Raw genomic sequence first — 115,343 nt, forward strand, 5'->3', positions numbered from 1 at the left:
ATCAGGGGAACCAAGGTCATGCCGCATTGATGCAGGCGATGCAGCAGTTTCTGACAATGGCGAATAAGGATCCCCGTTTATCAATGGTCAGACATAACGGTATGGATGATGAAGCCCAATATCAACTTTCTATTGATGAAGAAAAAGCGCAAGCCGACGGTCTTTCGGAAAGTGATATCAACAGTACGCTGTCAGCTGCTTGGGGTAGCAGCTATGTTAATCAGTTCTTATACAATGGTCGGGTAAAAAATGTCTATCTCCAAGGCCGAGCGACAGCCCGTATTACTCCAGAGGACCTCAATAAGTGGTATGTCCGTAATAGTAGCGATGAGATGGTGCCCTTTTCTGCATTTGGCGGCGGCTACTGGACGATGGGTTCACCACGTTATGAACGATTCAACGGCGTTTCGGCGGTCAATATTCAAGGCTCACCTGCAGATGGCTACAGCAGCAGTGATGCCGTAAAAGCGGTGGAGGAGATTGCGGCGAAGCTTCCTAAAGGTTATACCATCGCTTGGCACGGCCTCTCCTATGAGGAACAAGCCTCAGGCAGTCAGACACCACTACTCTACGGCTTATCAGTACTAATCGTCTTTCTCTGTTTAGCGGCACTCTATGAGAGTTGGTCCGTACCTTTTGCCGTACTACTTGTGGTCCCGCTCGGTATCATCGGTACCGTGACGGCTGTGATGCTCAGGGATATTGCGAATGATGTGTTCTTCCAAGTAGGACTATTAACTACAGTGGGGCTAGCAGCGAAGAACGCCATCTTGATTATCGAATTTGCAAAAGAGCTTAATGAACAAGGGCGGGGCGTAGTAGAGGCTGCCGTGGAGGCTGCTCGTTTACGTATTCGACCTATTATTATGACCTCAATGGCCTTTATTCTGGGCGTATTGCCCTTAACGATATCTAATGGAGCGGGTGCAGGAAGTCAACACTCTATCGGGACCGCGGTCATTGGTGGGATGCTATCGGCCACTTTCCTCGCCATTTTTATGGTACCGCTATTTTATGTGCTCGTTGTCTCCCTTACCCAAAAAATCACTCGTACCCTCAGTGCAACGAAGGAACACCCTCATGAATAATCGTAACTCGCTATACCGTTTAAGCATGGTGAGTCTGTTACTGGTCGGTGGGTGTAATTTAGCGCCCCACTATCAACGGCCTACAGCCCCCATTACGCCGCAGTGGCAAGAACCCTCGACCCAAGGAGCAAAAGCTTCATCGTTGGCATGGTCTCAATTCTTCACTGATCCTAAGCTACAACAGTTAATTCGCTTAGCTTTAGAGAATAACCGTGATTTACGAGTGGCTGCATTAAACGTTGAAGGGGCACGGGCGCAATTAGGCATTACACAAGCGGACCTGTTACCGTCGGTAACTGGCACGTTGACTAAGACAGCGGAACATTTACCGGCTAATCTTTATTCTACGCAAAGTAGTGGACCAGTTACTTACCAACAATATGAAGCGACAGCTTCGGCAAGCTGGGAGCTCGATTTTTTTGGTAAATTACGTAATCTGCGTGAACAGGCACTGGAAGAATATTTGAATTATCAAGCGACGCAACAAGCGACGCAACTCTCATTGGTGGCTCAAGTCGTTAGCGCTTATATTACCTTGGCAGCGGATAATGATTTACACCAAGTGGCGATCGATACGGTCACTAGCCAACAATACTCCTATAAGATAGTCCAAGAAAGGCTGGCTGCAGGGGTTGTCACCGAGCAAGATCTTTTACAATCTCGCACTGCACTAGAGAGTGCCCAAGCAGATATTGTGCAATACGATCGCGATCGCCGACAGGCGGCTTATGCATTACAACTGTTGTTAGGCACCACCTTACCTCATCAGATTGCCTCGCAAGCAAGCTTAGCATCGATGCAAGTTTTCCCTGCGCTCAGTAGTGAATTACCTTCCAGTGTGTTAACGCGCCGTCCCGATATTCTGGCTGCTGAACATACCTTGAAAGCGGCCAATGCAAATATCGGTGTGGCCCGTGCAGCGTTCTTTCCGTCGATCTCTCTCACGGCGTCCGGTGGTAGTTTATCGAGTAGCCTCTCATCCTTATTGGGTGCGGGGACCGGGGGCTGGACTTTTGTTCCAACGCTCTCGCTTCCTCTTTTTGAAGGTGGCAAGAATAAGGCTACACTCGATCTCGCGAAGGTGACGGCACGCAGTGATATTGCGGCTTACGAAAAAGCTATTCAGGTTGCTTTCCAAGAGGTCTCCGATGCATTGGTGGGCAAAGAGACCTATCAGCAAGAAGTGGGGATACGTGCAGCGGATGTCGCCACCAATCAACGCTATTACAGTCTTGCACAGCGACGTTATCAAGAAGGCCTTGACGGATATCTTGATGTACTGACGGCCCAGCGTTCTTTATACTCGGCGAAACAGTCCTATTTAACCGTGCTTTCAGCCTCCCTGACTCAGCAAGTGACTTTATATAAAGTGTTAGGAGGCGGATGGCGCTAGGTGGCTTAGCTACTAAGGAAATTCTTTACCATGACGGAAACTAGAGCGTTATCAGCTCGCCAACAACTGCGCAAGGATGCGTTAATTGATATTGCTCGCAAAAGCTTTCAACAAAATGGGTTACATGGCACAACCTTAGCGGTAATCGCAAAAGACTCGACACTTAGTGTTGGGCAAATTTACCGTATTTTTCTAAACAAAGAAGAAATTGTTGAGGCGGTGGTAAACCAGATTGTGAGTGAAAGGGTGGCGCAATTTTTAGAGCAGAATCACGATTTGGAACAAAAAGCAGTGCTGTTGGCCAATGCGTTACCGCCTACAGATAGTCGACGGTTAGATGACGCGCTGTTAATGGAAATTAATGCGGAGTCGCTGCGTAATCCGCGGTTGTTGGCTATTTTACAACGGGCCGATCAGAAAATGAAAACCGAAGCGATCCGGATGATCCGTCGACATTTGCCGCACGTCAGTGAAGAGGCGTTAGCCGATAGCTCTGAACTGATTGCAATCATTGTTGAGGGGGTCGCCTTTCGTCGTCTCTACGAACAAACCCCGGCGCAGCGTGAGCGCCTGTTGCAATGGTATAAGTCTTTATTTCTGGAGATTAATGCGGCTGCACTATCGAAGTGAGTTGCCATGCTTTGGTGCAGGGGAAGGCATAATGCCTAATCATCGTGCAACGCTTCCTAACTTGTAAGAGAAATTATCGTTGTCTTTGGTATTTTAGTTTCATAATTAATGCTTATATTTCAAATGATTATTTTTTAATAGCTTAGATGGCGAGGATTTGGCCTGGAAATTGCAAAAAAAATTTCATTGCAACTTTTGGAGCCAAGACCATGGAACAGCCTACTCGCCAACACCAACTTCTCTACGGCTTAAATGAGAAAATGCCCTTAACGGCGGGGCTGTTTACCGCAATTCAACATATTTTAGCCAGTATCGTGGGGGTGATCACACCGCCTTTAATTATCGGCTCAACCCTAGGGCTGAACAGCTATTTACCTTATCTTATTAGCATGTCGTTATTTGCTTCAGGCCTAGGCACCATGGTGCAAGCAGGACGCTTTATGAAAGTCGGTGCGGGCATGATTTGTTTACAGGGCACCAGCTTTGCTTTTTTAGGAGTGATCATCTCCGGAGGCTTGGCGATGAAACAGCAAGGGGCTTTACCTGAAGATATCTTGGCGATGATCTTCGGTTCCAGCCTTGTTGCAGCATTAATTCCGATTATTGTCAGCCGTTTTATCCACCTTTTTGCTAAAATCCTGACCCCACTGGTGACGGGTATCGTTATTGTCTTAATTGGTATTAGTCTAGTAAAAGTGAGCATTACCGACTGGGGCGGCGGGGCGACTGCAGCAGATTTCGGCGCACCTTCCCACTTAATCCTAGGGGGAATAACCTTAGCGGTTATCATTGCCCTCAATTGCTGCAAATCTCCTTGGTTACGTCTCTCCTCGATTGTTAGCGGTATCGTGCTCGGTACGGTGGTTGCGGCTTGGCAAGGAAGCTTTCATCCTCAACTGGCGTTAAATGGCCCGGCGATAACATTACCTATTCCTTTCCGTTTTGGGTTTGCTTTTAGCTGGAGCATGTTTGTACCCATTGCGCTGGTGGCCTTAATTGCCATTATTGAAGCTGTTGGCGATTTAACCGCTAACTGCATGATCTCCCAGCAACCCCTCGAGGGACCTGAGTTTACCCAGCGTATTAAGGGCGGAATTATTGGTGATGGGGTGAGTTGCTTAATTGCGGCGACCTTTAACTCTTTTCCCAATACGACCTTTGCGCAGAATAACGGGGTGATCCAAATGACCCAAGTGGCGAGTCGTTACGCTGGATATTGGATTGGCGGGCTATTATTACTACTGAGTTTCTTCCCAATGTTTAGCCATTTCTTACAGCAGCTCCCTAAACCAGTATTGGGAGGGGCTACCTTGGTGATGTTCGGGAACGTGATTGCTGCCGGTATTCGAATTATGACCCGTGAAGCCTTGGATAATCGCAGTATGTTGATCATTGCTATCGCATTCGGGGTAGGACTGGGTATTGAGGCGCAACCCGATATTATTCGTGGTTTGCCGACTTTTTTACAAAGTCTACTGCATGGTGCAGTAACGAGTGGTGGGCTTGTCGCGATAGTGCTGAATATCGTACTACCTAAAGCGGGCTTGGCACCTTTCAAGGCCAAAGCATTACCCGTTACCCACGTGGAATAAGTGAGCTAAGTTTAGCGGACTTATCGCTTCGCTGTTATGATAGAACTTTCAGGCGCTCCTTGCGCCTGTTGTTTTTGCGGAGAAGAGAAAATGAAACAAGGCCCACTGACCGAAAACGAATTGCAATGGCTTGATGACACGCTAGAGCAGTATGCAAGTGAGCATTCAGTGATTGATGTCTCCGAACTAGATGGCTACCTTACCGCGATTCTTTCTGCTCCTGTGGCAATTGAACCTGAATTTTGGATGGTTGCCTTATGGGGCGGTGAAAAGCATATTCCACAATGGAAAACGACTCGCGAACGTGATCGTTTCATGGATCTTACCTTCCAACACATGGCAGATATCGAAGAACGTCTGGTAGATTTTCCCGACCAATTCGAACCGCTTTTTAGTGAGCAAGAGCTAGAAGGCCAAAGCTTTACGGTGATTGGTGATTGGTGTTATGGCTATATGCGCGGTATCGGTCTAGCACAGCTGCAACCTGTATCTGATCAATTAGCACCGGCGTACCAATTAATTGCCTTACATGGTTCCGAAGCTCAAGCAGAAGAAGTCAACGCCCTGACGGCAGAACAGTTTGAAGAACATATTGAGGCGCTTCCTGCCGCGATACTGGATCTGTATCAGTACTGGTCGTTTCAGGCGCAGCAAAATGCCCCACAACCTAAAATCGTTGAGACTAAGGTTGGCCGTAACGAGCCATGTCCCTGCGGTAGTGGGAAAAAATTTAAGCAGTGCTGTCTTCATTAATAAGTAAGGTTATTCTCCATGCTGATTCGCAGATTAACTTACAGTGACGCTGAAAAAGGTTTTCGTCTCACGCAACAATGTGGGTGGCCTCATCGCTTAGTGGATTGGCAATTATTGCTAACCCTGGGCGAAGGCTATGCCATGGAGCACGAAGGTCAGGTTATCGGAACAGTGATGGCTTGGCACTGGGGAGAGCATCATGCCTCTGTAGGGGTAGTTGTGGTGGATAATGCTTGGCAGGGAAAGGGGATTGGTAAGCAGTTAATGCAGGCGCTTATGGCCGATTTTCCTGACCAACAACTCCGACTGCATGCGACGCTACAGGGAGCGAGACTTTATGAGAAATTGGGCTTTACGGCTCGTGGTACGCTGTCACAGTTTCAGACTCCCCAACTTGCATTGATCTCACCACCGAATACTCCCCAAGGTTTCGAGATAAGATTAGCGACGAGTGAAGATCGCTCGCAGGTCGAGCAGTTAGCCTACAGGGCAACAGGCATGAATCGGCCGCAGCTGTATGACTATTTATTCCATAAGCAGCGTATATTTGTCTTAAGTGACGCCCAGAATGACATTGTGGGTCTAATGGGATGTCATCGCTTTGGCCGAGGATTATCCCTTGGACCTTGTTACCTTCAAGATAGCAGTTTACTGACAGTGTTTTTACAAGCGGTCTTGAGCCAATTAACAGGTAAGTTTGTACGGTTGGATATCAGTGAGCAGCAGCTGGACGAAAATGTGTTAACCCAGTGGGGCCTGCAACGGGTAGATGTCACTCAAATCATGGTTAGGGCCGGGCAGGTTACTGCCTTTACGCCAACAGCCATCGAAGTCTCGGTGATGACGCCAGCCTTAGGCTAGGCAAAAAAAAGCCCTTCACGAGGAAGGGCTCATTAGGCTAGGTTGGCTTACTCATCAAGGAAGCTGCGCAATACTTCTGAGCGGCTCGGATGACGGAGTTTACGCAACGCTTTGGCCTCAATCTGACGAATACGTTCACGCGTAACATCAAACTGCTTACCGACTTCTTCAAGGGTATGGTCGGTATTCATGTCGATACCGAAGCGCATACGCAGAACTTTAGCTTCACGGGCGGTCAGACCAGCCAGAACATCGTGAGTTGCTGAGCGTAAGCTTTCTGACGTTGCCGAGTCGAGCGGTAACTCTAACGTAGTATCTTCAATGAAATCGCCTAAGTGCGAGTCTTCATCATCACCAATTGGCGTTTCCATAGAGATTGGCTCTTTTGCAATTTTTAATACCTTACGAATTTTATCTTCAGGCATTAGCATGCGCTCGGCTAACTCTTCAGGAGAAGGTTCGCGTCCCATCTCTTGCAACATCTGACGTGAAATACGGTTCAGCTTGTTGATGGTCTCAATCATGTGTACCGGGATACGGATGGTACGAGCTTGGTCAGCAATCGAACGTGTGATTGCTTGGCGAATCCACCATGTTGCATAGGTTGAGAACTTATAGCCGCGACGGTATTCAAACTTATCGACTGCCTTCATCAGACCGATATTACCTTCCTGAATCAGATCCAAGAATTGTAATCCACGGTTGGTGTACTTTTTCGCAATAGAGATAACAAGACGTAAGTTTGCTTCGACCATCTCTTTCTTCGCACGGCGCGCTTTCGCTTCACCGATCGACATACGACGGTTGATATCTTTAACTTGCTCGATAGTCAGGCCAGTCTCAGCTTCAATCTGTACCAGCTTCTGTACAAAACGTTGAATCTCTTCTTCGTTTTGTTTTAGCGTTTCGCCCCAAGGTTTTTTCATTGCCAGTGCGGCTTCAAACCATGTTGGGCTAGTTTCGTTACCCGTAAATAAGGTAATGAAATTCTTTTTCGGCATTTTGCTGAGTTCAACACAGATCTTCATGATGGTACGTTCTTGTAAACGAACGCGGTCCATCATTTGACGCATATTGTTGACAAGATAATCGAACTGTTTAGGCACTAAACGGAACTGTTTAAAGACTTCAGAAAGATTATTAATCTCCTGTACCGCGTCTTTATGGCTGCGGCCTTTCGCTTTAATCACATCGCGCGTCGTCTCGTATTGAGTACGCAGCTCCGTAAATTTCTCGCGTGCGAGTTCTGGGTCGATGGAGTTATCGTCTTCACTATTATCGTCATCGCCGTCCTCATCTTCGTCTTCGTCATCATCGCGGTCTTCTTCAGACAGTTCTGAACCGACGTGAGTCGCGGTAGGGGCGATGTCTTCTTCAGCGTTAGGATCAACAAATCCAGTAATAATATCGGAGAGTCTTGCTTCTTCAGCTTCCACTCGGTCGTATTGTTCCAGTAAGTAAGTAATTGCTTCTGGATATTCAGCAACCGAACATTGTACTTGGTTAATCCCATCTTCGATACGCTTCGCGATATCGATTTCACCTTCACGGGTTAACAGTTCAACGGTCCCCATTTCACGCATATACATACGCACGGGGTCAGTGGTACGGCCAATTTCCGATTCGACACTCGACAGTACCTGAGCAGCTGCTTCTGCAGCATCTTCGTCAGTATCTGTACTGTTCTCATTCAGCATCAAGTCATCGGCATCAGGTGCTTCTTCAACAACCTGAATACCCATGTCGTTGATCATCTGAATGATGTCTTCAATCTGATCGGAGTCGACAATATCTTCCGGCAGATGGTCATTGACCTCAGCATAGGTCAGATAGCCTTGCTCCTTACCACGGGTGACAAGTAGCTTAAGCTGTGACTGCGGGTTTTGCTCCATAAGACGGTATCCACACTTCTGTTAGTATAAAGAGGTAATTGGCAGAACCAATTAAACTGTAAAGGCGTTTAAGGGGCTGCAGCCTTTGCGCAGCAACGGGCATCAGCCCTCAATAATCGGCACTTAAGCCGCAGGATATAGGTACTTTCGCAATTCTGTAACTGTCATTATAGTGCCACTCAGGCAATTATGTCAGAGTGATGACGCAATCTTTGCCAAGATTCTGGCTATTTTTTCGCTAACGCGGTGACAAGTGCTTGTAACTCTTGTCGCTCTGCTTTGCTCAAGCCCGCGGTACGCTCGCGAGCAATCAGCGATTCTAAGCGCTGTTCGAGAGCAATATTATAAATACTAGCAAGAGAGTCGATAAACACGGCTTCAACCTCTTCATCCACTATCATATGGTGCCAAGTCGCCAAGGTTTCAAGGGTTTGACGCAATTCGTTATCGCGATAATGCTCTAACACTTGTCCGGTAGTCACCCCAGGGTGTGCAGTACAAAAGGTCACGAGTTCAACAAACAGCGGTAATCCAGGTAAATTAACCTCTTTTAACGCATCCAATACGGGAACCGCACTAACTAAGCTTGGACGCTGAAGAAGTAAGGCTATTAACACACGCATAGTGGTGCGTTTCAGTGCTGGAGCAGGTGTTGGACCTTGACTCACCCCCTGTTGCGGCAACAGTTTCTCTAACTGTTGGTCGTCTAAAATACCGAGTTTATGCCCTAATACTTGCCGGAGGTAAATGCGTAATGTCCCACCGGGCACTTGGTTTATTAACGGTATTGCAAGATGGCTTAAACGAGCTCTTCCTTCACGACTACTGAGATCAACCTGTGGTAACAAGGTGTCGAATAAGAAATCAGACAAGCTTGTTGCACGGCTCACCCGTTGTTCGAAAGCGGCTTTACCCTCTTTACGGATCAGCGTATCGGGGTCTTCACCATCGGGCAGAAACATAAATTTTAACTGGCGCCCATCACTAAGATAAGGCAGGGCCGTTTCGAGTGCTCGCCATGCTGCTTCTCGCCCAGCACGGTCGCCATCGTAGCAGCAGACAATATTTTCGGTATTGCGATAGAGCAATTGAATATGTTCACTGGTCGTTGAGGTCCCGAGCGACGCTACAGCGTAATCAACACCATATTGCGCTAAGGCAACAACATCCATATACCCTTCAACCACGAGGATATGAGCAGGAGCACTATGAGCCTGACTGACTTCATACAGGCCATAAAGCTGACGGCTTTTATGGAAAATAGAGGTCTCAGGCGAATTTAAATATTTGGGAACTTCATCATTCAGAACGCGCCCGCCAAAGCCAATAACTCGACCACGTTTATCCCGGATAGGAAACATAATGCGATCGCGAAAACGGTCGTAATGCTGGCCATTATCTTTAGTGACCAACATACCGGCTTCGACTAACGACTGGCGGTCGTCATTATTTTTTCCAAATCGCTTTAGCGCATTATCCCATCCAGCGGGAGCATAACCGATCGCAAATTGCGTGGTAACTGCCGCGCTGAGGCCCCGCTTTTCGAGGTAGGCTGTCGCCGAACTGGAGGTCGATTGTGCCAATGCCTGTTGATAAAATTGGCTTAATCCATCCAGTAATTGATAAAGGCTTTGTCGTTTATGACGCTCCATTGGCGTCGCGGATTGCCCGGTTTCGTGAGGAACCTCTAAGCCATGTAGCGTGGCTAATTCTTCGATCGTTTCAACAAAATCGAGGCGATCAAAGTTCATCAAGAAATCGATAGCGTTACCGTGTGCACCACAGCCGAAGCAATGGTAAAACTGCTTATCGCTGTTGACAGTAAAAGAAGGTGTTTTTTCGTTATGAAAGGGGCAGCAAGCGTGAAAATTTTTACCTTGTTTCTTGAGGCGTACTCGCGCATCGACGATGTCGACAATGTCGGTTCGCGCTAACAAGTCATTGATAAAACTACTTGGTATTCTACCAGCCATGACACCTGTTTTTTATGCTTACAAACGACAATAAGCCGCGCTTCCTTTCGGAAAGCACGGCCTGATACTAGACTCGATCTGCGTAAATTACGCAATGGAGAAGATAACTTCTCCGAAACTACTTAGTACAGACGAGTGCGGCGTGCGTTTTCGCGAGCCAATTTTTTGGCGTGACGCTTAACAGCAGACGCTTTAGCGCGCTTACGCTCAGTCGTAGGTTTTTCATAAAACTCACGACGACGTACTTCAGCCAGAACGCCTGCTTTTTCGCATGAACGCTTGAAGCGACGTAATGCTACGTCAAATGGCTCGTTTTCACGTACTTTAATTACCGGCATGTAACTCTCACCTCGATAAATTCGATTTCGACTGGCTGTCTCGCCAGCATATTTCAAAATGGTGCAGCATTTTACTTCAGCATGACCTGTAAAGTAAAGCACCATGAACAATTTCAAACCAACGGAACAATGCCTGTGCAGTGGATGCCGGTTTTAAGAAGGCGCAAATTATAGCCTAAACCCCTTGGTAAGGTCGATAATTATTTAATTGCATTGCTCAGCATTCTTCGCATAACGGCGTGCTGTGTTACACTGCGGGCAATGAGTGAGGGGAAAATCATGCGTGTATTAGGTATAGAAACATCTTGCGATGAGACTGGCGTTGCCATTTATGATGAAGCAGCGGGACTACTCGCGAATCAACTTTATAGCCAAGTAGATCTCCACGCCGATTATGGTGGTGTGGTTCCAGAATTGGCTTCCCGCGACCACGTTCGTAAATTATTACCACTGATCGATGCGGCATTGCAAGAAGCTAACTTGGAGAGTAAAGACATTGATGCGGTCGCCTATACTGCAGGGCCCGGATTAGTAGGGGCACTCATGGTAGGCGCCACCGTAGGGCGTTCGCTTGCTTTTGCGTGGAATGTTCCTGCCGTCGCGGTTCATCATATGGAAGGCCATTTACTCGCACCGATGCTTGAAGATGTTCCCCCTTCATTCCCTTTTGTCGCGCTGCTCGTCTCGGGGGGCCATACTCAGCTGATCAGTGTTACAGCGATAGGTGAATATCAATTATTAGGTGAATCTATCGATGATGCAGCAGGTGAAGCGTTCGATAAGACCGCTAAATTATTAGGTTTAGATTATCCGGGCGGACCACGACTTGCGAAAATGGCGGCGACGGGAACCGTGGGACGCTTTACTTTCCCCCGGCCGATGACGGATCGTCCAGGACTGGATTTTAGTTTCTCAGGGCTGAAAACCTTTGCAGCCAACACCATACGTTCTAATGACAGTGATGAGCAAACTCACGCTGATATCGCGCGAGCTTTCGAAGATGCCGTCGTCGATACGCTATTAATTAAATGTAAACGTGCACTGCAGCAGACCGGTTTTAAAAACTTAGTTATTGCTGGGGGCGTCAGCGCAAACCAAAACCTACGCGAAAAATTATCTACGATGATGAGTGGGCGTGGAGGCGAGGTATTTTATGCGCGGCCAGCGTTTTGTACCGATAACGGTGCAATGATTGCCTATGCCGGAATGGTGCGACTCAAGGCAGGCTGCACAACAGATACCCGAATCACTGTACGGCCACGATGGCCCTTATCAGAACTCACCCCAATTTAACGAAAATGACCCGGTTTACCGGGTTATTTTTTATTTGAACGGAACCAGCGACGTTTGAGTAATTTTTTTTCATCGCCACGCCAAAGCCGCTGAATATTTTCGTGGTGGCGTAACAAAATAAGACAGGAAAGCATCGCAACCGGGAAAGTGAATTGTGGCTTAAACCACCATACATAAAATGGAGCCACCAGCGCACTGAGGATTGCCGCAAGTGAAGCATAACCACTCAGCAATACGGTTAATAACCATGTGCCAATTAAGAGCAGGCTAAGGTCCAATCCAATTGGGGCAATAGCACCTAATGCCGTCGCAACACCTTTTCCACCTTGAAACTTAAAAAAAACTGGATAGATATGACCTAAGCATGCCGCAATTGCTACGAAGCCTAGGACCAGCGAAGAAAGCTGTAGATGGTAGGCTAACCAGACAGGCAGCATCCCTTTGATAATATCAAACAACAGTACGCTCAATGCGGCAGTACGGCCACCGATACGTAATACGTTGGTCGCCCCAGGGTTGCCTGAACCGTTAAAGCGAGGGTCAGGCAGACGAGCGATTTTACAGACGACGATAGCACTTGATATCGATCCACAAAGGTAGGCAAGTATAATCATTCCTACGGCGGTAGCTGTCATAATAATCCCACCTAAAAGGTGTACAGTCGTTAGCGATAGCTACGATAATACGCATAAATAGCGCCAAGTGGTATCACCGAGGCATCATTAAACAAAGAGAGTTGAGAAATGGATATTGTTTTTATTGAGCAGTTAACCGTATTCACCACTATTGGTGCATACGAGTGGGAACAGCAGATCACGCAAAAGCTGGTATTGGACATTGAGCTTGCTTGGGACAATCGTCTTGCAGCAAAAAGTGATGATGTGAAAGACTGCTTAAGTTATGCCGAGGTTGCGCAGAGCGTATTAGCTCACATTCAAAACCAACGTTTCGCCTTAGTGGAGCGGGTAGCGGAAGAGGTTGCTGAGCTATTAATGCGAGAGTTCGCTACACCGGGCGTACGTATTACTGTCAATAAACCAGGAGCGGTCGCTCAAGCTCGCAATGTTGGCGTAAAAATTACTCGTGGTACTTTCCCCAATAATTAAACACAAGCGAGAAAGAAACTTTCAATAACATGGAAGGTCATATTTTTTTAACATCGCTACAAGCCATTAAAACTATTTATAAAAATTTCACGTTATTTATTTTGGGTCATGACAAGAGGAAGAGGTAATGATAGATGTTCACCCACTGGGTGTAGCGACGCTGCTTGGCGTCGTCGAGGGATTAACTGAATTTCTACCGGTCTCGTCGACCGGCCACCTGATCATCGTCGGGCACTTATTAGGATTTCAGGGCGACAAAGCGGAAACCTTCGAGATTGTTATTCAATTAGGCTCTATTCTTGCGGTCGTTGTCATGTTTTGGCGCCGTCTGTTTGGACTCATCGGTATCCACTTTGGCAAAGTCCCTCATGAAGGGGTAGGGCAAGGTCGATTATCACTTATCCATATTCTCTGTGGTATGCTGCCTGCAGTGATCTTGGGACTGGTACTCCACGATAAAATTAAAGCGTTATTTACCCCCCAAAATGTCTTCTACTCCTTGATTGCTGGCGGTATTTTATTAATTGTCGCGGAGTGGCTAAAACCCGCTAAACCGAAAGCCGTGGGTATCGACGATATATCGTATCGACAAGCTTTTCTAATTGGTTGTTTCCAATGTTTGGCGCTGTGGCCGGGGTTTTCGCGATCAGGCTCAACGATTAGCGGTGGCTTATTGGTTGGCGTTAGCCGTTTCGCTGCCTCAGAATTCTCTTTCTTACTTGCCGTGCCGATGATGATTGGTGCTACAGGTCTTGATTTAGTAAAGAGTATCGGGTTTCTATCCGTTAGCGATTTACCGATGTTTGCCACCGGTTTTATCGCTGCTTTTATCGTTGCCTTAATCGCAATAAAAGCTTTCCTGACCGTTATTAAGCGTATCTCTTTTGTTGCCTTTGCGTTCTATCGATTTTTTGTGGCATTGCTGGTGTGGTATGTGTTTATGTAGTGGCCATAATAGACGCGTTTGAGTAATTGGTGGATGCCTTAAATGATCAGCGATAGTCGTTATTGAGTATCGCTGATCAGCTTATTTTGGGGCTAGGCTAAGGGGCATCGTTTTGTTCAACAGCTTTGCGATAGGACGTTCTACTAAGTGTTTTCTCTAGATAAGCGTTGACCGTCACAGGCAGCGTTAACCCGCACACTTTCGCCCACTGTAGGGTTTGAGCCATAAAGATATCGGCCAGAGTGAATTCATTACTCGCTAGCCATAGCGTATTTTCGTTCAGACTGATCTGCGAGATGGCGTTGTTGGCTTCATTGGTGAAGTAGCGTACTAGATCTGGGCTACGTTTTTCCTCAGGCACTAAGATTAACTGTTTCAGAAGCCCCCATATACCGGATTCAAGATCTGTGAGTGTGAAACTCAGCCAAGCGTTAACTTTCGCTCTAGCCTCTATGTCGGTGGGGTAGAGTGAGTGATGAGTCGATTTCTCACAGAGATAGAGGCATATCGCCAGTGTCTCGCTAATGGAGAGATCACCCTCTATTAAATAGGGGACTTTCCCAAAGGGATGTGGGGATTGTAAAGGCGAATCTTTTGCGAGCAGATCAACTTTAACAGACTCATAGTCTATCCCTAACTCTTCAAGCGTCCATAAAACTTTCAACGATCGACTTTTAGGAAAACGGTATATCTTCAAGTTAATACCTCATTAAAAAATTTTAGTGGGACGCAAAAAGGAATATTGCGGTGTCTATTTTTATCCCTATTAGCCGTTATTCATCATGAAACCTTTTACCGCCACGGTACGTTGTCGAGTTAGCTCTTCGCGTACGGCTTTCCCGGTAAAACCGGCGGCGACAATTGGCCCGACATTAACTGCTTGGGCTTCTGCAAAAATAGCTTGTAACTGCTGAGCTTGGGGATACGCTTTGTCTTGCCAGCCGAGGCGCCCTCGGACATCGGCTTCGCTGACCAATGCCAGTTGTGCGACCCTTTCAGGTTTACGCCAAGCATCGAGCTGATCAAAGAGGGTAACTAGACGCTCTGCTGGATACTTGTCGACACTGTGAACGACATCGTGGAACTCAGTAATTAAGCGGGCGATATCGCGATAGTGATTGGGAACTTTTAAACGCTGACATAGACTCTCAATTAGCGGTACTCCTGCCATGCCATGGCCGGGATGTGAAGGCCATAATTCAGCTGGGGTTAACCCTTTACCGACATCATGAAACAACGCGGAAAAGCGTAGGGCAGGGTCATCAGTCAACTGAGTCGCCATATCCAATGACATTAGGCTATGAACTCCAGTGTCAATTTCTGGATGCCATTTTGCTGGTGCGGGGACGCCGAATAGGGCGTCGAGCTCTGGAAAGAGCACCGCTAGCGCACCACATTGGCGTAAGACTGAGAAGTAAGTTGAAGGGGAATCACTTAATAGCGCTTTTTCCGTCTCTTTCCAGACCCGTTCGTGAGTCAAATGCTGTAACTCTCCGCTTTGAGTGATCTGCTGCATCAGCATTAAGGTTTCTTCAGCAATGGAGAAACCTTGTGGTGCAAATCGCGCAGCAAAGCGAGCGACTCTCAACACGCGTAGCGGATCTTCAACAAAAGCAACCGACACATGTCGCAGCAAGCGTTGCGCTAAATCTTGCTGGCCGAGCCAAGGATCGATAATCTCCCCTTCAGCGTCTTGTGCCATAGCGTTAATAGTCAAATCGCGACGTTGTAGATCTTCTTCAAGGGTGACTTCTGGGGTGAAACGGGTGTCAAAACCGGTATAACCGCTACCGGTTTTTCGTTCAGTACGCGCAAGGGCATATTCTTCGTGAGTGGTTGGATGAAGAAATACCGGAAAGTCTCGTCCCGCCTGCTGATAACCTAGAGCGAGCAGTTGCTCGGGGGTAGCGCCAACCACTACCCAATCACGGTCAGTAACAGGTAATCCTAATAATCGGTCTCTGACCGCACCACCCACAAGATATTTTTGCACTAATTACATCCAACGATTTTTATTTTTACGACGAGGGATCATGTGGGGTAAAAATAGACCGAAGAGTAAACCGATCCCCAGCACACCGCCACCATATAAGAACCATTGCATGATAATCGCGCGTTGCTTATCGTCGAGTTGCACGTTTGCGGCATCAACTTTTTTCTGCGCAACTATCAATGCATTTTTTAGACGCTGGTTTTCATCTTTTAATTGATTAATGGCGCCGTCACTACCGGCCACTTTTTGTTGCATTTCAGCAGTACGCTGATTCCAGCTATTATCGATATTCGCGAGCTTATCGCTGAGTGTTTTAACCTGTTGTTCCAGCTGGGGAACACGGACTTTAAAACTAGGGTTATCGCTTAGCTGTGATTCCGGGATCCAAGTGGTACGACCTTGTTGATCGCGGATCTGCGCGTAATGTGTCTCAGGGTTGGTGCTAAGCAGTGTGACGGCTTCCCCTGCATTGACTTGTCCAATTAAGCGGTATTGATTCCCTGGACCGCTGCGTACCCACGTAGAAAGGTCATCCGAGATATATCGGGTGGTTTCAGCGTGAGCGAGAGTGGCCGATTGGCCTAGTGTAAGCAGTAAGCAACCTGCAAAAATTATTTTTTTCATTGGATGACAGTTCTAATAGTAAGTGTCGCCACAGTCTGTAGGCGTCAAGTTGTGTTATAAATGAGAAATTTCCTGTTCTCCCCACGGTAGGATCCTAACAAATCAGAGACAGCTCGTCTTTAGTGGATTACCCTGCATGACAATAACAGTGAAAGATTTCGTACCAAAAGCGTAGCAACAGGATAATTATGACCATTGAAATCGAACTAAAGTTTCTTATCGACCCGAATCAAATTGATCTCATTAAGCAGCAGTTGGTGCGCTACCCGCATCGTTACACCTCGCCAGTGCTACTTGCCAACCATTATTATGAAACGGCAGACAACCAATTACGTGGTTGGGATATGGGATTACGTGTCAGAGGGAAAGATGGTCAATATGAAATGACACTGAAGACCGCCGGACAAGAGATTGGTGGGCTACATCAGCGGCCAGAATATAATATCGAGCTTGTCGACAGCCAACTAGATATTCGCTTATTGCCCAAGAATGTCTGGCCTGAAGGGACTGATATTGCTGAACTTCAGCAGCGTCTTACGCCACTTTTTAGTACTGATTTCACCCGTGAGAAGTGGGTAATAAATTTTGGTCAAAGTGAGATTGAAGTCGCTCTCGATCAAGGTGCGGTTAGCGCGGGTGAACAAACGACCCCTTTATTAGAACTGGAGCTTGAACTGCTTCAGGGACAGCGTAGCGATATCTTCGCATTAGCTAATGAATTGGTCGAAAACGGCGGAGTACGATTAGGGTGGCAAAGTAAAGCAGCGCGTGGCTATGGATTAGCGCAGGGAAGTGGTTTACCTATTGTGGCGCCGCTGACGCAGTGTAGTGTGAAACCGAAAGCGAGCTGTGAACAAGGGCTGACGTCCTTACTGAGTGAATTAATCGGCCGCTGGCAGTTACTGGAAACACACTGGATGGCAGGCGATAAACAGATGCCGCCGTTACTCCTCCAAACCTTACTTGCGATTCGTGAAACCTTTTCACTCTTTGGTGGACTTATTCCGCGCTCGGTAAGCAGTGAAATCCGTCAACAATTACTGGCGTTGGAGGCGGTATTACAGCAGAAAAAAATCGAAGCATCCGCGCTCTGCTTTTCTACAGAATGGGTGCTGACCCAGCTTAAATTGGTTGAGATGCTTGTTGAACAACAATGGCGTCAGTCTATTAATGCTCGCCAACTCAAGCGTTTAGAAAGTTCTTTCAAGCGGTTTTGTGATGTGATGTTAAGTCGTTGTGCAGCAGAATTACATGATCTGGCAGCAGAAACGCTTATTCCGAATCAACAGAGTACGACCTTATTGCGACTTGATAAATTAGTTATTGGCATAGGTTTATTAAGTAGCGCTTATCCATCAGAGCAGGTAAATGATTGGTTAGCGCCTTGGTTACTTGCCAGACAACATTTGATCTCTGGCGGCCAAGAGGTACTTCGTTTACCGCTTCCCTCGCGCCCTTTATCGCCATTTTGGCTAACGAGCAATACTGCGAAAGACTCACTTAACCACTAAGAGAGGAATTATGTTGCCACTCCCGTTAGCATTAACTCAGCAAGCGGAACATCGTGTTCAGGATCTGATCTCTCCAGAAGATCCCTTATTTGCTGTCGTCGCATTCAGCGATTTTGTCGCGGATAATCTGCAGCAACATCCCGAGTGGCAACAGCGTTTAGTTGACCAGCGACCACTTGCCGAAGAGTGGCAACAGTATCAACAATGGTTAGATCAGCAGTCAGTGCCGTCAGAAACCGAAGCTCAAGTTATGCGGCGCTTGAGGCTATTTCGTCGCGAGATGCTGGTACGTATTGCCTGGATGCAAACGCTCAATATCGCGACGACGGAGCAAACGCTACAGCAATTGAGCCATTTAGCCGAGGTACTGATTGGTAGCGCGCGGGATTGGTGCTGGCAGCAATGTTGTCAGGAGATGGGAACTCCGACTAACTCGCAGGGCGAGACGCAACCTTTTTTAATCTTAGGGATGGGTAAGTTGGGGGGCGGTGAGCTAAATTTCTCTTCCGATATCGACCTGATTTTCGCATGGCCTGAAAATGGTAGTACGGTAGGGGGGCGACGGGAGTTCGATAATGCGCAATTTTTTATGCGTATGGGACAACGACTCATTAAGCTTCTCGACCAGCAGACGATGGATGGGTTTGTTTATCGTGTCGATATGCGCTTACGACCTTTTGGCGATAGCGGGCCCTTAGTGTTGAGTTTTGCTGCGCTGGAAGATTATTACCAAGAACAGGGGCGGGAATGGGAACGTTACGCGATGGTGAAAGCCCGCTTGATGGGGGCAGAGCCGTCTCCCTATAGTGAAGAATTACAGCAGCTACTACGCCCCTTTATCTATCGCCGCTACATTGATTTTAGCGCTATTCAATCGCTAAGAACGATGAAAGGAAAAATTCATCGGGAAGTGCGGCGTCGTGGGTTAAAAAATAATATTAAGTTAGGGGCTGGAGGAATTCGAGAATGTGAATTCATCGTACAAGTCTTCCAGCTAATTCGCGGCGGAAGAGAGCGTGCATTACAAACGCGATCGTTTTTCGCGGCGTTACAATCAATCGAAACCTTGGGACTATTACCCCAAGAACAAGCTCAAGCACTGTATTCTGGATATATTTTCTTGCGCCGGCTGGAAAATTTGTTGCAAAGCATTGGTGATCAACAAACTCAAACATTGCCTGAAGACGAATTAACTCGCCAACGTTTAGCTTGGGCGATGGGAATGGAAAGTTGGTCGTTATTGGCCAGCGCCCTCGATCGAGTGATGCAAGAAATTCATACTATCTTTGTGGAGCTTATCGGCGAAGAAGAGGCCCGTACTGAAGAGGCCTCAGAACACTATACTCAACACTGGTGGATAGATGCCCCAGACATCGAAGAGCTGCAAGAAGCCACCCCTCAATTAACGGCTGAACAGCAGCAGCAATTATTGTCTTCACTCCAACACTTTCAACATGATATTGGCCGCAAGACGGTGGGGCCTCGAGGACGCCAAGCACTCGATCAGTTAATGCCGGTCATCTTAGCTGAGGTCGTTCCTCGTGCAGACGCTGCCGCGACGTTTTCACGCTTGGCTGAAGTACTGCTCAGCGTTGCGAGTCGCAGCACCTATCTTGAGCTATTTATTCAATATCCCGGTGCCTTGAAACACCTAGTCAGATTATGTGCAGCGTCACCAATGGTCGCGACTGAGCTTGCCCGCCACCCTTTACTGCTCGACGAGTTATTAGATCCGCAGACGCTTTATCAACCCGCACCGAATAACAGTTATCGGGAAGAATTGCGTGAATACCTATTACGGATCCCCCAGGAAGATGAAGAACAGCAAGTAGAGGCCTTACGGCAATTCAAACTGACTCAACAATTACGTATTGCTGCGGCAGATATTGCCGGAACTTTACCCGTAATGAAGGTGAGTGATCACCTCACTTGGTTGGCCGAAGCATTATTAGAAGTTGTCGTCTGGCAAGCATGGCAATTAATGGTTCAGCGCTATGGTCGGCCTAATCATCTTACCGCCGAGCAGGAACCGGGTTTTGCTGTTGTGGGTTACGGGAAGTTAGGGGGCTGGGAATTAGGGTATCGTTCCGATCTAGATTTAGTTTTTTTACATAATTGCCCAGCAGATACCGTCACCACCGGCGAACGCAGTATTGAAGGACGCCAGTTTTATTTGAAGATGGCACAGAGGATTATCCATCTTTTTAGTACTCGAACCGCCTCAGGAATCCTCTACGAGGTCGATGCAAGGTTACGACCTTCTGGCTCAGCGGGTATGCTGGTGACGACTTTCGAAGCATTCGAAGATTATCAACGCAAAGAAGCGTGGACTTGGGAACATCAAGCCTTAGTTCGAGCTCGCATGGTTTTTGGCGATGCAGGGTTACAACAGAAGTTCACGCAAATCAGACAAAGTATCCTCTGTCGTCCCAGAGAGGCCGGTCAGCTTACCGTTGAGGTAACAGAGATGCGTGAGAAAATGCTTAAGCACTTGGGTAATAAATATCTTCCTAAGTGGGATATCAAAGCTGATCAGGGTGGAATCATTGATATTGAATTTTTAGCTCAGTATTGGGTCCTAAGGTTTGCAGCACAGCATCCTGATCTCACGCGTTGGTCAGATAATGTGCGAATTTTTGATCTGTTAACCCATCATGGCATTTTAACGGAAAACAATGCACAGGCCCTGACTCAAGCCTATATCACCCTGCGTGATGCGTTACATCATTTAGCGTTGCAGGGAGAGAACGGTGTAGTGGATGAGCAACAATTTCTTGCTCAGCGTTCGGTTACACGAGCAACTTGGTTGCATTGGTTAGCACCAGAGAAATAGCGCTACGACCTGAGCCCCGCCATTCTGATTGGGCTGTGGTATGATAAGCGCAAAATGTTAAATAAATCTAGCTTGGAGTTGCTGGCATGAAGGTTTCACTGCCTGAATTTAATCGTGCAGGAGTATTGGTGATTGGCGATGTAATGCTTGATCGCTATTGGTACGGACCAACACAACGGATTTCTCCGGAAGCCCCAGTCCCTGTCGTCAAAGTCGATGAAGTGGAACAACGCCCAGGTGGTGCAGCGAACGTTGCAATGAATATTGCTTCCCTCGGTGCGCCATCACGTATCATCGGTTTGACGGGTGAAGATGAAGCGGCTGAACAGCTTAATGCAGCATTGACTGAAGTAGGGGTCGATTGTCAATTCGTGACTCTGGCAACTCATCCGACCATTACTAAGTTAAGGGTGCTTTCTCGTAATCAGCAACTCATTCGTTTGGATTTTGAAGAGCCCTTCGAACTCCAGCAAAGTGCGAAAATTACCGAACGTATGCCGAGTGCTTTGGATAATATCGGTGCGGTGGTGCTGTCAGATTACGCCAAAGGTGCATTATCAGATATTCAACCCTTGATCACTCAGGCGAGAGAAGCGGGTATCCCTGTCCTCATCGATCCTAAAGGTCATGATTTTACACGCTACCGTGGGGCGACATTGCTCACGCCAAATTTATCGGAATTCGAAGCGGTGGTGGGTAAATGCCATAATGATCAGCAGCTGGTCGAAAAAGGCATGGCATTGCTGGAAAGTTGCCAACTCAGTGCCTTACTCGTTACACGTTCCGAACAAGGTATGACCCTGTTGCAACCTGGAAAATCACCGTTTCACCTCCCGACACAAGCACAGGAAGTGTTCGATGTGACTGGGGCTGGCGATACCGTTATCGGGGTGTTGGCCGCCTCACTCGCCAATGGTTGTACCTTGGAAGAGGCAAGTTTCTTAGCGAATACCGCAGCAGGAATTGTGGTAGGGAAACTTGGTACGTCAACGGTCACGCCGATTGAACTGGAAAATGCATTGCATGCCCGGCCTGAAGATGGATTTGGCATCATGAACCCAGTCAGGTTACAAAAAGCCTTGGCTGCCGCGCGTCAGCGTGGTGAAAAGATTGTGATGACGAACGGATGTTTCGATATTTTGCATGCAGGCCATGTCTCTTATCTAAACCATGCCCGTAAATTGGGTGATAGACTGATTGTAGCGGTAAATAGCGACGCATCGACAGCACGGTTGAAAGGTCCTACCCGTCCCATCAATACCCTTGAGAATCGAATGGTTGTTCTTGGGGCATTGGGAGCAGTCGACTGGGTCATCCCTTTTGAAGAAGATACTCCTCAACGATTGATCGCTGAATTATTGCCTGATTTACTGGTTAAGGGGGGGGATTATCGTCCAGAAGAGGTAGCCGGTGGCGAAGAAGTCATCGCTAACGGTGGCGAAGTGCGGATACTAAACTTTGAAGAAGGTCTCTCGACGACTAATATTATCAACAAGATTACTAGCCACTAATCTACTCTTTGACGTCGCCGGATACTGGCGACGTCAAAGCCGTTAGTCGTGTTTGACATCCGGTACAATCGGCGTCTCGCTTGAGACTTCGGCAGGGCTAACTTCTTGCGGTTCGGTGCCAGCCGCTTGCTTACCTTCCAGTGCATCAAGGCGCTTCTCTAGTAATGCCAACTTTTCTCTTGTACGCACTAAGACTTGTGTTTGTACATCAAACTCATCACGGTTAACCAACTCCATACGGCTGAGCTGTGCTTGGAGGACTTGACGGATTTTCTTTTCTACGTCATCACCAAGATTACGAATTCCCTGAGGTAAGGAGTCTTGAACTTGGCGAGCGATTTGTTCAATTTTTTTTGCGTCAATCATAATTATTTCCCGAGGTTAACGCCGGAGTAACTCTGAGAATTCTGGCGTGCAGGCTGTTGGTTACTTAAGTGTAATCGCTAATTCATCATGGCGAAACCTAATTTTCAGCACACGAAAAGCTAATTTTGGTCTTAGCGCTTGATTGCGCATTAATAATTTTGCCGATATAGTGAAGATGCTTATTCTCAGGGCGGGGCGCAATTCCCCACCGGCGGTAAATCAGTCATTCTGAAAGCCCGCGAGCGCTTTGGCGATGTCGCTAAAGGTCAGCAGATCCGGTGTAAATCCGGGGCCGACGGTTATAGTCCGGACGGGAGAGGGTAAAAGATACTGTTTCGATCATTGCGATCTCTGCTGTATTACTACGTCTATCGACGTCACTCCTATGCCCTGATTCTGGTAATTTTATTAATATATATAGGATTTTTTACCATGAATCAGAACACACTTTTATCTGAATTCGGCACGCCAGAACAGCGTGTAGAGTCGGCTTTACAAGCACTTCGTGAAAACCGAGGCGTTATGGTTTTAGACCATGAAGATCGCGAAAATGAAGCCGATATGATTTTTGCTGCGCAAAGTATGACAGTGGAGCAGATGGCACTGACCATCCGCCACGGTAGTGGTATTGTCTGCTTATGCATCACAGAGCAACGCCGTGAGCAATTGGCGCTACCAATGATGGTTGAGAATAACTCGAGTGCCTACGGCACTGGGTTTACGGTAACTATCGAAGCTGCTCAGGGCGTGACTACTGGTGTTTCCGCAGCTGACCGCTTAACGACGGTGCGAGCAGCTATCGCTGAGAACGCAGTACCAGGCGACCTTAACCGCCCTGGTCATGTTTTCCCATTACGTGCCCGTGAAGGGGGAGTACTCACCCGTGGGGGACATACTGAAGCCACTATTGATTTAGTGAGACTCGCCGGTTACGCCCCTGCAGGTGTGTTGTGCGAACTGACCAATGACGATGGCACTATGGCCCGTGCGCCGGAAGCGATTGTGTTTGCTAAACAGCATAATATGCCAGTAGTCACTATTGATGATCTGGTGGCATGGCGCCAGCAGCACGATCAGCAGAAAGCGGTCTAATTTTACAACCTAATGGTTCGGCTTAGGGCAAGTATTAGCGTTAAGTCGGTACCATTAGGCCTTTTAAATAATTAATAGCCTTTAGTGTGAAAAGATAAGCCACATACTGACCCTTAAAGCAGTGAAATCCCCTGCATAATATTTTCGTGAGTAACGGGTTCGAGCAGGTAGTCGAGTCCACCATCTATTAAAAGTATTACAATAATAAAAATAATCGAACAATAGAGTAAGTATAATTTAAACAACATTTGTTTAATGATAATTTTCTGAGTAGTAATTGGTATTTTCTTTATAAAATTAAACTCTTCTTCAGATATTGTCTTCAACCAACGTTCTTTATTATTGTAGCTTTTTATTTGTAGTAATTTCCCATACACACCAGGCCGTATACGAGGCCAATATCTTTGAGGGAAACTTTCCAACCAATAAAAATTGGGATATTTTCTAAATCTTCTGTAATAATTTTTATCTAATTTTTCAAAAATAACTGCGTTCTTTTTATCATATAGATAAAATATAATCGCTACTGAGATCAATATTAAACCAATAATTATTTTGCTTGTCTTCATTTTTTCTCGGTAATGCTATATAAAATGTTACCTACCGATTCGCCATAAGAAGCTCCTGCTTCGGCTCCTATTATACTTAAGCTAACAGCGCAGCCTATAGTGTTCCAAGGCCCGGTAAGTGCCATCGCAAGGCATAATGATACCCCTAATGTTCCACCAGCCATGCTTCCCGTAAATTTCCCTATCTCTCTAAACGTAGTCTGCTTACACTCATTAGCTCTTCCCAACGAACAGGCATGATAGATTTCGTTTGCTGAATTCAACACGCTAAAACCGATACCTACGTAACCCGTCGTTTTCATTATCTTGACTAGCTTACTGGCATTTTTAAGATGTGTAGCATAGCCAGGGATTACGCGGGTACCGGATTTTTTCCAGTGATGCACGATTGATTTAGAAGAGAGCCGTAAAGCTGACTTGATTTTTTTATCCTGAGGCAGGTCCAGTACCTGACGTAAAAATGAATGCTTAAGCAATGTATCAAGCTGGGAGAAAAGAATTCCACGGCGTAAGTAGTAGGCCTCACCGCCTAGTACCGCATTGCCGATATAAGTCGATTTATATAATTGGTCGATTTGATTTAAAATTTTATTAATTTTGTTGAAGTAGACTTCACCGACCGTGCCGGCGATACCGATACCTGTTGAGGCAATAGAAGAAAAATTGGATAGTGTAGCGTAATTATCAAGGAAAAAATCGCGGTCAATTCCTTCGATTTCAACAGCTTCTAAGGCCTGTTGGGTTGTCTTTTGGGCGGCGATCAACTGAGCTAATTCTTCCTCACAAGGGTACTCAGGATCGGCAAGCAGTAAAATATTCCCTGCCTTAATGATACTATCGTCCTGGCCATTCAGTTTTCTAAATAATGCGATAGCTTTTGATGGAGATTCATCTGTAAAAATCTCATTTTCTAATTCCTTCAGTGTTGCATCTCTATTGACGATTATAAAACCAAGTGTTTCTCTCCTTTCTGCTAGTTCATTACCGTTAATTACCTTTATCAGTGCATTGACATTCCCGTCATCGTGAAAATGGATATCACAGGATAACTGATTAATATTAACATTTATTTTACTTTGTAAGCGAAAAGACACTTTTCCTGGACTTATGTTGAAATAGTCTAATGAAAAGATAGGTTTTCCATCGTAAATTGTTTGATCAGTGCCCCAATATCCTAAATCATCGTCGACATAGTCTACCTCTCCATCCATTCTGACCCACTCGCAGAATTTATTTACATCATAATAGGATTCACCATTTCTACCACTGATACTGATCCCGTAGAATTTGCACTCTCCGTAGAGAACATGACGAGTATAAATAGAAACCCAAATATCCTCGGAAAAATTTATTTTGATCGATGCCGAAAAGCTCTCGATATCAAACCATAGATAAGGAGGCGGATCGCTAAATTCTTCAGGAATGGGAGTCAAAAATGATATATCAGTAACTAAAGTTGTCGCATAGCTAAGGGAACGGCTATCGCTATACAAATAATCATAGGGATTGAAATCGCTATTGCTCTCGGCAGTGTCATCGTAACTATCGTAATAATCATCAATCTCTTTTGTAACTCTCTCTTCTTCAGCAATCAGTTCTTGTAGAGAATCCTTTAAAATTTGTACATCTTTTTGCTCTAAGTACTCAGACGGATTTCCTTGCTGCTCATCGATGATATATTCTAAGTCACCCCTTTTATCTCTTATTTTTTTCAGTTGATCGTAATATTTACTTTCATTAAAGAAGTAGCCAGAAAATGTAATTTCAAACCCTAATATTCCTTGGTTATCTTTATGAAAAAGAGGCTTTTTAAATATGCTCATAATCACTCCTTGATTCGTTCAGCCCTTTATACTCTTTTATAGAGGGAAAATTTGCTTAAAAAGTCTCAATTGATGAGGATAAAATTTGTTTAATATCAAACTTCATTCAATCAATCGAAAAATCACTCTAATAGCTGATATTCAATTTTTTTGAAAATGATCATCATCTGCTGCTAGGTGTGATTTTGGCTGAGGAGCGTATTCTAGACTCAAATTTTTAGTTAAGGAGTCTACTACCATGCAACGAATGCCCGCGCTTTTTCTTGGCCATGGTAATCCCATGCATGCCATTCAGGAAAATCGTTACACCGACGTATGGCGTCAACTTGGCGAACAACTTCCTCGGCCTACTGCTATCCTAGTTATCTCGGCGCATTGGGTGACACGAGGAACAGCCGTTACAGCGATGAGTCATCCGAAAACGATCCACGATTTTGGACAGTTCCCTCAGGCATTGTTCGATGTTCAGTATCCGGCTCCAGGTGATCCGCGATTAGCGGAAAAGATTAAGCAACAGCTTGCCCCGTTAAATGTGAGAGCAGACTATGATTGGGGGCTCGACCATGGAACTTGGGGAGTCTTAGTAAAAATGTACCCTAATGCTGATATACCTGTGGTGCAATTAAGCCTAGATGTCGCATTAACGCCTGCAGAACATTATCAACTGGGGCAACAGTTATCCTCGTTACGTGACGAAGGCGTTATGATATTGGCGAGTGGCAACACTGTGCACAATTTAGCAATGGCGCGTTGGGGTAAAGAGGGGAATATCTATCCTTGGGCGGAAGGTTTTGATCAGCGGGTCCAAGACGCCTTAGCGTCAACAACGGGTGATAGCCACCATCCGTTAATCGACTATATGCAGTTACCGGATGCAAGGTTAGCGAATCCTACCCCTGAACACTTTCTACCTTTATTGTATATTTTGGGTGCGGCACGGTCCGATGACACAATAACGGTACCGGTGACAGGAATGGATATGGGCAGTATTAGTATGACAAGTGTAGTAGTGCAGTGAGAGGGCCAAACTAACGTCGGCAAATCAAAAAGACTTTGCCAACGCTATCATCTAATTATCCGCGAAACGGATTACCTGCACGAGGTGTACTGGCCACTGGGGTAGATGAGTGAGTAACTGGAGCTGTTGAATTCAACGATGCTTGTTGCGTCCGTACCGGCGCTACACCATCGGCACGGTTATCTTGTACGGGATTATCCGGAGCAACGGCTTGAGGAGAGGTCGAGACATCCTTACCTAAGGTGCTATTTAACGCGATAATGTCTTGCTCATTAAGCGTACCTAAGGCGTATTTGATATTGATTTGGTTAATCAAATAGCCGTAGCGAGCATCGGAAAGCTGTTGCTTAGCGTTGTACAGCGTGGTTGTTGCATCCAACACATCGACAATTGTACGAGTACCAACTTGATAACCCGCTTCCATCGCATCCAATGAGCTTTGTGCGGACACCACAGCTTGACGGTAAGCATCAATACTACTGATGGACGCGTTGACATTATTAAATGACGAACGCACAGTTTGTACTGCTGAACGGTGTGCGCTCTCTAATTTCTCGCTGGAGCTAACAAAGCTATATTCAGCTTGTTTTACCTGCGAGGTGACAGAACCACCGGTGTATAGCGGGATAGATAGACTCACACCAACTTGGTTGTTCCCCGCGATTGAATCTTGAGTGGTGGTAGTAGTGTGAGCACGGTACCCTTGATACTTAGTGTTGGTCAGTCCTGTTGAGGCATTTAAGCTCAACGTTGGCATATGGCCAGTTTCATAATAACGAATTTGCTCACGGGCTAAGTCTTTTGATAGACGAGCAGAGAGTAAGGACAAGTTATGATTTTCAGCTTTCGTCAATAAAGCATCGATCGGCTGTGGTCTTTCCGTTTTAAAACGGCCGATATCCAGTGAAGACAGGGAGAAGTAACTATTTCCCGTTACCTGACGCAGAGCCTCCATCTTATTATCGATATCATTACGTGCGGTAACTTCACTCGCTAATACGCTATCGTATTGCGCGCGGGCATTTTGCACATCGGTAATCGCCACAAGTCCTACATTGAAACGTTGAGTGGTCTGATCGAGCTCGCGATAAATAGATTGTTTCTGTGCTTCAACATAAGAGAGCGTATCGATCGCATTAAGCACATTAAAGTAGGCGGTCGCAGTATTAAGAATCAGGTCTTGTTGAGCGACTTGATAAGTGACATCTTGAATCCCTGCCGTTTTCTCTTGCAGAGTCAGTGCACGCCATTTCGACATATCAAAAATAGTTTGGGTAAGCTGTAAGGAACCAGCCCAAGCATTAGAACGTACGCCGCTGTTGTCCCGATAACCGCTATTGAAGGTGTAGTCGCCACCTAGCCCCAGCTGAGGTAGTAATGGGCTGCGAGATTCATTAATTTTTTCAAACGCAGCATCACGATCGGCCGCTGCACTACGTAAATCAGGATTGGTATCACGTGCTTGTTGATAAACTTGTAATAAGTTTTCAGCGTGGCCTAAAGTACTGAAGCCAGCTAAGCTCAGACCAACGAGTACGGGGAGCAATTTTTTCATTTGCGTTCCTTTGTGTTGCAGCGAAATTGCAAAAATAAAGTTGTCAGGTCAAAAAAATTTTTCGAATTGTACCAGACAGACAGAATGAAATAAGTTGGCTGAACGTGCCTTACTTGGCGCGTTAGCGTAAAATATTAACTTAATAGCCCAGTTTTCTAGTAAAAAATCGTCCTAGGACATTGGAACCACTCTACATCCGAGGTCTATTATATGTGCAAAAAGCCAAAATCTCCCACCCAATTTACACGCGATGATGTTGAAATTTTGCACCAAGAACCCATGTATAAGGGATTCTTTTCAATCACTAAATATCAATTTCGTCACCGCCTCTACGCGGGAGGTATGAGCGAGCCTGTCGTCCGCGAAGTTTTTCAACGCGGAAAAGCGGTTGTTTTGCTTCCCTATGATCCGATTCGTGATGAAGTGATATTAATTGAACAAATTCGTATTCCGGCGCTAGAGACAGCGAAAACTCCTTGGCTGATTGAGTTAGTCGCGGGAATATGTGAGGCGGGAGAGTCGGATGAAGAGGTAGCGCGTCGCGAAGCGAAAGAAGAAGCCGGTATTGAGGTGGGCCGGACTAAGCCTTTGCTCAGTTATCTATCCAGTCCAGGTGGCAGTAGTGAGAGGCTGGCGATATTTATTGGAGAGGTCGACGCGACCAAAGCAGAAGGGAATCATGGGTTAGCGAGTGAAAACGAGGACATTCTTGTGAGAGTCGTGAGTCGTGAACTCGCTTATCAGTGGGTCGAGTCGGGAATTATCGATAATGCCGCTTCCATTATCGCCCTTCAGTGGCTTGCCCTGCATCATGAGCAAATACGTAATGAGTGGTTATCTTCATGAAACAGCAATACACCCCCAATTTCCCAGAAATGATGCGCTTAAATGAAACAAACTATGCGCAATTACGGAGATTGATCCCTAAAGACGAAGCCGAGGGTGCCAGCTTAACCTATCAAGTGAATGGCACCCATTATCAAGTGGTGATCGAAGAATCTACGCGTTACACCACGCGTGTTATGATTAAACAAGTGGCGCCAGTCGTCAGTTACTGGCAGTTACCCTCGATGTCTGTCAGGTTATATCATGATGCGATGGTTGCAGAAGTGTGTTCGACACAACAGATCTATCGCTTCAAAGCACGCTATGATTACCCTAATCGGAAACTGCACCAACGTGATGAAAAACATCAAATTAACCAGTTTCTGTCGGAATGGCTACGTTATTGTCTGGTGCAAGGTGTGATGGCGACGCCATTGCCTGAGATGTGAGGCAATAGTGATTTCAACGCGGATAAAAGGTGAGTTGTAGTGAATTCTTTAGTGCCAGAGGTCGCTGATACACGGAGCATTCGTCTCCTACAACTTACTGATATGCATCTCTTCAAGACTCCGCAAGAGAGTTTATTAGGGGTCAACACTTGGCAAAGCTATCAAGCGGTAATCGACGCGGTTATCGCGGAACAACGCCATATCGATTTGATTATTGCTACCGGTGACCTCGCTCAAGATCATAGTCCTGAGGCTTACCATGCTTTCGCAAAAGGCATTAGCCGACTACAGAAGCCGTGCGTATGGCTACCTGGAAACCACGATTTCCAGCCCGCCATGGTGAAAACCTTGGCAAACGAGGGGATCTGTGACCAAAAATCGGTACTATTAGGTGATCAGTGGCAGCTACTTTTACTCGATAGCCAGGTACATGGCGTTCCCCATGGGTTACTGAGCGACTATCAGTTGCAATGGCTAAGCGATGCGCTGGCGCAATATCCTCAGCGCCACAGCATCATTTTACTTCACCACCATCCTATTCCTTCGGGTTGCACGTGGTTAGATACGCATAGCTTGCGTAATTCGCATCAATTAGCCGAGGTATTACAGGGCTACCCGCTCGCTAAAACGGTCGTCTGTGGCCATATTCACCAAGAGATGGATGATCGTTGGCAGGGGCGACGTGTGCTGTCTACGCCTTCGACGTGCGTACAGTTTCAACCGCAATGTACCGGATTTACTATCGATAACCAGTCTCCAGGCTGGCGTTGGTTAGAGTTACGCCCAGACGGAGAGATAGCCACTGAAGTGCAACGTCTGGTCAATGGACAATTTCAGCCCGATTTTCATTCTGAAGGGTATTAAAAATGCCGACATTGCTCTATCTGCATGGTTTCAACAGTTCGCCACGCTCCGAAAAGGCTACACTTTTTGCTGAGTGGTTGGCGCAGAGTGCCCCAATGGTCACTTTACAGATCCCAGAATTACCCGCAACGCCGGAGAAAATATCGTCTTTTCTAGACTCGACATTTATGCAAAGTGGTGAACGCCCGGTAGGAATTATCGGGTCGTCGTTAGGGGGCTATTATGCGACATGGCTATCGCAACGTTACGCTGTTCCGGCGGTAGTGATTAACCCGGCGGTCAAGCCATTTGAGCTATTATTAAATTTCTTAGGCGATAATCAGAATCCCTACACAGGGCAGAAATATGTGTTAGAGTCTCGCCATATAAATGACCTAAAGACACTTGAAGTAACCCCATTAGTCGCGCCTGAATTGCTCTGGTTACTGCAACAGACTGGTGATGAGGTATTAGATTATACTCAAGCCGTTGCTTACTATTCAGCATGCCGTCAAACGGTAGAAGAGGGAGGGAATCATGCTTTTCTCTCTATCGAGCGCCACTTTCCATCGATAATCGAGTTTTTTGGTTTAACGCATTGTTAACCGCTCACTCTGTATAAACGAAAGAAGATAATGACTCAATCAAGTTATAACGCTGCCGATATCGAAGTTCTCACCGGACTTGAGCCCGTACGACGTCGTCCCGGTATGTATACCGATACTGTTCGTCCTAATCATTTAGCACAAGAAGTGATTGATAACAGTATTGATGAAGCGCTAGCCGGACATGCTAAGCGTGTTGAAGTCATTCTCCATGCGGATCAGTCACTGGAAGTGATCGACGATGGACGAGGAATGCCTGTTGATATCCACCCCGAAGAAGGCGTGCCCGCAGTAGAGCTGATTCTTTGTCGGCTACATGCCGGGGGGAAATTCTCCAATAAAAACTACCAGTTCTCCGGTGGTCTCCACGGCGTCGGAATCTCTGTGGTTAACGCCCTCTCTACACGCGTAGAAGTCACGGTAAAACGTGGCGGTGAAGTCTACGATATGGCTTTTGAAAATGGCGACAAAGTACAAGATTTGGTAGTTACAGGAACGGTTGGTCGTCGTAATACGGGAACGCGTGTCCATTTTTGGCCTGATAGCCACTTTTTTGATACACCAAAATTCTCTGTCAGTCGTCTCAGTCATCTTTTAAAAGCGAAAGCTGTCCTGTGCCCTGGCGTGGAAATTGTTTTTAAAGATAAAGTCAACGATAGCGAACAACGCTGGTGTTATGAGGATGGTCTAACGGATTATCTTCGTGAGGCGGTCAATGGACTCCCCGTTTTGCCTGAGGAACCCTTTGTCGGCTCGTTTTCCGGTGAAACCGAAGCGGCTGATTGGGCGTTACTGTGGTTGCCGGAAGGCGGAGAGTTGCTCACCGAAAGTTACGTTAACTTGATACCAACCATGCAAGGGGGAACCCATGTCAATGGACTGCGTCAAGGGTTGTTGGACGCAATGCGTAACTTCTGCGAATACCGAAATATCCTGCCGCGCGGGGTAAAACTCTCCGCAGAGGATATCTGGGATCGTTGCGCTTATGTATTATCGGTCAAGATGCAGGATCCACAATTTGCAGGACAGACTAAAGAACGCTTATCGTCGCGTCAAACTGCCGGATTTGTGGCTAGCGTCGTCAAAGACGCCTTCAGTTTATGGCTGAATCAAAATGTACACATTGCAGAACAATTGGCAGAACTCGCCATTGCCAGCGCACAACGGCGCTTACGGGCAGCCAAAAAGGTGGTGCGTAAGAAACTGACTAGTGGTCCGGCATTGCCAGGTAAATTAGCTGACTGTACCGCACAAGATTTGACTCGGACCGAACTCTTTCTGGTTGAAGGGGATTCTGCTGGGGGATCAGCAAAACAGGCTCGGGAGCGAGAGTTCCAAGCTATTATGCCGTTGAAAGGAAAAATCCTTAACACTTGGGAAGTTTCTTCCGACGAGGTGTTGGGTTCTCAAGAAGTCCATGATATCTCGGTAGCCATTGGTATTGACCCCGATAGTGAGGATCTCAGTCAGCTACGTTACGGTAAAATCTGTATTTTAGCCGATGCAGACTCCGATGGATTACACATCGCGACCTTATTATGTGCGTTATTCGTCAAACACTTCCGAAACTTGGTACGTAACGGGCATGTCTATGTTGCCATGCCTCCCTTGTACCGTATCGATTTAGGGAAAGAAGTACACTATGCGCTCGATGACGACGAGAAGGATGTCATCATCGATAAATTAAGCCGTAAACGCGGTAAAATCAGTGTACAGCGCTTCAAAGGATTAGGCGAAATGAACCCCTCACAACTGCGGGAAACAACGCTAGATCCGAATACTCGTCGTCTGGTGCAGCTGACTATTAGTGATGAGGATGAAGCGGAAACGCTACGGGTGATGGATATGCTGCTGGCGAAGAAACGTTCGGAAGATCGTCGGAACTGGCTACAAGAGCAAGGAGATCAGGTCGAGATCGAACTCTGATCCCCAAGGTTATTACCCCTGGCCAAAGATATCGGTCAGGTGTTTTTGATAGTCACGAAGATAGGTCGGGACGTCAGGACGCTTAATCACGTCGTTGCAGATAAAGGTTGGATGTGCAGTCATCCCCAAAAATTGGAAGGCTTTGTGCGTATGCAGATAAACGCCGTCTACGCCAACACCTTCGAAAAATTGCTCTTTATCGGTAAAGGCTTGCAGGGGGGCATTCCACGTTAATGACAGCATGTATTGCTTGCCCTGTAATAGGCCACCAGAACCATAATGTTTTTCGCTATCGGCCCGACTGCGTCCATCATTGGCATAAAGTCGTCCATGTCCGAAGGTAAAAACTTCATCGATGTATTTCTTAACTGTCCATGGCTCTCCCATCCACCAGCCTGGCATTTGCAAAATAAGGCTATCGGCCGCGACAAACTGTTCGATCTCTTGTTCGATATCGTAGTCATCGGTCACACAAACTTTAGTCACTTTGTGACCTAAGGCTTTGAGTGTCTCTTCCGCGGAATTGGCCAGAGTATGGTTGAGTTCGCCTTGCGAGTGGCCGAAGGTGGTACCACCATCAATAATGTGGATGTGGCTCATCTGTCTTCTCTCATATCAAATTAGGGGAGTTGTCCTTAAGGATTATCCATGATTTTTACTTAGATAATTAACGCTCTATGCGGTAGCAGTACAGAGCAAAATCAGAGTTATTGTGACTAACGATGTCGAATAAGGTACTATCGCGGACAAATAATCCCGCCAAAAATATGCATCTCGGGAGCGAAGTGAGGAAAAATTCATGAGTGTAATCACGCAGGACGGTGTCGAGCGCCGCGCACTACACGAATTTACTGAGAATTCTTATCTCAATTATTCGATGTATGTCATTATGGATCGCGCATTGCCTTATATTGGAGACGGCCTTAAACCGGTACAGCGTCGCATCATTTATGCGATGTCAGAATTGGGCCTCAATGCCAGTGCAAAATTTAAAAAGTCGGCGCGTACTGTCGGTGATGTGCTCGGTAAGTACCATCCTCACGGTGATAGCGCCTGTTATGAAGCCATGGTGCTCATGGCACAACCTTTCTCCTATCGTTACCCGCTAATCGATGGGCAAGGTAACTGGGGGGCGCCTGATGATCCCAAGTCTTTTGCTGCCATGCGTTATACAGAGTCAAGACTCTCTAAATATGCGCAAACCTTATTAGCAGAGTTGGGGCAGGGAACGGTCGATTTTATTCCTAATTTCGATGGCACGCTTGAGCAGCCGAAAATGTTGCCTGCGCGTTTACCCAACATCTTACTTAATGGCACGACCGGTATTGCGGTAGGCATGGCAACAGATATCCCGCCGCATAACTTGCGCGAAGTGGCCCAAGCGACCATATCGCTTATCGATAAACCTGAGACATCCTTAGAAGCACTTCTCGATATTGTGCAAGGTCCAGATTTCCCGACGGAAGCGGAAATCATTACACCACGTAAAGAGATCCGTAAAATTTACGAAACGGGGCGCGGGAGTATCCGCCAGCGCGCGGTTTGGCAAATGGAAGACGGTGAAATTGTCGTCACAGCTTTACCTCATCAAGCATCGGGTTCGAAGGTATTGGAACAGATCGCGACTCAGATGCGTAATAAAAAGCTACCTATGGTCGAAGATCTTCGCGATGAATCTGACCATCAAAGCCCGACTCGTATCGTAATAGTGCCGCGTTCAAATCGTGTTGATAGTGAAGCATTAATGAATCACCTTTTTGCTACCACCGATTTAGAAAAAAGCTATCGTGTTAACTTGAATATGATTGGCTTAGATAACCGACCAGCGGTTAAAAACTTACGAGAAATCCTCAGTGAGTGGCTAGTGTATCGACGTGACACAGTACGTCGTCGCTTATCGTATCGTTTAGAAAAAGTCTTAAATCGCTTACATATTTTAGAAGGCCTACTGGTCGCTTTCTTGAATATCGATGAAGTCATTGAAATCATTCGCAATGAGGATGAGCCTAAACCTGCATTAATCGCTCGCTTCGGGCTAAGTGAGACTCAAGCTGAAGCTATTCTCGAATTAAAACTTCGTCATCTCGCCCGTCTTGAGGAAATGAAGATTCGCGGTGAACAAGACGATCTCGAAAAAGAGCGCGATGAACTTCAAGCACTCTTAGCTTCAGACCGTAAAATGAACACGTTACTGAAGAGAGAGTTACAAGCCGATGCTAAGTTGTATGGCGACGACCGCCGTTCACCTCTGCAAGAGCGAAGCGAAGCTAAAGCAATTAGCGAAACAGATTTAGTTCCTTCTGAACCGGTGACTGTTGTGCTGTCACAAATGGGCTGGATTCGTGCTGCACGAGGCCATGATATCGACCCAACAGGATTAAGCTATAAAGCAGGAGATAGTTACTTAGCCTCAGCAAAGGGTAAGAGTAACCAACCCGTCAGCGTAATTGATTCTACTGGCCGTAGTTATACCTTAGATCCGAGTACTCTTCCTTCTGCTCGAGGGCAGGGAGAACCAATCACTGGTAAAATTACCCCGCCTCCAGGGGCGACCGTTCAACAGGTATTGATGGAAGCAGATGATACCCAATTACTGATGGCATCCGATGCGGGTTATGGTTTTATCTGTACCTTTGCAGACTTACAATCACGGACTAAATCAGGTAAGGCCTTACTGACATTACCTGATCAATCGAAAGTCATGACGCCACAAATTATTGATCCCAATAACGATCAGTTACTGGTGATTACTGAAGCGGGTCGAATGCTGATGTTCTCTGTCAAAGATCTTCCTCAATTATCGAAAGGAAAGGGAAATAAAATAATTTCCATTCCAAGCGCCGATTTCACGGCCGGGAAAGACAAACTGTTATGGCTACTTTTATTAAACGAACAAAATAGCGTTACGCTTTATGTCGGTAAACGTAAGCTGAAACTTCGTAGTGAAGAGTTACAGAAATTCAAAGCAGAGAGAGGCCGTAAAGGGACATTATTACCGCGGGGATTACAACGTATTGACCGGGTTGATATTGAATAATCTTTTTACTCTGCGAAATAGAGAAAGCTAAGGTAAGGAGTATCGTGTAGAGAGCTTTTAGCTTATGCGATACCTCTCTTGTTTGAAGAACATTGAAGAGAAGAACGTTTACAGTCTTCTTATTTGAGGGTCATATGCTGTTAATTTTACGAGCGATTATCGTCGTTGTGTATTCTATTTTAGTTTGTATAGTCGGTTGTATATGGTGTCTTTTTTCACCTCGCAATCCTCGGCATGTGGCGACCTTCGCGCATATGTTCGGTAAATTAAGCCACGTTTTCGGTATTACGCTGGATATTCGTAAGCCTAAAGGAATTGAGAACGTCGGTAACGCCATCTATATCGCCAATCACCAAAACAATTACGATATGGTAACCGCTGCGAATATGGTCCAAGCACCAACTGTAACCGTTGGGAAAAAAAGCTTAGCATGGATCCCTTTTTTCGGTCAGTTATATTGGTTAACGGGCAATTTACTGATTGATCGCGACAACAAGGCAAAAGCACACGGCAGTATCAACCAAGTTGTGGAACAGTTAAAAAATGGTCGTGTATCATTCTGGATGTTTCCAGAAGGAACACGCAGTCGCGGGCGTGGTTTGTTACCGTTTAAAACCGGAGCTTTTCACGCAGCATTAGCAGCGGGCGTACCGATTATTCCCATCGTCGTCTCGGACACTCATAATCAAATTAAGCTTAACCGACTAAAGAATGGTTTAGTGATTGTCGAAATGCTACCGCCAATTGATACTAGCGCTTTCAAAGATCAGTCTGCAAGAAAGTTGACTAATTATTGCCGCGAAGTGATGCAGCAGAAATTAGATGAATTAAACGCCGAAGTTGCACGTCGTGAAACAGACCGCGTTAATTAATTACGCCTTATATCAAGGCTCACACATTACCGTTTTGTTTAAGGTTCTTCGTTAATGGCTTTTTCCCGGCGTAAATTTATACAGTATTCAGCGGTGGCAGTGGTCGGTCCGACGTTGCTTCCTAAAACGGTTCTTGCTGCAGACAACGAGGGGAGTAATCCACTCTATATTCCGCCATTAATCGAGTCCCGCCGTGGACAGCCCATTTTCTTAATGATGCAGGAGGCTCACTGGGCCTTTAATGGGCGTAACCAGGCTGATTGTATCGGCTTTAATGGCATGTATTTAGGGCCAACCGTGAAGGTTTGGAACGGTGACGATGTTAAGCTGATTTACAGTAATCGCCTGGCCGAATCTGTCTCCATGATGGTCAGTGGGCTACATGTACCAGGTCCGTTATGTGGTGGTGCGCCGCGTTTGATTTCATCGGAAGTCGATTGGTCGCCAATTTTACCTATTCGTCAACCGGCGGCCACGCTCTGGTACCATTCTAATACCTATCAGCATGCGGGTTCACAAGTCTACCGTGGTCTCGCTGGGCTATGGTTAGTTGAAGATGAAGTAAGTAAGCAGTTACCACTCCCTAAGCATTATGGTGTTGATGACATTCCATTGATCATTCAAGACAAGCGCTTAGATAACTTTGGCACACCCGTTTATGAAGAGAGCTCAACGCCATTCCTCGGGGATACGCTACTGGTCAATGGTACGCAGAAACCCTATTTCAATGTTTCACGGGGATGGGTTCGCCTCCGCTTGCTGAATGCCTCAAATGCTCGGCGCTACCTATTACAACTTTCGGATAGCCGACCATTTACGGTGATTGCCGGCGATCAGGGATTCATGTCTGCACCCGTCACGACTACCCAGCTCTCTTTAGCTCCTGGTGAACGGCGTGAAGTCTTAATCGATCTTTCAGACGGCCATAACGTTTCTATTACGGCCGGAACGGAAGCCACGATCATGGAGAGAATTCGAGGTATCTTCGAACCCTCCACGGTGTTGACGTCAACCTTAGTATTAACGTTAAGGCCAACAGGGCTATTACCTCTCGTTACGGATAGTGTACCGAGCTCGTTAGTTACTGCGCTTGAGACCGGCCTAACCAGTCAAACGCGTCATATTCGTTTAAATGATTCACCGGCAGGAATAAACGATAGAAAATGGGACGTTAAGCGAGTGGACATGACCGTGCAGCAGGGGAGTTTTGAACGGTGGACGGTAGAAGCCGATCTGCCACAATCTTTCTCAGCCCAAGGGGCGATGTTCTTGGTCAAGAGCGTTAACGGTGCGCCGCCGATGGTTGAGGATCGTGGCTGGAAAGACACCGTTTGGGTGGATGGTAGTGTGGAACTGCTGGTCACCTTCCCTCAAACCTCTTCTGAACATTTCCCTTTTATTTACGGCAGTCAAACGTTGGAGCAATTCGATCAGGGGGCGGTGGGGCAACTGTTGGTTCAACCTTCTGCCACATCGAGTAACGGTTACTAGTCAAGCCTCCCAGTCGGGAGGCTTATAGTGTTAGATCTTCTCGAAGGTATCAGGTTCTGGACCGAGGCGTTTGCCACTATCTAGAGCGGCAATCGCTTTCAGCTCTTCTTTTTCAAGTTTAAAGTCAAAAACGGCGAAATTTTCATCAATGCGTTTAGGGGTGACAGATTTTGGAATCACGATCAACCCACTGTCTAAATGCCAACGGATAACGATTTGCGCAGGTGTTTTCTGATATTTTTTCGCTAACGTTTGAATGACCTCTTGATCAAAGACTCCCTCACCACCTTGTGCTAAAGGACTCCACGACTCGGTATGGATTTTATGCAATGCATTCCAAGTGTGTTGTTGGCGTTGCTGAAATAACGGATGTAATTCGATTTGGTTTACGACGGGCGTAACCCCCGTTTCACGAATAATACGCTCCAGATGTGCCTCTTGGAAATTACAGACGCCGATACTTTTAACAAGCCCTTGGCGTTGCAGATCGATCATGCCTTCCCAAGCTTTCACATAATTATCTTGCTGCGGGCAAGGCCAATGCATCAGGTAAAGATCAACATAATCCAGTTGTAACTTATTCAGACTGGTTTCTAACGCATTCTGCCAATCTGTTTGGTCAGAATTCCAGAGTTTTGTGGTAATGAACAAGTCGTCGCGAGCCAATGAAGACTCTTGCAATGCTTGGCCGACACCTTCTTCATTTTTATAAATTGCCGCGGTATCAATTGAACGATAACCGGTATTCAACGCGTGGGTAACCGCCTCTTTCGTTTGTTCAATCGAAGCTTGCCATACTCCCAAACCAAGTTGTGGCATGGTACGACCATCGTGTAGCGTAACAGTTAATTGCTGTGACATTTTAGGCTCCTTCACTCGATCAAAAGATCATGGACAGTGAGCCTAAGTGTAGTCAAATAAGTCAATTTGTGCAGGCGAACACGACTTTTCGGAGTCTTTACACACTCTCTTTTAGACGAGAGAAGCCTCTTTCTAAATCAGCAATTAAGTCTTGGGGATGTTCCAAACCTATGTGCAGTCTAACCAATGTCCCTGTAAAATCGACTTGACCAACGGGACGAATTGCAGCGACCTCTTCCGGTTGGTTAGCTAAGATTAATGATTCAAACCCCCCCCAAGAGTAAGCCATACTAAAGTGCTCGAAATGGTCAAGGAAATGGGCAAGCCTTTTAGCATCTAATTTCTCTTTCAGTATGAAAGAGAATAACCCGCTACTCCCTGAAAAATCTCGTTGCCAGAAGCTGTGTCCAGGGCACTCTGGCAAGGCCGGATGGTTCACCCGAAAAACGTCATCGCGTTGACTCAGCCATTGTGCGATCTCTATGCTTGACGATTCGTGTTGGCGTAAACGCACAGCCAGCGTACGTAAACCGCGCGCCGTGACGTAAGCGGTATCGGCATCGACCATTTGGCCCATTAAATAGGAATTTTCACGCAGTTGTTCTAGGCAGCGCTCGTTAGCTACGGCCGTCCCAATCATGGCATCTGAGTGACCCACTAAATATTTGGTTCCTGCTTGGATGGAAATATCTGCCCCAGCGTCCAATGCCTTAAATAGCACCCCAGCCGCCCAAGTATTATCAACAATGACTACTGCTTGCGGAGCGATGCGGCGCACCGTTGCGATAAGGGTAGGGATATCTTGCACTTCCATCGTAATGGAAGAGGGCGATTCTAAAAATACGACTCGTGTTGTGGGACGAAGCCATTGGTCAATCTCTGCACCGGAAAGGGCAGGGAAATAGGTTGTTTCAACGGCAAGTTTTTTAAGAATGGTTGAGCAAAAATCCTGAGTAGGTTCGTAGACGGATCCGCTTACAAGAATATGATCGCCGGCTTCAACGAAAGCGAGGATTGCATTGGCCACTGCCGCGGCACCACAAGGATAAAGCACACAGCCCGCACCGTTCTCCAGTTCAGTCATCGCGTCTTGTAAAGCAAAGTGCGTCAATGTACCCCGACGACCATAAAAGAGTTCTCTCTTCGCCCGGCCTGCGGTGGCGAGTTTCTTATCGGCTACCGTGGGGAAAACTAAGGAGGAGGCACGCTGGATCACCGAGTTGACTGCGCCTTGAGTGTAACGTGGTTTACGACCCGCACTTATTAGTGTGGTTTCAATATGTTGCTTATCGGACATTAGGATTCCCAACTCTTTATCATTCGATTACCGCTAGAGTAAGCAGAGTTGATAAAAAAGGGCAGGATTTTTTTAGGCTAAACAGTCATAACAGTATACTTATAATCTCTTAAAAAACTTCGCCCGATCTCTGTTTGTAACTGGCTGTTTTTAGCGAATATTATTCGTGAGATAGTTTTCATTATGTAAATAGTAATGATAACTACTATCAATAGAATTTGCTTTTGGTATCATAGAGCCAATTGTTTTACGCAACAGACCGAGGCTATAAAATGAGTGTGGTGACCAATAATCTGATGCAGACAGATTTATCTGTATTAGGCATGTACCAACATGCTGATATTGTTGTAAAAGTTGTGATGATAGGTTTACTACTCGCCTCCGTTGCGACCTGGGCAATTTTCTTTGCCAAGTATACAGAGCTGAGTGCTGCTAAACGTCGCCTCAAAGCAGATCAACTCGCCCTAAAGGAAGCGCGTACCCTTGATGGCGCTGGAAAAATTGCTCAACAATTTTCTAAAAATAGCCATGCAGCGATGCTGGTCGCAGAAGCCCTGGATGAACGCATACTGTCTGCACAAAGTGATGACCAAGCGGGCATTAAAGAGCGTACCGTCTTTCGTCTAGAGCGCCAAGTTGCGCGAATTGGCCGCCACGCTAGCCGTAATAATGGCTTTTTAGCGACCATTGGTTCTGTCTCACCCTTTATCGGCCTATTTGGTACGGTTTGGGGGATCATGAATAGTTTTATTGGTATTGCTAAAACGCAAACCACTAATCTTGCCGTTGTCGCGCCAGGTATTGCCGAAGCGCTCTTAGCTACCGCGGTTGGTTTAGTTGCGGCAATTCCTGCGGTGGTAATTTATAACGTCTTTGCACGAATGATAGCCGGTTATAAAGCCTCTTTAGGTGATAGTGCTGCACAGATTATTCTGTTACAAAGTCGCGATGCGGACCTACAAAGTAGTAGTTACACCGCCATGGCGCAAAATACGTCTGCTCAAAAACTTCGCGTAGGATAATTGTCATGGCAATGCGACTCAATGATGAAGTAGACGGCGACGGTGAAATGCATGAGATTAACGTCACGCCTTTTATCGATGTGATGTTAGTTTTACTTATCATCTTTATGGTGGCAGCGCCGTTAGCGACGGTTGATGTACGTGTCAATCTTCCTGCCTCAACGAGCACGCCGCAACCTAGACCAGAAAAACCGGTATACCTAAGTGTGAAAGAGGGTAACCAGCTATTCGTCGGTAACGATGCAGTGAGTAAGCAAGATCTGGTTCAAAAAATTGTTGCGCAGACGCAAGGTAATAAAGAGACGACGATTTTTTTCCAAGCAGACAAAACGATTGATTACGCTACGCTAATGAGCATCATGGATGACCTACGTGGCGCTGGATATCTTAAGATAGGATTAATGGGCTTAGAGCGCGCGCAAAAATAACCCTTAATTTTTATCGAATAGTCCTCCTTCGGGAGGATTTTTTTTGCCTAAGACATGGTTGTTTATTAATTGTTATAATTTTTTTAATGAAAAGTTATATTAATAGTATTACAAAAGGGGACGACAAGAGTAAAAAAATAAATGTGAGAAACGTCTAATGAGCTATACAGAATCGTCTTCTAGTCCTTCAGCTTGGCAAAATGCGAAATCTATCTTTCGTGTGACAAGTGGTAACTTTCTCGAAATGTATGATTTCATGGTATTTGGTTATTACGCGACCGCGATAGCCAATACCTTTTTTCCGGGGAGTAACCCCTTCGCCTCTTTGATGCTGACATTGATGACCTTCGGTGCCGGTTTTTTAATGCGTCCGCTCGGTGCGGTGATACTCGGTACCTATATCGATCAACATGGCCGCCGTAAAGGGCTACTCATTACTCTAGGCTTGATGGCATTAGGGACCCTAACCATCGCGGTTGTGCCTGGATATCATACTCTAGGAATACTTGCGCCTATATTAGTGTTAATCGGCCGTTTACTACAAGGTTTCTCAGCGGGAGTAGAATTAGGTGGTGTATCAGTTTACCTTTCTGAAATCGCACCGCCTGGACGTCGAGGTTTTTTTGTAAGTTGGCAATCCGGTAGCCAACAAATCTCAGTTATTTTCGCTGCTCTATTAGGGTTAGTACTTAATCATGTTGTGGGAAAGGAGGCGGTCTCCGAGTGGGCATGGCGCATCCCTTTCTTTATTGGTTGCATGGTTGTTCCTTTTTTATTTTATATTCGCCGTTCACTCGAAGAAACCGAAGCTTTCAAAGAAAAAAAACACCGCCCTGGAATGCGAGAAATTGCGCGTTCAGTATTACGTAATTGGGCGCTGGTTATTGCTGGCATGTTTATGGTCGTTACTACCACAGTGATGTTTTATATGATTACCGCCTTCACACCAACCTTTGGTAAAGCGGTACTCAATATGAGTGACCAGCAAAGCTTTTTAGTCACTTTATTTGTTGGGATCTCAAACTTATTTTGGCTACCCATCATGGGTGCGTTGTCCGATCGAGTGGGGCGTCGTCCATTATTAATTATCTTCACTTTATTAATGATTGCCACTGCTTGGCCTGTATTACGCTGGCTGGTGGCCGCACCAACCTTTTCACACTTAATAGAAACTGAATTATGGTTATCATTTCTTTATGCGAGCTATAACGGGGCGATGGTGGTTTGGCTAGCAGAAGTTATGCCTGTCGACGTTAAAGCCTCTGGTTTCTCTCTCGCCTACAGCTTAGCCACGGCGTTATTTGGGGGATTTACTCCAGCAGTTTCTAGTTACTTAATTCATGTTACCGGTGATAAAGCAATGCCGGGTGCGTGGTTAACGCTTGCGGCAGTGTGCGGTTTTATTGGATCACTCTGTTTAGGGTGGTTAGTCAAACGTTATAACCGAACCGCACATTAGTATCATTAACTTTCTTATGCAGCAGATGCCAGGTAATCTGCTGCAAATGTAAAAATTAAATAAATTAAACCCCTTATTCTTAAATACATTGTTTACTGGCGACTTAATCACGTAATATTAAAAATAATTTATTATTAAGATATTCGGTATGACGATAATCCAGCCGAGTAGGGTGAAGTAGGAGAGCCAGTTGGATACGATGAATATGATGCATGTTACGTGGGATAGCGGTTTAGTCATCGCGTCCATATTTATTGCATTCCTCGCCTCTTTCTCTGCGTTAGATACTGTCGCGAGAGTCACCGATAGCCGTGGTGTGAAAGCCCTCTTTTGGTTAGTCGGTGGCGGGGCAGCAATGGGCATTGGTATTTGGTCAATGCACTTCATTGGTATGTTGGCGATGCACTTCCAAGTGCCAATGCGTTATAACCTCGGTGAAACCGTATTTTCAATTATCGTTGCAGTGATTGGATCTATTGTTGCTTTATGGGCGGTATTCCGTCATAACCAATTTACCTTAAAGAACCTGCTGATTGGCGCAACTGTCTTAGGTTCTTCTGTTGTTGCTATGCATTACACGGGTATGGCCGGGCTGCGTATTAATCAGCCTATCGTTTGGCATACGACACCTGTCGTCATCTCAATTATTATTGCCTACACTGCCTCTGCAGTTGCTCTGTGGCTTGCATTCAGACTTCGTAACAATGATGCGGGGGTATTAAACCGCCGTTTTATTGCGGCCTTAGTGATGGGGGCTGCCATTGCCGGGATGCACTATACCGGAATGTATGCCGCGCATTTTGAATCCACGATGCAGGTCTTGCCTGGGGGCATTGGCTCACAAAGGTTAATCATTTGGGTGTTTATGTTCACCCTTATCATCTTAGGCAGCAACTTGTTTGGTGCCATGATTGAGTCGCAATTACGCGTTTCTCGTATGGCTACCAAACTTAAGCAAAGGAATGAAGAATTACGGCAAATGGCGATGCATGATCCGCTCACCAACCTTGCTAACCGAACGCTATTTGAAAATAAACTCAATGATTATATCGCCAGCGCTAAACAAAATACCTCAAGTTTCAGCCTGCTCTATATGGATCTCGATGGATTCAAAATGGTTAATGATGCCTATGGTCATGATATCGGCGATAAATTACTAGTCGACGTGGCTAAACGGCTTGAGCTGGCTATTAATCCGAGTGATATCCTCGCAAGAGTGGGGGGCGATGAGTTCGTTTTATTGTCCAACGCCAATTCGGAGGCAGATGCTTCGCTATTAGCTGAAAAACTAGTAGCCGCTATTGAGCCGGAATTCCAAGTAGAAAGCTTTGAGTTAAGAGTTTCCTTAAGCATTGGTATTGCAATGTTCCCTACGCATGGCATTGAAGCGAGAGAAATGCTTTTCAATGCAGACTCGGCCATGTATCACACTAAAAATAGTGGGCGTAATGGTTTTAGTGTATATCAGCCGTCGATGAGCCCGATTGGCCGTAGTCAAGTTCAGCTTAAAAATGAATTATGGCGTGCTATACATAACAATGAGTTACGCTTATTTTATCAGCCTAAACTAAATGTCACCTCGGGTGAAATAATTGGCTACGAAGCTTTGGTCCGCTGGCAGCATCCGGAACGAGGATTAAAAACCCCAGATAAGTTCCTGCCTATCGCCGAGCAAACGGGGATGATCTTATTGCTAGGTGAATGGGTGTTGAATGAAGCCTGTCGTCAGCTAGCAATTTGGCATCAGCAGGGGGCGGATCACCTGTCAATTTCTGTGAACCTCTCCGCTCAACAATTTGAGCAAAAAAGTCTGGTTTACTTAGTGACAAGAACGCTTGAAGAATACCGGTTGGCTCCCGATAAATTGATTTTAGAAATCACCGAGACAACGGCAATGCGTTATCCGCAAGAGAGTATTAAGATCCTTGAGGAGTTGAAAGCGATTGGCGTGCAGGTCGCGATTGACGACTTCGGTACGGGCTATTCAAGCCTACTCTATCTGCAGAATATGCCGGCGACGGAACTTAAAATAGATCGTGCCTTTATTAATAGCATAGGCCATAAAGATACTGACCCTCGACTATTATCAATGATTATTGAGCTAGCGAAGAGTATGAATTTGAATATTGTCGCGGAAGGTGTTGAAAGTGAAGCACAACAGGCTTACTTGGTGAATTTAGGTTGTGATGTACATCAAGGTTATTACTTTAGCCGGCCCGTCCCGCCTTCTGAAATTACGGTAGTCGCCAATAAATATCCGGCGCGAGCTTAAAAATGATTGCGGACCTTAAATAGGTCCGCAATAGCACATATTAGTTATGAGATGTGACGGGATGAGACTCTGAATTCATCTCACCTAAGTCTTTATCAATCAAGAACAGTCCATTCGAGCTATTCTCAAGCATTCCCAGCTTATCCAGAACCGTTTTAAATAACTTCTCTTCTTCGTGCTGTTCGGCAACATACCATTGTAGGAAGTTAAAGGTTGAATAATCTTGTGACGTCATCGCAGCATGGGCGAGCTCATTAATTTTTTGCGTAATCAGCTGTTCGTGACGATAAGTTAAGTTGAAAAGATCATTAACCGAATCAAAGGTTACTGGAGGCGCTTCAATGGTACCCAGTACAGGTAATGCGCCAGCATCGCTGAGATAGTTGAATAGACGTTGCATGTGGTCCATTTCTTCACGCGAATGGCTGCGTAAAAAAGAGGCGGCACCCTCTAAGCCTTTATCACTGCACCAAGCGCTCATTTGCAGGTAAAGATTTGCAGAATAAAACTCAAGGTTGAGTTGTTCGTTTAGACGAGAAACCATATCAGGCGTCAGCATAGTTGTATCCCCAAAAGTAAAAATCGACTGTCTATGGTTAATAATTATGCACTATGCTAAGCGATAAATAAAGTAAGAGAATAAAAATTTCCCATTTAAATCAATTAGTTAATAATAAAAATCATTCCATATATTGAATGTAATTGTTAATCATTCTTAGTCCACATTACCTCATTGTGTATAGACTTTGCTGAGGGAACAAATTTTATCCCGCCAAGGTCACAGGGTAATACCGAACCCTAGGGAAATCGTGTAAACTAGCGGCAATTGTCTTCATTGAGTGCTTAAGTACTCGCAAACATCAGGAATTAAAGTAAAAAGCATGTCTACAGAACGCCTTCTGCAAGAAGTCGCCCTTCGGCGCACTTTCGCTATCATTTCTCACCCTGATGCAGGTAAAACCACTATCACTGAAAAAGTCCTGCTATTTGGGCAAGCTATTCAGACTGCAGGAACGGTTAAAGGACGCGGATCAAACCAACACGCGAAATCTGACTGGATGGAAATGGAAAAACAGAGAGGGATTTCTATAACGACCTCTGTGATGCAGTTCCCTTACCACGATAAACTCGTTAACCTTCTCGATACCCCAGGGCACGAAGACTTCTCTGAAGATACCTACCGGACACTCACTGCCGTCGACTGCTGCTTAATGGTTATTGATGCGGCGAAAGGGGTTGAGGATCGTACTCGTAAATTGATGGAAGTCACTCGTTTACGCGATACACCTATTCTCACCTTTATGAATAAGTTGGACCGTGATATCCGTGATCCCATGGAGCTGCTCGACGAAGTTGAAAGCGAACTAAAAATAGCTTGTGCCCCCATCACCTGGCCGATTGGCTGTGGAAAACTCTTTAAAGGCGTTTACCACCTCTATGATGATGAAGTGATCTTATATCAATCAGGTAAAGGCCATACCATTCAAGAAGTTCGTAAAATCAAAGGGCTGAATAATCCTGAGGTCGATACTACGATTGGTGAAGAGCTGGCTGGTCAATTACGCGATGAACTAGAACTGGTTCAAGGGGCTTCCCATGAGTTCGATCGTGACCTATTTCTTCAAGGCAAACTTAGCCCAGTATTTTTTGGTACCGCGCTGGGTAACTTCGGTGTCGACCATATGCTTGATGGCTTAGTCGATTGGGCGCCTTCGCCAATGCCACGTTCTACAGACCAACGGGAAGTGGTTGCTGGCGAAGATAAATTTTCTGGTTTTGTGTTTAAAATTCAAGCGAACATGGATCCTAAGCACCGTGACCGTGTTGCCTTTATGCGAATCGTCTCTGGTAAGTATGAAAAAGGCATGAAAATGTATCAAGTGCGCACAGGGAAAGATGTCGTAATCTCTGACGCATTAACCTTTATGGCGGGTGATCGTGCTCATGTTGAAGAAGCATGGCCTGGCGATATCATTGGTCTGCATAACCATGGCACAATTCAGATTGGTGACTCCTTCACGCAAGGCGAGAAAATGAAGTTTACGGGTATTCCTAACTTCGCCCCAGAATTATTCCGCCGAATTCGTCTTCGCGATCCTCTAAAGCAGAAGCAGCTTCTCAAAGGGCTGGTCCAGCTATCTGAAGAGGGTGCGGTACAGGTTTTCCGTCCGGTGAGTAATAATGATTTAATTGTCGGTGCGGTCGGTGTCCTACAGTTTGATGTGGTCGTGGCACGATTAAAATCAGAATATAATGTTGAAGCGATTTACGAATCGATTAACGTCTCGACCGCACGCTGGGTAGAGTGTAACGATGTTAAGAAATTCGACGAGTTTCAACGGAAAAATGAAGTCAATCTTGCACTGGATGGTGGGGATAACCTTACCTACATTGCACCGACCATGGTCAATCTTAATATTACTCAAGAACGTTACCCAGACGTTGTCTTCCGTAAAACCCGCGAACACTAATTCCCATCAACCCACCTTCACGGTGGGTTTTTTTACCTCGTTTGTCAGTTAAATCTTAAAACCGCACAAAATAAATAAACTCTACTATTCTTATTACAATACCGATTGAAGGAAAGAATAATACTTTCTCAGTTAACGGCTAAGAGTCGCTCCTGAGAAATTAATACTATGAAAGTGAAATTAACGTTTAAATCAGTAGGGCTAATGCTATTAGCGCTTAGCGCTCTGGGTAGTTTAGAGGTTACCGCACAACAAAGTCACTCATTGGTGAGTCAATCAGTCAACCATGTTGGCCACTTTTTAAGTGATACCGCGGTAACGGCTAAAGTCAAAGCAGCTATCTTGGATGATAAAAAAATTCAAGTTGCTTCTTTATCTGTAAATACTGAACAAGGAAAGGTTACGGTCAGTGGTTTTGTCTCGACGATGGAAGATAAAGAGCACATCCGTTTACTGGTTCAGAAAATACCTGGTGTCGACAGCTTGAACAATCAATTGCGTGTTCGTCATTCAAAAGAGAGTTCGGTTAAAGTTTATGCCAGCGATGTTGCCACAACGAGTGAAGCAATAATGCGCCTTTTTGCAGATAAACAGATCACGACCCGTCATCTTCATGTAGCGACGAGGCACGGGGAAGTTTTTCTTACAGGCGCAGTGCCTACTCACTCTGAAAAGCAACAAGCAGAAAAACTGGTTAATAGTATCTCAGGTGTTCATAAAGTAAAAAATGAGCTGAAGGTAGAACGCTAATCTGTCTAAAGCTGAGTAATTACATCCATCATGCGCTGTTAAGCAGATAAAATTGAATAAGGAGTGGCTTATGTTTCGTTGGGGAATTATCTTTCTAGTAGTTGCATTGATTGCTGCCGCACTCGGTTTTGGTTCTTTAGCCGGTACTGCTGCATGGGCCGCGAAAATCGTCTTCGTCGTGGGTATTATTCTATTCTTAGTCAGTCTCTTCACTGGACGAAAAAAATTATAGTTTCTGCACTATAAATTTCGCTAGCAAGGATGCTGGCATACTCTATATTACTATCTATGCCTTACATTGATACGCACTGTCATTTTAATTTTCCCATTTTTGCGCAGTATCTTACGCAAAGTCTTAGCGCTACTCGTCAAGCTGATCTACGAGCTATCATCACGCCCGCGACTACGTCTGCTGACTTTGAGTCTATCCTACATCTTGCTCGCTGCACTCCCGAAGTTTTTCCCGCATTAGGTCTTCACCCGCTTTGGACCACTCAGCATCAGGATAAAGACCTAATTCAGTTAAGAAACTTATTAAACAGCCATGACGAAATCATAGCGATTGGCGAAATTGGCGTCGATTTCTTTACTCCAGAACTTGCCGCTATTGCTGCTCGGCAGTGGGAGGTGTTGTCGAGGCAACTGCAGTTAGCGAAAGAGTTCCGTCTTCCCGTAATACTCCACTCACGTAAAAGTCATGATCCCTTGTCGAAATTACTCAAGGATACTCAGCTTCCGGCCACTGGTGTCATCCATGGTTTTACAGGAAGTTACCAACAAGCTAAACGCTTCGTCGACTTGGGATTTTACCTCGGGGTCGGTGGTAGCATCAGTTACCCCCGGGCGAATAAAACGCGGGAGGCATTGGCTAAAGTCCCGTTAAGTCAGTTAGTACTTGAGACTGATGCTCCCGATATGCCGCTCAATGGTTACCAAGGTGAAGTCAATCGCCCCGAACGGGTGGTGACTGTCTGTCAGATACTCGCGGAATTAAGAGGAGAGGCGGTTGAAAGGATTAAAGAAACCACTTGGCAAAATAGCATACGTCTTTTTCCTAAACTATCGACGGTTTTATCTTAATTATTAAGCTGAAGTAGTACATCTTGCTAATAGCTCACACTAAATTGTTAACAGTTTGGTATAATTGCCAAAACCTTTAGATTGAGTAACGGATAATGACTGATTTAACCCAGACCGCTAGATTTGCTTTAGAACTGATGGACTTAACTACGTTAAATGACGATGATACAGAGCAAAAAGTGATAGCCCTGTGCCAACAAGCCAAAAGCACTATCGGAAACACCGCTGCAGTATGTATTTATCCGCAATTTATTGCCACGGCGCGACAAACCCTACAGTTACAAGAAACCCCTGAAATTAAAATTGCGACGGTGACTAATTTCCCTCAGGGGAATGCTGATATCACTGTTGCGGTAGCTGAAACCCGTGCAGCCATTGCCAGCGGAGCCGATGAAGTTGATGTTGTCTTCCCATGGCGTGCTCTGCAGGCCGGTGATGCGGATATCGGTTTTGCCCTAGTCAAAGAATGTAAAGCAGTCTGTGCGTTAAGTGGCGTCATACTAAAAGTCATTATTGAAAGCGGTGAGTTAAAGCATGCTACGCTCATTCGCCAAGCTAGCGAAATTGCGATCGATGCGGGGGCTGACTTTATCAAGACATCAACGGGAAAAGTCCCCGTCAATGCAACGCTCGATGCCGCACGGGTTATGCTTGAGGTGATCCGCGATAAAAATAAAGCAGATAGTGTAGGTTTCAAGGCTGCTGGCGGGGTGCGAACTGCGGAAGATGCTGCTGCTTACTTGGCATTAGCGAGCGAGATCTTAGGGCCGGATTGGGCAGATAAACGACACTTTCGCTTCGGCGCATCGGGGCTACTCAGTAGCTTGCTGGCAACCTGCGGAGAAGGGGAGCAAGACCTGCAAGCGAAATATTGAGACTCTCACTGATAATCGGTGCATACTGTTCTGATCGATAATTTTTATCTCACTGGCCTTAGTAAGGAGATGAGTATGAAACGTGCCTTTGTAATGGTTCTCGATTCATTCGGAATTGGTGCCAGCCAAGATGCAGAAAAATTTGGTGATAAAGGGTCAGATACCTTTGGCCATATTGCTGAAGCCTGTGCACAAGGTTTAGCCGATCAGGGCCGAAAAGGGCCGCTGGCTTTACCTCACTTAACCTCGCTTGGTTTAGTCAAAGCAGCAGAAATCTCAACCGGCAAAATTGCGGCAGGAATGGATGGCGATGCTGAGGTCATTGGCGCTTACGCGAGCGCGCAAGAGCTCTCCTCAGGTAAAGACACACCTTCTGGACACTGGGAAATTGCCGGTGTGCCAGTTCTATTTGATTGGGGCTATTTTCCTGAGAAAGAGAACTCTTTTCCAGATACGCTGTTAAGGCAGTTGGTGGAAGAGGCTCAATTGCCGGGCTATTTGGGCAACTGTCATTCATCCGGCACAGTAATTTTAGATGCGTTAGGTGAAGAGCATATGCGCTCAGGTAAGCCGATCTTTTATACCTCGGCCGACTCCGTCTTCCAAATAGCCTGCCATGAAGAGACTTTCGGTCTAGAGCGCTTGTACCAATTATGTGAAATTGCTCGCAAATTATTAACCGATGGTGGCTACAACATCGGGCGGGTAATTGCACGTCCATTTATCGGCGAAAAAGCGGGGCAGTTTGAGCGTACGGGCAATCGCCATGATTTAGCAGTGGAACCTCCGTCACCTACCGTTCTAGCCAAGCTAAAACAGGCGGGAGGGGAGGTAATTTCCGTCGGTAAAATCGCGGATATTTATGCCGAACAGGGTATAACCAAAAAAGTGAAAGCTACGGGACTTGATGCCTTGTTTGATGCCACGATCAAAGAGATGGAATTGGCACCTGATAATAGCATCGTCTTTACTAACTTTGTCGACTTCGATTCAAGTTGGGGTCATCGTCGAGATGTACCGGGTTACGCTGGGGGACTAGAGCTATTCGACCGCCGCTTACCTGAGCTAATGGCTCGAGTGAAAGATGGTGATATCTTGATTTTAACGGCCGACCACGGCTGTGATCCTACTTGGTCTGGAACGGACCACACCCGTGAACATATCCCAGTATTAATCTATGGCCCAGATGTGGAGCCAGGGTCGCTGGGACAGCGCGAGACGTTTGCCGACATAGGGCAAACCTTAGCGAAATTTTTTGAGCTAGAGCCGATGCAATACGGTAAAGCACTATTTTAATATTGATCGGCTGGGTGAAGCGCCCTACCGATAAAGTGAAAGGAAAAAATAAAGATGGCTACTCCACATATTAATGCTGAAATGGGTGATTTTGCAGACGTCGTGTTGATGCCTGGTGACCCGTTGCGTGCGAAATTTATCGCAGAAAACTTCTTAGAAAATGCAGTGGAAGTGAACAATGTTCGCGGTATGCTGGGTTTCACTGGAACTTATAAGGGTCGTAAAATTTCCGTCATGGGACATGGCATGGGTATCCCATCTTGTTCTATCTATGCGAAAGAGCTGATCACAGAGTTCGGTGTGAAGAAAATTATTCGTGTTGGTTCCTGCGGTGCGGTATTACCACAGATCAAACTGCGTGATGTTGTGATTGGTTTAGGAGCCAGCACGGACTCTAAAGTCAACCGCATGCGTTTTAAAGACCATGACTTTGCTGCTATTGCCGATTTCGATATGGTTAACAACGCTGTAACAGCGGCGAAAGCATTGGGTGTAGAAGCTAAAGTGGGTAATATCTTCTCTGCCGATCTCTTTTATTCCCCTCAACCTGAAATGTTTGATGTGATGGAAAAATATGGCATCTTAGGGGTGGAAATGGAAGCCGCTGGTATCTATGGCGTAGCTGCAGAATTTGGTGCAAAAGCGTTAGCAATCTGTACGGTTTCAGATCATATCCGTACTCATGAACAAACTACCGCTGAAGAACGCCAAACCACCTTCAACGATATGATTAAGATTGCTCTGGAATCAGTTTTACTGGGTGACTAACCCTTAGTTAACCCCGTATTATCGTTAGAGAGAAGAGCGCCGTTGGCGCTCTTCTTTGTTATTAAATGACACACTTTAATTCGTCTCCGAAGCGAATGTTACTGGCGCTGAGGTGGAATCCCATTATTATAGGCGTTGAAATTTTGTGGCCCTCCAATAGTTGTTGTCGATGAATCTGCGTAATTTTGAAACTGAAAAAAAGTTATTTACCCGTCGAGCGCTGGTGGCGTTAGGTTTTGTCTGCCTATGCTTTACCATTCTCGGTATCAATCTTTGGCATTTGCAGATTCAACAGCACGCTTATTACCAAACACGTTCTAATGCTAACGATATCAAAATGATCCCTATCGCTCCTACGCGCGGGATGATTTATGACCGTAATGGCATCCCTTTAGTCCAGAATGTGACGCAGTACGACCTACAGCTAACGCCCTATAACATCACCAATATGCAGGATACGTTAGATCAACTGGCACCCATTATTGATCTCACCGCAGAAGATGTTGCAGATTTCAAAAAACGCCTAAAATCGACAAGTAGGTATAAGCCAATTATCGTGAAAGAAGAGTTGAGTGAGGAAGAGATTGCTCGCTTTTCTGTCAATGAATACCGTTTTCCTGGTGTGAGTATCAACTCATTCCAAGACCGGTTTTACCCTTATGGCGCCTCATTGGCGCATGTCGTAGGCTACGTTTCAAAAATTAATGATCGTGATGCTCAACGACTGAACGCCGAAGGTGTTGGTGAAAACTATGCTGCTGACCATAATATTGGTAAGCAGGGTATTGAAGGATATTATGAGTCAGCACTGCATGGTAAAACCGGATACCAAGAAGTAGAGGTGGATAATCATGGCCGTATCATTCGTGTCTTGAACGAAGTTCCGCCGACCGCAGGGAAAAATATCTGGCTAACTCTTGACCTACATCTACAGCAATATGTTGAAAGCCAGTTAGTCGGACAGCGTGCCGCGGTATTAGTTGAAGATCCGCATGATGGGTCAGTTTTGGCCATGGTCTCTAGCCCTAGTTACGATCCGAATCCTTTTGTTAAAGGGATTAGCTATCAGTCTTATAAGCAGTTACTGCAAGATAAAGATTTGCCATTGATCAACCGTGTGACTCAGGGACTTTACCCACCGGCCTCAACAGTTAAACCCTATATGGCAATGTCTGCGCTATTAAATAATGTTATCACGCCGCAAACCAGTTACTTCGGTGCCCCAACTTGGACTCTACCGGGCACCGATCGACGTTACCGTGACTGGAAAAAGACCGGACACGGTATGTTAAATGTTACCCGGGCGATTGAAGAGTCAGCAGATACTTTCTTCTATCAAGTTGCTTATATGATGGGTATCGACCGAATACACCATATGCTAAGTCAATTTGGTTACGGCAAGTTATCGGGGATTGACCTGAACGAAGAGTACAGAGGGTTACTGCCTAGCCGGGAGTGGAAGCTGAAAGCGCGTAAAAAAGCGTGGTATCAGGGGGATACTATCTCGGTAGGTATCGGGCAAGGGTACTGGATTGCAACGCCGATTCAGATGGAAAAAGCCTTAGTAACCTTGTTGAATAACGGTAAGGTGATGATCCCCCACTTATTACAAAAGCAGCAGTTGGGTAATCAAGTCGAGCCTTATAAAGCCCCTGAACAATTCACCCAAGTGGGTACGGCAGATTCTCCTTACTGGGGACTGGTTCGTCGCGCGATGTTCGGTATGGCAAATGCTCCTAACGGAACAGGCTATAAATACTTCCATACCGCGCCTTATGGTATTGCGGCAAAAAGTGGTACTTCACAGGTCTTTAGCTTACGTCAAAACCAAGTCTATAATGCCAAAATGATTCCGGTACGTTTACGTGACCACATATTTTACACGGCATTTGCTCCCTTTGATGATCCTAAAGTAGCAGTGACTCTGATATTGGAAAATGGGGGAAGCGATGGCGTGGTGGCGGCGCCGGTCATGCGCAAGATACTTGACCATATCATGTTACCGCATGACTCTGATGCAAGTTTGACGCCAGGGCAAGGCGTACCTACGATGCTGCCAGTAGAAAGTGCACACCCGGGAGCTATCTTGGCGACACCTACAGAGCCAGTCACCACTGCGACCCCTCAACCAGCGATAGCCCAGCCAAGATGAGAGTAAAAGCATCATTTTGTCGTAATGTTGAGCAAATGGATTTAATTTTTTGAAAGAGTGTTGACGAGGATGCGGGAATAAGGTTTAATGCGCCCCGTTGCCCGAATAGCTCAGTCGGTAGAGCAGGGGATTGAAAATCCCCGTGTCCTTGGTTCGATTCCGAGTTCGGGCACCACTCATTCAAAGGCCCCGCAGAAATGCGGGGCTTTGTCGTTTCTAGTGGTGACGTTATTCACTCCATTTAAGGCTAAATGATTTACCCTAGTCCAGATCCATCTTCTAATCCAAGCCCAGAATTGTCTCTTAACTTGCAGAGGCTAATCCCATCAAGTATGCTCCATTGTAAGGTGATGGTGTTCCACCTTTCCCAACTGCCAAGACATTCTTGGATGATGACGCCTGATATATAACTTACTTAATGCTAATGGCTTATATGTCAGGACTTGTCATGAAAAAAAGACTACAAATCTCCTTCTCATCATCTCCTCTTTTTCCGCAGTTTCATTCATCCGGAATAGCGTGTCGGTTTTCGTTAAACGATAAAATCTCTCTGTCATTGTGTATCGCAAAATGCGTTCATTTTTTATAGTTGGAGTATAGGATGTTCAAATCTCTATTAGCCGTAATTATTGGTGGCTCGCTAGGGTGTGTGATCCGTTGGTTATTGACGCTTAGATTAAATAGTCTTTTCCCTAATCTCCCACCGGGAACCTTACTGGTTAATTTACTTGGTGGTTTTATCATAGGTGGGGCAACGGCCTATTTTCTGCGTCAACCACAACTCGACCCTTACTGGAAAGTACTTATTACTACTGGCCTGTGCGGCGGAATGACCACTTTCTCAACATTTTCGGTGGAGGTTTTTTCTCAATTACAGGTTGGAAACTATTTATGGGCAATAGGATCTATCCTTGTGCATGTAATAGGCTCATTATTAATGACAGCGCTAGGGTTCTTAGTGGTTACCGTAATCACCTAAGAATCACTTAGCGCTAAACAACATATTGGAAGGGCATTCCTCGCTCATGGGAAGATGAAAGGGAGAAGTAACATGTCAACCTATAGAATTGGGATAGATGGCGGTGGAACACACTGTCGTGGCCGTCTGGTAGATAGCCAAGGTAACCTGCTTGCCGAATGTCGCGGTGGTACTGGCAACGTTTATAGTCATTTTGAGTCAGCCCTGACCGAGGTTGAATCAGTAGTTAACGAGCTTTTCACCCTCGCAAACCTATCAAAGAGCCGGTTTGCGGAAAGTGCGATGGTAGCCGGTTTAGCAGGGGCGAATGTACCTAGCGTTCTGCAGCGACTCGAAAAGTGGTGTATCCCCGGCTTGCAGCATAAAATTGTTTCTGATGTTGAAACTGCTTGTTTCGGTGCCCACCACGGTCGACCAGGGGCGATATTTATTTGTGGGACAGGTAGTCAGGGTGCAGTATGGAATGGCCAATATTTCCAATTAATCGGAGGCTGGGGTTTTATGCTGTCCGACCTTGCTTCTGGTGCAGTGTTAGGTCAAAGAGCTTTACGCCTCGCGCTACTAGCGCATGAGGGGATTATTGATGAAAGTTCATTAACACAATATATCATGAGTTCATTTAAGCACGACGCAGAAAAGATGTTGTTATGGACACAACAAGCACGCCCTAAAGATTGGGCGCAATATGCCAAATATGTGTTCGATTATGCACAATGTGATGATTACCATGGCGTAAGTTTAGTGAGAGAGAGCGCTAAAGATGCCGAATTAATGATCAATACGCTTTTGCGGCAAACAGAATTGAATGTTGCGTTATTAGGTGGAATTACCGAACCCTTAGAGCCTTGGCTCTCAGCTGATATCCGTCGGCAGTTGGTTCAACCTAAAAGCGATGCACTAGCCGGTGCTATCCTAATGGCTGAGAAGATATAGGGTTAAGAATGATCTCAATTTTATTACTTAAGGGGAGTTGGGTAAGGGGAAATAAGATAAAATGGGTTTTTCCTTAAAAATTAATGCTTATAATTCAGAGTATTATATTCATGATTGACGTTATTACCTTAATAAAAGGCCATTTAACTTGCTACAAATGTTAATGGCTTAACAAGTGTATTAGGTTATGTTTTACCAAGAATTTTTATATGTCATTGAGTTTGCAAGGAAATCTTTACAATTGGAGTTATAAACTTCTATACTTAATGCAATCATGGTAGAACAAGCCAATGCCAAGCTGTGTCTTAGCTTTTAAATGACGTTACAAAACTAGAACTCACGCATTTTTAGACTATACTCAGTAAGTATTACGAAGCTTAGTTATACTCCAGTGTAAGGAGGTCTATTTGTATATTTCTGATGAAGTTAAGCGTAATGAATTGATTGGTGAAGTTACCATCCGCCTTATCTTCAACAGGGAAGAAGTCACAACGGATAATCTGGTCAACGAGCTAAAAGCCATGGCTGAAAGCGAAACTGACGAAGTCCGTTTGCTATTGATGCATGAAGTAAGGCGCTGGTTACTGGGCTACCTAGGATTAGGATGCTTGACCCCCGAGCGTGCAGGTTGGTTAGATAAACTTGAATCTGCATCGTTACGTTCGCCAGCCGATCTACGACTAGTGGTTTCTCGAGATGAAGATTAACCGACACTAGTGGGGCTTGCACTCAGCTTGCAAGCCTCCATCTCCCCCCTTCTGATTTACTTCCGCCTAAAAATTTTCTTATAACAGTAATTTTTCTAAACTGATCTGTACAAATGCAGCATATTTGTTTATTTTGTAGGTAATAGTTAGGGTCCTATGAATAGACAAGGAGCTAGAAATGCGTCAGCAAAATCGTGAATCTTCTCTTGCCAATCCAAATAACGCTTTTTCAATGATTGAAAATTTGTCCGATGACCAATTAATGGGCATGTTAATCGTTGAGTTGTTAGAATCAGGTAAAAGCCTTAATCGTAAAACAATTTCTACTAAGCTATTGAATTGTATAGAGCTTGCTGAAAATGATGCGCAGGTTAAGCGCTACCAAGAGTTGATGCTATTGGTCCTCGAGAGAGAACTAAACTGATGGTCAAAGAGCTCGGCTTTACTCAAAATTGTGTGGATGACATCATAGGAGAAGCCGTGATCGCTTTGTTGAAGTTGGGTGGACCTATCACGACTTCAACATTGTTAAGTAAATTAACTGATATGGCGGAGCTGTCTGCGAATCAGGACAGAACAGAAGCTTGCTTACAAGGCATTATTGAGATTAAGCAGAGCATATCAAAAAATTATCAAGAACGTAGTCAATTCCTCCGTAACCAAAGTTCGCTGTTTGCTAGCGGTAACTCTCATCACAGCTATGATACTAAACATTGATTGTTTCTTAGGGCAAACGCCCTCTAAATCTTTCAGCTCTCTCTCCGATTGCGCGGAATACCGTACAATGGGACGTACAACCTTAACGGCTGACTTTATTTCGACTATTGATAATCGCCATGACAAAGAGAAAATTGTTCTTGGTAAGACTGTCAAAAAAGTTCTAGTAGAAACGGGTGAAATAAGTAATAAAGCAATCATATTAAGTTTGATCAAACAAATAGAATTCACACACGATTGCAATGAAAAAACTATTTTGTGTAATGCATTGGAAATCATTGTAGGTATTACACCTGACGACATCATCTAGGCCACAACCACTTCTAGCCCCCCATAAAGCCTTATTTTCATATGATTAACTTAATGAATAATATTGAGTTAATACATCTAAATATTCCTATAAATAAATTACAAGCTAAAAAATAAAATCTATTATTAATATTCTTGTAAAAATAAATTTTAAATATCGCCATTTATTAAGATTACGATCTTTTAACATTATTTGCGCTATATAAAAAATATAACTGAATAGTAAAAAACGATTTTTATAGTATAAAATATCGCTATAACCAGTAATGGTCATTTCAAATTTTGCTAAATGAGTTTTACAGCGAATAAAAATCGATATAGTATGTCGTGAAAATTAGCCAGCTATATAAATGAATCTAGGCATAAAACACTTAATTACCGTTTTAATGAATTTTTTCTTAATATTTATTGTTCTTTAATTGAGCTGTCTTAAATGATCAAAGACTGCTATTAGGTGAGTTAATTGAAAATAGATAATCTGAATTCAATGTGTAAGGGGTGGTTTGTTGGCGATTTTGAACCAGCAGTATACCTATCTAGAGATATTGAAATTGCTATTAAATATTATAGTTGTGGGGATTATGAAGAAAGTCATATGCATAAAATAGCAACCGAAATTACAGTCATAGTAAATGGTCAGGCTAAAATGAGTAATAGGATTGTTAAAACAGGGGATATCATTACCATGGCCCCTGGTGATGAGACTGATTTTTTAGCATTAACAGAAGTCACAACAGTAGTTGTTAAATATCCAAGTGTAAAAAAAGATAAATATCCAAGTGTTAAAAAAGATAAATATAATAGTGGGAATTCAATATGCTAAATATAGTAATCCCTATGGCAGGGGAGGGTAGTAGGTTCAAAGAAAAAGGTTATTTAGAACCTAAGCCAATGATTGACGTGAACAGTAAAAAAATGATTGAGTTAGTTGTAAATAATATAAGGCCAGATAGAGAACACAGATTTATATTTATATGTAAAGAAAAACACATAGTTGAATATAAATTAAAAGAATTACTCGAAAAAATTTCTCCAGACTGTGTGATTATTCCTATCGAAGGCACAACGAATGGCGCTGCAGAAACCGTACTGGTTTCGAAAAATTATATAAATGATGATAATGAATTGATGATAGCAAACTGCGATCAGTGGATAGATATTGATATAAACGATTACCTAGAGGTTATTGATAGCAAAAAAATTGATGGTATGGTCATGTCTATGACTGCTGAAGATAATAAGTGGTCTTTTTTAAAATTAGATAAGCAAAATAATGTAGTTGAGGTGAGAGAAAAAGAAGTTATATCAAACCAGGCAACGGTAGGAATATATAATTTTAAAAAAGGAAGCGATTTTTGTTCAGCGGCGACTAAAATGATTGAAAAAAATGATAAAACTATGGGCGAGTTTTATGTGGCTCCTGTTTATAATTATCTTATTAAAGATCAATTAGCGGTAATTAGCCATTATAATATAGGGCAAGAATTTAGTGGTATGTATGGACTGGGTACACCAGATGATTTGAAACGATTTCTGAAAAGTCATATTTTAAATAAAGCTACTGATTTTTAAATCTACCATGAATATAATGCACTGTATTAACGACAAGAAATTAGGATTAAAGAAACCATTTAGACTATTTGATACGGACTATTATGAACAATTAGGTTTAAAAAAAACTACTTTTATAACTTTCTCGAAAGTAAGTCGCTCGGAAAACGTTAGATATATTAAAGTAAATGGAACCCAAAGATTAGGCAAACTAGAGCAAGGTGATGTTTTTCTTCATAATATTCAGTGTGAATCTCCTTTTTATGCACAGATATTTTGGGATATAGCGCATCAAATCACTATCAATAATTATTTATACATAGAAGAAGATTTAAAAGTAAAAAATATTATAGATAAGGAATACTATTCTAACAGTTTTAAACTTATTGAAGTTATTGATAACAAAATATTTAAATATAGAAAAATTTCACCATTGCTTATTGAGCAAGATAAGGGTATTGACTCTTGGAGTTTTTGCATTCCTGTGGGTTATAGTGATCCTATTTTTCTAAATAAATGTGTAGAAAGAATACTCTCTTTAGATATTCCTAAAAAAGAGGTTATTTTGTGTGGTAAGCCTCATGAAGGTTTTAAGTATTATAATTCAGTGAGAATCATTGATGATCATAGTGAGCCCGAAACAAATCATATAACAAAAAAGAAAAACCTACTAGTGAAGAATGCTTGCTTTGGAAATATATGCATTTTACATGATAGAGTCTTACTACCCTTAAATTTTTATGATGCTATAGTAAAATTTGGTGACAACTACCCATTAACTGGATTTCAGTCATTTTATTTCCATGATAAATATAATTTTATACCTAGGAAATACTCTGATTTTAACACAATATCACAAGATTTAACGCAAGAGATAGATATAGATAATGTTAAAAAGGAAGACACTAAACTCATTAGTAAGCTTTTTTATTATTATCAGCACCCTGCTAGATCAAGCTTTGGACATGATTATTTAACGGGTAGTTTATATCTAACAAAGAAAAGTTTATGGAGTAATTTTCCGCAGAATGAAAATTTATTTTGGAATGATTACGAGGACATTGAATTTGGAATAAGAATGAGTAGTTATGGAGTACCCTGTAGGATAAATCCCTATTCGATTACACAAAGTATGAACTCTCGTTCAGTTATTCATTATTACGGATATGTTGCTACAAATAATTTCAGTGGTAAAGTCAGTATGTCTCGTTGCTTTTTAGAAAGTATACCTTTCATAAAAAGAAAACCATTATTTAAGATATCTAACGAAGAAGCACGGCAACGTATCTATACTTTTTCAGAAAAGTATGGAGCTAATAAGAAAACATTAATGCAGATAGCTAGCTCAAGGATGACCGGTTTTTCAAGGTTTATTATAATTAAAAAAGTCATTAGTGATATTACCGTTACACTTGATTCAATTGAGAAATTTATCGATGATTTTTCTTTTTATATCTTATGTGAACCCATGGCTCCCAATGAATACGATAATATTATAAGAGTAATGTTTTCATCTGCTAGTCCCAAAACAAAAAAAGAGACACTGATCAAAAGCTTTATATTGAATAATCAATTATTTCACTCTTTCTCCTCATCACCTTATTATAAAAATAATGATGATTGGTTTATAAAAAAAGGATTTTTAAGTGATTTAGGGACTTGGATCTCTGCAATAAATTTAAAATACTTTATTCCAGGTGTTTATTTTAAGCAAAATTGTAGGTGGATATATCAGGAATTGAAAGATACAACACTTTGGAAATAAATAATGGATATAGAGATAAAAGGGATTACTGAAGAAGAATATGGTTTATGGACTAACTGTAAACAAATCGATTTTTTATATAAAAAAGAAAAAAGCGATGTAGTAATATCTAAAATAGGATTTAACTTAGAGGATGTAAAAAACTTTAATTTAGATTTAGAGACTTCACGTCATATTATCTTTGTTAAAGTTCATAATGATAAGACTTATGATATTTATAGAGAACACTTGATAACACTAATAAAAATGATGATTCTGAATAGAAAATATTATGATACGACAATAATAATCGTATCGGATAAAAACCAAGAATATAGAAACGAGTTAACGAATTTTTTTTATTTGAATACGCATTATGAAAAAAAATCAGGATGTGGGCAAAACATTTCTTTAATTAAATGTCTTTCGATGAGGTTTATAGGATTTACAATCACAAACTACGTAATAAAGATAAGTGATAGTTTTCAAAAATTAATGAAAAAAATGGTTGAATGATGTATCAAGTATCTTTTGTCTTTCAAGGTGTTTTTTTGATGATAGAAATGATGATACATTATCTAATATTAAAAAAGTAAGGGTTATATACCCCCGATCGGAAATTATACTCTCTACTTGGTCACTGGGATTAGATGAAGAGAAAAGAATAATCCAAAAACTAAAAGAAATAGGTGTAAAAGTTATCTTTAATAAAGATCCTGGGCCACTAATTTTCAGGGATGGTAGCTACAAGTGGGTAACTAATATCAATCGAATGATAGTTTCAACTAAAAATGGTGTTGAAGCTGCTAGTCGTGCATACGTGGCAAAATTGAGAACTGATAGTTTTTTTATTAATGATAATTTGAAGAGTTTTTTTCTTAAAAGGGAGTTAATAGGATCTAAATATAATAGAGATAGGGAATTTTCTTTGTTCAGTGAAAGAATTATAAATTGTAATCTCTTTGCAAGACATAGTCGTTCATATCGCCCTTTCGATTTTCACCCTGGGGATATAATGTTGTTAGGCAGAAAAGATGATGTGCTAAGTTACTTCGATGTACCGTTAGCAGACGAGAGTATTTTCGATGTTATTTTTAATAGATCTATCTTCAGTCTAATGTCTCTAGTTCCAGAACAATATCTATGGGTGAGTTATATAAAGAAAATGAATACTACCTTCAATTATAAAGGAAATAAAGAAAAGTCAAAGGAGATCACATTTATTTCTGAGAAGTATTATATTAACAATTTTATTCCATTAAGTTGCCAACAATTAGGTTTTTTTTGGCCAAAATATGGTTATAAATACAAAAATAAAGGGGATGGTTCTATTTATTATTATAGTGACTGGGTGAGAATTAATGAATTCCATAATAATCATAGAACAAGCCCTTACAGCTTTTGGTTTGATTTTCAAATTATATCTATAAAATGGATTCTATTTTTCTTGTATCTACCGCTAAGATATAGATTCATAAGAAGGATTTTAATGAATTTGAAAAGCAGGGTCTAAATGTAAACGGAGTTAAAGTGATGATATCGATATCGCACCGTGGCTATTGGCTGAACTCGGTAGAAAAAAATACTTTGATAGCTTTCAAACGATCTTTTTCTCAAGGCTATGGCACTGAAACTGATTTAAGGGATTATTGTGGCGATATTGTGATAAGCCATGATATTCCTACCGGCGAATCAATAAGATTCGAAGCTTTTTTAGAACTTTTTGTTAAATATGATAATCAATTACCCTTGGCTCTTAATATTAAATCAGATGGTTTGGCAAAAAAAATAAACGAATTTTTAAGATTCTATAAAATAAGTAACTACTTTTGTTTCGATATGTCAATTCCGGATACAATTAAATATTTTGAAGAGGATATGAATGTATTTATGAGACGGAGCGAGTACGAAGCCGATAACGAGCTTTTCTTTTATGCGAAAGGGATTTGGCTAGATAGTTTCAATTCTAATGTATTTTGCTCAGATGAGGTAATTGATTACCTAGAATCAGGTAAAAAGGTCTGTATAGTATCGCCAGAACTGCATCGGAAAGATGAATCAGAAATGTGGAAAGAGATTAAGTCGCTGCCTGTAGAGTATTATGGATCCGATCGGTTGTTAATCTGTACCGATAAAATTGAAAAAGTGTTTGAGTATTTTTATGAAAAATAAAATAAAGGCTGTAATTTTTGATATGGATGGTGTTCTGATTGATGCTAAAGAGTGGCACTTTCATGCTTTGAATAGATCATTGAAATTATTTGGGATGCAGATTGATTATCAACAACATCTTATGCGGTTTGATGGTCTACCTACTAGAGAGAAGCTAGCTATCTTAAATAAAGAAAAAAATCTTCCAGTAAAAATTTTCGATTTCATCGAACAATTAAAACAGAAGTATACATTAGAAATTGTAGAAACCCACTGCTATCCAAAATTTCAACATGAATATCTACTATCACGTTTATCTTGTGAAGGTTATAAACTAGCAGTTGCTTCCAATTCTGTCAGAAGAACCGTACAAACAATGTTATCGAAAGCTAACATTATTCGGTATTTCGATTTTATTCTTTCAAATCAAGATGTACAAAGGAGTAAACCTTTTCCTGATATTTATGTAAAGGCTATTGAGAAACTAAAATTATCTCCCGATGAGTGTTTAATTGTAGAGGATAATGAGAACGGAATTAGAGCGGCGGAAGCCAGTGGCGCGCACTTGCTAATTGTTAACAATATTCAAGAAGTCAATTATCTAAACGTGGTAGATAAAATATCATATTTAGAAGGGAGATAATATTGAAGATAATCATTCCTATGTGTGGGAAAGAACCTCATAATCTAGACCAACATAGTTTACTACTAAAATCGTTACAGGAAATTGATACCTCGACAATGTTGCAATCGCTTCAGCAATGTAGCGAGTCAATAAAACATGGCGTTGAGATTTTGATTATCTTATCGAAGAATAGTGCACTGGATAATTTATGGGATTCATTAGATGAAAATGTTAGGTTGATAAAAGTAGTTGAAGCACCACCTCACGATATTTGTACCTGTTTATTAGCTAGTGAATACTGGCAGGACGATGAGGAAATAGTTATATGTAATATAGAACAGTGTTTGGAAAATGAATTAGATAAACTAATTGGATATTTCAGGATGAAAGGGAGTGGTTTGGGGGTAGTTAGCTTTGGTGCATCAGAATCGAACATTTCATACATAAAAAGGGACAATAATCATTCAATTATTGAAGTCGTCGAAAGTCACTCGAAAAGTAATGATGTGTTGGAATATCTTTTCTTTTTCAACAGGGCAAGTTTGTTTTTTAAATTAGCCACATCAGTAATTCTTAAGAAAAGCAGTGTAGAGGATAGTTTTCATCTCTCGGCTTGTATTAATGAAGCTCTATTGGAAAGGGTTCAAGTGGACGTGTATCAAAGATAATGTAGTAAATATAATAGTTACGATCTTTTTTGCTGTCTTCAACATTATGGGAAAATTATTATTAATCAAGGATGTTAAATGAAAAAATCAATTCATTTACTGGTTTTTTTGTCTTGTTTCTCTCCGACTTCTTTTGCTTTTGAAAACGTGGTGAGCTTTGGAGATAGCTTAAGCGATGGTGGTAATTTGGATTTCTTTGGTTCAAGAACGAGATATATTTCTGGTGATGACTCTCTCCTCTATAATGAAATTATCGCTTTAGATTTTACTGGTAAAAAGTTAGAAGTAAGTTCAGCGGGAGGAACCAATTATTCAACCTCTGGTGCGACAGCGAGTAACACTCCTCTTCTTATTCATAAGACCGAGAAACAACTCAATGAGTATTTAAGTATTAATGAGGGTAAAGCCAATAAAAATAACTTGTATATTTTTTGGGCTGGTGCCAACGATATCACGGCTGATGTTGAGATGAGTTTACTAAAGTTAAAATTTAATGCACTTTTCAGTGAAGGTGATCATTATCTTCTATCAGATGCCCCACGCCTTGTTGCCAATCAGGTGGGTACACTACTAGAAAGGGGAGCAGGCTTAGTTGTCGTTCCTAACCTCCCCAATGCAGGACTAAGCCCTTGGACAGCCACCGCACTATTTGGTTTTTCACAAATGCTGTTGGGGGGAAATATTTTAGATCTACCCAGCTTGTATAAGATTCAAGATGACGCATTACGCCAACAGGGTAATGTCTATGGAGAAGAACTCAGACAAAAAGCTATTATTACCTCTTTACATAATGTTCTTAGTAACTATGGGTTAAACTTACCTGAAACCCTGGTTGCAAACGTCTACCGTACTCTACTTTCACTCGAGAATCGTTTAACTCAACAATTTAACTACGATTTAGAATCCAGTCTTGCCAACCTAAAAGGCAATATTGCTTATGTAGATAGTTATAATTTATTTCAAGAAATGATTGATGATCCGTTAACTTATGGCTTCGACAACATTTTAGTACCGATATGCCAAATTGGTGTAGGGGCGCCGTTCTGTAATTCGTCACATCCATCATGGCATGATGACCAAACTTATCTCTTTTCCGATTGGTTTCATCCTAGTCCTGAAGCACATAAAATTATTGCACAATATATATCCTCTCTACTCAGTGCACCTCTACTGATCACTCAGCTTGAAAAGCCTATGCAAAGTTTGATGCTAGGCCAACACAGTTTTTTAATGTCTCAATTAGCGTTCTTCCGGCAAAATAGGTTGAAAAACAGCAAATACCATATGTTCGGGGGATATCAAGATAATTTGATCACGATAGGCTCGTCATCAAAGCAGTCGATGGGCCGCAGTAATTTAGGAGTCATTATTGAAGCCAATGATTATTTATCGGTGGGCGGAGCGCTGAGTATGGGGAGTAAAACTTCAGTTCGTTTAGGGCCACAATTGCAGACTCATTATACAGACAGAATGATGTCATTATACGGTCAATTACTATTAGGCAAGAGTTGGTTTTCGACACAAGTCAGCGTTGGTGATGTGAAATTCAACGATATAACGCGTACCATTGCTTTAGGCAAGGCCACGAGAAAAGAACGAGGGGGGTCAAAAGGGAATCATTTAAGTGGTTCAATAAATGGCGGTTATGATTTCACTCTTGGCGAACAGTTACTTCATGGGCCAGCTCTCTCTGTGCTCTATAGAAAGGGTAAAGTTAATGGGTTTGTCGAAAAATCTTCAAGCAGCAGTGCGATGCAGTTCAGTCGTCACCGTTTTGCTGATAGCTACCTCTCTACTGGTTGGCGATTTGCCTGGAAAAATAAGCCTGTAAAACCTTTCTTTGAAATAAACTATATTCATCCCATTTATAAAAAAGAAACACTCATCAATGGAGGGTTAAAAAACACCGCAACAAGTTTTACTTCTAAAACCAATCTTGCAGATAGTTCTACTATTAATGTTAAATTAGGGACAATATTTGACATTAATAATAGTATTCAAGCTTTTATCACCGCAGATGTTCCTAAGATAAAAAAGGAAATTTCCGACGTATATTATTCTGCGGGATTTAATTTTACTTTCTGATTAGTTGATAGAGGGGTAACCCTCTATTAATTTGAGGCGAATATGATTATTTATGATAAAAGTAACTTAGCATCAATCACCGCCCTACGGGGGATTTCTGTAATTTTAGTGGTGCTTTATCATTATAGTTGGTTTGTTCATCCTTTGGAAACGACCTTTTTGCGTAGAGGCTATATAGGTGTCGATATATTTTTTATTATTAGTGGGTTCTTAGCTTGTCATACTACTAAAAAATTAGGTGCATCACCTTTTAACGCTATAAAATACTTTTTGCAGAGATTGGCCCGTATCTATCCAGCGTATCTTATCGTCACACTACTTTACGTCTCAGTTTATTATTTTCGTGGGTTTGAAAATTTAAGCCTTTGGTCAGTGATTAAAAGTCTCTGCTTTTTCCCTCAATCTTCACAGACCGGCCCTTCATACGGTTCACCCGTGGTAGAGGTGGGCTGGACGTTGAATTACGAGTTTTTTTTTACATAGTGGTTAGTTTTAGTATACTCATAAGTAAATCTAGACAAATAGTTATAATTGCCATAATTGTTTTTATTTTTCTTGTTAGGTGTGTTTTTTTAATTATAAATGATGATTTAGCGCAGCAAGTGCTATTATGGTTTAGCTTTGCTACAAATCCTATCATTCTTGAATTTATCTCCGGTTATCTTATCTCTTATCACTATAAGAAGGTATTACACCTAGTAAGTAAAGTTAGAAGTGTTTTTTTTAATGTTGGGGTATTTTTTGTTTTTTTCTTGGTTTTATTTGAGATAAAAACAGTTTTTATCTCAGATGATTTACATGTGGGGATTATGTTCCTTCCTGCTTTATTTCTATTTATTTATAGCATAAAGATTTTTGAGGTAGATGGTAAAAAAGTCCCTCAAGCTTTGGCTTTAACTTCGAGGATATCTTATTCAATTTATTTATTACATATGGCTATTATGTTTACAGTCATTGAAATTTCGAAAGTAATATATGGAGGTGAGGTTTTTAAAATTTTTGCTACAAGGTTTAATCTATTATTTATATCTTTACTTTTTTCATGGGTTATTAGCTATTATTTTTGTATTTTTTTCGAAGAAAATATAGCGAGAAGAGTGAAGAACTACATAATAAGATTATAAGTTATCAATAATGGAGATTTTGAGTGAGTAAAAAGGATGAAGTATTGAAGGTAGTTTCTGATTTATGTGATAAGCATTACAGTAAAGAAATTAAACGCGGACAGCTACCCGATTTAGAATTATGGCCTAAAACGCGTGACATCTCCGATAAATGTGATTCGAGCATTTACGTTACAAGAAGTTTGCTTCTTCAACTTGTTGAAGAGGGGAAAATAATAAAATCCCCTCAGCTATACAGTAATTCTCTTCGTTGGTTCATTAAAGGACCACGCTGAGAAATCCTAAGTTAAAACGCTAAAGGCTCCGCTTTTCTTACAACGTAGCCTTTAGCGCATTAAGGGTTGATCAATCTACCGATGTCTTTATAGAAATTTTCTCTAAGCTTTCCTTTACGCAAGGTTCCTTCGCGGTAAAAATATACTTTCCTTAGGTTGCATTTTAATATGTCGGCAATGTTCTTTGTATTTAAGTTTAATAAGTATCCTCGTAATAGTGTAACCTGCTCTTTAGATAAATTCATTCTGTCATAAAAAATAACACTATAATTCCTCTTGCAACGTTCCCCATCATTTTGGCAAAGTATACGGGTAAAGAAATTAAAATCTTCTAAAGATATTCTTTTATCAATTTCATAGTCTGCGCTTTTAATTGACATAAATTGATGTAGTATGGAAAAAATACATATTTTCACCCCACTAATATTTTCCCTGATTTTTCTTATATCTATTTCTGGATCAATAATAATATTGTTAGTTGTTAATGTATCATAGAAGACAAGGTCGATATGGGACCGCTTAGGGGATTGGATAAGAGCTTCTACAGAATGAAAACGTAATACTACTATATTGGTGGAGATTTGCTGGCAAACTGATTCAATTGCAATATTAGTGAAATTGCACGTATCAATGATAGCTATAGAACGAACGTATTCCTTGTTATTCATATAACACCATAATCATTACGGTTAAAGTTAAGTGTATGTTCAGTAATTAGTATAGAGTGATTATTATTTGTCTGTTATTTATCCTTTTAGATGTTAATTATGTCTCAATGATTATGTCAGGCTTTCTCTTTCTCTTCCATATACAAATTTAAAAAAATCTTAAAATAAGAATGTTACTTTATATTTATTTTATTACGTTAAATTCTTATGGTTGGTTTATTATTAATAACAATGGTAATTTCGGATTTCCTGTTTTGCTAAGCGAAAAATAAAAAGTTGAGTATGCAGCCTATACTGTTAAAGGTAAGGTTAACTTCATCAGAAAAATCCGTTTTAGTTATAATTACTTGTTAGTTTCCACGCTCGTTGCTATGTTTTTAACAGGCAATACAACTTACAAGGATTGATCAAAATGAAAAAGACATTAACTGCTGCTGCAATTTCAATGACACTTTTGGCTTCCCACGCATTTGCTGACACCACGCCAACGGCCTCTGAGCAACTGCAAGAAAAAACCCAGCAACTTCAAAACCGTGCGTCTGAGACTTCACAGAAAGCTCAAGACCGTGCTTCAGAAACGACTACAGAATCTAAAAATCGTTTGAACGAAAACGTTGATAAAGCTAAACATCGCTTGCAAGGTGACAACAGCAATACGACTAAGGCGAAAGAGAGTGCACAACACGGTTGGAACAAAACCAAAGAGGAAGCCACTAAAGGTTGGAATAAAACCAAAGAAGGCACCCAAGAAGGTTGGAACAAAACTAAAGAAGCCACTTCTAAAGGTGTAGATAGCACAAAACAAGGTGCTAGCAGCGCTTGGCAGAAAACTAAAGATGCTGCAGCGAGTGCAAAAAAATCAATTAGTGATAGCACCAACTAATAGATTTTCTTTAAAGGCCTCCAAACGGAGGCCTTTTTCATTCCTCTATAAGATGTCCATATTCAGTTAGAAGGCATTGGGTTACCCCATTTGTCCAACCGAAGCCATCTTGTAGCGGGTATTCGCCCCCGCCCCCTGAAACATTGTTTTCGTCTACCACATCATATTTTTCGACGAGTTTGTGTTTTTCTTTAAAAAGTTTACTCACCGTTCTGAGCCAACGAACAGCAATTTCCTGGGCGAGTTTTTCATGACCATATTTTTTTAAACCTTGAATGGCCATCCATTGCAAGGGCGCCCAAGCATTGGGTTTATCCCATTGTTCGCCACTAGCGATAGTTGTGGCAATCAAGCCGCCAGGTGCTAGCAGTTGCGCTTCAATCTGTTTAGCAATACGCTCAGCTTGTAGGGGGGTTGCGACTTCGGTAAATAGGGCCACGGAGGTGGCAGCACTGAAGAGACCAAACTGTGATCTCCGCCAATCATAATCGCGAAACACGCCACTCTCAGCGTCCCACAGCCAATGATTTATCGTAACTAGGCGCTCTTCAGCTTTTTTCGCCCACACATGAGCGGTAATCTCCTCACCATTTTTTTTAGCTATCGTTGAGATTGTGCGCTCTAATTTATAAAGAAATGCATTGAGATCGATCGGTATATATTGTGTCGTGCGGATACTTGCTAGCCTCATTGGGTCTCTCAACCAACGAGATGAGTAATCCCATCCCGATGCTGCGCCTGCTCTTAAGTCGCGAAAAACTTCTTTTGACGGCCGATTAGAAGAAGCAGCGGTTTCGATATCTTCACGCCACGATTCATCACGCGGTGTATCACGATCATCCCAATAGCGATTAAGCATAGAACCATCAGGCATTTTCACGACATGGCGAAAAGCTTGATTAGGATTAAGCGATCCGGAACCATCCATCCAATAGTGATGTTCAGAGACAAGGTAGGGTAAATATTGCTCGCTATTAGGGATATTTGCTTCCTCACATAACTCCACCATCAATGCGAAGACTGGGGGTTGTGAACGGCTAAGATAATAAGTTCTGTTTCCGTTAGGAATATGACCATATTTCTCGATTAGCCATGCAAAGTTATCAGCCATATTCTTGAGTAAATCCTTTTTGCCACTTTCGGCCAACCCCAACATCGTAAAGTAGGAATCCCAATAGTAGACTTCGGTAAAACGTCCGCCGGGTACAATGTAAGGTTTCGGTAGAGGCAACAAGGAAGTGTTGGGATGATGACTTTGCGGATGTCTTATCATCACTGGCCAAAGAGCATCAATGTGCTGACTTAGCGTTCGTTTCTCTGCTTCGTCGTGTGCGTAATTATGAACTTCTTCTGGTAAATGGAAGTTATCTTTTATAAATTCACGCAGTGAAAAATCTTGGCTGCGACGCGATAACTTACGATATAGAATCAGAATATCAACAGGATCGAACTTCGGCGCACAGTCGGCAAAAGTTTTGCTATCTTCGAAAATATGCTGATTTTGAACATCTTCAAATAGCTCTAAATAGCGATCAGATGGAGTGAGAGCATCGGCAGATGGCATGCCTGCTATGTTTTCAGGTTCTGGCTCATGCTCATCATCAAAATCAGTTAACTCAACGTCTTGAGAATTCTCATAGTCATTTTCACTATTCAAGAGCTTTTCTTTAGATTGTTGCGACATGGAGATTTCCCCCTCAACACATGGACATTCAATAGTGGACGTATCGATTAAGTATAGACAATGTCGTCCAGACAGCTCCTATAGCAGCTGGTTTTACGAGTGTAAGTGAAGATTTCGGTCAAGTCCTACTACTTAACTTAAGGTATCGAGAAAGGGGTACTGTAAGGAATGATAAGAGTCGTAACATGATAATAAGAATTATTACTATCAAAGTTTAAGGCCCAAAGGTAGACTCTGGGGAATTCTTATCAAGGAGAACTTATGACTAAAACGCTTACTTCTGGTAAACCGGCACCGCATCGTGTTCGAAACGAGTTAGCATTTCGCACACTCACCGTGAGTAATAAACAATTAGTCGCAGAGCAATTCTGGCGTATCACTTTCCAATCTGAAGCATTAAAAGGGTTTAACTCCCCAGGGTGTGATGATCATATCAAACTCTTTTTCCCCGAGAACAGTGCAACGGCGCCAGTCGTGCCAACCGTTACAGATGAGGGAATTGTATGGCCAGATAATCAGCGACCAGAATCACGAGACTATACTCCGCTTGAGTTTGATGGTAAGAGCTCCCTTGTCATTGATTTTTATCGGCATGAACAAGGTGTTGCGAGTGATTGGGCAGAGAAGGTTAATGTAGGGGATTTGCTAACCATTGGTGGCCCGCGGGGCTCGTTAATTATTCCTAATGACTATTCCCAGCAACTTTATATTTTTGACGAAACTGGCCTACCAGCGATGAAACGGCGGTTAAGCACTCTTAAGGCAGACAACGTTTTACTGATCGCCTTTGCTAAGCGTCAGGTCGTTGAAGAGTACTTAGGGGCGTTACTTGCTGATTACACGTTACATTGCCTAGAAAATAGTAAGATGGACTCTACAGGCATCGAACAATGTATAAGCCTTAGCAATCCTTTACATTTCCCATCTGATGACCACTTCATATGGTTGACTGGGGAAGGAAAAGCGGTGAAGCAACTCAGTGACCACTTTATTGAGCAGCGAGATTGTTCACCAGAATTAGTCAGAGCAGTTGCCTATTGGCATGCTAAAGATTAATTAAACGTTGGTTTGCACTACAATCCGTCCACGAACCTCTCCTTTAAGTAAAAGGTCGGCAAATTCGATAGCTTGTTCCAGCGTAATGGTTTGAAAGGGAATCGGAAGTGGGGAGCGACTTAATAACACCGCGAAGCGTTGCCATGCAGCATTACGCTGCGCGGTTTCGCAATACACACTGTCGATACCTATCAAGCGGATATTACGCAGAATGAAGGGGGCCACGCTGGTATTAAGCTCTAGCCCCTGAGCCATTCCACAGGCGACCACGCAACCACTGCGCTGTGTCGCCGCAAGTAGGTTAGCGAGGGTATGGCTTCCCACACAATCAATTGCGCCCGCCCATCGTTCTGCTTGTAATTTTTTTCCCGATTCGGAGAGTTCACTTCTAGGGATAATTGAATGAGCACCTAACGACTCAACTAGGTACTCTTCGGCATGGCGGTCACCGCTGACGGCGATAACCTCGTAACCAAGTTGCGCTAAAATCCATGTGCTAAAACTACCAACCCCACCGCTCGCACCACTGACAGCAATCGGTCCTTTTTCGGGGGTGATCCCTTGTTGCTCTAGCTGCAACACGGCAAGCATAGCAGTCAGACCAGCGGTTCCAATCAACGCCGCATCTAAAGGGGATATTTCTTCAGGTAGCACCGTCAACCATTCAGTTTTCGCAGAGAATTTTTCAGCGAGGCCTCCATGATACTGTTCGCCAATTCCCCAACCAGTGACGACGGCGAGTTTCCCTATTGGCCACTGTAATGATTCACTGGCAATCACTTCACCTATCATATCGATTCCAGGAATAAGCGGAAACTGACGTATTACTGGCGCTTTAGCGCACAGAGCTAAGGCATCTTTATAATTAAGAGAGGAGTAAAGGACGCGAAGCGTAACAGGAAGAGGAGAGAGGCTAGCTTCGTTTACCGAGGATAACTTAGCGGAAACTTTATCGATTTTAGGGTCAGTAAGCCAGAGAGCGTTAAAGGTCATCACTTTTCTCCCAAAGACTGAAGTAAGAAGGGGCCGAGATGGCCCCACTCTTTTTATTTTATGGATTTGTAAAGTGCGATACGCTGCGCTTCGAGTTGAGTCACGCGCTGGCAAACTTGTTGGCCAAATTGTTGGAAATCGTCTTCGTGCTGTTTCCATTCTTGCTGGACGGCTTGTTGTAAGCCACCTAAATTACCGACTAAAGCTTGTAATGGGTTACCGTTACTACTGAGGTTCTTCATATTCCCCATTTCATTCAGGCTATCTTGTAGTACACCACCCATCGCATTTTGTACTAGTTTTTCGCTATCTTGATGAACGCTATCGATAGCACTGTGGTGATAGGTCATCACATCATTTTTCTGTGATAGCACTCGCGCAAACTGTAATTTTAGTTGGGAGTTTAAGTTATCTAAGCGTTGATGGATCCCACTTTCCGCGCCTAATTTTTCGGTAATGATACGATCTAATGCAGTTTTCGCTTGATCGAGACGTTGATGTGCACCTTGATTAATCCACGGCATATCTTTACGCACAGCGGCTTGGTAATTTATTGCTTGTTGGCGTACTGCAGCAGAGGGCTGAAGCGCTTTACCATTAAAGGTAATGTCTCCATTAGGGCTAATCACCATGGTGCCATCGCTTCCCACAATAGCTACGCTTTGAGTAGATAGCGTAATATCATCTTTGGGAATCGAGTCACATTGATAAGCGGCATGTGCTTGTACGGCTGAAACAAGTAGCGTAGCGAGTAGAACTTTGCGTAGCATGGAGTTTCTCCAGAAGGGGGGAGGGATTAACGGATAATAGCTAACCTATTATCCGTTTGGAAATTATACTGACTTAGTCCCACCAAACATCAAACAGTTCCGTAACTTGGATGTTTTCTAAGCCTTTTGCTGAGAGCCATTGACTGACAACGGTTCGGTGTTCGTCAGTACATTTACCGGTTTTTTGTAAACAGACTAAACCTTCCCATTGAAGGTAGCCACTTCCATCATAGGCTAGCCCTTGAGGCTCAATGACTTCACTGATAAAGTCATCGACAGTCTTATCGATGGTGGCGGTGTCGGTTCCTGCAGGAAACGACCATGCGACAGAAAATCCAAATTCTTGGAACTCGTCAAGATGCAGTTTTTTACGCAAGCGGCGACTACGGTTAACAGCCATTATTTAACCCTCTCAAACATTAAATCCCACACGCCATGTCCTAAACGGTGACCCCGTTGTTCGAACTTGGTGAGTGGACGTGAATCTGGCCGAGGAACATATTGTCCTTGCGGCGATTGGTTGACATAACCAGGAATAGATTGCATGACTTCCAGCATATGCTCGGCATAGTTTTCCCAGTCAGTGGCCATGTGAAAAACGCCACCCAATTTTAATTTACTTAAGATCAGCTCAGCAAACGGGATTTGCACAATACGTCGTTTGTTATGGCGAGCCTTATGCCAAGGGTCTGGAAAAAAAAGTTGAGCGAGACGTAATGAATTATCTGGAATCATATTTTCCAATACTTCTACGGCATCGTGGCACATTACGCGTAGATTTGTCACACCTGCTTCATCAGCGCTGGCTAAACAAGCACCGACTCCAGGGGCATGTACCTCGATGCCCAAAAAATTCTGATGGGGATTGGCTTTAGCCATTTCAACTAAGGATGCCCCCATACCAAAACCGATTTCTAACACTAGTGGCGCTTCACGACCAAACACCTGCACAAAGTCCATTGGCTCAGCACTGTATTCAATCCCATTGATTGGCCACAGTTCATCAATTGCGTGCTGCTGGCCTTTGGTTAGACGGCCTTGGCGTCGAACAAAACTTCTTATCCGGCGTAATGGACGCCCTTCTTCATCAAATTCTGGTGTAATGACGTCATTAATCATAATAAGCCTACAAATGTTTCAATTTTAAACGGGGATTATGCAAAGTTAAGCATGATTAGCAAGCCTTTACCAAGCAGTGGTTTACTTAATGCTAGGTCTATGCTGCAATTTATCCATCTCTCTTCACGAATTCTGTACTAACGATGTTAACTATCAGCGAATCGTCAGCTTTTGCTCACCAAGTCCTAACATGGTATCACCAGTTCGGCCGTAAAACGCTGCCTTGGCAGCAAGAAAAAACGCCTTATAAGGTATGGTTGTCTGAGGTGATGCTTCAGCAGACCCAAGTGACAACGGTCATTCCCTATTTTGAACGTTTTATGGCGCAATTTCCATCGGTCGCCGAGCTGAGTGCCGCACCGATTGACCATGTGCTGCATTTATGGACGGGGTTAGGTTACTACGCGCGGGCTCGTAATCTTCACAAAGCTGCCTGTCAGGTGATGAGTGAACATCAAGGTCAATTTCCAGAAACCTTTGAACAGGTGGTGGCTTTACCTGGAGTAGGGCGCTCAACTGCCGGCGCCATACTTTCCCTTTCACTGGGCCAACATCACGCTATCCTCGACGGCAACGTTAAGCGAGTGCTTGCCCGTTATTTTGCTGTCGAAGGGTGGCCGGGACAGCGTGACGTCGAAAATAAATTATGGGCGCTGAGTGAGGCGGTAACCCCGCAACAGGAAGTAGCGGCCTTTAACCAAGCAATGATGGATCTGGGCGCAATGGTTTGTACGCGTTCCCGTCCCAAATGCGAACTCTGCCCGCTCAATGAGGGCTGTATCGCCCATGCTCAGCACAATTGGCAAGATTATCCAGGAAAAAAAACAAAAAAAGATCTCCCAACTCGCGAAGCTTGGCTATTGTTATTACAGCTAGACGAACAGGTTTTATTGGAAAAACGCCCTAGTTTAGGGATTTGGGGGGGATTATATAGCTTCCCACAGTTTTCTGATCGTCTCGAGATGGAAGAGTGGTTATTGCAGCGTGGTATCAAAGCAAAGCAACAACAGTTGAATAGCTTTAAACATACCTTCAGCCACTTCCATTTACAGATAATTCCGGTGCGAATAGAACTGTCGACGATGACGGCTTTAATGGAGGAATCTGTTACTCTCTGGTATAACTTAACCCAGCCGCAATCGGTAGGATTAGCCGCACCGGTACAACGTATTTTGAACGAGTTAAGCTACGAACTCGCCATAGAGCATAATAATTAACAGGATTGACCTATGAGCCGTACAATTTTTTGCACATTTTTGAAACAAGATGCTGAAGGCCAAGACTTTCAACTTTATCCAGGTGAGATTGGTAAACGTATTTTCCAAGAAATTTCAAAACCGGCTTGGCAGCAGTGGATGGCTAAGCAAACCATGCTTATCAATGAACAAAAATTAAATATGATGAATCCAGAACATCGTAAAGTGATTGAGCAAGAGATGGTCTCCTTTTTGTTTGAAGGTAAAGATGTTCAGATCGATGGTTACACGCCACCTGAGCAGTCCAACTGATAAACCATAAAATTTTACGTTAAGCAGCCAGAACGCCACCCTATGAAAAAATTGATTCCTCTCATGCTCATCGCGCCACTGCTAGTCTCTTGCTCGAGTGATAAAAAAAGCGTTTTTCACGAAGATTGGGTAAAAGATACTAATGGTTTTGATATTCTTATGGGCCAATTTGCCCATAATATCGAGAACATTTGGGGGATCAATGAAGTTCTGATTGCTGGCCCGAAAGATTACGTAAAGTATAGCGATAATTACTATACGCGCAGCCACATCAACTTCGAAAGCGGTAAGATTACCATCGAATCTATTTCGGGAACTAACCCGATGGCTAGCTTACGTGAGGCCATTATCACTACGCTTTTGATTGGTGAAAACCCGGGTAACGTTGACCTCTACTCTGACGCCAACGATATCAATCTCAGTCAAGAGCCATTGCTTTACGGTCAGGTGCTGGATAACACCGGGCAGCCCATCCGTTGGCAAGGACGTGCCGGAACTTTCGCTGATTACTTGCTGAAGTACAAATTACATCGTCGTGTTTCTGGGATGCACGTTATTTGGTCCGTCACCATTCCTATGGTGCCAAACCACTTAAACCAACGTGCACACCGTTATTTGCCAATGGTACGCAAAGCTTCCGATCAATATGGGGTGGATGTTTCACTTATCTTAGCGATCATGCAAACAGAGTCTAGCTTTAACCCCTATGCAATTAGTAATTCTGATGCATTAGGGCTGATGCAGGTTGTTCAACATACCGCTGGCGTTGATGTCTTTAAAATGAAAGGTAAGTGGGGTAAACCGAGTCGCAGCTACTTACTCGACCCTGAGAATAATATCGATGCCGGAACGGCTTATCTTTCGATTTTACAGAATAATTATCTCGCAGGGATTACCGATCCCCAATCAAGACGTTATGCGGTGATTACTGCTTACAATGGTGGAGCAGGAAGCGTACTGAAAGTCTTCTCAAGTAATAAAGATAAAGCCGTCGCCATCATTAACGCGATGCCCCCCACGGAGGTTTACCGTATTCTGGTGCGTAAACATCCCGCGGCTGAATCGAGACGTTATCTTTATAAAGTGGACAAAGCTCAGCGTAGTTATTTCCGCTATTAGATATAAAGCCTTGCTAAGCAAGGCTTTTTTTTATTCAGTTTCGGGTAGGAAAGCTTCTAGCAATGAATTTAAAAATAACTTTCCTTTAGGGGTGATTTGCCAGTACTCAGCAGTTTCTTGCAGATACCCGGCTTGAATCGCTTTATCGATCGCAGGCCTAACCTGTTGTTCTGCTAATCCGGTTAAATCAGTAAAATCTTGGCGAGGACAAGGCTCCAATAATCGAAAACGGTTCATAAAGAACTCGAAGGCTTTATCCTCATCGGCAACCATAAATTGCCGATCAAGATACTCGCCCCGCAAAAAGCCTTTAGGGTGGCGTGTTTTAACGGTGCGCATAATCTTACCGTCGGCAAGCGTAATTTTACCATGAGCACCGCAACCAATACCGAGATAATCTCCAAACCGCCAATAGTTAAGGTTATGTTCGCAACGGTAACCTGGCTTAGCATAAGCTGAGGTCTCATATTGCTCATAGCCAGCCTCACGCAGTAGCTGGTCCCCTTGTTCGAAAATATCCCAGAGGTCATCATCGTCTGGCAGTTTAGGCGGACGTGAGGCGAAAAGAGTATTAGGCTCTATCGTTAACTGATACCACGAAAGATGAGGAGGGTTTAACGCTATTGCCTGCCGTAAATCGTCCAAAGCCTGTTCAATACTCTGGTCGGGAAGACCATGCATCAGGTCTAGATTAAAACTCCGTAACCCTAACCCCGTCGCGAGTTGTGCCGCTCGTTTCGCTTCCTGCGGCCCATGTATCCTTCCTAATCGCGTCAACTTCTCGGCGTCAAAGCTTTGTACCCCAATAGAGATACGATTAATCCCTGCTTGCTGGTAGCCACTAAATCTTTCTGCTTCGACAGTACCGGGATTAGCCTCCATCGTCACTTCACATCCCATGGATAACGGGATACGCTCACGTACGCCATCCATCAGTTGTTGCATCGCTTGGCTACTCAGTAAACTCGGTGTGCCGCCACCGATAAAGATGGTTGAGAGTTGCCGTCCCTGAACCAGGTGCAGACTGTCATCTAAATCTTTTAGTAAATGCTCAACATATTCCTGATGAGGAACCTCGCCCTTGAGGGCGTGAGAGTTGAAATCACAATAGGGACACTTTTGGACACACCATGGGATATGAATATACAAACTTAATGGGGGTAAAGCTTTAGCCATTACGTAATGCTTCCATCAGTTGCTTTAATGCTTGACCACGATGGGAGATCGCTGATTTCTCTGCCTTACTCATTTCAGCTGCACATTTTTGTTGTTCGGGAACATAAAAAATGGGGTCATAGCCAAAGCCGCCTTGGCCGCTAGGTTGGCGAGTAATCATGCCCGGCCAGCGTCCATAACAGACAATTGGGGTAGGATCTTCAGCGTGGGTCAAATAGACCAAGACACAATGGAAAGCGGCCTGTCGTTGCGCATCGGGAACATCCTGCATAGCCGTCAGTAGCTTATTCAGGTTGTCCGTATCGGTAGCCGCTTCACCCGCATAGCGTGCAGAGTAAATACCTGGCGCGCCTTGTAAGGCATCAACCGCTAAACCTGAATCATCGGCGATGGCTGGCAGGCCGGTTACCTGGGCAGCGTGGCGAGCCTTAATTAACGCATTTTCAATGAAAGTGAGGCCAGTTTCTTCTACTGAGCCCACCCCAAGTTCAGTTTGAGCAGTAATGGTTAAACCAAAATCGCCTAACAAACCAGCCAGTTCGCTAACTTTACCTGCATTACCGGTGGCCAACACGACATGCTTTGGAGAAAAATAGTTCGTCATGATTTATAACCAAACCCATAGGTTAGGGAAAAGATCCATGCCGAGATAATTCAAGGCATAAAGGATAAGGATAACGATCATCGCCGAGAAATCTATTCCGCCCATCGCCGGTAACCAGCGTCTGATAGGCGCCATTAGCGGCTCGGTCAGTTGGTATAGCACATAGTCTACTGGGCTGCGGCCTTGGCTTACCCAACTCATAATCGAGCGAATCAAAATGACCCAAAATACTAAGTTACCCGCGGCCTTGAGCAGCGATAAAACACCAACCAATAATAAGCTTAGCGATAATGAAAAACCGCCATTATTGATCGCAACCAGTAGAGGGTATTTTAGAGTTGTTAGGATGAAGGCGAGGAGTAATGACGCACCGTCAATTGGGCCGATAGCCGGTATAATACGACGTAAAGGACCAATAATGGGTTGTGTCAGCTTTACCACGAATTGAGCGAGTGGATTGTAAAAGTCACATCGCGCCCATTGCATCCAGATGCGTAATAACAGTACGAGCACATAGAGCTCGATAAATGTTTTGACCAAAAACGTCAAGGTATACATAGTGTTCCTTAGCTTATTCTGAAGTAGTTGAATACTGACGGGCACCAAAAATCGCGCTACCCACTCGTACAAGAGTACTGCCTGCGGTAATTGCCGCATCAAGATCATCACTCATCCCCAAGGAGAGTGTATCGACCTCAGGATAGTGTTTTGCTAAATCGTGAAAGAGCTTCGCCATACGCTGACAAACTGCTAACTGTCTTGAGAAATCAGCTTCCGGTGCGGGAATAGCCATAATCCCTCGTAACCTTAATTGAGGAAGTTGAACAATTGCCGCAGCTAGCCCACTCAATTCTTCGACCTGAATACCTGACTTGCTGGACTCATCGCTGATATTCACCTGAATCAAAATATTCAGAGGGGGAAGATGTTCAGGACGTTGGTCTGAGAGACGTTGTGCCAGTTTCAATCGATCAACGGTATGACACCAAGCAAAATGCTCAGCCACTAAGCGACTCTTATTCGACTGCAATGGACCAATAAAGTGCCAGTCGATATCAGCTAAGTGAGCTAGGGTAGTAATTTTACCAACGCCTTCTTGTACGTAATTTTCACCGAAGCAGCGTTGACCAGCACGGTATGCCGCTTCGATATCGCTCTCAGGCTTAGTTTTACTTACCGCAAGTAAGGTTATTTCTTGAGGGCTACGCCCACAATGCCTAGCTGTATCGGCGATCCGTTGTTCCACTGAGTGTAAATTTTGAGAAATGGATGTCATAACCGGAAATCACTATGGAGTTAACAGAATTAATTGCGCGTAGTGTAAAACATAACGCGAGCGATCTACACCTGTGCTGCGGAGAATTTCCCCGTTGGCGCAGAGAAAATACGATCGAAATCATTCCAGGTAGCCAAAAACTGCCCCATGCTTGGTTTAAACACTTTCTCAGCCAACAGATTACTGGGCGATTATCGCAGCTGCTGGCGGAACAAGGACATTGCGATTTTGCGTTGACCAGTGAGCAAGGAGCACGTGTCCGTGCTTCATTTTTCAAACAACATCAGGGGTTCTCCCTATCGTTACGAATACTCCCCGCAGAGGCGAAGGATATTGAGAGTTTACAATTGCCTAGTGCCTTTATTCGGTTAGTTGAAGGCCAACAGGGATTAATCTTGATTTCAGGAGCAACGGGATCAGGGAAATCGACAACACTGACGGCGGTTATCGATCATCTAAATCAGCATTATCAACGACATATTATTATGCTTGAAGACCCAATCGAATTTTGCCACAGCCCTGGGCAATCTCTGATTCAACAGCGGGAGATAGGGGAGCATGTTAGCAATCTATCGAACGGTATAGTCTCAGCGTTACGTCAAGATCCTGATATTATTGTAATTGGCGAACTTCGCGATACAACCACGATTAAACTCGCGCTGACCGCGGCAGAAACCGGCCATCTTGTGCTGGCAACGCTACACAGCACAGATACGACTCATGCCTTACAACGGTTGGTGGATGCCTTTCCTCCCCATGAGCGGGATACTGCACGCCAACATTTGGCGCAAAGTTTACGAGCGGTATTAGCACAGCAGCTACGCTTTAAGGCAGAAAGGGTGTCACCCCTCTATGAATTACTGATCAACACTAATGCAGTGGGAAATCTTATCCGTGAAGCAAAGTTTCATCAGCTACCGGGGCAACTGGAGCAAGCCAGTCAAGAAGGAATGGTTTCATTCCGCCAATCGCTTGAGCAGTACGCTAAACAGAATAGCGGATTATTATGTCCCACTATTGATAAAGCGCTTCGAACCAACTTTCCAAAATAATGACTGCCGATTGGGAATCAACACGTCCCTTCGATAGCGACTTATAACCTCCCTTTTCGAAGAGGCGAGAGCGGGCTTCCGTTGTGCTTAACCGCTCATCTTGTAATTCCACTTTTTTACCCAGCCTGCCATGTAGGCGGTTAGCAAATTTTTTGGCTCGCTGCGTCAATTCCTGCTCGCTTCCATCCATATTGAGTGGGAGGCCGACGACTAAATAATCGGGTTGCCACTCACTGATCACTTTTTCGATCAGCGTCCAGTCCGGCACGCCATCTTGGGCTTTAACTGCAGCAAGGGGGGAGGCTGTTGCGGTTAAGGTTTGTCCTACGGCGATACCTATACTGCGCGTCCCAAAATCGAACGCGATGATAGTCTGGTTACTCATTAACTGTGTCCTGCTTCGCTAGCAATCATATGAATATTAATACCGAGTTTTGCTGCGGCAGCAGACCAACGCTCAGAGGCAGGTAAATGGAAAATAATGTCGCTAGTAGCAGGAACGGTTAGCCAAGCATTCTCCAGTATCTCGTTTTCAAGCTGCTGTTGCTCCCACGCACAATAGCCCAACGCGACCAATACCTGTTCTGGATGGTGATCAGTGGTGAGTGCCTCAAGTACATCTTTGGAGGTGGTAACTATCGTTTCGGGAGAAACTTCGATACTAGAAGCATATTTTTGAGGCGTAGTATGAAGAATAAAGCCGCGGTCTTCAGACATAGGGCCGCCAGTGAACACGGGTTGTTCAAGCTGGCGCTGGGAGCCGTCTCCAGAAAGCTCGATGTCTAATTTGGCTAACACCCCTTCAACATTAAGGTTTTCTAAAGGTTTATTGATAATAATCCCCATCGCGCCATCAGCGTTATGTTCACAGATGTAAACCACGGAGCGCTTGAATAACGGATCCTCTAGCGTGGGCATGGCAATCAGGAAATGGTGCTGTAAATTCATACCGTCTCGAGTGATTAAGTTTCTGGTAACCACAGGGCTACCAGAAAGGTTGAATAAAATTATGCGTTAGCTAAACGTTTTTCAATAGCACCCATCAGCATACCAGTTATTGATACCGGAAATTCGGCTTCAATCTCACGAATACAGGTAGGACTCGTGACGTTAATTTCTGTTAATTTATCGCCAATGATGTCGAGGCCAACAAAAATAAGGCCTTTCTCTTTTAGTGTCGGCGCGACTTTGCGCGCAATCGCCCAATCACTGTCAGTCAATGGTCGAGGTTCGCCGCGACCACCTGCGGCTAAATTACCACGCGTTTCCCCAGACTTAGGGATGCGGGCCAAGCAGTACGGAACAGGTTCGCCATCGACAACCAGAACACGTTTGTCGCCCTGTTTAATCTCCGGGATGAAGTTTTGGGCCATACAAAATTGTGTGCCTTGCTGGGTCAAGGTTTCCCAGATGACCGAGAAGTTAGGATCATCTTGTTTCACACGAAAAATAGAGGCACCGCCCATGCCATCCAATGGTTTCATAATGATGTCACCATGTTCTTGCCAGAAATCACGTAAAGTTTCACGACTGCGCGTAACCAAGGTATCTGGCGTGAGTTCAGCAAACCAAGCGGTAAAGAGTTTCTCATTACAGTCGCGTAAGCTTTGCGGCTTATTGACAATCAGCGTGCCTTGTTCTTCAGCCCTTTCTAAAATATAGGTCGCATAAACAAACTCGGTATCAAAAGGAGGATCCTTACGCATAAGGATCACATCAAGATCGGCCAGAGGGAGGGTTTGTTCACTGGTGAATTCAAACCATTTCTCTTCATTTTGCATTACAGTCAGCCCGCGGGTGCGCGCCGAGGCGACACCTTTGCGTAACGATAGGTCATTCATCTCCATATAATGGATTTCATAACCGCGTTTTTGGGCCTCTAGTAACATTGCAAAACTGCTATCTTTCTTGATATTGATGGTTGTAATGGGATCCATCACAATACCCAGCTTAATCATTCACAACCCCTTCAAAATTTAGTGTATTAGGGAAAAGGACTCAGTATACCCAAGGATGAACCAAGCATTTCACTGTTGATGCCAGATAGTCAATTAACCTAAATCACCGAATCTTACTTGTAGCGCGGTAATTGCGGTCAATGCAGTCGTTTCAGTACGTAATACCCGCGGACCTAATAAAATATCGGTGAAGTTATCCTTACTGGCTTGTTCAATCTCAGCAGCAGATAATCCCCCTTCGGGCCCGATAAGTAATCTCACCTTATTGTTTGGCAGTGTAAGTCGATTAATACTTTGTGAGGCGCGTGGATGAAGATTAAGCTTAAGCGCATCACTCTCTTCGGCTAGCCAGTCTGCTAAAGTCATGACTGGACGGATATCGGGTATACGGTTTCGTCCGCACTGTTCACATGCGGCAATCGCAATTTTTTGCCATTGCGAAAGTTTTTTCTCAAGCCGCTCTTTGTCCAGTTTTACACCACAACGTTCAGAGATTAAAGGCGTAATAGTATTAACCCCCAATTCAATAGATTTTTGGATGGTGAATTCCATTTTTTCGCCCCGCGACAGCACTTGTCCTAAGTGAATATTGAGAGGGGACTCACGGTCATCGATTTCACCCTCACTGGTTTCTACCGTGACATGCTTCTTACTGGCTTCAACGATAGTGGAAGGGAATACTTGATTACTGCCATCAAATAATAAAACGTGCTGACCCGCGACCATGCGTAATACTCGGCCAACGTGATTGGCGGCGTCTTCAGAAAGCTGAACACGTTGGTGACTTTGAAGCGCTTCTGGATGATAGATGCGGGGAATACGCATGGCCTTATCTCTTAATTAAAAATAAATGAATTATGGTATAGCTTGACCGCTGAATCGACTAAATGCAATGCAGATTATGGGCACTGCTTAGCGACCCAAGGATTAATGTTACCCTGTATTTTAGCAATACGACGATCGCGTTGGCATTCCCATGATGTGACGGGGTAAAGCTTATTCCAAGCCATTAACAATTGCGTTTGTTGGCGCGAGAGGGAAAGGTGATATTGGTCACGCATATACAAGGTTATTCGGGCAATGGGTCCACGGGCGCGAGCAGCAGGCTGAGTCAGTTTAGCTTTGAAATCATTAATCATCTCACAGGCACCATACTGAGTAGGGGTACCATTCCATTGGCTATAAGCAAAGTTATTCCGATCACCATTCACCTCACCAATTGCAGGTTCTAGATTATGTAAATCAGCTTCTATTCTTCGATACTCGCTATCTTTGCGACAATTTTTTCTACCACCTTGCTGCCAGCATTGACGTTGATGTCCGAATACCCAGGCTGGTACAACATGTTCCCACTCTATACGAGCAGCTCGTTGCGCATTTTTTCGCGGCTGATAACCACAAGAAGCTAAATCAGGAACCCCTTTTTTACCTTGCCAGTGAATGGTGCAACCACAATAAAACTCTTTGGCACCTTGGTTCACTTCAATCGAGGCCTTTTTAGCCGCTTGGAAATTATCCTGCTGATAAACTTTTGCTAAGGCTGGAGAGGTTGAAATAAGTAAAGCAAGAAAACTAAATCTGAGACGCATATTCTACTTAATCATCAAAGAGACATTAACGCGCCATAATACCTCATTCTGGCTCGAACCGTTGAGCAAAACGCGAACGTCCTTGCTTACCCTTGATAGGGGCCTATCCTGAGCGGCGCAGCGCAGCGGCGGCAGCAATATTCTGTTTCTCCCCGTACTACGCGATTATGGCGTCGTACAGTGAGTTCATGCTGTTGGCAATGACAATGGTAGGTAAAGGTTCGGCCGGCAACAGAGGTTGTGATAAGGCGATGAGTACGCTCGGCTTTGACCTTCAGTACCTCTTCCATCATCCAACGCCATTCTTGGCCATGAGGCGCGACTCGGCCGAATTTTTTCCACACCAATAGATGCGCGAGTTCATGGGGGACCACTTGTTCCACAAAGGCTGAAGGGTTCTCCTCGCACAGTATCGGATTGAGACGGATTTGCCACTCTTTTAACCAAGCGCTACCAGCAGTAGTGCCACGCTGCTGCCAACTGATAGCAGGCTCGGGGAGAGGGTCATCGAAATGGGGAGCAGCAAGAACGAGGTGATGACGTAGCGAGCGATAAATAGCTTGCTGTAAAGCGATAGGCAGGCGGTGATTTTTTTTCATGGAGCGAGGATAACATAAAAAAAGGGGGTGAACTTGTCACCCCCTTATCTGATTAATCGCGTGAGCCGATATCTTTCAGTTTTTTACCTTGCATAAGGTTTCTTTCAATGTGCTCGAGTGAAACGTTTTTAGTTTCTGGAATCAGGCACAGAGTCAGAATGATGAACACTACATTTAGCGCAGCGTATAACCAGAAGGTCCCAGCATTGCCTAAATTGGTGAGTAGCGTTAAGAAGGTCGCCCCAACAATCATATTGGCAATCCAGTTGGTCGCAGTGGAGACAGTGATACCAAAGTCACGACCTTTCAGCGGCTGGATTTCGGAACAAAGTACCCAAATCAACGGACCCGCACTCATCGCGAAACCAACGATAAACATCAGTAGCATGGCGATAGCGAAATATTGCGCACCGGCTGAGTGAATGCCTAAATGCAGCATTGTTCCTAGAACCCCCATACCGGTAGCCATTACGATGAAACCGAGAATCAAGGTAGGTTTACGGCCCCAACGATCGACTAGACCGATAGCAATAAAGGTCGCCAAAACGTTAACCAGACCAACAATGACGGTTCCCCACATTTGCTCAGTGGTATTGGTAAATCCGGCAATTTCAAAAATTTTCGGTGCGTAGTACATGATCACGTTCATACCGGTGAACTGTTGCACAACTTGCAGTAACACACCTAAATAGACAGCCCGGCGGAAGTTGCTATTGCCCTTAAACAGAGCCCAACCGGTTTGCTTGATTTTTAAGCTTTCGCGAATTTCATCTAATTCACGCTTAGCTTGCTCACTCGTATCACGCAGACGATCAAGGACCTTTTGTGCATCATAAAATTGTCCCTTGGCCGCTAACCAACGTGGGCTATTGGGTAAGAATACAACGCCAACCAGTAACAGCGCAGCAGGGATAGTGATTACCCCTAACATCCAACGCCAATCACCACTGTAGCTCAGTGCGGTATCGGAGAGGTAGGCACCTAGAATACCGATGGTGATCATCAATTGGTAAAGTGAAATCATACTACCGCGGATTTTTTCCGGTGCAATCTCAGAAAGGTAAAGCGGTGCAGTGTAAGAAGCAATACCGACAGCAAGTCCTAACAGGACACGAGCGGTAATCAGCATTTCCGGTGAAGTTGCTAACGCTGACCATAATGAGCCGATAACGAATAGAATCGCACCCGCCATCAAGCTTTTCTTACGACCGAGTGAAGAGGACATCCAGCCACTCCCCACAGCACCCACTGCCGCACCGAACATCATTGAGCTGACTATCCACTCTTGTTGATGAGGGGTGACATTGAATTCTTTGGCAATGAAGGGGAGCGCCCCTGCAATAACCCCGATGTCTAAACCAAATAATAAACCTGCGAGTGCAGCGAGAAAGCAGACGAAAAACGTCATCATTTTATTAGACGTTCTACGCTTTGAGTTATTTACAGGCATGAATGCCTCCGATGTTAGATTTCTTATCTTTACGATTCTACGTAATTATATGTCAACTATCAGTGAGCCAGATCACAGCGATGTAATCGATTACATTTTGGACTAAGTAAAGGTTATTAAATCGTTTATAAAATGGTCTGCTCAGCAATTCTTGACAGAACTATACATAAATATCGGGTATTTATAGCCTTAACCTACGAATAAATCATATTTTTTTTACCAATTGATGAAATAGACTCGATCACGACACGGAAAAAAGTCGATGTAATCGTTATCACTTATGAGGAAAAGGGGAGTGAAGGCTAAGATTAGGTGGGGGAAAAACGAGGGCGGGATAATCCCGCCCTAAAGTAAAGATTATTTCAGATTTGCCGCGTCACGGAGTGCTTCAGCTTTATCTGTTTTTTCCCAAGGGAAATGCTCACGGCCAAAGTGACCATAAGCAGCCGTTTCACGGTAGATAGGATGAAGGAGGTCTAACATCTGGATCAAACCATAAGGACGAAGATCAAAGAACTCGCGCACTAGCAGGGTTAACTGCTCGGTTGGCAGTTTTTCAGTACCAAAGGTTTCAACCATGATTGAAGTCGGTTCTGCAACACCAATCGCATAAGAAACTTGAATTTCGCAACGATCAGCTAAGCCTGCAGCAACAATATTTTTTGCAACGTAACGTGCAGCGTAAGCCGCTGAACGGTCAACTTTCGATGGATCTTTACCAGAGAACGCACCACCACCGTGACGCGCCATCCCGCCGTAGGTATCAACGATGATTTTACGACCCGTCAGACCACAGTCACCCATTGGGCCACCAATGACAAAGCGCCCTGTTGGGTTAATAAAATATTTGGTATTCGCGGTGAGCCATTCGGTCGGCAGGACTGGTTTAATAATGGTTTCCATTACTGCTTCTTGTAGCTCTTTTTGACCAATCTGTTCAGCGTGCTGAGTCGACAGGACAACGGCGTCGATACCGACAATCTTGTCGCCATCATATTGGAAGGTAACTTGGCTTTTCGCATCTGGACGTAACCAAGGTAAAGTCCCATCTTTACGGACTTCTGATTGACGTTGAACTAAGCGGTGTGCATAAGTTACCGGTGCTGGCATCAAGACGTCGGTTTCATTGGTTGCATAACCGAACATTAATCCTTGGTCGCCTGCCCCTTGGTCGAGTGGATCTTTACGGTCAACACCTTGATTGATATCGGGAGATTGCTTACCAATCGCATTCAGTACCGCACAGGAGTTCGCATCGAAACCCATATCAGAATGGACATAACCAATGTCACGAACTGTTTGACGCGCAATTTCTTCGATGTCGACCCAAGCTGAGGTCGTGATTTCACCGCCAACTAAAACCATACCGGTTTTTACATAAGTCTCACAGGCTACACGTGCTTTCGGATCTTGTTCGAGGATCGCATCTAATACTGCATCAGAGATTTGATCGGCGATTTTATCGGGATGCCCTTCTGAAACGGATTCTGAGGTGAAAAGATGTTTAGCCATTATATAGTTACCTTGCTTAAGGGATTTATTTCGCGTGTACGCACAATTGGTGCTGCCTCAATCTCGACGTTTTATCTCAAAGAGAACGACGACCTTGAATAGTAAATTTGGAGGAAAACGCTATCGGATGGTTTTCCGTCTGGACGTCTATTCTAGGTTAGGATGGTCGATTAATTCCAGTGATTTTTCTGAATTAGCGCATTGATAGCTACATAGTTATCCTTCTCATCCTAGACCTCAGACAAACATTTTGCATTTTTACCCCCTTAAGGGTATAAATCGCGAACCGCTTTGCCATCTAAAATTGATAAGCGCCGCAACGGAAATAAGATAAGTTAACATTAACGATAACAGTCCTTTAGCGTGCCTTTTAATCAACGACAGGCTGCGAATGTTGTCTGCATAGGTCTTTATTCCGGTTAATGATTACCACGACAATTATCGGCAGTAAAATCGTCATCACGAGTGTTAATTTTCCCTGTACTAACCCATCTATCCGTTGCTAACAAGACGGAAAGGGGCGACTTATGACGAGTATTTGCAGTGCTTAGCGGGTTGCGCTAGGGTAAATACTTAACTGTTTTTTATCTAAGATAGAGGCATGAGATGACCGACGTCATTAAGAATATTCGAGGTTCATCCGCAGGCGAGCACGGTGAGTTACGTTCAATGCAAGAAGTTGCCGTTAACGATCAAGAAGCGAGCCGTATGTTACGTACCTACAATATTGCATGGTGGGGAAATAATTATTATGACGTCAATGAATTAGGTCATATCAGTGTGTGCCCCAATCCTGACATTCCTTCCGCACGTGTTGACTTAGCAAAACTGGTCAAAGAACGAGAAGCGCAAGGCCAGCGTCTTCCGGCACTCTTTTGTTTTCCACAAATTCTACAGCACCGTTTACGTTCGATTAATGTAGCCTTTAAACGTGCGCGTGAATCATTCGGTTATCGTGGGGACTATTTTCTGGTTTACCCGATTAAAGTTAACCAACATAAACGCGTCATTGAGTCATTAATTCACTCAGGGGAGCCTTTAGGTTTAGAAGCCGGTTCTAAAGCAGAATTAATGGCAGTTTTAGCCCATGCGGGACAAACGCGTTCGGTGATTGTCTGTAATGGATATAAAGATCGCGAATATATTCGTCTAGCCCTCATCGGCGAGAAACTTGGCCATAAAGTCTATCTTGTCATCGAAAAAATGACCGAAATACGCTTGGTGCTTGAAGAAGCTGAACGGCTTAACGTGGTACCTCGTTTGGGGATCCGTGCTCGTCTTGCCTCGCAAGGTTCAGGCAAATGGCAATCGAGCGGGGGTGAAAAATCGAAATTTGGTTTGTCCGCTTCACAAGTTTTGGAGCTGGTGGACATTATGCGCCAAGCTGGGCGGATTGAGAGCTTACAGCTACTGCATTTCCATCTTGGTTCCCAAATGGCAAATATCCGCGATATTTACACCGGTGTGCGTGAATCCGCTCGTTTCTACGTTGAACTGGCTCGATTAGGGGTGCAGATCAAGTGTTTCGATGTCGGAGGCGGATTAGGTGTCGATTACGAGGGAACTCGCTCTCAATCTGACTGCTCAGTGAATTACGGCTTAAATGAATACGCCAATAATGTCATTTACGCCATCGGCGAAGCCTGCGATGAGCACGGCCTAGAACACCCAACGGTGATCACTGAATCAGGCCGGGCGGTAACGGCACATCATACTGTCTTGGTTTCGAACATTATTGGTGTAGAGCGTAATAGCTTTACACCACCTCATCCGCCAGAAGATGACTCCCCACGTCCGCTATTGAGCATGTGGAAAACGTGGCAGGAGATGCATGAAACGCAGGGGCATCGTTCATTACGTGAATGGCTTCACGATAGCCAAGTTGATTTATCAGACATCCACACAGGCTATTCTTCTGGGATGTATACACTGACGCAGCGCGCTTGGGCAGAACAGTTATATTTAAATATCTGTCATTATACTCAGCAACACTTGGACCCAAGTAACCGTGCCCATCGCCCGGTGATTGATGAGTTACAAGAGCGTATGGCAGATAAGATATATGTCAATTTCTCGCTGTTCCAATCGATGCCAGATGCCTGGGGTATCGACCAGCTCTTCCCTGTCTTGCCATTAGAAGGGCTGAATAAGCAACCTGAACGTCGGGCAGTATTATTAGATATTACTTGTGATTCAGATGGGACCATCGATCACTATATAGATGGCGACGGTATCGCAACCACGATGCCAATGCCTGAATATGATCCAGACAATCCGCCAATGCTTGGTTTCTTTATGGTTGGTGCTTACCAAGAAATTTTAGGGAATATGCACAACTTATTCGGAGATACCGAAGCCGTTAACGTCTACGTTAATGGAAATGGTGAAGTGGATGTCGAATTATCCGATGAAGGGGATACCGTTGCAGATATGTTGGAGTATGTTCAGTTAAATCCACAAGAATTACTGAGCCTGTTCTACCAACAAGTCAAAGCCAGTGATATCGCCGAAGAGCTTCGAGACCAATTCTTATCGGAATTTGAGAGCGGTTTGTACGGCTACACTTACCTAGAAGATGAATAAATTTATTATCTAGGCGCTGTCTAGTCGGCGCCTTCGTAAAGGAAAATTAGAATATGTACAATACTTTAGGTAACGAGTATGACAATTCATTGGTGTCTAATGCCTTTGGTTTTCTGCGTTTCCCCCTCAATTTCCAGCCTTACGAAAGTGATGCGGAATGGGTTATCACCGGTGTACCTTTCGATGCGGCAACCTCTGGCCGACCTGGTAGCCGCTTAGGCCCGAATGCGATTCGTCAGGTCTCCACGCATTTAGCGTGGGAAGGGTGCCGTTGGCCTTGGAAATTTGATTTACGTAAAGCACTTAACGTGGTCGATGGCGGGGATCTGGTCTATGCCTTTGGTGATTCAGCTGATATGTCGGCAAAATTACAGGCCCATGCGGAGAAACTGCTTGCGAACGGCAAGCGTATGCTGACCTTCGGTGGCGACCATTATATTTCCTTACCATTACTGCGCGCTCACGCGAAACATTTCGGTAAAATGGCCTTAGTGCATTTCGATGCTCACACCGATACCTATTCAAATGGTCCAACTTTCGACCATGGCACAATGTTTTACACTGCGCCGAAAGAAGGGCTTATCGATCCCGAGCATTCAGTACAAATCGGTATTCGGACTGAATACGACCCGTCACTGGGTTTTACTGTTCTGGATGCAGCATGGGTTAACGATACTGCCGTAGAAGATATTCTTGCTCAAATTCGCCAAACCGTAGGCGACTTACCGGTCTACCTGACCTTCGATATCGATTGTCTTGATCCCGCTCATGCGCCCGGTACCGGTACGCCTGTAGTAGGAGGCTTGACCAGCGATAAAGCGACGAAATTACTCCGTGGCTTACAAGGACTAAACATCGTTGGAATGGACTTAGTGGAAGTGGCTCCAGGCTATGATCATGCAGATATTACTGCGCTCGCGGCGGCAACCGTTGCCTTAGATATGCTACATGTGCAGGCGGCTAATAAGCAGGCTCAGCGTTAATCATTATTCTAAATAGTTAAATTACGAGGAGTGTAAGATGGGATTACTCGATAGCATTGTCGGATCACTAACGGGTGGAGAAGGGCAACAAAATTCTCTGAGTCAACTTCAAGCAGTCTGGTCTTGGGTACAAGAGCAGGGCGGTGTAGAAGTGCTGATCCAAAAATTCCAGCAAGGTGGCTTAGGGGAAATCCTCTCTTCATGGCTGAGTAATGGTAGCAACCAATCTGTTAGCCATAGCGACATTCAATCTGCTTTTAGCCAGCAAGATTTACAATCACTGGCAGATAAGCTTGGTACCGATGTTCAAGGCGCTTCAGGCACGTTATCTGAAGTTCTGCCGCAGCTGGTTGATAAAATCTCCCCGCAAGGTGAAGTCCATCCTGAAGCCAGTGGTAACGCGCAAAATGACCTCGGTTCATTAGTAGATTCAATTTTCAAGCGTTAAATTGTGCGGATCGAATGTACTTTCGTTCGGCACATCATGTACATTGAAACAACTACGTTTCCAATTTGTGTTGAAAGTGTTTAAAAATCAACATAACTCAATCATCCGATCTGGAGTGAAAGATGCCTTCTGAAAAAAAACTTGCTAATGCGATTCGTGCACTCAGTATGGATGCGGTCCAACGCGCTAAATCTGGCCACCCAGGTGCACCGATGGGCATGGCAGATATCGCTGAAGTATTATGGCGTGAATTCTTAAACCATAACCCTAGTAATCCATCCTGGGCAGACCGTGACCGTTTCATCCTCTCTAACGGCCACGGCTCAATGCTGATCTACAGCTTGCTGCACCTCAGCGGTTACGATCTACCGATCGAAGAATTGAAAAACTTCCGTCAACTGCACTCTAAGACCCCGGGCCACCCAGAATACGGCTACACCGTGGGTGTCGAGACAACGACCGGCCCATTAGGTCAAGGTATTGCGAATGCCGTCGGTTTTGCGATTGCAGAACGTACACTGGCTGCGCAGTTTAACCGTCCAGGCCATGACATTGTTAATCACTACACCTACGCCTTCATGGGTGACGGCTGTATGATGGAAGGGATTTCGCACGAGGCTTGTTCTTTAGCGGGTACTCTGCAACTGGGTAAATTAATCGCTTTCTATGATGACAACGGTATCTCTATCGATGGTCATACTGATGGCTGGTTTAGTGATGACACAGGCTTACGCTTCGAATCTTACGGCTGGCATGTTATCCGTGGTGTTGATGGTCACAATAATGAGTCTATCCGTCGTGCGGTAGAAGAGGCTCGTGCTTCTGAGCGTCCAACGCTGATCATGTGCAAAACCGTTATCGGATTTGGTTCTCCCAACAAAGCCGGTACCCATGATTCACACGGTGCACCACTAGGCGACGACGAAATCACACTGACTCGTAAAGCGTTAGAGTGGGACGCAGCGCCATTCGAAATTCCTGCAGATGTTTATGCTGCATGGGATGCAAAAGAAGCTGGTGCGAAGAAAGAGCAGGTATGGAATGAGAAATTCGATGCCTATGCAAAAGCTTTCCCTGAGTTAGCGGCAGAGTTCAAACGTCGTACGGCTAACGAGCTTCCAGCAAATTGGGCTGCGGAATCACAAAAATTTATCGAAGATCTTCAAGCCAACCCACAAAAAATTGCTAGCCGTAAAGCGTCACAAAATGCAATTGAAGCATACGGCAAGTTGTTACCTGAGTATCTGGGTGGTTCTGCAGACTTAGCACCAAGTAACCTAACCATGTGGTCTGGTTCCAAGTCGATCAAAGACGACGCTGCAGGTAACTACATCCACTATGGTGTGCGTGAATTTGGTATGACCGCCATTGCAAACGGCATCTCGCTGCACTCAGGTTTCATTCCTTATACTGCAACCTTCCTGATGTTTGTGGAGTATGCACGTAATGCTGCGCGGATGGCTGCGCTGATGAAACTGCGCCAAATTCTGGTTTATACCCATGACTCTATCGGTTTAGGTGAAGATGGTCCTACGCACCAACCTGTTGAGCAGGTTGCAAGCTTACGTACAACGCCAAATATGAGCGTATGGCGTCCAGCAGACCAAGTTGAAACCGCGGTAGCGTGGAAAGAAGCTATCGAGCGTCAAGATGGCCCTTCTGCCCTGATTCTTTCTCGTCAAAACCTCGCGCAACAAACGCGTACCGCTGAGCAACTTGCAGCGATTAGCAAAGGTGGTTACGTTCTGAAGGATAGCGAAGGTCAACCAGAGCTTATCTTTATCGCCACCGGTTCGGAAGTACAGCTAGCGGTTGACGCGGCAGACAAATTGACCGCAGAGGGACGTAAAGTTCGTGTTGTTTCGATGCCTTCTACCGACCACTTCGATAAGCAAGATGCTGCTTACCGTGAATCCGTACTGCCTGCAGCTGTGACCGCACGTGTCGCGGTTGAAGCGGGTATTGCTGATTACTGGTACAAGTACGTTGGTTTAAACGGTGCAATCGTTGGAATGACCACCTTCGGTGAATCTGCACCTGCAGAGCAACTGTTTGAAGAGTTTGGCTTTACCGTAGACAACGTGGTCGCAAAAGCGAAAGCTATTCTGTAACCACAGCATTGATGAGATAAAAGCATGGCATGTGCCATGCTTTTTTTTGCTCAAAACTAAGTGACTCGCGACGAAACGGCGGCTAACTGATTACTGGCAAAACATTCCTATCCCGCTATCCAACACTCTAATATGTGATCTTGATCGTATTTTGGGAAAGACTGTTGATCTCTGTCATTCCGCTTAGTCGGGAGTTGATTTATTCTCAAGATGACGTAATCAGTCGACTGAAAATTGGGTATCAAAATTTATCAAATCGTTGTAGCCTCAAAGATAATCTTTGTTTTAGGGCGAGCAGTCCCTACGTTCATCAAGGTAATAGATAAGCAATGAGCCTTAGAATTGCGATTAACGGTTTTGGTAGAATTGGTCGGGCTGTCGTACGAGCGTTATATGAGACGGGCCGTCACCTTGACGTTACCGTTGTGGCGATAAATGAAGTCGCCGAAAGCCGTGGTATGGCGCATCTTTTAAAATATGACACAACTCACGGGCAATTTGCATGGGAAGTTAGACTCGAAGGCGAGCAGCTTTTTATTGGTAGAGACGCAATCACCTTACTCCACCATTCAGCAATCTCTGAATTGCCGTGGGGCGACCTCGATATTGACGTCGTTTTAGACTGTACTGGGGTTTATGGAAGTCGTGCTCACGGTGAAGCACACCATCGCGCGGGTGCACGTAAAGTCCTCTTTGCCCACCCTGGTGAAGCCGACTTAGATGCCACTATTGTTTACGGTGTAAATCATGACACACTCTTACCTGAACATCGTTTTGTCTCCAATGCTTCCTGTACCACCAACTGCATTATCCCTGTAATCAAATTGTTGGACGATGCTTTCGGGATTGAATCCGGTACCGTCACCACCATTCATTCTGCGATGCACGACCAGCAAGTCCTTGATGCTTACCATCCTGACCTGCGTAGAACTCGTGCGGCCAGTCAGTCGATTATTCCTGTCGATACACGGCTCTCAGCAGGTATTACGCGAATTTTCCCCAAATTTCTCGATCGATTCGAAGCCATTGCGGTTCGGGTGCCGACCATCAATGTCACTGCTATCGATCTTAGCGTAACGCTGGAACAAAAAGTGACAGCACAGCAAGTCAATCATCTATTGCAGGAAGCTGCCAATGGCTGCTTTCATGGTATAGTCGACTATACCGAGCTGCCACTGGTGTCAGCGGACTTTAATCATGATCCACACAGTGCCATTGTCGATGGTTCGCAAACGCGAGTCAGTGGAGGGCACTTGGTAAAAACGTTAGTATGGTGTGATAACGAATGGGGCTTCGCAAACCGAATGATCGATACCTGTTTAGCGATGTCTGACAACACTTTCAAACCTGTCGCATAAGCGGCGGGATAAACTTAAAGAGTCAATAAGAGGATTCACCATGTCTGTAATCAAAATGACCGATCTGGATCTTGCTGGAAAACGTGTTCTGATTCGTGCTGATCTTAATGTGCCGGTCAAGGATGGGAAAGTGACGTCAGATGCGCGTATCCGTGCATCACTACCGACCATTGAACAAGCCCTGAAGCAAGGCGCGAAAGTAATGGTGACCTCGCACTTAGGCCGTCCAACAGAAGGCGAATATAACGAAGAATTCTCTCTGCTACCTGTTGTGAACTACCTCAAAGACAAACTTACTGGTACAGAAGTAAGCTTGTCCAAAGACTATCTTGACGGCGTCAATGTGGAAGCCGGTCAATTAGTGGTATTAGAAAACGTTCGCTTTAATAAAGGCGAAAAGAAAGACGAAGAAACCCTTGCGAAAAAATATGCCGCTCTCTGTGACGTCTTTGTTATGGATGCTTTCGGTACCGCTCACCGCGCCCAAGCTTCTACTCATGGCGTAGGAAAATTTGCACCTGTTGCTTGTGCGGGTCCATTACTGTCAGCAGAACTTGAAGCGTTAGGCAAAGCGATGAGCAACCCAGCTCGTCCTATGGTTGCAGTGGTAGGGGGATCTAAAGTGTCCACCAAATTTGATGTACTGCAATCTTTAGTCGGTATTGCCGATACCGTCATCGTCGGAGGCGGCATTGCCAACACTTTCGTTGCCATCGAGAATAACGTTGGTAAGTCACTGTACGAGCCAGACTTTGTTGAAGCAGCGAAAAAGCTCCGTGATGAACATGGGATCCCTGTTCCCGTTGACTCACGCGTCGGGACCGAATTCTCTGAAACGGCTCCTGCCACCGTCAAGAAAGTGAACGAGATCCAAGACAACGAAGAAATTATGGATTTCGGTGACGAGACTGCGGCGCAAATGGCCAAAATTTTAAAAGAAGCCAAAACCATCCTCTGGAACGGTCCAGTGGGCGTTTTTGAGTTCCCTAACTTCCGTAAAGGAACTGAAATCGTGGCTAATGCTATCGCAGATAGCGATGCGTTCTCAGTCGCGGGTGGCGGTGATACGCTGGCGGCAATCGACCTATTTGGTATTGAAGATAAAATTTCATACATCTCCACGGGTGGCGGTGCATTCCTTGAGTTTGTGGAAGGCAAAAAGCTCCCAGCTGTAGCAATGTTAGAAGAGCGTGCGAAACAATAATAAATTTTGAGGAGGGCTATCTCTCCTCTATTTTCTACCGCTGAAAAGATGATCTCAGCTTACGACCAACGAAACAGGACAACACTTATGTCTAAAATTTTTGATTTCGTAAAACCGGGTGTCGTTACGGGTGAAGACGTACAAAAAGTTTTCCAAGTAGCTAAAGAGAATAAATTCGCGTTACCAGCAGTCAACTGCATCGGTACTGACTCAATCAATGCGGTTTTAGAAGCGGCAGCCAAAGCTAAAGCGCCGGTGATTGTTCAGTTTTCTAACGGCGGTGCAGCATTCCTAGCAGGCAAAGGTTTTACCTCAGATAAGCCACAAGCAGCGGCTATCCTTGGTGCCATCACGGGTGCGCAACACGTCCATCTGATGGCTGAGCAATACGGTGTACCCGTTATTCTTCATACCGACCACTGTGCGAAAAAATTACTGCCATGGATCGACGGATTGCTGGATGCAGGCGAAGCACACTTTAAAAATACCGGTAAGCCACTGTTCTCTTCTCACATGATCGACCTGTCAGAAGAGTCGTTAGAAGAGAATATCGAAATCAGCGGTCAATACCTTGCGCGTATGGCGAAGATGGGAATGACGCTTGAAATCGAATTGGGCTGTACGGGTGGGGAAGAAGATGGTGTCGATAATTCACACCTCGATAACTCCGCGCTTTACACTCAGCCAGAAGATGTGGACTACGCTTACCAAAAGCTCAGCGCTATCAGTCCTAACTTCACCATTGCAGCATCATTCGGTAACGTGCACGGTGTGTATAAGCCAGGTAACGTCCAACTGACGCCAAAAATTCTGAGAAACTCTCAAGACTACGTGAGCGAGAAGCATAACCTTCCTCACAACAGCCTGAACTTTGTTTTCCACGGCGGTTCAGGTTCTTCAGCCGAAGAAATTAAAGAGTCTATCGAGTACGGTGTCATTAAAATGAACATCGATACCGATACGCAATGGGCAAACTGGGACGGTATTCTTCAGTTCTACAAAAAGAATGAAGGCTACTTACAGAGCCAACTGGGTAACCCAGAAGGTGACGATAAGCCAAACAAAAAATACTATGACCCACGTGTCTGGTTACGTGCGGCACAAAGTTCAATGGTTGTTCGCTTAGAGCAAGCCTTCCGTGAACTGAATGCTATCGACCGCCTGTAATCCCTTCCCAAACGCCAGCTTAGCTGGCGTTTTCTTTATCTCCCTCCGTAAAATTCTTGAAGTTGTGTGACGAGGTTGGCAATTTACCGGTTTTTAGTTACCCTTTTTAGTTAGGCATCTCTCATCGATGCTTCTTCAGCTATTTATTGGGAACTAACGACAGGAAAATTTAATGCAAGATCTTAACGTAGTGAGCGGCTTACATAATGCCGGGACTTGGATTGAAAAAAACCAGTCACTTTTATTAAGTTATGTAGTGAATATTGCCGCAGCATTAGTCATCCTTTTTATCGGATTTACTGTTGCGAAAATCGTTTCAAGAACCATTAATAAAGTCTTACTTTCGCGTCATATCGATCAAACCGTCGCTGACTTTATCTCGATGATCGTTCGTTATGCGATTATCGCATTCACCCTTATCGCCGCAGTCAGCCGAGTCGGTGTGCAAACAGCGTCCTTTATTGCAGTGCTGGGGGCAATCGGTGTTACCGTCGGTTTAGCGTTACAAAATTCACTTTCAAACTTTGCTGCAGGGGTACTACTAGTCACCTTTAGACCTATTCGGGTTGGGGAGTTTGTGGATGTGGGGGGATGTTCGGGTACCGTACTGAACGTACAAATCTTCCAAACTACGCTGAAAACCTCTGACGGTAAGATTGCTGTGATTCCTAATGGCTCAATCTTCACCGGCAAAATTATCAACTATTCCCGTGAACCAGAGCGTCGTAACGAATTTATTATTGGTGTCGCTTACGATGCTGATATTGATTTAACGATGAAAGTGTTACGTGAAGTCGTCGAAGCCGATAAGCGTGTCATCAAGGATAAAGGTATCGTTGTCGCCTTAAATGAAATGGCACCATCATCTCTTAACTTTATTGTACGTTGCTGGAGCAAGAGCGATGACTTACAACAAGTATACTGGGACTTGATGGCCGACTTTAAACGTGCGTTAGATAAAAACCAAATTGGCATCCCATTCCCGCAAATGGATGTCCATCTGGTCCGTAGCAGCGAAAGCTAACGTCTCGCCTCCGCAGTCAGCCACTCTGGCTGTGGAGTATTCATTTTACTAATTGCCCCCCATTTTTTTTAATTTCCTTTCGAAGCCCTCCTCATCGCACAATTAACCTTTCTTTTGGCTAAGGTGCTATAGATGTCTGTTTTTATTCAAGGTTTTACTTTAGGGGCGGCGCTGATCCTGCCTATTGGTCCACAAAATACTATCGTGCTGCGTCAAGGCATGTTACGCCGCTATGCGTTATTTGCTGCGACCTTTTGTGTAATTAGCGACATGTTGCTGATCTCAACGGGCGTATTAGGTGGGGCAGCTTTTTTACAACACTACCCGCTGTTAATGTTAGGCATGACTTGGATGGGAGTGCTCTTTTTACTCTGGTATAGCTACGGATTAATAAAAACCCTTCGTCACCCAGTGCGGGTCGCAGGGGAAGGCGGGGCGGCACAGTCATTAGGTCAATTGTTGCTAACGCTGTTCGCCGTTACCTGGCTAAACCCCCATGTCTATTTAGATACGGTCGTTTTACTGGGCAGTATAGGTAGCCAAATTCCAGAAGAACAACGTGTGACCTTCGTCATTGGGGCGGTGTCGGCTTCAATTATCTGGTTCTATTTACTTTCCTCGGTATCAACGCTGCTCTCAGCCAAGCTTTTGCAGCCGCGTATTCAGAGGTTAATATCTCTTACGGTCATTGTCTTATTACTGTCACTCGCGTTTAGACTGGCCAGTGAAGGCGTGATAATGTGGCAACATTACAGATAAAGGAGCGTAACAATGAAGAAAAGATTTATTGCGGTGGCATTACTCGGTGCGAGTTTCGGAGCGATAACGTCGGCCTCAGCTGAAATCACCCCAAATGCCCCTTATCTTAGCACTACAGGGCAGGGGCAAGTACAAGCTCAGCCTGATATGGCAACCATTGTCATCGAAGTTAACGCGACCCAGGCACAAGCCTCACAGGCTAAAAAACAGGTTGATAGTCGCGTGGCAAAATACTTCGATTTTTTACATCAGCAAGGGATAACGGATAAAGATATCAATGCTGCCAATGTGACCACCCATGCTGAGTATGATTATTCACAACATGGGAAGCCTAAACTCACCGGTTATCAGGCATCACGCAGTGTCAATGTTACCCTGCACCAACTTGCAAAGCTGAATACATTACTCGACGGTGCTCTTGCAGCGGGACTCAACGACATTCGCTCAGTAGCAATGGGCGTTGACCACCCCGAACAGTATCAACAACAAGCACGGCAAGCGGCAATTAACGATGCGATTACCAAGGCGAAAGGTCTGGCTTCCGGTTTTAATGCTTCCTTGGGCTCAGTATGGAGCATCAACTATCAAACTCAGCGTAATGTTGCGATGCCGATGGTACGGATGATGAGTGCTAAAGCCGCTTCCGCCGATACCACGGCAGACGACACCTACCAACAGCAAAAACTCGACTTCACTGATAATGTTGAAGTGGTCTTTACCCTTAACACTCGTGCTCTTGACGCAGCACCCGACGACCATACTCAACCAGAGAGTCGGTAACCCGTCCCATTACACGGCTTTCTGGCGCAAATCTGTGCCAGTAAAGCATACGGCGTTGATATAATCCGGGGGTCAGGTCAATCAGACTGCCTTCAGCTAATTCAGACTCAACCTGTAGATGGGGGATCATGCAGCATACGGAACCCTGTTTAGCTAATTGAACGAAAGCTTCAGAAGAGTTAACGATATGGCATGGCAAACTCCCTGGGGGCAAATCGAAGTTTTCTTGTAAGAAGGCTTGGTGCATATCATCTAAATGGTCAAACGAGACGGCAGGCGCTTTGAGTAGCGTCTGGCGGTTGACGCCCTGAGGGAAGTAACGCTTAGCGAAATCAGGTGAAGACACGAATAAGTAATCTAAAGCACCCAAGGTATCGACATGACAACTCGGTAACGCACGAGGCTGTATACTGACGGCACCAACCACTTCACCACGTCGTAAACGTTCAAGTGTACGGCTCTCATCCTCGACTTGTAAATTAAGGCGAACGGGCAAGTCGGCGAGTACATCACGTAATGCGGGGAGCAACCAGGTCGCTAGACTATCGGCATTGACGGCAATAGAGAGTAAAAGGGGAGTGGTCCCGCCTTTCTCATCGGTCAACCATTGTTCCTCCAATAGTTCGACTTGGTGTAAAAGCGCAAGGAGTTTTTGGCCTTGCTCGGTAGGCCGAGGCGGAACGGTTCGGACTAAAAGAGGTTGGCCAAATTGCGTTTCTAATTGTTTGACGCGCTGTGAAACCGCAGATTGCGTGATACAGAGTTTTTGTGCCGCCCGTTCAAATCCGCGTTCACGAATAACAGTATCAAGGGCTTGGAGATTGCGGTAATCGGGTCTTTTAATCATGTTTTCTCAGTCCCTGACTGAAAGAAAAAAATGGTTGGTTTTGAGATTGGATGCGTAAAACTACACAACAACCCACGAAAAATCACTATTTTAGATAAGCTTGTTTTATACTATGCCTACCGAAACTCGTATAGGTTTTAACATACCATGACTCAGGACGAACTTAAAAAAGCAGTGGGCTGGGCGGCACTCGACTATGTTCAGCCCAATACGATCGTTGGTGTCGGCACCGGGACAACCGCGGCACATTTTATCGATGCATTAGCTACCCGCAAAGATGAGATCATTGGTACAGTATCGAGTTCAGAAGCCTCGACTGAACGCTTAAAATCGTATGGTATTCCGGTTTTCGACCTCAATGAAATAGATTCCCTTTCCTTGTATATCGACGGTGCGGACGAGATTAATCCCGCCCTGCAGATGATTAAAGGCGGTGGTGCGGCCCTTACCCGCGAAAAAATTATTGCGGCAGTCGCTGAAACCTTCATCTGCATCGCAGACCAATCTAAGCGGGTCGACTGCTTAGGCCATTTCCCTTTACCTGTTGAAGTCATCCCTATGGCCAAAGCTTATGTTTCAAGAGAGTTGGTGAAACTTGGCGGCAGGCCAGAGTATCGCAAAGATATTATTACCGATAACGGTAACATTATCCTGGATGTCTACGATTTACGTATCGACGATCCAAACCAATTAGAAGTTACTATTAATGCGCTTCCCGGCGTTGTCACGGTTGGTTTATTTGCTAAGCGTGGGGCTGATATCGCATTAATTGGTGATGAAAACGGCGTTAAGAAAATTTTTCATGACGGCGGTAAAAAATAGCTGTCCCGCATAAACAGTGATTTATATCACAAACAGTCTTTACCTCGAGTTAATACGCTAAGCCTACGACATTACACAGTGTTTTGGCGTTGAATGATGTAAAGGTAAACGATTGCGTTTACCGTTTTAAAAATTTCTAGGGTGTTGCTCTTAGCCTATTTTTTTCTTATGTTGGCAGTTAGCTAAGGGTATTTTACGAAAATCACTTTTATAGGGTCGGGTAATGGCTAAGGTTTCACTGGAAAAAGATAAGATTAAGTTTTTATTGGTAGAGGGTGTTCACCAATCTGCTATCGATAATCTAAAAGCAGCAGGTTATACCAATATTGAGTTTCACAAAGCCGCGCTCAGTCCTGAGCAACTTAAAGAATCGATTCGTGATGCTCACTTTGTAGGCCTACGTTCTCGCACACAACTCACCGAAGAAATCTTTGCAGAAGCCGAAAAACTGATTGCGGTAGGGTGTTTCTGTATCGGGACTAACCAAGTTGATCTTAATGCTGCCGCCTCGCGGGGGATTCCTGTTTTCAACGCTCCGTTCTCAAACACTCGTTCAGTAGCTGAACTGGTAATCGGTGAACTATTGTTACTGATGCGCGGTATTCCTGAAGCTAATGCAAAAGCTCACCGTGGTATCTGGAACAAAAATGCGAAAGGCTGCTTCGAAGCACGGGGTAAGAAACTCGGTATCATCGGTTACGGCCATATCGGCATGCAATTAGGTGTCTTAGCTGAAAGCCTAGGCATGTATGTTTACTTTTACGATATCGAAAGTAAGCTGCCGCTGGGTAATGCAACACAAGTCGAATCCTTAGACAAACTATTAGCGATGAGCGATGTGGTCAGCTTACACGTCCCTGAAACCGCGAATACCCAAGATATGATAAGTAAAGATCAACTGGCAGCGATGAAACCTGGCGCGCTATTGATTAACGCCTCTCGCGGGACGGTTATTGATATCCCAGCGCTTTGTGAAGCATTAGAAAGCAAACATCTGGGCGGGGCAGCTATCGATGTCTTCCCGGTAGAACCCGCTTCCAACAGTGATCCGTTCGAGTCTCCACTCTGTAAGTTTGACAATGTCATTCTTACCCCACATATCGGCGGCTCTACACAAGAAGCACAAGAGAATATCGGTATTGAAGTCGCTGGAAAATTAGCGAAATACTCAGACAATGGATCAACCCTTTCTGCAGTTAACTTCCCAGAAGTATCGCTTCCGGCGCACAGTGCGTCAGCAAGTCGTATTCTTCATATCCATGAAAATCGCCCAGGCGTCTTGACCGCAATTAACAATATTTTTGGTGATCAGAATATTAATATCGTTGGTCAATACCTACAAACCTCACCGCATTTAGGCTATGTCGTAATTGATGTCGATGCTGAGCAGGAAGTGGCTGATAAAGCCTTACAACTTATGAAAGAGATCCCTGGCACTATTCGTGCTCGACTCCTTTACTAAGACCCTATCGAAGAGGCCGCTAGGCCTCTTTTTTTTGCCATTGCCAGAGTTTATTCGGCGTAATAACCGCAGGTAATGGGATATCCCAAGCTTCGATAGGTAATTTATCGTGGTGCTGGCAATCGTGTGCCACGCCAATCGGGAAGACCGAAGTCTCTTGCCAACCGGCCAACAGGCGATCATAAAACCCCCCGCCCATTCCCAAACGTTGCCCTGTACTATCAAAAGCGACTAAAGGTACGATTACCACATCTAATTCAGTAAACGAGCATAACTCATCGCTGTTCGCTTCAGGTTCAAACATGCCCAAAGGGTGCTTAATTAATTGGGTCTGTGGATAATAGCGCTGGAATAGTAGGGATGAGGACTGCGCTGGGTCAATTCGCGGTAAATACACACTTTTTCCCATATGCCATAACCGCGCGATAAGCGGGCGAGTATTGATCTCGCCATCCATCGACAGAAATAGGGCAATACGCTGGGATTGAGCAATCGCTGTAAACAAGGTGGCGTGTTCAGCAAGTTGCTGACTGGCGTCGAACTGTTGAGATTCGCTTAGCGAACGTCTTAAACAACGCATATGCTGACGTAAAGCTTGGCGCTGCTGATGAAGTGGTGAATCCATAGCGTAACATCCTTGTGAAGGCTCTCAAGGATAATAGGGCGAGAAATGAAGACAGTAAAGAGAAACTAGGAAGGAGGAGGGGGATCTCCGAGATGCCGCTGCGAGCTGTAACCCTTGAACCCTTGGTTCAAGGTGAACATGTCGTCATACCTATTAGGCTTCTCGGACGAACCGAGCATGCACACAAGATATGAGGCGCCACGTTCTAGTAGTACTAAATATCGGCTCAGGGGACTGGCCCGCTTGCAAACATCTCAGAGAATTCGTTGTTCAGGGAATATTATAGCACAGGATCCCTGGCACTCTTATTCGAATTTACTTTCAGGGCGATCACTAATACGCCCTTGTTCGACTAATGCCTGTTCAATAGTCTGCTGCAGAACACGAATACGCTGTTCCATGTTACTCGCATAATCACGTGTCTTATTCTTTTCTTGCGCAAGCTCGTGACAAATATTTAATGCTGCGATAAACACTAATTGCTCAGTATTCGTAACGCGAGTTCTGTGTTTTAAATCCTGCAGACGCTGGTCAAGATCTTCAGCGGCAGAAAGTAGAGCTTCTTTTTGTTCTGGGGGACAGTTCACGCGCAGTGAACGACCAAAAATATGAATATCTACCGGTTGCGCAGACATGTTACCTTCCTGATAATTACGTTGTCCGCTCCCAAAGTCACTTGCTTTGGAAGGGCGCCACTATATCTACCTGAGGCAGAAGTTACAACCCCTTTTCTGGAATCTATGAGGGTGCTAATGGTAGCATAGACCTCACTTCACTTTCCTAAGACTATGGATAATTATGACTTCACCGAACTATATCACGCTTAACAGCGAACTCGCGACACAAGGTGTCGGTATGACTGCCGCTGAAATGCATGGTTTACTCAGCGGAATTCTTTGCGGTGGGACTAAAGACCATAGCTGGAAGGCGCTGGTTCACGATTTAACCAATGAAGGTATTGCGTTTTCCGTCCAACTCAATCAATCCTTGCAAGCAGTCTACGATAATACATTACACTCCTTAGAGGAAGATGGATTCAATTTCCAACTTTACCTACCGGATGACCAAGGCGATAACGTATTTGAACGCGCAGATGCTCTCGCCGGCTGGGTCAACCATTTTCTACTAGGCTTAGGGGTTACGCAGCCGAAATTAGATAAAGTGAAAGGCGAAGCGGGAGAAGCCATCGACGATTTACGTACCATCGCTCAATTAGGTTACGACGAAGATGAAGATCCGGAAGAACTTGCACAATCTTTGGAGGAAGTCATTGAATATGTCAGAGTCGCTGCTTTACTCTGTCATGAGACATTCAATACACCTCAACCGGATGCCTCAGCCATCGCACAGGGTCCAACCTTACATTGATTCTTCACGGTAAAGTGGATTACAGGGAGCTTAGGGTATGATTTCGCAGAAGAATTACCATCAACGCCGTCAGGCTTTACTTAACCAGATGGTACCAGGCAGTGCGGCGCTGATCTTTGCTGCGCCAGAGGTCACTAGAAGCCGAGATACTGAATATCTCTTCCGTCAAAACAGCGATTTTTGGTATTTTACGGGATTTAATGAACCTGAAGCACTACTCATCCTAATCAAAAGTGATGAGCAGCATAGCCATAGCATTCTCTTTAACCGTTTCCGTGATCCCCATGCAGAGGTCTGGTTTGGCCGCCGACTCGGTCAGGACGCGGCTATCCAGAAGCTTGGTGTCGACCGCGCACTTCCTTGGGCTGAGCTCGACCAACAACTTTCCCAAATACTTAACGGGTTAAACACACTTTATCACGCCAGTGGTGAATATGATTTTGCTGACGAAAAAGTCGCCTATGCATTAAAAACCTTACGTGCGGGGACGCGGCAAAATCTGGCTGCACCGAATACTGTCATAGATTGGCGGCCAACTGTTCACGAAATGCGTTTAATTAAGGACGACGAAGAACTGGCTATTCTACGAGAGGCTGGCCGTATCAGTGCGCTTGCCCATCAGCGTGCAATGCAACAATGTCGACCTGGCATGTATGAGTATCAGTTAGAGGGTGAAATTCATCACGAGTTTTCTCGTTACGGTTCGCGGTTCCCCTCTTATAACACTATTGTCGGCGGCGGCGATAATGCGTGTATTCTTCACTACACTGAAAATGAATCTCAGCTAAAACAGGGCGACTTAGTCTTAATTGATGCTGGGTGCGAGCTACAAGGTTATGCCGGGGACATCACCCGAACTTTCCCTGTCGACGGTAGGTTTACTGCGCCACAACGTCAACTCTACGAGATTGTTTTACACGCGTTAACCACCGCACTCTCGCTATTTCGCCCTGGCGTGACCATTGCAGAGGTAACCGAAGCTGTCGTACGTATCAAAGTTGAAGGCTTAGTCCGTCTAGGAATTTTAGACGGTGATATTACGCAGCTGATCGAAGAGAAAGCGTATCGTCCCTTCTTTATGCATGGCTTAAGTCATTGGCTTGGTTTGGATGTTCACGATGTGGGCAGTTACGGGACGGCGGATCGCACTCGGGTTTTAGAACCCGGTATGGTCTTAACAGTAGAACCCGGGTTATATATTGCCCCCGATGCACCCGTTCCTGATTGCTATCGGGGTATCGGAATCCGTATTGAGGACGATATCGTCATTACTGCGACCGGAAATGAAAACTTAACTGAGCAAGTTGCTAAAGATCCTGACGCCATTGAGCAGTTAATGCAAGCAGCACAGGCACTACGTTTAGGTGAAAATAATCCATCATGAGCGTAATCATTGTCGGAGGTGGGATGGCAGGGGCAACGCTTGCATTAGCGTTATCCACCTTATCCCAAGGTAAACTTCCCGTTACCCTTATCGAGGGAAGTTCGCCGCAGCAAGCAGCGCACCCTGGTTTTGATAGCCGAGCTATCGCTTTAGCGGCAGGAACTTGCCAGCAACTGGCGCGAATCGGGGTATGGTCGGCACTAGAACCCTATGCGACGCCGATCACCGATATCCATGTCTCTGATCGAGGACATATCGGGAAGGTCGAACTCTGTCGTGACGATTACCATTTACCTGCCTTGGGTAATGTGATTGAACTGCATGCGGCAGGCAAAGCGCTTTTTCAACGATTACAACAGGCTCCCGGCGTCACGCTCCGCTGCCCAGAAAAAGTTGTAGAGTTAAGGCGTACGTTAGAGCAAGTATCGGTGACACTGGAAAGTGGTCAAACACTCACCGCCCAGACCTTAGTAATAGCCAGCGGTAATCGTTCGGCGTTAGCCAAGCAAGCAGGTTTCTCTTGGCAACAGGATCCTTACCAGCAAGTGGCTATCATTGCAAATGTAAGTACTGCAATGCCGCATAATGGTCGTGCCTATGAACGCTTTACCCAATATGGTCCTATTGCCTTATTGCCGATGTCGGATAACCGTTTATCGTTAGTTTGGTGTGTATCCACCTCTAACAGTGAACAGTTGTTAACAGCAGATAGCGTATCGTTCTTGCAGCAATTACAGCGGGAATTTGGTTGGAAACTAGGCCAGTTTACTGAGGTGGGGCAGCGCGAATCCTATCCACTAAGCTTATATCAAGCGCAAACGTTAATTACACACCGCACGGTAGCTATAGGTAATGCGGCGCAATCGCTTCATCCCATTGCTGGTCAGGGATTTAATCTTGGTCTTCGAGATGTGATGAGTTTGGCTGAAACCTTAGCGGAGTCTTATCGCCTACAACAAGATATTGGGCAGTTCAACGTCTTGAACCGCTACCAACAACGTAGAGCACAAGACCGTGCAACCACTATCGCCATCACGGATGGCTTAGTGCGACTTTTCGCGAACGATAACTTACCTTTAATCATTGGCCGTAATCTGGGACTACTTGCGATGGAACGAGTCTCTGGGTTAAAGCATCACCTCGCTAGCCGAACCTTAGGCTGGGTTAAACGTTAATTAAGAGAATATGCATGCAAAGCTACGATATTATTATTGCTGGTGGGGGAATGGTCGGCCTCGCTGTCGCGTGTGGGCTTAAAGATTCAGGGCTCAGTGTTGCGGTTTTAGAACAGGGCCCAGCCCCATGTTTTACCCCACAAGACCCGTTATCGGTCCGCGTCTCGGCAATAAACCGGGCAAGCCAACGTTTATTAGAAAAAGTAGACGTGTGGCAGGATATCCTGCGTATGCGGGCCAGTTGTTATCACGGTATGAAGGTATGGGAAAAAGATAGCTTCGGACAAATCGCTTTTGATGACGCTGAAATGGGCGGCCAAGGGTTAGGTTATATTATCGAAAACACGGTATTGCACACCGCCTTATGGCAGCAGGCAGAAAAACTCTCGCATATCACGCTTATCCCTCACGCAACTTTGGTACAGACGGCTTTCGGTGACAACGAGACCTTCGTCAGTTTACAAGATGGTAGCATGATGACTGCTCGCCTAATGGTCGCGGCAGACGGTGCGCAATCATGGCTGAGGGGTAAGGCGGATATTCCTTTAACCTTCTGGGATTATAAGCACCACGCATTAGTCGCCAATATTCGCACCGAGCAACCTCACCAGGGGATTGCCCGGCAGGTATTTCATGGCGAAGGTATTTTAGCTTTTCTCCCTTTTGAAGACCCGCACTGCTGTTCGATTGTCTGGTCGACCGAACCGCAAACCGCGAAAAAGCTAAGTTTGATGGATGAGTCGCTATTCTGTCAGCAACTGGCTGTTACCTTTGATATGCAGCTAGGACCTTGTAGCCTCAATAGCGAACGTAAAACCTTCCCGCTTACCGCTCGCTACGCCCGACAATTTGCCCGCCACCGGCTCGTGTTGGTTGGGGATGCTGCGCACACCATTCATCCGTTGGCGGGCCAAGGCGTGAATCTAGGCTTTATGGATGCCGCCGAACTTATCGGTCAGCTCATCCGCCTTCACCAAGAGGGCAAAGATATTGGACAACACCTCTATCTGCGTCGCTATGAGCGCCTTCGTAAGCTAAGTGCAGCGAAAATGTTGGCAAGCATGCAGAGCTTCCAAGACCTGTTCGCAGGACAAAATCCGCTGAAAAAAATGGTTCGTGATATCGGCTTAACCCTTGCGGATAAGCTTCCCGGTATCAAACCACAGTTGATCAAGCAAGCGTTGGGCGAACATGATCTGCCTGAGTGGCTGCGAAAGGAGTAAAATCATAATGAGTCAAGGTTCAATCACGATAGGTAACAACACTGCACTGTTGGTTGTGGATGTTCAAAATGACTTCTTACCGCAGGGGGCTTTAGCGGTACCCCAAGGTGATGAGGTGATCCCTGTCATCAATCGTATTGCCCCTTTATTCGAGCAAGTGGTAATCACCCAAGATTGGCATCCGGCGGGTCATCTTTCCTTCAGTTCTTCTCACCCTGGGTACCGAGATTATCAAATGATCGAGATGCCCTATGGCCCTCAATGTTTATGGCCTGAACACTGTGTTCAAGGAACTCACGGCGCACAACTGTCTGAGGCAATGAACCTGCCTCACGCCAGATTAATTCTTCGTAAAGGTATCCATCCGAGCATTGATAGTTATTCTGCCTTTCTAGAGGCGGATCGGCAAACCTCAACAGGACTCCTCGCTTGGCTACAAGCACAGGGGATTGATCAGGTTATGATAGCGGGACTTGCCACCGACTTTTGTGTGGCGTGGACGGCCATAGATGCTGCCCAAGCAGGCTTAAAGACTTGGGTAATCGAAGATGCTTGTCGGGCAATAGATATAGACGGATCGCTGAATCGAGCAAAAAAGGCGATGCAGGATGCTGGTGTGATTTTCCTCACATCTTGTCAATTGCACCAACTTTGTGAAGGCTGATTTATTCTAATTGATGACTATTTTTACCCTTAGAAAAACTAATCCGAACGCTTTTCTTTTGGTTATAAATAGCGTAGATAAACTCTCTCACTCACTTCCACAAATATAAAAATGGCGACTTATGTCGCTATTTAACAGCATAATTCGCCCTTATCGCGTTACGTTAACTTCAAGCAACACTATTGCCTTATTTTGGTGCGTGCAAGTTTCGCCCCCATTTCACCTTATAGCTAAGCAAACCAATGAGTGATAACTTGCTGTAAGGACAACGTTTGCGTTTGAATCCTAACCGCCGACCTAAGCAAGCTAACTCACCGCGGTTTTACGCGGCAGAAGGAGTGTTATGAGTCAACAAACCCCTCTCTTTGCACAACACCAAGCCTGCGGTGCCCGCATGGTCGACTTCCACGGATGGTTGATGCCACTGCACTACGGTTCGCAGCTCGATGAGCATCACGCGGTTCGTCGTGCTGCAGGAATGTTCGATGTGTCCCATATGACCATTGTTGATCTTACAGGCGCACGTACCCGCGAATTTTTACGTCATTTGCTCGCCAATGACGTCGCCAAATTAACACTACCAGGTAAAGCGTTATATAGCGCGATGCTCAATGCTTCAGGTGGCGTTATCGATGACTTAATTGTCTATTTTATCGACGAGCAACACTTCCGTTTAGTGGTCAACTCTGCAACGCGTGAAAACGATCTAGCGTGGATCTCAGATCAGGCCAAGGATTATGGCATTCAGATCGATGAACGCAGAGACTTAGCGCTGATAGCAGTACAAGGTCCGGAAGCGATTGAGAAAGCCCAGTTGGTGATGAGTACTGAGCAGCGTAGCGCCGTGTCGGGACTCAAGCCTTTCTTTTCGGTGGAGAGTGGGGGCTGGTTTGTTGCGACCACGGGTTATACCGGTGAGCAGGGTTACGAAATAGCCTTGCCCGCTGAGCAGGCTGCCACATTATGGCAAGCGCTACTAAACGTCGGGGTAAAACCCGCTGGCTTAGGGGCTCGAGACACCCTACGCCTAGAGGCGGGGTTGAACCTTTATGGACAGGAGATGGACGAGTCCATTAGCCCACTTGCCGCAAACATGGCTTGGACGCTTGCTTGGCAGCCAGAAGAACGTGAGTTTATTGGTAGGGCGGCGCTTGAGCGTTTACAAGAGCAAGGGACGGATAAATTGGTGGGCTTGGTCCTGCATGAGAAAGGCGTTCTGCGTAACGACTTACCGGTCTCCTTTACCGATATCAATGGTGATCCTCAGCAAGGGGTGATCACCAGTGGATCCTTCTCGCCGACATTAGGCTGCAGTATTGCGCTCGCTCGGGTGCCCGCCACCATCGGAGATAAAGCGGTGGTCCTTATTCGCCAGCGTGAACTGCCGGTCTCTGTGACACAACCCTGCTTTGTTCGCGCAGGAAAAGCTTTGATTTAATACTGGAGAATAAAATGAGCAATGTTCCACAACAATTAAAATATCGCGACAGTCATGAATGGGTTCGTCAAGAAGAAGACGGCTCAGTCACTGTGGGGATCACCGAGCATGCCCAAAGCCTACTCGGCGACATGGTCTTTGTTGATTTGCCTGAAGTCGGTCGTGAAGTCAGCGTTGGCGACGACTGTGCCGTTGCCGAATCGGTAAAAGCAGCTTCCGATATCTATGCGCCGCTAAGCGGCGAGATCATCGCGGTGAATGACGAACTCAGTGATAGCCCTGAGCAGGTCAATACCTCACCTTATGAGTCGGGCTGGTTATTTAAAATGAAGATCAGTAATGAAAACGAACTTAGCCAATTACTTGATGCTGATGCCTACCAAACGTTGATCAATAAGTGAGTAAGACGATGACGCAAACACTCAGTCAGTTAGAACATTCAGAAGCCTTCATTCGTCGCCACATCGGTCCAGATACAGACCAACAACAGCAAATGTTACAACAAATTGGCGCACCTGACTTACCGACCTTGATTGCGTCCATCGTGCCTGAAAATATACAATTACCCACTACACCTCTTCAGCTAGCACCAGCCAGTGAACATCAAGCGTTGGCAGAATTGAAAGCCATTGCCGCAAAAAACCTGCGATACAAATCATGGATTGGAATGGGCTATAGCGCAGTCCTTACTCCACCGGTTATCCTGCGTAATCTACTCGAGAATCCTGGATGGTATACGGCATATACCCCTTATCAGCCGGAAGTCTCTCAAGGGCGGCTTGAAGCCTTGCTTAACTTTCAGCAGGTAACGCTAGATCTTACCGGAATGGACGTTGCCTCGGCGTCTCTACTCGACGAAGCGACGGCTGCTGCGGAAGCGATGGCCATGGCAAAGCGGGTGAGTAAGCGTAAAAATGCTAACAAATTCTTTGTTGCTGAAGATATACATCCCCAAACCCTTGATGTCATCAGAACACGTGCCGAGACTTTTGGATTCGAGCTGGTTATCGACAGTGCCGAGAGGGCAGTAGACCATCAAGATCTTTTTGGTATCTGTCTGCAATATTGTGGTTCCCAAGGACAGCTGCATGACTATCGTCAACTGATCGCCGCATTGACTGAGCAGGGTGTCATTGTTGCCGTCGCCGCTGAATTTATGGCATTAGTCCTGCTTGAATCACCCGGTAAATTAGGGGCCGATATCGTTTTTGGTTCTTCACAGCGTTTCGGTGTGCCAATGGGCTATGGTGGGCCTCATGCCGCATTTTTCGCAACCAAAGAGACGTTTAAACGAGCGATGCCGGGCCGTATTATCGGTGTTTCCCGTGATGTACAAGGCAATATTGCGCTACGTATGGCGATGCAAACCCGCGAACAGCATATCCGTCGTGAGAAGGCAAACTCTAATATTTGTACCTCGCAGGTACTTCTCGCCAATATCGCCGGAATGTATGCAGTCTGGCATGGCCCTAAAGGGCTAACACGCATCGCCCAG

The 115,343-nt window shown here is 44.7% G+C and carries 113 protein-coding genes, 1 tRNA gene, 1 other RNA gene and 2 riboswitches (2 of these 117 cut by a window edge); of the genes, 78 read left to right on the top strand and 37 right to left on the bottom strand.

Annotated elements, in window-relative coordinates; translation table 11 throughout:
* The 6 genes from QJR74_RS02560 to QJR74_RS02585 form a co-directional block, all read left to right on the top strand.
* Positions 1-1,088, top strand: partial view of an efflux RND transporter permease subunit gene (locus QJR74_RS02560; RefSeq protein WP_304373051.1) — the 3' portion only. The gene continues 2,047 nt to the left of window position 1, outside the view; only the last 1,088 of its 3,135 coding nucleotides appear in the window; its start codon lies beyond the left edge, outside the window; its stop codon occupies positions 1,086-1,088.
* The gene (locus tag QJR74_RS02565; protein ID WP_304373052.1) at positions 1,081-2,481 is read left to right on the top strand and encodes an efflux transporter outer membrane subunit; all 1,401 of its coding nucleotides are present in this window, start codon (positions 1,081-1,083) and stop codon (positions 2,479-2,481) included. Before QJR74_RS02560 ends, QJR74_RS02565 begins: the two co-directional genes overlap by 8 nt.
* A gap of 30 nt (positions 2,482-2,511) precedes the next feature.
* Positions 2,512-3,111 (top strand): TetR/AcrR family transcriptional regulator, encoded by a 600-nt coding sequence (locus QJR74_RS02570; protein ID WP_304373053.1) that lies wholly within the window; start codon positions 2,512-2,514, stop codon positions 3,109-3,111.
* Between the two features lie 209 nt (positions 3,112-3,320).
* Positions 3,321-4,703, top strand: coding sequence for a uracil-xanthine permease family protein (locus tag QJR74_RS02575; protein ID WP_441007626.1), 1,383 nt, complete (start codon positions 3,321-3,323; stop codon positions 4,701-4,703).
* A gap of 90 nt (positions 4,704-4,793) precedes the next feature.
* Positions 4,794-5,456 carry a YecA/YgfB family protein gene (locus QJR74_RS02580; RefSeq protein WP_304373054.1) on the top strand — a complete coding sequence of 221 codons (663 nt, stop codon included), beginning with the start codon at positions 4,794-4,796 and terminating at the stop codon, positions 5,454-5,456.
* Between the two features lie 18 nt (positions 5,457-5,474).
* On the top strand, positions 5,475-6,317 hold the full coding sequence (locus QJR74_RS02585; RefSeq protein ID WP_304373055.1) for a GNAT family N-acetyltransferase: 843 nt from the start codon (positions 5,475-5,477) through the stop codon (positions 6,315-6,317).
* 47 nt (positions 6,318-6,364) lie between these two features.
* On the opposite strand, the gene rpoD is transcribed toward QJR74_RS02585, so the two are convergent.
* The 3 genes from rpoD to rpsU all read right to left on the bottom strand — a co-directional run bounded on the left by rpoD (position 6,365) and on the right by rpsU (position 10,520).
* Positions 6,365-8,209 (bottom strand): RNA polymerase sigma factor RpoD, encoded by a 1,845-nt coding sequence (rpoD, locus tag QJR74_RS02590; RefSeq protein WP_304373056.1) that lies wholly within the window; start codon positions 8,207-8,209, stop codon positions 6,365-6,367.
* 227 nt (positions 8,210-8,436) lie between these two features.
* Positions 8,437-10,182 carry a DNA primase gene (gene dnaG, locus QJR74_RS02595; protein ID WP_304373057.1) on the bottom strand — a complete coding sequence of 582 codons (1,746 nt, stop codon included), beginning with the start codon at positions 10,180-10,182 and terminating at the stop codon, positions 8,437-8,439.
* Positions 10,183-10,304: 122 nt separating this feature from the next.
* Entirely contained in the window at positions 10,305-10,520 is a 216-nt protein-coding gene (gene rpsU, locus QJR74_RS02600) for a 30S ribosomal protein S21 (protein ID WP_001144069.1), read from the bottom strand.
* A gap of 279 nt (positions 10,521-10,799) precedes the next feature.
* Between rpsU and tsaD the strand changes: the two genes are divergently transcribed.
* Positions 10,800-11,813, top strand: a complete 1,014-nt coding sequence (gene tsaD, locus QJR74_RS02605; RefSeq protein ID WP_304373058.1) for a tRNA (adenosine(37)-N6)-threonylcarbamoyltransferase complex transferase subunit TsaD — start codon at positions 10,800-10,802, stop codon at positions 11,811-11,813.
* Between the two features lie 23 nt (positions 11,814-11,836).
* On the opposite strand, the gene plsY is transcribed toward tsaD, so the two are convergent.
* Positions 11,837-12,448: a glycerol-3-phosphate 1-O-acyltransferase PlsY gene (plsY, locus tag QJR74_RS02610; protein ID WP_304373059.1), complete on the bottom strand. Its 612-nt coding sequence runs from the start codon at positions 12,446-12,448 to the stop codon at positions 11,837-11,839.
* Between the two features lie 108 nt (positions 12,449-12,556).
* On the opposite strand from plsY, the gene folB reads away from it, so the two are divergent.
* Together folB and bacA are read left to right on the top strand one after the other, a co-directional pair.
* Complete coding sequence (gene folB / locus QJR74_RS02615) at positions 12,557-12,919, top strand: bifunctional dihydroneopterin aldolase/7,8-dihydroneopterin epimerase (protein WP_304373060.1); 363 nt, start codon at positions 12,557-12,559, stop codon at positions 12,917-12,919.
* Between the two features lie 127 nt (positions 12,920-13,046).
* A complete protein-coding gene (gene bacA / locus QJR74_RS02620; protein WP_304373061.1) occupies positions 13,047-13,865 on the top strand; it encodes an undecaprenyl-diphosphate phosphatase in 819 nt (272 codons plus the stop codon).
* A gap of 97 nt (positions 13,866-13,962) precedes the next feature.
* On the opposite strand, the gene QJR74_RS02625 is transcribed toward bacA, so the two are convergent.
* The 3 genes from QJR74_RS02625 to QJR74_RS02635 all read right to left on the bottom strand — a co-directional run bounded on the left by QJR74_RS02625 (position 13,963) and on the right by QJR74_RS02635 (position 16,482).
* Positions 13,963-14,562: a glutathione S-transferase family protein gene (locus QJR74_RS02625; protein ID WP_304373062.1), complete on the bottom strand. Its 600-nt coding sequence runs from the start codon at positions 14,560-14,562 to the stop codon at positions 13,963-13,965.
* 69 nt (positions 14,563-14,631) lie between these two features.
* Entirely contained in the window at positions 14,632-15,858 is a 1,227-nt protein-coding gene (locus tag QJR74_RS02630; RefSeq protein ID WP_304373063.1) for a multifunctional CCA addition/repair protein, read from the bottom strand.
* 3 nt (positions 15,859-15,861) lie between these two features.
* A complete protein-coding gene (locus QJR74_RS02635) occupies positions 15,862-16,482 on the bottom strand; it encodes a TIGR04211 family SH3 domain-containing protein (protein WP_304373064.1) in 621 nt (206 codons plus the stop codon).
* 188 nt (positions 16,483-16,670) lie between these two features.
* Between QJR74_RS02635 and QJR74_RS02640 the strand changes: the two genes are divergently transcribed.
* The 3 genes from QJR74_RS02640 to hldE all read left to right on the top strand — a co-directional run bounded on the left by QJR74_RS02640 (position 16,671) and on the right by hldE (position 22,337).
* Positions 16,671-17,993, top strand: coding sequence for a CYTH domain-containing protein (locus tag QJR74_RS02640; RefSeq protein WP_304373065.1), 1,323 nt, complete (start codon positions 16,671-16,673; stop codon positions 17,991-17,993).
* 10 nt (positions 17,994-18,003) lie between these two features.
* Entirely contained in the window at positions 18,004-20,826 is a 2,823-nt protein-coding gene (glnE, locus tag QJR74_RS02645) for a bifunctional [glutamate--ammonia ligase]-adenylyl-L-tyrosine phosphorylase/[glutamate--ammonia-ligase] adenylyltransferase (protein ID WP_304373066.1), read from the top strand.
* A gap of 86 nt (positions 20,827-20,912) precedes the next feature.
* Positions 20,913-22,337 (top strand): bifunctional D-glycero-beta-D-manno-heptose-7-phosphate kinase/D-glycero-beta-D-manno-heptose 1-phosphate adenylyltransferase HldE, encoded by a 1,425-nt coding sequence (gene hldE, locus QJR74_RS02650; RefSeq protein ID WP_304373067.1) that lies wholly within the window; start codon positions 20,913-20,915, stop codon positions 22,335-22,337.
* Between the two features lie 42 nt (positions 22,338-22,379).
* Here hldE and ubiK read toward each other — a convergent pair whose 3' ends face one another.
* Entirely contained in the window at positions 22,380-22,703 is a 324-nt protein-coding gene (gene ubiK, locus QJR74_RS02655; protein WP_304373068.1) for a ubiquinone biosynthesis accessory factor UbiK, read from the bottom strand.
* 177 nt (positions 22,704-22,880) lie between these two features.
* Positions 22,881-23,029: riboswitch (FMN riboswitch) on the top strand.
* A gap of 106 nt (positions 23,030-23,135) precedes the next feature.
* On the opposite strand from ubiK, the gene ribB reads away from it, so the two are divergent.
* The gene (ribB, locus tag QJR74_RS02660) at positions 23,136-23,795 is read left to right on the top strand and encodes a 3,4-dihydroxy-2-butanone-4-phosphate synthase (protein ID WP_304373069.1); all 660 of its coding nucleotides are present in this window, start codon (positions 23,136-23,138) and stop codon (positions 23,793-23,795) included.
* Positions 23,796-23,908: 113 nt separating this feature from the next.
* Here ribB and QJR74_RS02665 read toward each other — a convergent pair whose 3' ends face one another.
* The gene (locus QJR74_RS02665; RefSeq protein WP_304373070.1) at positions 23,909-24,364 is read right to left on the bottom strand and encodes a hypothetical protein; all 456 of its coding nucleotides are present in this window, start codon (positions 24,362-24,364) and stop codon (positions 23,909-23,911) included.
* On the bottom strand, positions 24,361-26,187 hold the full coding sequence (locus tag QJR74_RS02670; protein WP_304373071.1) for a hypothetical protein: 1,827 nt from the start codon (positions 26,185-26,187) through the stop codon (positions 24,361-24,363). Before QJR74_RS02670 ends, QJR74_RS02665 begins: the two co-directional genes overlap by 4 nt.
* A 238-nt stretch (positions 26,188-26,425) precedes the next feature.
* On the opposite strand from QJR74_RS02670, the gene ygiD reads away from it, so the two are divergent.
* A complete protein-coding gene (ygiD, locus tag QJR74_RS02675) occupies positions 26,426-27,205 on the top strand; it encodes a 4,5-DOPA dioxygenase extradiol (RefSeq protein ID WP_304373072.1) in 780 nt (259 codons plus the stop codon).
* Positions 27,206-27,260: 55 nt separating this feature from the next.
* Here ygiD and tolC read toward each other — a convergent pair whose 3' ends face one another.
* A complete protein-coding gene (gene tolC / locus QJR74_RS02680; protein ID WP_304373073.1) occupies positions 27,261-28,760 on the bottom strand; it encodes an outer membrane channel protein TolC in 1,500 nt (499 codons plus the stop codon).
* A gap of 210 nt (positions 28,761-28,970) precedes the next feature.
* Between tolC and nudF the strand changes: the two genes are divergently transcribed.
* Genes nudF through parE form a run of 5 tightly spaced genes read left to right on the top strand, consistent with a single transcriptional unit; the run spans position 28,971 to position 33,408 of the window.
* A complete protein-coding gene (gene nudF / locus QJR74_RS02685; protein WP_304373074.1) occupies positions 28,971-29,606 on the top strand; it encodes an ADP-ribose diphosphatase in 636 nt (211 codons plus the stop codon).
* On the top strand, positions 29,603-30,034 hold the full coding sequence (locus QJR74_RS02690) for a DUF1249 family protein (RefSeq protein WP_304373075.1): 432 nt from the start codon (positions 29,603-29,605) through the stop codon (positions 30,032-30,034). Before nudF ends, QJR74_RS02690 begins: the two co-directional genes overlap by 4 nt.
* Positions 30,035-30,073: 39 nt before the next feature.
* Entirely contained in the window at positions 30,074-30,898 is an 825-nt protein-coding gene (gene cpdA / locus QJR74_RS02695) for a 3',5'-cyclic-AMP phosphodiesterase (protein ID WP_304373076.1), read from the top strand.
* A gap of 2 nt (positions 30,899-30,900) precedes the next feature.
* A complete protein-coding gene (gene yqiA / locus QJR74_RS02700) occupies positions 30,901-31,482 on the top strand; it encodes an esterase YqiA (RefSeq protein WP_304373077.1) in 582 nt (193 codons plus the stop codon).
* 30 nt (positions 31,483-31,512) lie between these two features.
* Entirely contained in the window at positions 31,513-33,408 is a 1,896-nt protein-coding gene (gene parE, locus QJR74_RS02705; protein ID WP_304373078.1) for a DNA topoisomerase IV subunit B, read from the top strand.
* Positions 33,409-33,420: 12 nt separating this feature from the next.
* Here the strand turns inward: parE and QJR74_RS02710 are convergent, their stop codons facing one another.
* On the bottom strand, positions 33,421-34,008 hold the full coding sequence (locus QJR74_RS02710) for an NAD(P)H-dependent oxidoreductase (protein ID WP_304373079.1): 588 nt from the start codon (positions 34,006-34,008) through the stop codon (positions 33,421-33,423).
* A gap of 199 nt (positions 34,009-34,207) precedes the next feature.
* Here QJR74_RS02710 and parC point away from each other — a divergent pair, with 199 nt between their 5' ends.
* The 3 genes from parC to ftsP all read left to right on the top strand — a co-directional run bounded on the left by parC (position 34,208) and on the right by ftsP (position 38,808).
* Entirely contained in the window at positions 34,208-36,445 is a 2,238-nt protein-coding gene (parC, locus tag QJR74_RS02715; RefSeq protein WP_304373080.1) for a DNA topoisomerase IV subunit A, read from the top strand.
* A gap of 134 nt (positions 36,446-36,579) precedes the next feature.
* A complete protein-coding gene (locus tag QJR74_RS02720; RefSeq protein WP_304373081.1) occupies positions 36,580-37,317 on the top strand; it encodes a 1-acylglycerol-3-phosphate O-acyltransferase in 738 nt (245 codons plus the stop codon).
* A gap of 54 nt (positions 37,318-37,371) precedes the next feature.
* On the top strand, positions 37,372-38,808 hold the full coding sequence (gene ftsP / locus QJR74_RS02725) for a cell division protein FtsP (RefSeq protein ID WP_304373082.1): 1,437 nt from the start codon (positions 37,372-37,374) through the stop codon (positions 38,806-38,808).
* 30 nt (positions 38,809-38,838) lie between these two features.
* Here the strand turns inward: ftsP and dkgA are convergent, their stop codons facing one another.
* Both dkgA and metC read right to left on the bottom strand, forming a co-directional pair.
* Positions 38,839-39,669, bottom strand: coding sequence for a 2,5-didehydrogluconate reductase DkgA (dkgA, locus tag QJR74_RS02730; protein ID WP_304373083.1), 831 nt, complete (start codon positions 39,667-39,669; stop codon positions 38,839-38,841).
* A 97-nt stretch (positions 39,670-39,766) separates the two neighbouring features.
* Complete coding sequence (metC, locus tag QJR74_RS02735; RefSeq protein WP_304373084.1) at positions 39,767-40,966, bottom strand: cystathionine beta-lyase; 1,200 nt, start codon at positions 40,964-40,966, stop codon at positions 39,767-39,769.
* Between the two features lie 296 nt (positions 40,967-41,262).
* Between metC and exbB the strand changes: the two genes are divergently transcribed.
* The 4 genes from exbB (at position 41,263) to QJR74_RS02755 (ending at position 46,147) form a co-directional block, all read left to right on the top strand.
* The gene (exbB, locus tag QJR74_RS02740) at positions 41,263-41,988 is read left to right on the top strand and encodes a tonB-system energizer ExbB (RefSeq protein WP_304373948.1); all 726 of its coding nucleotides are present in this window, start codon (positions 41,263-41,265) and stop codon (positions 41,986-41,988) included.
* 5 nt (positions 41,989-41,993) lie between these two features.
* Positions 41,994-42,416 carry a TonB system transport protein ExbD gene (gene exbD, locus QJR74_RS02745; RefSeq protein ID WP_304373085.1) on the top strand — a complete coding sequence of 141 codons (423 nt, stop codon included), beginning with the start codon at positions 41,994-41,996 and terminating at the stop codon, positions 42,414-42,416.
* Positions 42,417-42,573: 157 nt separating this feature from the next.
* The gene (locus tag QJR74_RS02750; RefSeq protein WP_304373086.1) at positions 42,574-43,875 is read left to right on the top strand and encodes an MFS transporter; all 1,302 of its coding nucleotides are present in this window, start codon (positions 42,574-42,576) and stop codon (positions 43,873-43,875) included.
* A gap of 199 nt (positions 43,876-44,074) precedes the next feature.
* A complete protein-coding gene (locus QJR74_RS02755) occupies positions 44,075-46,147 on the top strand; it encodes a putative bifunctional diguanylate cyclase/phosphodiesterase (RefSeq protein WP_304373949.1) in 2,073 nt (690 codons plus the stop codon).
* Positions 46,148-46,187: 40 nt separating this feature from the next.
* On the opposite strand, the gene ftnA is transcribed toward QJR74_RS02755, so the two are convergent.
* A complete protein-coding gene (gene ftnA, locus QJR74_RS02760) occupies positions 46,188-46,706 on the bottom strand; it encodes a non-heme ferritin (protein ID WP_304373087.1) in 519 nt (172 codons plus the stop codon).
* Positions 46,707-47,028: 322 nt separating this feature from the next.
* On the opposite strand from ftnA, the gene prfC reads away from it, so the two are divergent.
* From prfC to QJR74_RS02890, 26 genes are all read left to right on the top strand, one after another.
* Positions 47,029-48,618: a peptide chain release factor 3 gene (gene prfC / locus QJR74_RS02765; protein WP_304373088.1), complete on the top strand. Its 1,590-nt coding sequence runs from the start codon at positions 47,029-47,031 to the stop codon at positions 48,616-48,618.
* 168 nt (positions 48,619-48,786) lie between these two features.
* Positions 48,787-49,368: a BON domain-containing protein gene (locus QJR74_RS02770; RefSeq protein WP_304373089.1), complete on the top strand. Its 582-nt coding sequence runs from the start codon at positions 48,787-48,789 to the stop codon at positions 49,366-49,368.
* 70 nt (positions 49,369-49,438) lie between these two features.
* On the top strand, positions 49,439-49,600 hold the full coding sequence (locus tag QJR74_RS02775) for a DUF1328 domain-containing protein (protein ID WP_092673132.1): 162 nt from the start codon (positions 49,439-49,441) through the stop codon (positions 49,598-49,600).
* 56 nt (positions 49,601-49,656) lie between these two features.
* Positions 49,657-50,448: a TatD family hydrolase gene (locus tag QJR74_RS02780; protein WP_304373090.1), complete on the top strand. Its 792-nt coding sequence runs from the start codon at positions 49,657-49,659 to the stop codon at positions 50,446-50,448.
* 95 nt (positions 50,449-50,543) lie between these two features.
* Positions 50,544-51,323, top strand: coding sequence for a deoxyribose-phosphate aldolase (gene deoC / locus QJR74_RS02785; RefSeq protein WP_304373091.1), 780 nt, complete (start codon positions 50,544-50,546; stop codon positions 51,321-51,323).
* 75 nt (positions 51,324-51,398) lie between these two features.
* Complete coding sequence (deoB, locus tag QJR74_RS02790) at positions 51,399-52,619, top strand: phosphopentomutase (RefSeq protein WP_304373092.1); 1,221 nt, start codon at positions 51,399-51,401, stop codon at positions 52,617-52,619.
* 54 nt (positions 52,620-52,673) lie between these two features.
* Positions 52,674-53,387, top strand: coding sequence for a purine-nucleoside phosphorylase (gene deoD, locus QJR74_RS02795; RefSeq protein ID WP_048912690.1), 714 nt, complete (start codon positions 52,674-52,676; stop codon positions 53,385-53,387).
* Between the two features lie 169 nt (positions 53,388-53,556).
* Entirely contained in the window at positions 53,557-55,539 is a 1,983-nt protein-coding gene (mrdA, locus tag QJR74_RS02800) for a penicillin-binding protein 2 (RefSeq protein ID WP_304373093.1), read from the top strand.
* Positions 55,540-55,638: 99 nt separating this feature from the next.
* A tRNA-Phe gene (locus QJR74_RS02805) sits at positions 55,639-55,714 on the top strand.
* Positions 55,715-55,876: 162 nt separating this feature from the next.
* A riboswitch (Fluoride riboswitch) is annotated at positions 55,877-55,948 on the top strand.
* A 192-nt stretch (positions 55,949-56,140) separates the two neighbouring features.
* Positions 56,141-56,518, top strand: a complete 378-nt coding sequence (gene crcB, locus QJR74_RS02810) for a fluoride efflux transporter CrcB (RefSeq protein ID WP_304373094.1) — start codon at positions 56,141-56,143, stop codon at positions 56,516-56,518.
* Positions 56,519-56,590: 72 nt separating this feature from the next.
* A complete protein-coding gene (locus QJR74_RS02815) occupies positions 56,591-57,451 on the top strand; it encodes a BadF/BadG/BcrA/BcrD ATPase family protein (RefSeq protein ID WP_304373095.1) in 861 nt (286 codons plus the stop codon).
* A 407-nt stretch (positions 57,452-57,858) separates the two neighbouring features.
* Positions 57,859-58,158 (top strand): hypothetical protein, encoded by a 300-nt coding sequence (locus QJR74_RS02820; protein ID WP_304373096.1) that lies wholly within the window; start codon positions 57,859-57,861, stop codon positions 58,156-58,158.
* 178 nt (positions 58,159-58,336) lie between these two features.
* Entirely contained in the window at positions 58,337-58,582 is a 246-nt protein-coding gene (locus QJR74_RS02825) for a biofilm development regulator YmgB/AriR family protein (protein WP_304373097.1), read from the top strand.
* Positions 58,582-58,875, top strand: a complete 294-nt coding sequence (locus tag QJR74_RS02830; protein WP_304373098.1) for a hypothetical protein — start codon at positions 58,582-58,584, stop codon at positions 58,873-58,875. Before QJR74_RS02825 ends, QJR74_RS02830 begins: the two co-directional genes overlap by 1 nt.
* 67 nt (positions 58,876-58,942) lie before the next feature.
* The gene (locus QJR74_RS02835) at positions 58,943-59,185 is read left to right on the top strand and encodes a biofilm development regulator YmgB/AriR family protein (RefSeq protein WP_304373099.1); all 243 of its coding nucleotides are present in this window, start codon (positions 58,943-58,945) and stop codon (positions 59,183-59,185) included.
* 462 nt (positions 59,186-59,647) lie between these two features.
* On the top strand, positions 59,648-60,007 hold the full coding sequence (locus QJR74_RS02840; RefSeq protein WP_304373100.1) for a hypothetical protein: 360 nt from the start codon (positions 59,648-59,650) through the stop codon (positions 60,005-60,007).
* Positions 60,001-60,756 (top strand): glycosyltransferase family 2 protein, encoded by a 756-nt coding sequence (locus tag QJR74_RS02845; protein ID WP_304373101.1) that lies wholly within the window; start codon positions 60,001-60,003, stop codon positions 60,754-60,756. The genes QJR74_RS02840 and QJR74_RS02845 overlap by 7 nt, the downstream gene beginning before the upstream one ends.
* A 16-nt stretch (positions 60,757-60,772) precedes the next feature.
* Positions 60,773-62,500: a hypothetical protein gene (locus QJR74_RS02850; RefSeq protein ID WP_304373102.1), complete on the top strand. Its 1,728-nt coding sequence runs from the start codon at positions 60,773-60,775 to the stop codon at positions 62,498-62,500.
* A 3-nt stretch (positions 62,501-62,503) separates the two neighbouring features.
* A complete protein-coding gene (locus QJR74_RS02855) occupies positions 62,504-62,995 on the top strand; it encodes a hypothetical protein (protein WP_304373103.1) in 492 nt (163 codons plus the stop codon).
* A complete protein-coding gene (locus tag QJR74_RS02860; protein ID WP_304373104.1) occupies positions 62,988-63,992 on the top strand; it encodes a WavE lipopolysaccharide synthesis family protein in 1,005 nt (334 codons plus the stop codon). The genes QJR74_RS02855 and QJR74_RS02860 overlap by 8 nt, the downstream gene beginning before the upstream one ends.
* 20 nt (positions 63,993-64,012) lie before the next feature.
* Positions 64,013-64,651: a hypothetical protein gene (locus QJR74_RS02865; protein ID WP_441007642.1), complete on the top strand. Its 639-nt coding sequence runs from the start codon at positions 64,013-64,015 to the stop codon at positions 64,649-64,651.
* Positions 64,641-65,273 carry an HAD family hydrolase gene (locus tag QJR74_RS02870; RefSeq protein ID WP_304373106.1) on the top strand — a complete coding sequence of 211 codons (633 nt, stop codon included), beginning with the start codon at positions 64,641-64,643 and terminating at the stop codon, positions 65,271-65,273. The genes QJR74_RS02865 and QJR74_RS02870 overlap by 11 nt, the downstream gene beginning before the upstream one ends.
* Before the next feature lie 2 nt (positions 65,274-65,275).
* Complete coding sequence (locus tag QJR74_RS02875) at positions 65,276-65,923, top strand: hypothetical protein (RefSeq protein WP_304373107.1); 648 nt, start codon at positions 65,276-65,278, stop codon at positions 65,921-65,923.
* Between the two features lie 78 nt (positions 65,924-66,001).
* On the top strand, positions 66,002-68,008 hold the full coding sequence (locus tag QJR74_RS02880; protein WP_304373108.1) for an autotransporter domain-containing protein: 2,007 nt from the start codon (positions 66,002-66,004) through the stop codon (positions 68,006-68,008).
* A gap of 42 nt (positions 68,009-68,050) precedes the next feature.
* On the top strand, positions 68,051-68,491 hold the full coding sequence (locus QJR74_RS02885; protein WP_304373109.1) for an acyltransferase family protein: 441 nt from the start codon (positions 68,051-68,053) through the stop codon (positions 68,489-68,491).
* Positions 68,492-69,155: 664 nt separating this feature from the next.
* A complete protein-coding gene (locus tag QJR74_RS02890; RefSeq protein WP_304373110.1) occupies positions 69,156-69,407 on the top strand; it encodes a FaeA/PapI family transcriptional regulator in 252 nt (83 codons plus the stop codon).
* A gap of 59 nt (positions 69,408-69,466) precedes the next feature.
* Here QJR74_RS02890 and QJR74_RS02895 read toward each other — a convergent pair whose 3' ends face one another.
* Positions 69,467-70,075, bottom strand: coding sequence for a hypothetical protein (locus QJR74_RS02895; RefSeq protein WP_304373111.1), 609 nt, complete (start codon positions 70,073-70,075; stop codon positions 69,467-69,469).
* Between the two features lie 412 nt (positions 70,076-70,487).
* Between QJR74_RS02895 and QJR74_RS02900 the strand changes: the two genes are divergently transcribed.
* Positions 70,488-70,958: a hypothetical protein gene (locus QJR74_RS02900; RefSeq protein WP_304373112.1), complete on the top strand. Its 471-nt coding sequence runs from the start codon at positions 70,488-70,490 to the stop codon at positions 70,956-70,958.
* 37 nt (positions 70,959-70,995) lie between these two features.
* On the opposite strand, the gene treF is transcribed toward QJR74_RS02900, so the two are convergent.
* Positions 70,996-72,642 carry an alpha,alpha-trehalase TreF gene (gene treF / locus QJR74_RS02905; RefSeq protein ID WP_304373113.1) on the bottom strand — a complete coding sequence of 549 codons (1,647 nt, stop codon included), beginning with the start codon at positions 72,640-72,642 and terminating at the stop codon, positions 70,996-70,998.
* A gap of 261 nt (positions 72,643-72,903) precedes the next feature.
* Here treF and QJR74_RS02910 point away from each other — a divergent pair, with 261 nt between their 5' ends.
* Entirely contained in the window at positions 72,904-73,698 is a 795-nt protein-coding gene (locus QJR74_RS02910) for a siderophore-interacting protein (RefSeq protein ID WP_304373114.1), read from the top strand.
* Here the strand turns inward: QJR74_RS02910 and QJR74_RS02915 are convergent, their stop codons facing one another.
* The 4 genes from QJR74_RS02915 to trmB form a co-directional block, all read right to left on the bottom strand.
* Positions 73,699-74,691 carry an MDR family oxidoreductase gene (locus QJR74_RS02915; protein ID WP_304373115.1) on the bottom strand — a complete coding sequence of 331 codons (993 nt, stop codon included), beginning with the start codon at positions 74,689-74,691 and terminating at the stop codon, positions 73,699-73,701. It abuts the gene before it with no gap.
* A gap of 53 nt (positions 74,692-74,744) precedes the next feature.
* Complete coding sequence (locus QJR74_RS02920) at positions 74,745-75,461, bottom strand: DUF2884 family protein (RefSeq protein ID WP_304373116.1); 717 nt, start codon at positions 75,459-75,461, stop codon at positions 74,745-74,747.
* Positions 75,462-75,534: 73 nt separating this feature from the next.
* A complete protein-coding gene (locus tag QJR74_RS02925) occupies positions 75,535-75,861 on the bottom strand; it encodes a YggL family protein (RefSeq protein WP_304373117.1) in 327 nt (108 codons plus the stop codon).
* The gene (trmB, locus tag QJR74_RS02930; protein WP_304373118.1) at positions 75,861-76,580 is read right to left on the bottom strand and encodes a tRNA (guanosine(46)-N7)-methyltransferase TrmB; all 720 of its coding nucleotides are present in this window, start codon (positions 76,578-76,580) and stop codon (positions 75,861-75,863) included. The genes QJR74_RS02925 and trmB overlap by 1 nt, the downstream gene beginning before the upstream one ends.
* Before the next feature lie 152 nt (positions 76,581-76,732).
* On the opposite strand from trmB, the gene mutY reads away from it, so the two are divergent.
* Genes mutY through mltC form a run of 3 tightly spaced genes read left to right on the top strand, consistent with a single transcriptional unit; the run spans position 76,733 to position 79,207 of the window.
* A complete protein-coding gene (gene mutY, locus QJR74_RS02935) occupies positions 76,733-77,797 on the top strand; it encodes an A/G-specific adenine glycosylase (RefSeq protein WP_304373950.1) in 1,065 nt (354 codons plus the stop codon).
* Between the two features lie 12 nt (positions 77,798-77,809).
* Entirely contained in the window at positions 77,810-78,088 is a 279-nt protein-coding gene (locus QJR74_RS02940) for an oxidative damage protection protein (protein ID WP_304373119.1), read from the top strand.
* 42 nt (positions 78,089-78,130) lie between these two features.
* On the top strand, positions 78,131-79,207 hold the full coding sequence (gene mltC / locus QJR74_RS02945) for a membrane-bound lytic murein transglycosylase MltC (RefSeq protein ID WP_304373120.1): 1,077 nt from the start codon (positions 78,131-78,133) through the stop codon (positions 79,205-79,207).
* Between the two features lie 30 nt (positions 79,208-79,237).
* Here mltC and hemW read toward each other — a convergent pair whose 3' ends face one another.
* From hemW to QJR74_RS02965, 4 genes are read right to left on the bottom strand one after another with little or no spacing between them, the layout of a single operon-like run.
* Positions 79,238-80,383 (bottom strand): radical SAM family heme chaperone HemW, encoded by a 1,146-nt coding sequence (gene hemW / locus QJR74_RS02950; RefSeq protein ID WP_304373121.1) that lies wholly within the window; start codon positions 80,381-80,383, stop codon positions 79,238-79,240.
* On the bottom strand, positions 80,376-80,987 hold the full coding sequence (locus QJR74_RS02955) for an XTP/dITP diphosphatase (RefSeq protein ID WP_304373122.1): 612 nt from the start codon (positions 80,985-80,987) through the stop codon (positions 80,376-80,378). The genes hemW and QJR74_RS02955 overlap by 8 nt, the downstream gene beginning before the upstream one ends.
* A 3-nt stretch (positions 80,988-80,990) precedes the next feature.
* On the bottom strand, positions 80,991-81,545 hold the full coding sequence (locus QJR74_RS02960) for a YggT family protein (RefSeq protein ID WP_304373123.1): 555 nt from the start codon (positions 81,543-81,545) through the stop codon (positions 80,991-80,993).
* Between the two features lie 13 nt (positions 81,546-81,558).
* Positions 81,559-82,263, bottom strand: coding sequence for a YggS family pyridoxal phosphate-dependent enzyme (locus QJR74_RS02965; RefSeq protein ID WP_304373124.1), 705 nt, complete (start codon positions 82,261-82,263; stop codon positions 81,559-81,561).
* Positions 82,264-82,277: 14 nt separating this feature from the next.
* Here QJR74_RS02965 and QJR74_RS02970 point away from each other — a divergent pair, with 14 nt between their 5' ends.
* Positions 82,278-83,315, top strand: coding sequence for a type IV pilus twitching motility protein PilT (locus tag QJR74_RS02970; protein WP_304373125.1), 1,038 nt, complete (start codon positions 82,278-82,280; stop codon positions 83,313-83,315).
* Here the strand turns inward: QJR74_RS02970 and ruvX are convergent.
* The 8 genes from ruvX to metK form a co-directional block, all read right to left on the bottom strand.
* The gene (gene ruvX, locus QJR74_RS02975; protein WP_304373126.1) at positions 83,278-83,700 is read right to left on the bottom strand and encodes a Holliday junction resolvase RuvX; all 423 of its coding nucleotides are present in this window, start codon (positions 83,698-83,700) and stop codon (positions 83,278-83,280) included. The two genes, QJR74_RS02970 and ruvX, sit on opposite strands and share 38 nt — an antisense overlap.
* The gene (locus tag QJR74_RS02980; protein ID WP_304373127.1) at positions 83,700-84,263 is read right to left on the bottom strand and encodes a YqgE/AlgH family protein; all 564 of its coding nucleotides are present in this window, start codon (positions 84,261-84,263) and stop codon (positions 83,700-83,702) included. The genes ruvX and QJR74_RS02980 overlap by 1 nt, the downstream gene beginning before the upstream one ends.
* A gap of 59 nt (positions 84,264-84,322) precedes the next feature.
* On the bottom strand, positions 84,323-85,273 hold the full coding sequence (gene gshB, locus QJR74_RS02985; RefSeq protein WP_304373128.1) for a glutathione synthase: 951 nt from the start codon (positions 85,271-85,273) through the stop codon (positions 84,323-84,325).
* Positions 85,274-85,366: 93 nt separating this feature from the next.
* Positions 85,367-86,098, bottom strand: coding sequence for a 16S rRNA (uracil(1498)-N(3))-methyltransferase (gene rsmE / locus QJR74_RS02990; RefSeq protein WP_304373129.1), 732 nt, complete (start codon positions 86,096-86,098; stop codon positions 85,367-85,369).
* 74 nt (positions 86,099-86,172) lie between these two features.
* On the bottom strand, positions 86,173-86,862 hold the full coding sequence (gene endA / locus QJR74_RS02995; RefSeq protein ID WP_304373130.1) for a deoxyribonuclease I: 690 nt from the start codon (positions 86,860-86,862) through the stop codon (positions 86,173-86,175).
* An 86-nt stretch (positions 86,863-86,948) separates the two neighbouring features.
* Positions 86,949-87,461, bottom strand: a complete 513-nt coding sequence (locus tag QJR74_RS03000; protein ID WP_304373131.1) for a SprT family zinc-dependent metalloprotease — start codon at positions 87,459-87,461, stop codon at positions 86,949-86,951.
* Positions 87,462-87,513: 52 nt separating this feature from the next.
* Positions 87,514-88,911, bottom strand: a complete 1,398-nt coding sequence (locus QJR74_RS03005; RefSeq protein WP_304373132.1) for a sugar porter family MFS transporter — start codon at positions 88,909-88,911, stop codon at positions 87,514-87,516.
* A 357-nt stretch (positions 88,912-89,268) separates the two neighbouring features.
* Entirely contained in the window at positions 89,269-90,423 is a 1,155-nt protein-coding gene (gene metK, locus QJR74_RS03010) for a methionine adenosyltransferase (protein ID WP_304373133.1), read from the bottom strand.
* Positions 90,424-91,029: 606 nt separating this feature from the next.
* On the opposite strand from metK, the gene speA reads away from it, so the two are divergent.
* The 10 genes from speA (at position 91,030) to QJR74_RS03060 (ending at position 102,840) form a co-directional block, all read left to right on the top strand.
* Positions 91,030-93,006, top strand: a complete 1,977-nt coding sequence (gene speA, locus QJR74_RS03015; RefSeq protein ID WP_304373134.1) for a biosynthetic arginine decarboxylase — start codon at positions 91,030-91,032, stop codon at positions 93,004-93,006.
* A 53-nt stretch (positions 93,007-93,059) separates the two neighbouring features.
* Complete coding sequence (gene speB, locus QJR74_RS03020) at positions 93,060-93,989, top strand: agmatinase (protein WP_304373135.1); 930 nt, start codon at positions 93,060-93,062, stop codon at positions 93,987-93,989.
* A gap of 37 nt (positions 93,990-94,026) precedes the next feature.
* Positions 94,027-94,437, top strand: a complete 411-nt coding sequence (locus QJR74_RS03025; RefSeq protein ID WP_099824039.1) for a YidB family protein — start codon at positions 94,027-94,029, stop codon at positions 94,435-94,437.
* 122 nt (positions 94,438-94,559) lie between these two features.
* Positions 94,560-96,548, top strand: coding sequence for a transketolase (gene tkt / locus QJR74_RS03030; RefSeq protein WP_304373136.1), 1,989 nt, complete (start codon positions 94,560-94,562; stop codon positions 96,546-96,548).
* Positions 96,549-96,877: 329 nt separating this feature from the next.
* Complete coding sequence (gene epd, locus QJR74_RS03035) at positions 96,878-97,906, top strand: erythrose-4-phosphate dehydrogenase (RefSeq protein WP_304373137.1); 1,029 nt, start codon at positions 96,878-96,880, stop codon at positions 97,904-97,906.
* A 40-nt stretch (positions 97,907-97,946) separates the two neighbouring features.
* The gene (gene pgk / locus QJR74_RS03040) at positions 97,947-99,110 is read left to right on the top strand and encodes a phosphoglycerate kinase (protein WP_304373138.1); all 1,164 of its coding nucleotides are present in this window, start codon (positions 97,947-97,949) and stop codon (positions 99,108-99,110) included.
* 87 nt (positions 99,111-99,197) lie between these two features.
* Positions 99,198-100,277, top strand: a complete 1,080-nt coding sequence (gene fbaA, locus QJR74_RS03045) for a class II fructose-bisphosphate aldolase (RefSeq protein ID WP_048912641.1) — start codon at positions 99,198-99,200, stop codon at positions 100,275-100,277.
* Positions 100,278-100,449: 172 nt separating this feature from the next.
* Positions 100,450-101,301 (top strand): small-conductance mechanosensitive channel MscS, encoded by an 852-nt coding sequence (mscS, locus tag QJR74_RS03050; protein WP_304373139.1) that lies wholly within the window; start codon positions 100,450-100,452, stop codon positions 101,299-101,301.
* Between the two features lie 132 nt (positions 101,302-101,433).
* A complete protein-coding gene (locus QJR74_RS03055; protein ID WP_304373140.1) occupies positions 101,434-102,060 on the top strand; it encodes a LysE/ArgO family amino acid transporter in 627 nt (208 codons plus the stop codon).
* A 12-nt stretch (positions 102,061-102,072) separates the two neighbouring features.
* Positions 102,073-102,840 carry an oxidative stress defense protein gene (locus QJR74_RS03060; protein WP_304373141.1) on the top strand — a complete coding sequence of 256 codons (768 nt, stop codon included), beginning with the start codon at positions 102,073-102,075 and terminating at the stop codon, positions 102,838-102,840.
* On the opposite strand, the gene QJR74_RS03065 is transcribed toward QJR74_RS03060, so the two are convergent.
* Complete coding sequence (locus tag QJR74_RS03065) at positions 102,782-103,684, bottom strand: LysR family transcriptional regulator ArgP (RefSeq protein WP_304373951.1); 903 nt, start codon at positions 103,682-103,684, stop codon at positions 102,782-102,784. The genes QJR74_RS03060 and QJR74_RS03065 overlap by 59 nt on opposite strands.
* A 150-nt stretch (positions 103,685-103,834) precedes the next feature.
* On the opposite strand from QJR74_RS03065, the gene rpiA reads away from it, so the two are divergent.
* Together rpiA and serA are read left to right on the top strand one after the other, a co-directional pair.
* Positions 103,835-104,509 (top strand): ribose-5-phosphate isomerase RpiA, encoded by a 675-nt coding sequence (gene rpiA / locus QJR74_RS03070; protein ID WP_304373142.1) that lies wholly within the window; start codon positions 103,835-103,837, stop codon positions 104,507-104,509.
* Positions 104,510-104,732: 223 nt separating this feature from the next.
* Entirely contained in the window at positions 104,733-105,971 is a 1,239-nt protein-coding gene (gene serA / locus QJR74_RS03075; protein WP_304373143.1) for a phosphoglycerate dehydrogenase, read from the top strand.
* 19 nt (positions 105,972-105,990) lie between these two features.
* On the opposite strand, the gene QJR74_RS03080 is transcribed toward serA, so the two are convergent.
* From QJR74_RS03080 to zapA, 3 genes are all read right to left on the bottom strand, one after another.
* Positions 105,991-106,596, bottom strand: coding sequence for a 5-formyltetrahydrofolate cyclo-ligase (locus tag QJR74_RS03080; RefSeq protein ID WP_304373144.1), 606 nt, complete (start codon positions 106,594-106,596; stop codon positions 105,991-105,993).
* Between the two features lie 80 nt (positions 106,597-106,676).
* A non-coding RNA gene (ssrS, locus tag QJR74_RS03085) (6S RNA) lies at positions 106,677-106,860 on the bottom strand.
* A gap of 41 nt (positions 106,861-106,901) precedes the next feature.
* Entirely contained in the window at positions 106,902-107,231 is a 330-nt protein-coding gene (gene zapA, locus QJR74_RS03090; RefSeq protein WP_048912634.1) for a cell division protein ZapA, read from the bottom strand.
* 163 nt (positions 107,232-107,394) lie between these two features.
* On the opposite strand from zapA, the gene QJR74_RS03095 reads away from it, so the two are divergent.
* From QJR74_RS03095 to gcvP, 8 genes are all read left to right on the top strand, one after another.
* A complete protein-coding gene (locus tag QJR74_RS03095; protein ID WP_304373145.1) occupies positions 107,395-107,964 on the top strand; it encodes a YecA/YgfB family protein in 570 nt (189 codons plus the stop codon).
* Between the two features lie 37 nt (positions 107,965-108,001).
* Positions 108,002-109,348 carry a Xaa-Pro aminopeptidase gene (gene pepP, locus QJR74_RS03100; protein ID WP_304373146.1) on the top strand — a complete coding sequence of 449 codons (1,347 nt, stop codon included), beginning with the start codon at positions 108,002-108,004 and terminating at the stop codon, positions 109,346-109,348.
* Positions 109,345-110,523, top strand: coding sequence for a 2-octaprenyl-6-methoxyphenyl hydroxylase (ubiH, locus tag QJR74_RS03105; RefSeq protein ID WP_304373147.1), 1,179 nt, complete (start codon positions 109,345-109,347; stop codon positions 110,521-110,523). The genes pepP and ubiH overlap by 4 nt, the downstream gene beginning before the upstream one ends.
* Before the next feature lie 14 nt (positions 110,524-110,537).
* The gene (gene ubiI, locus QJR74_RS03110) at positions 110,538-111,746 is read left to right on the top strand and encodes an FAD-dependent 2-octaprenylphenol hydroxylase (protein ID WP_304373149.1); all 1,209 of its coding nucleotides are present in this window, start codon (positions 110,538-110,540) and stop codon (positions 111,744-111,746) included.
* 7 nt (positions 111,747-111,753) lie between these two features.
* Positions 111,754-112,410, top strand: a complete 657-nt coding sequence (gene pncA / locus QJR74_RS03115; RefSeq protein WP_304373151.1) for a bifunctional nicotinamidase/pyrazinamidase — start codon at positions 111,754-111,756, stop codon at positions 112,408-112,410.
* 343 nt (positions 112,411-112,753) lie between these two features.
* On the top strand, positions 112,754-113,848 hold the full coding sequence (gene gcvT, locus QJR74_RS03120; protein WP_304373152.1) for a glycine cleavage system aminomethyltransferase GcvT: 1,095 nt from the start codon (positions 112,754-112,756) through the stop codon (positions 113,846-113,848).
* A gap of 14 nt (positions 113,849-113,862) precedes the next feature.
* Positions 113,863-114,249: a glycine cleavage system protein GcvH gene (gene gcvH / locus QJR74_RS03125; protein ID WP_304373154.1), complete on the top strand. Its 387-nt coding sequence runs from the start codon at positions 113,863-113,865 to the stop codon at positions 114,247-114,249.
* A gap of 8 nt (positions 114,250-114,257) precedes the next feature.
* Positions 114,258-115,343 carry the 5' portion of an aminomethyl-transferring glycine dehydrogenase gene (gene gcvP / locus QJR74_RS03130; protein ID WP_304373156.1) on the top strand. Its footprint extends 1,782 nt past the window's final position, so the window shows 1,086 of its 2,868 coding nt (coding positions 1-1,086); the start codon lies at positions 114,258-114,260; its stop codon lies off the right edge, out of view.

It is taken from the genome of Tatumella ptyseos (genome assembly GCF_030552895.1).
Lineage (GTDB): Bacteria > Pseudomonadota > Gammaproteobacteria > Enterobacterales > Enterobacteriaceae > Rosenbergiella > Rosenbergiella ptyseos_A.

Excerpts from the sequence above, each read along its gene's own strand:
- metC (WP_304373084.1), bottom strand. The coding sequence starts at position 40,966 with ATGTCCGATAAGCAACATATTGAAACCACACTAATAAGTGCGGGTCGT.
- QJR74_RS02980 (WP_304373127.1), bottom strand. The coding sequence starts at position 84,263 with ATGAATTTACAGCACCATTTCCTGATTGCCATGCCCACGCTAGAGGAT.
- QJR74_RS02690 (WP_304373075.1), top strand. The coding sequence starts at position 29,603 with ATGAAACAGCAATACACCCCCAATTTCCCAGAAATGATGCGCTTAAAT.
- QJR74_RS02580 (WP_304373054.1), top strand. The coding sequence starts at position 4,794 with ATGAAACAAGGCCCACTGACCGAAAACGAATTGCAATGGCTTGATGAC.
- treF (WP_304373113.1), bottom strand. The coding sequence starts at position 72,642 with ATGTCGCAACAATCTAAAGAAAAGCTCTTGAATAGTGAAAATGACTAT.
- QJR74_RS02770 (WP_304373089.1), top strand. The coding sequence starts at position 48,787 with ATGAAAGTGAAATTAACGTTTAAATCAGTAGGGCTAATGCTATTAGCG.
- deoC (WP_304373091.1), top strand. The coding sequence starts at position 50,544 with ATGACTGATTTAACCCAGACCGCTAGATTTGCTTTAGAACTGATGGAC.
- endA (WP_304373130.1), bottom strand. The coding sequence starts at position 86,862 with ATGCGTCTCAGATTTAGTTTTCTTGCTTTACTTATTTCAACCTCTCCA.
- QJR74_RS02570 (WP_304373053.1), top strand. The coding sequence starts at position 2,512 with ATGACGGAAACTAGAGCGTTATCAGCTCGCCAACAACTGCGCAAGGAT.
- QJR74_RS02960 (WP_304373123.1), bottom strand. The coding sequence starts at position 81,545 with ATGTATACCTTGACGTTTTTGGTCAAAACATTTATCGAGCTCTATGTG.
- ygiD (WP_304373072.1), top strand. The coding sequence starts at position 26,426 with ATGCAACGAATGCCCGCGCTTTTTCTTGGCCATGGTAATCCCATGCAT.
- prfC (WP_304373088.1), top strand. The coding sequence starts at position 47,029 with ATGTCTACAGAACGCCTTCTGCAAGAAGTCGCCCTTCGGCGCACTTTC.
- QJR74_RS02895 (WP_304373111.1), bottom strand. The coding sequence starts at position 70,075 with ATGAATAACAAGGAATACGTTCGTTCTATAGCTATCATTGATACGTGC.
- glnE (WP_304373066.1), top strand. The coding sequence starts at position 18,004 with ATGTTGCCACTCCCGTTAGCATTAACTCAGCAAGCGGAACATCGTGTT.
- yqiA (WP_304373077.1), top strand. The coding sequence starts at position 30,901 with ATGCCGACATTGCTCTATCTGCATGGTTTCAACAGTTCGCCACGCTCC.
- exbD (WP_304373085.1), top strand. The coding sequence starts at position 41,994 with ATGGCAATGCGACTCAATGATGAAGTAGACGGCGACGGTGAAATGCAT.
- ubiK (WP_304373068.1), bottom strand. The coding sequence starts at position 22,703 with ATGATTGACGCAAAAAAAATTGAACAAATCGCTCGCCAAGTTCAAGAC.
- pgk (WP_304373138.1), top strand. The coding sequence starts at position 97,947 with ATGTCTGTAATCAAAATGACCGATCTGGATCTTGCTGGAAAACGTGTT.
- QJR74_RS03055 (WP_304373140.1), top strand. The coding sequence starts at position 101,434 with ATGTCTGTTTTTATTCAAGGTTTTACTTTAGGGGCGGCGCTGATCCTG.
- QJR74_RS02755 (WP_304373949.1), top strand. The coding sequence starts at position 44,075 with ATGAATATGATGCATGTTACGTGGGATAGCGGTTTAGTCATCGCGTCC.
- QJR74_RS02640 (WP_304373065.1), top strand. The coding sequence starts at position 16,671 with ATGACCATTGAAATCGAACTAAAGTTTCTTATCGACCCGAATCAAATT.
- QJR74_RS02565 (WP_304373052.1), top strand. The coding sequence starts at position 1,081 with ATGAATAATCGTAACTCGCTATACCGTTTAAGCATGGTGAGTCTGTTA.
- ruvX (WP_304373126.1), bottom strand. The coding sequence starts at position 83,700 with ATGAGTAACCAGACTATCATCGCGTTCGATTTTGGGACGCGCAGTATA.
- QJR74_RS02970 (WP_304373125.1), top strand. The coding sequence starts at position 82,278 with ATGGAGTTAACAGAATTAATTGCGCGTAGTGTAAAACATAACGCGAGC.
- parE (WP_304373078.1), top strand. The coding sequence starts at position 31,513 with ATGACTCAATCAAGTTATAACGCTGCCGATATCGAAGTTCTCACCGGA.
- ubiI (WP_304373149.1), top strand. The coding sequence starts at position 110,538 with ATGCAAAGCTACGATATTATTATTGCTGGTGGGGGAATGGTCGGCCTC.
- QJR74_RS03095 (WP_304373145.1), top strand. The coding sequence starts at position 107,395 with ATGACTTCACCGAACTATATCACGCTTAACAGCGAACTCGCGACACAA.
- QJR74_RS02870 (WP_304373106.1), top strand. The coding sequence starts at position 64,641 with ATGAAAAATAAAATAAAGGCTGTAATTTTTGATATGGATGGTGTTCTG.
- deoD (WP_048912690.1), top strand. The coding sequence starts at position 52,674 with ATGGCTACTCCACATATTAATGCTGAAATGGGTGATTTTGCAGACGTC.
- rpsU (WP_001144069.1), bottom strand. The coding sequence starts at position 10,520 with ATGCCGGTAATTAAAGTACGTGAAAACGAGCCATTTGACGTAGCATTA.
- QJR74_RS03005 (WP_304373132.1), bottom strand. The coding sequence starts at position 88,911 with ATGCCTGTAAATAACTCAAAGCGTAGAACGTCTAATAAAATGATGACG.
- gcvH (WP_304373154.1), top strand. The coding sequence starts at position 113,863 with ATGAGCAATGTTCCACAACAATTAAAATATCGCGACAGTCATGAATGG.
- gshB (WP_304373128.1), bottom strand. The coding sequence starts at position 85,273 with ATGATTAAGCTGGGTATTGTGATGGATCCCATTACAACCATCAATATC.
- QJR74_RS02965 (WP_304373124.1), bottom strand. The coding sequence starts at position 82,263 with ATGACATCCATTTCTCAAAATTTACACTCAGTGGAACAACGGATCGCC.
- dnaG (WP_304373057.1), bottom strand. The coding sequence starts at position 10,182 with ATGGCTGGTAGAATACCAAGTAGTTTTATCAATGACTTGTTAGCGCGA.
- QJR74_RS02845 (WP_304373101.1), top strand. The coding sequence starts at position 60,001 with ATGCTAAATATAGTAATCCCTATGGCAGGGGAGGGTAGTAGGTTCAAA.
- exbB (WP_304373948.1), top strand. The coding sequence starts at position 41,263 with ATGCAGACAGATTTATCTGTATTAGGCATGTACCAACATGCTGATATT.
- tkt (WP_304373136.1), top strand. The coding sequence starts at position 94,560 with ATGCCTTCTGAAAAAAAACTTGCTAATGCGATTCGTGCACTCAGTATG.
- QJR74_RS02900 (WP_304373112.1), top strand. The coding sequence starts at position 70,488 with ATGAAAAAGACATTAACTGCTGCTGCAATTTCAATGACACTTTTGGCT.
- rpoD (WP_304373056.1), bottom strand. The coding sequence starts at position 8,209 with ATGGAGCAAAACCCGCAGTCACAGCTTAAGCTACTTGTCACCCGTGGT.
- QJR74_RS02850 (WP_304373102.1), top strand. The coding sequence starts at position 60,773 with ATGCACTGTATTAACGACAAGAAATTAGGATTAAAGAAACCATTTAGA.
- metK (WP_304373133.1), bottom strand. The coding sequence starts at position 90,423 with ATGGCTAAACATCTTTTCACCTCAGAATCCGTTTCAGAAGGGCATCCC.
- QJR74_RS02670 (WP_304373071.1), bottom strand. The coding sequence starts at position 26,187 with ATGAGCATATTTAAAAAGCCTCTTTTTCATAAAGATAACCAAGGAATA.
- bacA (WP_304373061.1), top strand. The coding sequence starts at position 13,047 with ATGATAGATGTTCACCCACTGGGTGTAGCGACGCTGCTTGGCGTCGTC.
- nudF (WP_304373074.1), top strand. The coding sequence starts at position 28,971 with ATGTGCAAAAAGCCAAAATCTCCCACCCAATTTACACGCGATGATGTT.
- mrdA (WP_304373093.1), top strand. The coding sequence starts at position 53,557 with ATGAATCTGCGTAATTTTGAAACTGAAAAAAAGTTATTTACCCGTCGA.
- pepP (WP_304373146.1), top strand. The coding sequence starts at position 108,002 with ATGATTTCGCAGAAGAATTACCATCAACGCCGTCAGGCTTTACTTAAC.
- crcB (WP_304373094.1), top strand. The coding sequence starts at position 56,141 with ATGTTCAAATCTCTATTAGCCGTAATTATTGGTGGCTCGCTAGGGTGT.
- QJR74_RS02750 (WP_304373086.1), top strand. The coding sequence starts at position 42,574 with ATGAGCTATACAGAATCGTCTTCTAGTCCTTCAGCTTGGCAAAATGCG.
- tolC (WP_304373073.1), bottom strand. The coding sequence starts at position 28,760 with ATGAAAAAATTGCTCCCCGTACTCGTTGGTCTGAGCTTAGCTGGCTTC.
- QJR74_RS02585 (WP_304373055.1), top strand. The coding sequence starts at position 5,475 with ATGCTGATTCGCAGATTAACTTACAGTGACGCTGAAAAAGGTTTTCGT.
- speA (WP_304373134.1), top strand. The coding sequence starts at position 91,030 with ATGACCGACGTCATTAAGAATATTCGAGGTTCATCCGCAGGCGAGCAC.
- QJR74_RS03025 (WP_099824039.1), top strand. The coding sequence starts at position 94,027 with ATGGGATTACTCGATAGCATTGTCGGATCACTAACGGGTGGAGAAGGG.
- epd (WP_304373137.1), top strand. The coding sequence starts at position 96,878 with ATGAGCCTTAGAATTGCGATTAACGGTTTTGGTAGAATTGGTCGGGCT.
- QJR74_RS02710 (WP_304373079.1), bottom strand. The coding sequence starts at position 34,008 with ATGAGCCACATCCACATTATTGATGGTGGTACCACCTTCGGCCACTCG.
- QJR74_RS02775 (WP_092673132.1), top strand. The coding sequence starts at position 49,439 with ATGTTTCGTTGGGGAATTATCTTTCTAGTAGTTGCATTGATTGCTGCC.
- QJR74_RS02885 (WP_304373109.1), top strand. The coding sequence starts at position 68,051 with ATGATTATTTATGATAAAAGTAACTTAGCATCAATCACCGCCCTACGG.
- speB (WP_304373135.1), top strand. The coding sequence starts at position 93,060 with ATGTACAATACTTTAGGTAACGAGTATGACAATTCATTGGTGTCTAAT.
- QJR74_RS02955 (WP_304373122.1), bottom strand. The coding sequence starts at position 80,987 with ATGACGAACTATTTTTCTCCAAAGCATGTCGTGTTGGCCACCGGTAAT.
- QJR74_RS02835 (WP_304373099.1), top strand. The coding sequence starts at position 58,943 with ATGGGACGTACAACCTTAACGGCTGACTTTATTTCGACTATTGATAAT.
- parC (WP_304373080.1), top strand. The coding sequence starts at position 34,208 with ATGAGTGTAATCACGCAGGACGGTGTCGAGCGCCGCGCACTACACGAA.
- QJR74_RS02865 (WP_441007642.1), top strand. The coding sequence starts at position 64,013 with ATGATATCGATATCGCACCGTGGCTATTGGCTGAACTCGGTAGAAAAA.
- QJR74_RS02575 (WP_441007626.1), top strand. The coding sequence starts at position 3,321 with ATGGAACAGCCTACTCGCCAACACCAACTTCTCTACGGCTTAAATGAG.
- ribB (WP_304373069.1), top strand. The coding sequence starts at position 23,136 with ATGAATCAGAACACACTTTTATCTGAATTCGGCACGCCAGAACAGCGT.
- QJR74_RS02780 (WP_304373090.1), top strand. The coding sequence starts at position 49,657 with ATGCCTTACATTGATACGCACTGTCATTTTAATTTTCCCATTTTTGCG.
- QJR74_RS02825 (WP_304373097.1), top strand. The coding sequence starts at position 58,337 with ATGCGTCAGCAAAATCGTGAATCTTCTCTTGCCAATCCAAATAACGCT.
- serA (WP_304373143.1), top strand. The coding sequence starts at position 104,733 with ATGGCTAAGGTTTCACTGGAAAAAGATAAGATTAAGTTTTTATTGGTA.
- pncA (WP_304373151.1), top strand. The coding sequence starts at position 111,754 with ATGAGTCAAGGTTCAATCACGATAGGTAACAACACTGCACTGTTGGTT.
- QJR74_RS03060 (WP_304373141.1), top strand. The coding sequence starts at position 102,073 with ATGAAGAAAAGATTTATTGCGGTGGCATTACTCGGTGCGAGTTTCGGA.
- QJR74_RS02880 (WP_304373108.1), top strand. The coding sequence starts at position 66,002 with ATGAAAAAATCAATTCATTTACTGGTTTTTTTGTCTTGTTTCTCTCCG.
- QJR74_RS02720 (WP_304373081.1), top strand. The coding sequence starts at position 36,580 with ATGCTGTTAATTTTACGAGCGATTATCGTCGTTGTGTATTCTATTTTA.
- hemW (WP_304373121.1), bottom strand. The coding sequence starts at position 80,383 with ATGGCTAAAGCTTTACCCCCATTAAGTTTGTATATTCATATCCCATGG.
- QJR74_RS02815 (WP_304373095.1), top strand. The coding sequence starts at position 56,591 with ATGTCAACCTATAGAATTGGGATAGATGGCGGTGGAACACACTGTCGT.
- QJR74_RS02635 (WP_304373064.1), bottom strand. The coding sequence starts at position 16,482 with ATGAAAAAAATAATTTTTGCAGGTTGCTTACTGCTTACACTAGGCCAA.
- rsmE (WP_304373129.1), bottom strand. The coding sequence starts at position 86,098 with ATGCGTATTCCCCGCATCTATCATCCAGAAGCGCTTCAAAGTCACCAA.
- folB (WP_304373060.1), top strand. The coding sequence starts at position 12,557 with ATGGATATTGTTTTTATTGAGCAGTTAACCGTATTCACCACTATTGGT.
- fbaA (WP_048912641.1), top strand. The coding sequence starts at position 99,198 with ATGTCTAAAATTTTTGATTTCGTAAAACCGGGTGTCGTTACGGGTGAA.
- QJR74_RS02910 (WP_304373114.1), top strand. The coding sequence starts at position 72,904 with ATGACTAAAACGCTTACTTCTGGTAAACCGGCACCGCATCGTGTTCGA.
- QJR74_RS02830 (WP_304373098.1), top strand. The coding sequence starts at position 58,582 with ATGGTCAAAGAGCTCGGCTTTACTCAAAATTGTGTGGATGACATCATA.
- QJR74_RS02925 (WP_304373117.1), bottom strand. The coding sequence starts at position 75,861 with ATGGCTGTTAACCGTAGTCGCCGCTTGCGTAAAAAACTGCATCTTGAC.
- rpiA (WP_304373142.1), top strand. The coding sequence starts at position 103,835 with ATGACTCAGGACGAACTTAAAAAAGCAGTGGGCTGGGCGGCACTCGAC.
- ftsP (WP_304373082.1), top strand. The coding sequence starts at position 37,372 with ATGGCTTTTTCCCGGCGTAAATTTATACAGTATTCAGCGGTGGCAGTG.
- tsaD (WP_304373058.1), top strand. The coding sequence starts at position 10,800 with ATGCGTGTATTAGGTATAGAAACATCTTGCGATGAGACTGGCGTTGCC.
- QJR74_RS02915 (WP_304373115.1), bottom strand. The coding sequence starts at position 74,691 with ATGACCTTTAACGCTCTCTGGCTTACTGACCCTAAAATCGATAAAGTT.
- trmB (WP_304373118.1), bottom strand. The coding sequence starts at position 76,580 with ATGATTAATGACGTCATTACACCAGAATTTGATGAAGAAGGGCGTCCA.
- QJR74_RS02855 (WP_304373103.1), top strand. The coding sequence starts at position 62,504 with ATGGATATAGAGATAAAAGGGATTACTGAAGAAGAATATGGTTTATGG.
- mltC (WP_304373120.1), top strand. The coding sequence starts at position 78,131 with ATGAAAAAATTGATTCCTCTCATGCTCATCGCGCCACTGCTAGTCTCT.
- gcvT (WP_304373152.1), top strand. The coding sequence starts at position 112,754 with ATGAGTCAACAAACCCCTCTCTTTGCACAACACCAAGCCTGCGGTGCC.
- hldE (WP_304373067.1), top strand. The coding sequence starts at position 20,913 with ATGAAGGTTTCACTGCCTGAATTTAATCGTGCAGGAGTATTGGTGATT.
- ftnA (WP_304373087.1), bottom strand. The coding sequence starts at position 46,706 with ATGCTGACGCCTGATATGGTTTCTCGTCTAAACGAACAACTCAACCTT.
- deoB (WP_304373092.1), top strand. The coding sequence starts at position 51,399 with ATGAAACGTGCCTTTGTAATGGTTCTCGATTCATTCGGAATTGGTGCC.
- QJR74_RS02940 (WP_304373119.1), top strand. The coding sequence starts at position 77,810 with ATGAGCCGTACAATTTTTTGCACATTTTTGAAACAAGATGCTGAAGGC.
- dkgA (WP_304373083.1), bottom strand. The coding sequence starts at position 39,669 with ATGTCACAGCAATTAACTGTTACGCTACACGATGGTCGTACCATGCCA.
- zapA (WP_048912634.1), bottom strand. The coding sequence starts at position 107,231 with ATGTCTGCGCAACCGGTAGATATTCATATTTTTGGTCGTTCACTGCGC.
- QJR74_RS03000 (WP_304373131.1), bottom strand. The coding sequence starts at position 87,461 with ATGAAAAAAAATCACCGCCTGCCTATCGCTTTACAGCAAGCTATTTAT.
- mscS (WP_304373139.1), top strand. The coding sequence starts at position 100,450 with ATGCAAGATCTTAACGTAGTGAGCGGCTTACATAATGCCGGGACTTGG.
- QJR74_RS02665 (WP_304373070.1), bottom strand. The coding sequence starts at position 24,364 with ATGAAGACAAGCAAAATAATTATTGGTTTAATATTGATCTCAGTAGCG.
- plsY (WP_304373059.1), bottom strand. The coding sequence starts at position 12,448 with ATGACAGCTACCGCCGTAGGAATGATTATACTTGCCTACCTTTGTGGA.
- ubiH (WP_304373147.1), top strand. The coding sequence starts at position 109,345 with ATGAGCGTAATCATTGTCGGAGGTGGGATGGCAGGGGCAACGCTTGCA.
- QJR74_RS03080 (WP_304373144.1), bottom strand. The coding sequence starts at position 106,596 with ATGGATTCACCACTTCATCAGCAGCGCCAAGCTTTACGTCAGCATATG.
- QJR74_RS02920 (WP_304373116.1), bottom strand. The coding sequence starts at position 75,461 with ATGCTACGCAAAGTTCTACTCGCTACGCTACTTGTTTCAGCCGTACAA.